109 protein-coding genes, 2 pseudogenes and 1 riboswitch (2 of these 112 only partly in view) are annotated in these 113,532 nt (G+C 72.7%); of the genes and pseudogenes, 58 read left to right on the forward strand and 53 right to left on the reverse strand.

Translation table 11 applies throughout. The features are described 5' to 3' along the window. The 6 genes from OO52_RS08125 to OO52_RS08150 form a co-directional block, all read right to left on the reverse strand. Positions 1-366, reverse strand: the 5' portion of a protein-coding gene (locus OO52_RS08125) for a zinc-dependent alcohol dehydrogenase family protein (RefSeq protein ID WP_030642486.1). The gene continues 624 nt to the left of window position 1, outside the view; the window shows 366 of its 990 coding nt (coding positions 1-366); the start codon lies at positions 364-366; its stop codon lies off the left edge, out of view. Further along, positions 363-1,190, reverse strand: coding sequence for a carbohydrate ABC transporter permease (locus OO52_RS08130; protein WP_030642488.1), 828 nt, complete (start codon positions 1,188-1,190; stop codon positions 363-365). Before OO52_RS08130 ends, OO52_RS08125 begins: the two co-directional genes overlap by 4 nt. Then, positions 1,187-2,125: a carbohydrate ABC transporter permease gene (locus OO52_RS08135; RefSeq protein WP_030642490.1), complete on the reverse strand. Its 939-nt coding sequence runs from the start codon at positions 2,123-2,125 to the stop codon at positions 1,187-1,189. The genes OO52_RS08130 and OO52_RS08135 overlap by 4 nt, the downstream gene beginning before the upstream one ends. Then, positions 2,122-3,492 (reverse strand): ABC transporter substrate-binding protein, encoded by a 1,371-nt coding sequence (locus OO52_RS08140; protein ID WP_030642492.1) that lies wholly within the window; start codon positions 3,490-3,492, stop codon positions 2,122-2,124. Before OO52_RS08140 ends, OO52_RS08135 begins: the two co-directional genes overlap by 4 nt. 117 nt (positions 3,493-3,609) lie before the next feature. Next, positions 3,610-4,380: a DeoR/GlpR family DNA-binding transcription regulator gene (locus tag OO52_RS08145; protein ID WP_030642494.1), complete on the reverse strand. Its 771-nt coding sequence runs from the start codon at positions 4,378-4,380 to the stop codon at positions 3,610-3,612. Positions 4,381-4,661: 281 nt separating this feature from the next. Next, positions 4,662-5,471: an NAD-dependent epimerase/dehydratase family protein gene (locus OO52_RS08150; protein ID WP_030642496.1), complete on the reverse strand. Its 810-nt coding sequence runs from the start codon at positions 5,469-5,471 to the stop codon at positions 4,662-4,664. A 231-nt stretch (positions 5,472-5,702) separates the two neighbouring features. On the opposite strand from OO52_RS08150, the gene OO52_RS08155 reads away from it, so the two are divergent. After that, positions 5,703-6,644: a 5-dehydro-4-deoxyglucarate dehydratase gene (locus OO52_RS08155; RefSeq protein WP_030642498.1), complete on the forward strand. Its 942-nt coding sequence runs from the start codon at positions 5,703-5,705 to the stop codon at positions 6,642-6,644. Positions 6,645-6,714: 70 nt separating this feature from the next. After that, on the forward strand, positions 6,715-7,908 hold the full coding sequence (locus OO52_RS08160; protein ID WP_030642500.1) for a hypothetical protein: 1,194 nt from the start codon (positions 6,715-6,717) through the stop codon (positions 7,906-7,908). Between the two features lie 422 nt (positions 7,909-8,330). Here OO52_RS08160 and OO52_RS08165 read toward each other — a convergent pair whose 3' ends face one another. Further along, the gene (locus OO52_RS08165) at positions 8,331-9,563 is read right to left on the reverse strand and encodes an MFS transporter (RefSeq protein WP_030642502.1); all 1,233 of its coding nucleotides are present in this window, start codon (positions 9,561-9,563) and stop codon (positions 8,331-8,333) included. A gap of 168 nt (positions 9,564-9,731) precedes the next feature. Between OO52_RS08165 and OO52_RS08170 the strand changes: the two genes are divergently transcribed. From OO52_RS08170 to OO52_RS08255, 18 genes are all read left to right on the forward strand, one after another. Further along, the gene (locus OO52_RS08170) at positions 9,732-10,178 is read left to right on the forward strand and encodes a DUF6010 family protein (protein WP_030642504.1); all 447 of its coding nucleotides are present in this window, start codon (positions 9,732-9,734) and stop codon (positions 10,176-10,178) included. Positions 10,179-10,180: 2 nt separating this feature from the next. Continuing rightward, the gene (locus OO52_RS08175) at positions 10,181-10,768 is read left to right on the forward strand and encodes a TIGR03086 family metal-binding protein (protein WP_030642506.1); all 588 of its coding nucleotides are present in this window, start codon (positions 10,181-10,183) and stop codon (positions 10,766-10,768) included. A 99-nt stretch (positions 10,769-10,867) separates the two neighbouring features. Continuing rightward, complete coding sequence (locus OO52_RS08180) at positions 10,868-11,173, forward strand: antibiotic biosynthesis monooxygenase (protein WP_030642508.1); 306 nt, start codon at positions 10,868-10,870, stop codon at positions 11,171-11,173. A 37-nt stretch (positions 11,174-11,210) separates the two neighbouring features. Then, positions 11,211-11,492 carry a hypothetical protein gene (locus OO52_RS08185; protein ID WP_030642513.1) on the forward strand — a complete coding sequence of 94 codons (282 nt, stop codon included), beginning with the start codon at positions 11,211-11,213 and terminating at the stop codon, positions 11,490-11,492. 47 nt (positions 11,493-11,539) lie between these two features. Then, entirely contained in the window at positions 11,540-12,301 is a 762-nt protein-coding gene (locus tag OO52_RS08190) for an MBL fold metallo-hydrolase (protein ID WP_030642514.1), read from the forward strand. Between the two features lie 133 nt (positions 12,302-12,434). Then, positions 12,435-13,091: a GntR family transcriptional regulator gene (locus OO52_RS08195; protein WP_030642515.1), complete on the forward strand. Its 657-nt coding sequence runs from the start codon at positions 12,435-12,437 to the stop codon at positions 13,089-13,091. Continuing rightward, positions 13,088-13,999 (forward strand): dihydrodipicolinate synthase family protein, encoded by a 912-nt coding sequence (locus tag OO52_RS08200; protein WP_030642516.1) that lies wholly within the window; start codon positions 13,088-13,090, stop codon positions 13,997-13,999. The genes OO52_RS08195 and OO52_RS08200 overlap by 4 nt, the downstream gene beginning before the upstream one ends. Further along, a complete protein-coding gene (gene araD, locus OO52_RS08205; RefSeq protein WP_030642517.1) occupies positions 13,996-15,729 on the forward strand; it encodes an L-arabinonate dehydratase in 1,734 nt (577 codons plus the stop codon). The genes OO52_RS08200 and araD overlap by 4 nt, the downstream gene beginning before the upstream one ends. A gap of 91 nt (positions 15,730-15,820) precedes the next feature. Continuing rightward, the gene (locus OO52_RS08210) at positions 15,821-16,756 is read left to right on the forward strand and encodes a carbohydrate ABC transporter permease (RefSeq protein ID WP_030642519.1); all 936 of its coding nucleotides are present in this window, start codon (positions 15,821-15,823) and stop codon (positions 16,754-16,756) included. Continuing rightward, positions 16,753-17,637: a carbohydrate ABC transporter permease gene (locus tag OO52_RS08215; protein WP_030642521.1), complete on the forward strand. Its 885-nt coding sequence runs from the start codon at positions 16,753-16,755 to the stop codon at positions 17,635-17,637. Before OO52_RS08210 ends, OO52_RS08215 begins: the two co-directional genes overlap by 4 nt. Beyond that, complete coding sequence (locus tag OO52_RS08220) at positions 17,634-18,776, forward strand: Gfo/Idh/MocA family protein (protein ID WP_030642523.1); 1,143 nt, start codon at positions 17,634-17,636, stop codon at positions 18,774-18,776. Before OO52_RS08215 ends, OO52_RS08220 begins: the two co-directional genes overlap by 4 nt. Further along, positions 18,773-19,654, forward strand: coding sequence for a PmoA family protein (locus OO52_RS08225; protein ID WP_030642525.1), 882 nt, complete (start codon positions 18,773-18,775; stop codon positions 19,652-19,654). Before OO52_RS08220 ends, OO52_RS08225 begins: the two co-directional genes overlap by 4 nt. After that, the gene (locus OO52_RS08230) at positions 19,651-21,153 is read left to right on the forward strand and encodes a glycoside hydrolase family 43 protein (RefSeq protein WP_030642527.1); all 1,503 of its coding nucleotides are present in this window, start codon (positions 19,651-19,653) and stop codon (positions 21,151-21,153) included. The genes OO52_RS08225 and OO52_RS08230 overlap by 4 nt, the downstream gene beginning before the upstream one ends. A 49-nt stretch (positions 21,154-21,202) precedes the next feature. Next, complete coding sequence (locus tag OO52_RS08235; protein ID WP_030642528.1) at positions 21,203-22,540, forward strand: ABC transporter substrate-binding protein; 1,338 nt, start codon at positions 21,203-21,205, stop codon at positions 22,538-22,540. Between the two features lie 104 nt (positions 22,541-22,644). Further along, positions 22,645-23,415: a rhamnogalacturonan acetylesterase gene (locus OO52_RS08240; protein ID WP_030642530.1), complete on the forward strand. Its 771-nt coding sequence runs from the start codon at positions 22,645-22,647 to the stop codon at positions 23,413-23,415. A 17-nt stretch (positions 23,416-23,432) separates the two neighbouring features. Continuing rightward, entirely contained in the window at positions 23,433-24,749 is a 1,317-nt protein-coding gene (locus OO52_RS08245) for a pectate lyase family protein (RefSeq protein ID WP_030642531.1), read from the forward strand. 77 nt (positions 24,750-24,826) lie between these two features. Further along, positions 24,827-25,933, forward strand: coding sequence for a pectinesterase family protein (locus OO52_RS08250; RefSeq protein ID WP_030642533.1), 1,107 nt, complete (start codon positions 24,827-24,829; stop codon positions 25,931-25,933). Positions 25,934-26,174: 241 nt separating this feature from the next. Next, positions 26,175-26,972: an HAD family acid phosphatase gene (locus tag OO52_RS08255; protein ID WP_030642534.1), complete on the forward strand. Its 798-nt coding sequence runs from the start codon at positions 26,175-26,177 to the stop codon at positions 26,970-26,972. Positions 26,973-26,981: 9 nt separating this feature from the next. Here the strand turns inward: OO52_RS08255 and OO52_RS08260 are convergent. Then, positions 26,982-28,019: pseudogene (locus tag OO52_RS08260) on the reverse strand (glycoside hydrolase family 43 protein); the annotation flags it as partial. Between the two features lie 76 nt (positions 28,020-28,095). Continuing rightward, positions 28,096-28,806, reverse strand: coding sequence for a SigE family RNA polymerase sigma factor (locus tag OO52_RS52530; RefSeq protein ID WP_234339494.1), 711 nt, complete (start codon positions 28,804-28,806; stop codon positions 28,096-28,098). A 166-nt stretch (positions 28,807-28,972) separates the two neighbouring features. Between OO52_RS52530 and OO52_RS08270 the strand changes: the two genes are divergently transcribed. After that, on the forward strand, positions 28,973-30,370 hold the full coding sequence (locus tag OO52_RS08270; RefSeq protein ID WP_030642540.1) for an NCS2 family permease: 1,398 nt from the start codon (positions 28,973-28,975) through the stop codon (positions 30,368-30,370). 3 nt (positions 30,371-30,373) lie between these two features. Here the strand turns inward: OO52_RS08270 and OO52_RS08275 are convergent, their stop codons facing one another. From OO52_RS08275 to OO52_RS08285, 3 genes are all read right to left on the reverse strand, one after another. Further along, positions 30,374-31,828, reverse strand: coding sequence for a peptidoglycan D,D-transpeptidase FtsI family protein (locus OO52_RS08275; protein ID WP_030642542.1), 1,455 nt, complete (start codon positions 31,826-31,828; stop codon positions 30,374-30,376). A 97-nt stretch (positions 31,829-31,925) separates the two neighbouring features. Beyond that, a complete protein-coding gene (locus tag OO52_RS08280) occupies positions 31,926-32,399 on the reverse strand; it encodes a GNAT family N-acetyltransferase (protein WP_030642544.1) in 474 nt (157 codons plus the stop codon). A gap of 39 nt (positions 32,400-32,438) precedes the next feature. Then, entirely contained in the window at positions 32,439-33,212 is a 774-nt protein-coding gene (locus OO52_RS08285; RefSeq protein ID WP_030642546.1) for an IclR family transcriptional regulator, read from the reverse strand. A 153-nt stretch (positions 33,213-33,365) separates the two neighbouring features. Between OO52_RS08285 and OO52_RS08290 the strand changes: the two genes are divergently transcribed. The 4 genes from OO52_RS08290 (at position 33,366) to OO52_RS08305 (ending at position 37,516) form a co-directional block, all read left to right on the forward strand. Then, positions 33,366-34,895 carry an aldehyde dehydrogenase (NADP(+)) gene (locus tag OO52_RS08290; protein ID WP_078876798.1) on the forward strand — a complete coding sequence of 510 codons (1,530 nt, stop codon included), beginning with the start codon at positions 33,366-33,368 and terminating at the stop codon, positions 34,893-34,895. A gap of 31 nt (positions 34,896-34,926) precedes the next feature. Continuing rightward, positions 34,927-35,532 (forward strand): DUF1349 domain-containing protein, encoded by a 606-nt coding sequence (locus OO52_RS08295; RefSeq protein ID WP_030642550.1) that lies wholly within the window; start codon positions 34,927-34,929, stop codon positions 35,530-35,532. A 106-nt stretch (positions 35,533-35,638) separates the two neighbouring features. Further along, positions 35,639-36,358: a DsbA family oxidoreductase gene (locus tag OO52_RS08300; protein ID WP_030642552.1), complete on the forward strand. Its 720-nt coding sequence runs from the start codon at positions 35,639-35,641 to the stop codon at positions 36,356-36,358. Positions 36,359-36,454: 96 nt separating this feature from the next. Continuing rightward, entirely contained in the window at positions 36,455-37,516 is a 1,062-nt protein-coding gene (locus OO52_RS08305) for an aminotransferase class V-fold PLP-dependent enzyme (RefSeq protein WP_030642554.1), read from the forward strand. 60 nt (positions 37,517-37,576) lie between these two features. On the opposite strand, the gene thpD is transcribed toward OO52_RS08305, so the two are convergent. The 5 genes from thpD to OO52_RS08330 all read right to left on the reverse strand — a co-directional run bounded on the left by thpD (position 37,577) and on the right by OO52_RS08330 (position 42,144). Further along, positions 37,577-38,470, reverse strand: a complete 894-nt coding sequence (gene thpD / locus OO52_RS08310; protein ID WP_030642555.1) for an ectoine hydroxylase — start codon at positions 38,468-38,470, stop codon at positions 37,577-37,579. Positions 38,471-38,476: 6 nt separating this feature from the next. Further along, positions 38,477-38,881, reverse strand: coding sequence for an ectoine synthase (locus OO52_RS08315; protein ID WP_030642556.1), 405 nt, complete (start codon positions 38,879-38,881; stop codon positions 38,477-38,479). Between the two features lie 28 nt (positions 38,882-38,909). Continuing rightward, on the reverse strand, positions 38,910-40,181 hold the full coding sequence (gene ectB / locus OO52_RS08320; RefSeq protein WP_030642557.1) for a diaminobutyrate--2-oxoglutarate transaminase: 1,272 nt from the start codon (positions 40,179-40,181) through the stop codon (positions 38,910-38,912). Positions 40,182-40,194: 13 nt separating this feature from the next. Further along, on the reverse strand, positions 40,195-40,713 hold the full coding sequence (gene ectA, locus OO52_RS08325; protein WP_030642558.1) for a diaminobutyrate acetyltransferase: 519 nt from the start codon (positions 40,711-40,713) through the stop codon (positions 40,195-40,197). A gap of 330 nt (positions 40,714-41,043) precedes the next feature. Continuing rightward, positions 41,044-42,144: a pyridoxal-phosphate-dependent aminotransferase family protein gene (locus OO52_RS08330; RefSeq protein WP_030642559.1), complete on the reverse strand. Its 1,101-nt coding sequence runs from the start codon at positions 42,142-42,144 to the stop codon at positions 41,044-41,046. A gap of 139 nt (positions 42,145-42,283) precedes the next feature. Here OO52_RS08330 and OO52_RS08335 point away from each other — a divergent pair, with 139 nt between their 5' ends. The 5 genes from OO52_RS08335 to OO52_RS08355 all read left to right on the forward strand — a co-directional run bounded on the left by OO52_RS08335 (position 42,284) and on the right by OO52_RS08355 (position 46,929). Beyond that, positions 42,284-43,132, forward strand: coding sequence for a transporter substrate-binding domain-containing protein (locus OO52_RS08335; RefSeq protein ID WP_030642560.1), 849 nt, complete (start codon positions 42,284-42,286; stop codon positions 43,130-43,132). Continuing rightward, positions 43,129-43,962: an amino acid ABC transporter permease gene (locus OO52_RS08340; protein WP_030642561.1), complete on the forward strand. Its 834-nt coding sequence runs from the start codon at positions 43,129-43,131 to the stop codon at positions 43,960-43,962. The genes OO52_RS08335 and OO52_RS08340 overlap by 4 nt, the downstream gene beginning before the upstream one ends. Then, on the forward strand, positions 43,959-44,753 hold the full coding sequence (locus tag OO52_RS08345; RefSeq protein ID WP_030642562.1) for an amino acid ABC transporter ATP-binding protein: 795 nt from the start codon (positions 43,959-43,961) through the stop codon (positions 44,751-44,753). Before OO52_RS08340 ends, OO52_RS08345 begins: the two co-directional genes overlap by 4 nt. A gap of 17 nt (positions 44,754-44,770) precedes the next feature. Beyond that, a complete protein-coding gene (locus tag OO52_RS08350) occupies positions 44,771-45,862 on the forward strand; it encodes an amidohydrolase family protein (RefSeq protein ID WP_030642563.1) in 1,092 nt (363 codons plus the stop codon). Between the two features lie 155 nt (positions 45,863-46,017). After that, positions 46,018-46,929 (forward strand): SCO1860 family LAETG-anchored protein, encoded by a 912-nt coding sequence (locus OO52_RS08355; protein WP_030642564.1) that lies wholly within the window; start codon positions 46,018-46,020, stop codon positions 46,927-46,929. A gap of 382 nt (positions 46,930-47,311) precedes the next feature. On the opposite strand, the gene OO52_RS08360 is transcribed toward OO52_RS08355, so the two are convergent. Next, entirely contained in the window at positions 47,312-47,908 is a 597-nt protein-coding gene (locus tag OO52_RS08360; protein ID WP_030642565.1) for an NADPH-dependent FMN reductase, read from the reverse strand. 112 nt (positions 47,909-48,020) lie between these two features. Between OO52_RS08360 and OO52_RS08365 the strand changes: the two genes are divergently transcribed. Then, complete coding sequence (locus OO52_RS08365; protein WP_030642566.1) at positions 48,021-48,851, forward strand: helix-turn-helix domain-containing protein; 831 nt, start codon at positions 48,021-48,023, stop codon at positions 48,849-48,851. A 9-nt stretch (positions 48,852-48,860) separates the two neighbouring features. On the opposite strand, the gene cobC is transcribed toward OO52_RS08365, so the two are convergent. Genes cobC through cobM form a run of 6 tightly spaced genes read right to left on the reverse strand, consistent with a single transcriptional unit; the run spans position 48,861 to position 55,196 of the window. Next, positions 48,861-49,955: an Rv2231c family pyridoxal phosphate-dependent protein CobC gene (gene cobC, locus OO52_RS08370; protein WP_030642567.1), complete on the reverse strand. Its 1,095-nt coding sequence runs from the start codon at positions 49,953-49,955 to the stop codon at positions 48,861-48,863. Then, a complete protein-coding gene (locus tag OO52_RS08375) occupies positions 49,945-50,883 on the reverse strand; it encodes a sirohydrochlorin chelatase (protein WP_030642568.1) in 939 nt (312 codons plus the stop codon). The genes cobC and OO52_RS08375 overlap by 11 nt, the downstream gene beginning before the upstream one ends. Next, positions 50,880-51,470, reverse strand: a complete 591-nt coding sequence (locus OO52_RS08380; protein ID WP_030642570.1) for a precorrin-8X methylmutase — start codon at positions 51,468-51,470, stop codon at positions 50,880-50,882. The genes OO52_RS08375 and OO52_RS08380 overlap by 4 nt, the downstream gene beginning before the upstream one ends. Continuing rightward, positions 51,467-53,149: a precorrin-3B C(17)-methyltransferase gene (gene cobJ / locus OO52_RS08385; RefSeq protein WP_030642572.1), complete on the reverse strand. Its 1,683-nt coding sequence runs from the start codon at positions 53,147-53,149 to the stop codon at positions 51,467-51,469. Before cobJ ends, OO52_RS08380 begins: the two co-directional genes overlap by 4 nt. Then, positions 53,146-54,381, reverse strand: a complete 1,236-nt coding sequence (locus tag OO52_RS08390) for a bifunctional cobalt-precorrin-7 (C(5))-methyltransferase/cobalt-precorrin-6B (C(15))-methyltransferase (protein ID WP_030642574.1) — start codon at positions 54,379-54,381, stop codon at positions 53,146-53,148. The genes cobJ and OO52_RS08390 overlap by 4 nt, the downstream gene beginning before the upstream one ends. Beyond that, entirely contained in the window at positions 54,378-55,196 is an 819-nt protein-coding gene (cobM, locus tag OO52_RS08395) for a precorrin-4 C(11)-methyltransferase (RefSeq protein WP_030642576.1), read from the reverse strand. The genes OO52_RS08390 and cobM overlap by 4 nt, the downstream gene beginning before the upstream one ends. A gap of 82 nt (positions 55,197-55,278) precedes the next feature. On the opposite strand from cobM, the gene OO52_RS08400 reads away from it, so the two are divergent. Further along, positions 55,279-56,007, forward strand: coding sequence for a ZIP family metal transporter (locus OO52_RS08400; RefSeq protein WP_030642579.1), 729 nt, complete (start codon positions 55,279-55,281; stop codon positions 56,005-56,007). Between the two features lie 11 nt (positions 56,008-56,018). Here the strand turns inward: OO52_RS08400 and cobI are convergent, their stop codons facing one another. The 10 genes from cobI to OO52_RS08450 all read right to left on the reverse strand — a co-directional run bounded on the left by cobI (position 56,019) and on the right by OO52_RS08450 (position 69,764). After that, positions 56,019-56,750, reverse strand: a complete 732-nt coding sequence (cobI, locus tag OO52_RS08405) for a precorrin-2 C(20)-methyltransferase (protein ID WP_030642580.1) — start codon at positions 56,748-56,750, stop codon at positions 56,019-56,021. Continuing rightward, entirely contained in the window at positions 56,747-58,156 is a 1,410-nt protein-coding gene (locus OO52_RS08410) for a cobyrinate a,c-diamide synthase (protein WP_030642582.1), read from the reverse strand. Before OO52_RS08410 ends, cobI begins: the two co-directional genes overlap by 4 nt. Next, positions 58,156-58,755: a cob(I)yrinic acid a,c-diamide adenosyltransferase gene (cobO, locus tag OO52_RS08415; RefSeq protein WP_014671916.1), complete on the reverse strand. Its 600-nt coding sequence runs from the start codon at positions 58,753-58,755 to the stop codon at positions 58,156-58,158. The genes OO52_RS08410 and cobO overlap by 1 nt, the downstream gene beginning before the upstream one ends. Continuing rightward, complete coding sequence (locus OO52_RS08420; protein ID WP_030642584.1) at positions 58,755-60,761, reverse strand: putative cobaltochelatase; 2,007 nt, start codon at positions 60,759-60,761, stop codon at positions 58,755-58,757. The genes cobO and OO52_RS08420 overlap by 1 nt, the downstream gene beginning before the upstream one ends. Continuing rightward, positions 60,758-64,423 (reverse strand): cobaltochelatase subunit CobN, encoded by a 3,666-nt coding sequence (cobN, locus tag OO52_RS08425; RefSeq protein ID WP_030642587.1) that lies wholly within the window; start codon positions 64,421-64,423, stop codon positions 60,758-60,760. Before cobN ends, OO52_RS08420 begins: the two co-directional genes overlap by 4 nt. Beyond that, positions 64,420-65,928 (reverse strand): cobyric acid synthase, encoded by a 1,509-nt coding sequence (locus tag OO52_RS08430; RefSeq protein WP_030642589.1) that lies wholly within the window; start codon positions 65,926-65,928, stop codon positions 64,420-64,422. Before OO52_RS08430 ends, cobN begins: the two co-directional genes overlap by 4 nt. Beyond that, positions 65,925-66,869 carry a cobalamin biosynthesis protein gene (locus tag OO52_RS08435; RefSeq protein WP_030642591.1) on the reverse strand — a complete coding sequence of 315 codons (945 nt, stop codon included), beginning with the start codon at positions 66,867-66,869 and terminating at the stop codon, positions 65,925-65,927. Before OO52_RS08435 ends, OO52_RS08430 begins: the two co-directional genes overlap by 4 nt. 105 nt (positions 66,870-66,974) lie before the next feature. Then, positions 66,975-67,113, reverse strand: a riboswitch (cobalamin riboswitch). A gap of 155 nt (positions 67,114-67,268) precedes the next feature. Then, on the reverse strand, positions 67,269-67,496 hold the full coding sequence (locus tag OO52_RS08440; protein WP_014671911.1) for a hypothetical protein: 228 nt from the start codon (positions 67,494-67,496) through the stop codon (positions 67,269-67,271). A gap of 34 nt (positions 67,497-67,530) precedes the next feature. Next, the gene (locus OO52_RS08445; RefSeq protein WP_030642593.1) at positions 67,531-68,784 is read right to left on the reverse strand and encodes an inorganic phosphate transporter; all 1,254 of its coding nucleotides are present in this window, start codon (positions 68,782-68,784) and stop codon (positions 67,531-67,533) included. A 143-nt stretch (positions 68,785-68,927) separates the two neighbouring features. Further along, the gene (locus OO52_RS08450) at positions 68,928-69,764 is read right to left on the reverse strand and encodes a lysozyme (RefSeq protein ID WP_030642595.1); all 837 of its coding nucleotides are present in this window, start codon (positions 69,762-69,764) and stop codon (positions 68,928-68,930) included. Between the two features lie 179 nt (positions 69,765-69,943). Here OO52_RS08450 and OO52_RS08455 point away from each other — a divergent pair, with 179 nt between their 5' ends. The 3 genes from OO52_RS08455 to OO52_RS08465 all read left to right on the forward strand — a co-directional run bounded on the left by OO52_RS08455 (position 69,944) and on the right by OO52_RS08465 (position 73,568). Continuing rightward, on the forward strand, positions 69,944-70,672 hold the full coding sequence (locus OO52_RS08455; protein WP_030642598.1) for a class II aldolase/adducin family protein: 729 nt from the start codon (positions 69,944-69,946) through the stop codon (positions 70,670-70,672). A gap of 133 nt (positions 70,673-70,805) precedes the next feature. After that, a complete protein-coding gene (locus OO52_RS08460) occupies positions 70,806-71,933 on the forward strand; it encodes an alpha/beta hydrolase (protein ID WP_030642600.1) in 1,128 nt (375 codons plus the stop codon). 216 nt (positions 71,934-72,149) lie between these two features. Next, positions 72,150-73,568, forward strand: a complete 1,419-nt coding sequence (locus tag OO52_RS08465; protein WP_199819920.1) for a hypothetical protein — start codon at positions 72,150-72,152, stop codon at positions 73,566-73,568. A gap of 39 nt (positions 73,569-73,607) precedes the next feature. Here OO52_RS08465 and OO52_RS08470 read toward each other — a convergent pair whose 3' ends face one another. Then, positions 73,608-74,024 (reverse strand): VOC family protein, encoded by a 417-nt coding sequence (locus OO52_RS08470; protein WP_030642603.1) that lies wholly within the window; start codon positions 74,022-74,024, stop codon positions 73,608-73,610. Positions 74,025-74,278: 254 nt separating this feature from the next. On the opposite strand from OO52_RS08470, the gene OO52_RS08475 reads away from it, so the two are divergent. From OO52_RS08475 to OO52_RS08490, 4 genes are all read left to right on the forward strand, one after another. Beyond that, positions 74,279-75,004, forward strand: coding sequence for a PQQ-binding-like beta-propeller repeat protein (locus tag OO52_RS08475; protein WP_234329062.1), 726 nt, complete (start codon positions 74,279-74,281; stop codon positions 75,002-75,004). Positions 75,005-75,064: 60 nt separating this feature from the next. Next, a complete protein-coding gene (locus OO52_RS08480) occupies positions 75,065-76,663 on the forward strand; it encodes an ABC-F family ATP-binding cassette domain-containing protein (RefSeq protein WP_030642605.1) in 1,599 nt (532 codons plus the stop codon). A 335-nt stretch (positions 76,664-76,998) separates the two neighbouring features. Further along, complete coding sequence (locus tag OO52_RS08485) at positions 76,999-77,220, forward strand: helix-turn-helix domain-containing protein (protein WP_004002281.1); 222 nt, start codon at positions 76,999-77,001, stop codon at positions 77,218-77,220. A 156-nt stretch (positions 77,221-77,376) separates the two neighbouring features. Then, positions 77,377-78,180, forward strand: a complete 804-nt coding sequence (locus tag OO52_RS08490) for an enoyl-CoA hydratase/isomerase family protein (RefSeq protein ID WP_030642607.1) — start codon at positions 77,377-77,379, stop codon at positions 78,178-78,180. Positions 78,181-78,210: 30 nt separating this feature from the next. Here OO52_RS08490 and OO52_RS08495 read toward each other — a convergent pair whose 3' ends face one another. Next, positions 78,211-78,936, reverse strand: coding sequence for a hypothetical protein (locus OO52_RS08495; RefSeq protein ID WP_030642610.1), 726 nt, complete (start codon positions 78,934-78,936; stop codon positions 78,211-78,213). A 103-nt stretch (positions 78,937-79,039) separates the two neighbouring features. On the opposite strand from OO52_RS08495, the gene OO52_RS08500 reads away from it, so the two are divergent. From OO52_RS08500 to amaP, 5 genes and pseudogenes are all read left to right on the forward strand, one after another. Next, on the forward strand, positions 79,040-79,507 hold the full coding sequence (locus OO52_RS08500) for an Asp23/Gls24 family envelope stress response protein (RefSeq protein WP_030642613.1): 468 nt from the start codon (positions 79,040-79,042) through the stop codon (positions 79,505-79,507). Positions 79,508-79,551: 44 nt separating this feature from the next. Continuing rightward, complete coding sequence (locus OO52_RS08505) at positions 79,552-79,746, forward strand: hypothetical protein (RefSeq protein ID WP_030642615.1); 195 nt, start codon at positions 79,552-79,554, stop codon at positions 79,744-79,746. Then, on the forward strand, positions 79,743-80,129 hold the full coding sequence (locus OO52_RS08510; RefSeq protein ID WP_030642617.1) for a hypothetical protein: 387 nt from the start codon (positions 79,743-79,745) through the stop codon (positions 80,127-80,129). The genes OO52_RS08505 and OO52_RS08510 overlap by 4 nt, the downstream gene beginning before the upstream one ends. Next, positions 80,126-80,734, forward strand: a complete 609-nt coding sequence (locus tag OO52_RS08515; RefSeq protein WP_051818283.1) for a DUF6286 domain-containing protein — start codon at positions 80,126-80,128, stop codon at positions 80,732-80,734. Before OO52_RS08510 ends, OO52_RS08515 begins: the two co-directional genes overlap by 4 nt. A gap of 5 nt (positions 80,735-80,739) precedes the next feature. Next, positions 80,740-81,320 (forward strand): annotated as a pseudogene (amaP, locus tag OO52_RS08520) (alkaline shock response membrane anchor protein AmaP). A 12-nt stretch (positions 81,321-81,332) separates the two neighbouring features. Here amaP and OO52_RS08525 read toward each other — a convergent pair. The 6 genes from OO52_RS08525 to OO52_RS08550 form a co-directional block, all read right to left on the reverse strand. Beyond that, entirely contained in the window at positions 81,333-82,088 is a 756-nt protein-coding gene (locus tag OO52_RS08525; protein ID WP_030642621.1) for an SDR family oxidoreductase, read from the reverse strand. Between the two features lie 5 nt (positions 82,089-82,093). Continuing rightward, positions 82,094-83,878, reverse strand: coding sequence for a glycoside hydrolase family 15 protein (locus OO52_RS08530; RefSeq protein WP_030642623.1), 1,785 nt, complete (start codon positions 83,876-83,878; stop codon positions 82,094-82,096). A gap of 272 nt (positions 83,879-84,150) precedes the next feature. Beyond that, complete coding sequence (locus tag OO52_RS08535) at positions 84,151-84,948, reverse strand: SURF1 family cytochrome oxidase biogenesis protein (protein WP_030642625.1); 798 nt, start codon at positions 84,946-84,948, stop codon at positions 84,151-84,153. A 49-nt stretch (positions 84,949-84,997) separates the two neighbouring features. Next, positions 84,998-85,231 (reverse strand): hypothetical protein, encoded by a 234-nt coding sequence (locus OO52_RS08540; RefSeq protein WP_078629742.1) that lies wholly within the window; start codon positions 85,229-85,231, stop codon positions 84,998-85,000. Between the two features lie 100 nt (positions 85,232-85,331). Further along, positions 85,332-86,315 (reverse strand): DEDDh family exonuclease, encoded by a 984-nt coding sequence (locus OO52_RS08545; RefSeq protein ID WP_030642629.1) that lies wholly within the window; start codon positions 86,313-86,315, stop codon positions 85,332-85,334. Between the two features lie 132 nt (positions 86,316-86,447). Then, the gene (locus OO52_RS08550) at positions 86,448-89,054 is read right to left on the reverse strand and encodes an MXAN_6230/SCO0854 family RING domain-containing protein (RefSeq protein ID WP_030642631.1); all 2,607 of its coding nucleotides are present in this window, start codon (positions 89,052-89,054) and stop codon (positions 86,448-86,450) included. A gap of 247 nt (positions 89,055-89,301) precedes the next feature. Between OO52_RS08550 and OO52_RS08555 the strand changes: the two genes are divergently transcribed. Together OO52_RS08555 and OO52_RS08560 are read left to right on the forward strand one after the other, a co-directional pair. Then, positions 89,302-90,012, forward strand: a complete 711-nt coding sequence (locus OO52_RS08555; protein ID WP_030642633.1) for a VIT1/CCC1 transporter family protein — start codon at positions 89,302-89,304, stop codon at positions 90,010-90,012. Between the two features lie 194 nt (positions 90,013-90,206). Further along, complete coding sequence (locus tag OO52_RS08560) at positions 90,207-91,253, forward strand: zinc-dependent alcohol dehydrogenase family protein (protein WP_030642635.1); 1,047 nt, start codon at positions 90,207-90,209, stop codon at positions 91,251-91,253. 75 nt (positions 91,254-91,328) lie between these two features. Here OO52_RS08560 and OO52_RS08565 read toward each other — a convergent pair whose 3' ends face one another. The 3 genes from OO52_RS08565 to OO52_RS08575 form a co-directional block, all read right to left on the reverse strand. Continuing rightward, positions 91,329-92,705 (reverse strand): CoA transferase, encoded by a 1,377-nt coding sequence (locus OO52_RS08565; protein ID WP_030642638.1) that lies wholly within the window; start codon positions 92,703-92,705, stop codon positions 91,329-91,331. A 66-nt stretch (positions 92,706-92,771) separates the two neighbouring features. Continuing rightward, entirely contained in the window at positions 92,772-94,289 is a 1,518-nt protein-coding gene (locus tag OO52_RS08570) for a S8 family peptidase (RefSeq protein ID WP_030642639.1), read from the reverse strand. 116 nt (positions 94,290-94,405) lie between these two features. After that, positions 94,406-95,932 carry a S8 family peptidase gene (locus OO52_RS08575; protein WP_030642642.1) on the reverse strand — a complete coding sequence of 509 codons (1,527 nt, stop codon included), beginning with the start codon at positions 95,930-95,932 and terminating at the stop codon, positions 94,406-94,408. Positions 95,933-96,218: 286 nt separating this feature from the next. Between OO52_RS08575 and OO52_RS08580 the strand changes: the two genes are divergently transcribed. From OO52_RS08580 to moaA, 3 genes are all read left to right on the forward strand, one after another. Further along, positions 96,219-96,575, forward strand: a complete 357-nt coding sequence (locus OO52_RS08580) for a DUF485 domain-containing protein (protein WP_030642644.1) — start codon at positions 96,219-96,221, stop codon at positions 96,573-96,575. After that, positions 96,572-98,227, forward strand: coding sequence for a solute symporter family protein (locus OO52_RS08585; RefSeq protein WP_030642646.1), 1,656 nt, complete (start codon positions 96,572-96,574; stop codon positions 98,225-98,227). The genes OO52_RS08580 and OO52_RS08585 overlap by 4 nt, the downstream gene beginning before the upstream one ends. Before the next feature lie 187 nt (positions 98,228-98,414). Further along, positions 98,415-99,404, forward strand: coding sequence for a GTP 3',8-cyclase MoaA (gene moaA, locus OO52_RS08590; RefSeq protein ID WP_030642648.1), 990 nt, complete (start codon positions 98,415-98,417; stop codon positions 99,402-99,404). Here moaA and OO52_RS08595 read toward each other — a convergent pair. Both OO52_RS08595 and OO52_RS08600 read right to left on the reverse strand, forming a co-directional pair. Then, a complete protein-coding gene (locus OO52_RS08595; RefSeq protein WP_014671880.1) occupies positions 99,401-99,619 on the reverse strand; it encodes a hypothetical protein in 219 nt (72 codons plus the stop codon). The genes moaA and OO52_RS08595 overlap by 4 nt on opposite strands. Before the next feature lie 239 nt (positions 99,620-99,858). Further along, positions 99,859-100,278, reverse strand: coding sequence for a DUF3099 domain-containing protein (locus tag OO52_RS08600; protein ID WP_030642650.1), 420 nt, complete (start codon positions 100,276-100,278; stop codon positions 99,859-99,861). 237 nt (positions 100,279-100,515) lie between these two features. Between OO52_RS08600 and OO52_RS08605 the strand changes: the two genes are divergently transcribed. Continuing rightward, positions 100,516-100,797, forward strand: coding sequence for a GlsB/YeaQ/YmgE family stress response membrane protein (locus OO52_RS08605; protein ID WP_030347082.1), 282 nt, complete (start codon positions 100,516-100,518; stop codon positions 100,795-100,797). A gap of 108 nt (positions 100,798-100,905) precedes the next feature. Here OO52_RS08605 and tyrS read toward each other — a convergent pair whose 3' ends face one another. From tyrS to OO52_RS08620, 3 genes are all read right to left on the reverse strand, one after another. Beyond that, the gene (gene tyrS, locus OO52_RS08610; RefSeq protein ID WP_030642653.1) at positions 100,906-102,174 is read right to left on the reverse strand and encodes a tyrosine--tRNA ligase; all 1,269 of its coding nucleotides are present in this window, start codon (positions 102,172-102,174) and stop codon (positions 100,906-100,908) included. Between the two features lie 66 nt (positions 102,175-102,240). Then, on the reverse strand, positions 102,241-103,635 hold the full coding sequence (locus OO52_RS08615) for a TldD/PmbA family protein (protein ID WP_030642655.1): 1,395 nt from the start codon (positions 103,633-103,635) through the stop codon (positions 102,241-102,243). Continuing rightward, positions 103,632-105,155 (reverse strand): TldD/PmbA family protein, encoded by a 1,524-nt coding sequence (locus tag OO52_RS08620; protein WP_030642657.1) that lies wholly within the window; start codon positions 105,153-105,155, stop codon positions 103,632-103,634. Before OO52_RS08620 ends, OO52_RS08615 begins: the two co-directional genes overlap by 4 nt. Before the next feature lie 239 nt (positions 105,156-105,394). On the opposite strand from OO52_RS08620, the gene fabG reads away from it, so the two are divergent. The 3 genes from fabG to OO52_RS08635 all read left to right on the forward strand — a co-directional run bounded on the left by fabG (position 105,395) and on the right by OO52_RS08635 (position 107,408). Then, positions 105,395-106,099, forward strand: coding sequence for a 3-oxoacyl-[acyl-carrier-protein] reductase (fabG, locus tag OO52_RS08625; RefSeq protein ID WP_030642660.1), 705 nt, complete (start codon positions 105,395-105,397; stop codon positions 106,097-106,099). A 5-nt stretch (positions 106,100-106,104) separates the two neighbouring features. Then, positions 106,105-106,872 (forward strand): enoyl-ACP reductase FabI, encoded by a 768-nt coding sequence (gene fabI, locus OO52_RS08630; protein ID WP_030642662.1) that lies wholly within the window; start codon positions 106,105-106,107, stop codon positions 106,870-106,872. 185 nt (positions 106,873-107,057) lie between these two features. Beyond that, entirely contained in the window at positions 107,058-107,408 is a 351-nt protein-coding gene (locus OO52_RS08635; RefSeq protein WP_030642664.1) for a hypothetical protein, read from the forward strand. On the opposite strand, the gene OO52_RS08640 is transcribed toward OO52_RS08635, so the two are convergent. Next, positions 107,386-108,078 (reverse strand): FadR/GntR family transcriptional regulator, encoded by a 693-nt coding sequence (locus OO52_RS08640; protein WP_030642666.1) that lies wholly within the window; start codon positions 108,076-108,078, stop codon positions 107,386-107,388. The two genes, OO52_RS08635 and OO52_RS08640, sit on opposite strands and share 23 nt — an antisense overlap. Positions 108,079-108,157: 79 nt before the next feature. Between OO52_RS08640 and OO52_RS08645 the strand changes: the two genes are divergently transcribed. From OO52_RS08645 to OO52_RS08655, 4 genes are all read left to right on the forward strand, one after another. Continuing rightward, entirely contained in the window at positions 108,158-109,483 is a 1,326-nt protein-coding gene (locus OO52_RS08645) for a CynX/NimT family MFS transporter (protein WP_030642668.1), read from the forward strand. A 57-nt stretch (positions 109,484-109,540) separates the two neighbouring features. Next, positions 109,541-109,660 (forward strand): SGM_5486 family transporter-associated protein, encoded by a 120-nt coding sequence (locus tag OO52_RS53935; protein ID WP_106971956.1) that lies wholly within the window; start codon positions 109,541-109,543, stop codon positions 109,658-109,660. Positions 109,661-109,860: 200 nt separating this feature from the next. Beyond that, positions 109,861-110,067: a hypothetical protein gene (locus tag OO52_RS08650; RefSeq protein WP_030642670.1), complete on the forward strand. Its 207-nt coding sequence runs from the start codon at positions 109,861-109,863 to the stop codon at positions 110,065-110,067. Positions 110,068-110,145: 78 nt separating this feature from the next. Next, positions 110,146-110,664: a SixA phosphatase family protein gene (locus OO52_RS08655; protein WP_030642671.1), complete on the forward strand. Its 519-nt coding sequence runs from the start codon at positions 110,146-110,148 to the stop codon at positions 110,662-110,664. A 93-nt stretch (positions 110,665-110,757) separates the two neighbouring features. Here OO52_RS08655 and serB read toward each other — a convergent pair whose 3' ends face one another. Then, positions 110,758-111,984, reverse strand: a complete 1,227-nt coding sequence (gene serB, locus OO52_RS08660) for a phosphoserine phosphatase SerB (RefSeq protein ID WP_030642673.1) — start codon at positions 111,982-111,984, stop codon at positions 110,758-110,760. A 913-nt stretch (positions 111,985-112,897) separates the two neighbouring features. Then, positions 112,898-113,038, reverse strand: a complete 141-nt coding sequence (locus tag OO52_RS51990; RefSeq protein ID WP_209439607.1) for a hypothetical protein — start codon at positions 113,036-113,038, stop codon at positions 112,898-112,900. Between the two features lie 216 nt (positions 113,039-113,254). Between OO52_RS51990 and OO52_RS08670 the strand changes: the two genes are divergently transcribed. Then, positions 113,255-113,532, forward strand: partial view of an ABC transporter ATP-binding protein/permease gene (locus OO52_RS08670; protein ID WP_030642679.1) — the beginning only. Its footprint extends 2,323 nt past the window's final position; the window shows 278 of its 2,601 coding nt (coding positions 1-278); it begins with the start codon at positions 113,255-113,257; its stop codon lies beyond the right edge, outside the window.

A 113,532-nucleotide genomic window follows, 5' to 3' on the forward strand; every position in this document is an offset into this window, starting at 1 on the left:
GGCGAGCGCGTACCGTGCCGCGCCGCCCGCCGTCGTCACGCCGATCGCCGCCCACCGCTCGCACAGGTTGTTGTGGCCCGCACGGCAGTACCGGCACTCGTAGCAGTACAGGGAGGGGTCCACGGCCACGCGGTCGCCGACGGCCACCTCGGTGACCTGGGTGCCGACGCCGACGACCTCGCCCGCGAACTCGTGCCCGGGGACGATCGGCAGCTTGGGCGCGAACTCGCCCTGGAGGATGTGCAGGTCGGTGCCGCACAGGCCGCAGGCCGCGACCTCGACGACCACCTCGCGGGGGCCCGGCGTCGGGTCGGGCACCTCGGTGACGACGGCACGGCCCACGGACTCGATGACGGCGGCCTTCATTTCACGGCTCCCAACGACAGGCCCTGGACCAGCTTGTCCTGGGCGGCGAACCCCGCGGCGAGCACCGGCAGGGAGATGACGAGCGACGCGGCGCACACCTTGGCCAGGAACAGGCCCTGGCTGGTGATGAAGCCGGTCAGGAAGACGGGAGCGGTCTCGGCGACCACGCCCGTCAGGACTCGGGCGAAGAGCAGTTCGTTCCAGCTGAAGATGAAGCAGATCAGGGCGGTGGCGGCGATGCCGGGCAGGGCGATCGGGGCCACCACGCGCGCGAGGATGACCGGAAGCCGGGCGCCGTCCACCCGTGCCGCCTCGATGACCGCGACCGGCACCTCGGCGAGGAAGGACTGCATCATCCACACCGCGATCGGCAGGTTCATGGAGGTGTAGAGGACGACCAGGAGCCAGATGTTGTCGAGCATCCCGGCGTTCTTGGCGAAGAGGTAGACCGGCAGCAGGCCCGCCACGGCCGGCAGCATCTTGGTGGACAGGAAGAAGAACAGGACGTCGGTCCACTTCCGCACCGGCCGGATCGACAGCGCGTAGGCCGCCGGGAGGGCCAGCAGCAGGACCAGGAGCGTCGAGGCGACCGATGCCACCGTGGAGTTGACCAGCGCGGGCCACGGGCTCGCCCCGCCGCCGCTGCCGAAGAACTCGCGGTAGCCGTCGAGCGTCAACGAGGCGGTGAAGGACGGTGGGTTGGCCGCCGCGTCCGCCTCGGAGTGGAAGGACGTCAGGGCCATCCACGCGATGGGCAGGAAGAAGACGATGCCGGCCAGCCAGGCCACCAGGCCGAGACCGTTGCGACGCAGTACGGCGGTCATGCGCGGGACACCTCCTCGCGGAACAGGGACGACACCACGCGCAGGGCGAAGGTCGCGATGACGATCGAGCCGATGACGACCAGGACGCCGGCGGCCGAGGCCAGGCCGTTCTCGTGGGCCTGGTAGAAGCTCTGGTAGACGGTGTAGGGCAGGTTGGCGGTGCCCAGGCCGCCGGACGTGATCGTGAAGACCGCGTCGAAGTTCTGGACGATGTAGATCGACCCGAGCAGCGCGCCCAGTTCCAGGTAACGGCGCAGGTGCGGGAGGGTCAGATGGCGGAAGATCTGCCAGTCGCTCGCGCCGTCGACCCGCGCGGCCTCGATCTGCTGCTGGTCCCGGCTCTGCAGCCCGGCCAGCAGGATCAGCATCATGAACGGCGTCCACTGCCACACCAGGGAGGCCTCGACCGCGAGCAGCGGGGTGCGGGAGACCCAGTCCGGCTGTGGACCGCCCACATAGTGCAGCAACCCATTGAGCAAGCCGTATTCGGGGTTGTAGAGCACATGCTTCCAGAGCAGCGCGGCGGCCACCGGCACCACCAGGAAGGGGGCGATGAGCAGGGTGCGGACGATGCCCCGGCCGCGGAACCGCCGGTCCAGCAGCAGCGCCAGCGCCAGCCCGAGGACCAGGCTGGCCAGCACCACGGCAGCCGTGAGCAGCACGGTCGTCCACACCGAGTGGCGCAGGCCGGCGTCGGTGAGCACCTGGCGGTAGTTGTCCAGGCCGGTGAAGCGGCGGGCCTTGGGATAGAGGGCGTTCCAGTCGAAGAAGGAGATCACCAGCGTGGCCACGAAGGGCAGCTGGGTCACCACGATCATGAAGACGAGGGCCGGCAGGAGCGGGGCGCGGGTGGCCCAGGCGCGCAGCCGGGCCGACGGCTGCCCGACCGTCCGGGTGGGTGTGGCCGCGAGGGGGGCCGTGGTCGTCGCTGTCATCGTCCCTCGTACTCCTTGGAGATCTTCTCGGCGAGCGCTTGCGACTTCTTCAGGGCCGCGCCGACGGACTGGCGTCCGGCGATGGCCGCGCTGATCTCCTGGGAGACCTTGGTGCCGAGGTCGGTGAACTCGGGGATGCCGACGAACTGGATGCCGGGCGCGGGCCGCGGCTGCACCCCGGGGTCGTTCGGCCGGGCGCTCTCGATGGCCTCCTTGGTCATCTCCTGGAACGCGGCGGCCGACTTGCGGTAGTCGGCGTTGGTGTAGGTCGACGCCCGCTTGCCCGCCGGGACGTTCGACCAGCCGCTGGTCTCGCCGACCAGCTGCTCGTATCCCTTGCCCGACGCCCAGGAGACGAACTTCCAGGCCTTGTCGGAGTTGCGGGACGCCTGCTGGATGCCCCAGGCCCAGGTGTAGAGCCAGCCGGAGGACGTGGTGCGCTCGACGGGGGCGGGGGCGTAGCCGAGCTTCCCCTTGACCGGGGAGCCGGCCGCCTCCAGCAGTCCGGCCGCGGAGGTGGCGTCGTACCACATGGCGACCTTGCCCTGGGTCATGTTGTTCAGGCATTCGGCGAAGCCGGACTGGGCGGCGCCGGACTCGCCGTGCGCGCGGACGAGGCCGACGTAGAACTTCGTCGCCTTCTGGAAGGCCGGGGAGTCCAGCCGCGCCTTCCAGTCCTTGTCGAACCAGGTGCCGCCGAAGGTGTTCACGACCGTGGTCAGCGGTGCCATCAGCTCGCCCCAGCCGGGCAGCCCGCGCAGGCAGATGCCCCGCATGCCCGGCCGGGCGCCGTCCGCCTTCGCGGCCAGGTCGGCGACCTGCTGCCAGGTGGGACGGTCGGGCATGGTCAGGCCCTTCGCCGCGAACACGTCCTTGCGGTACATGAGGAAGGACGACTCGCCGTAGAAGGGCTGTCCGTAGAGCTTGCCGTCGTCGCCGGTGAGGGACTGGCGCATCGGCTTCAGCACGTCCTGCTCGTCGTACGACCGGTCCTTCGCGACGTAGGAGTCCATCTCGTGGAGCCAGCCGTTGCGGGCGTAGATCGGTATCTCGTAGTTGGACAGGGTGGCCACGTCGTACTGGCCGGCCTGGTTGGCGAAGTCCTGGCTGATCTTGTCGCGGACGTCGTTCTCGGGCAGCACCGTGAAGTTGACCTTGATGCCGGTGTCCTTGGTGAAGTGGGCGGCGGTCAGCTTCTGCAGCTCGGTCATCTGCGGGTTGTTGACCATCAGGACGTTGATGGAGTCGCCGCCGGAACCGGTCCCGCCGGCACCGGCCCAGCAGCCGGAGAGCAGCGGGGCGAGCAGCGTCCCTGCGGCGGCCAGGGCGAGCGTGGCTCGCGGCCTCCGTCGGCTCGGGGTGCGCATGGATCGCTCCTGAAGATCGGGAAGGTGGGGAAGGTGGAAAACGGGGGCATAAGGGGCGCTCGGGGGTGAGGAACGCCCCTGGACGGGGGGCGAGTCGGGGAATGGCGGGTCGGAGGATCAGACCCTGATGACCTGCGGGCCCAGCAGGGAGTAGCGGTGGGCCTCGGCGGCCGGGAGCAGGGTGCTGGTCACGATCGCCTCCAGCGCGCCGATCTCCGCGAACCGGCAGAAGCTGACCGCGCCGAACTTGGTGTGCACGCCCGCGAAGACCGTGCGGCGGGCGGCCCGGACGGCCTGCGCCTTCACCTCGCTGACCGCCGGGTCGGGCGTGGTCAGGCCGTGTTCGCGGGAGATGCCGTTGGCCCCGATGTAGGCCAGGTCGATCACGAAGCCGGCCAGCATCTTCGTCGTCCAGTGGTCGACGGTGGCCAGCGTGCCCGGACGGACCCGGCCGCCGAGCAGCAGCACGGAGACCTGGCCGGCCTCCGCGAGGGCGCCCGCGACCGGCAGGGACGCGGTGACCACGGTCAGCGGCCGGTCCCTGGGCAGTGCCTCGGCGATGAGCTGGGGGGTGAAGCCCTCGTCGACGAAGACGGTCTCGGCGTCCCCGAGCAGGTCGGCCGCCGCGGTGGCGATCCGGCGCTTCTCGGGCACGTGGCTGGTGGCACGGAAGGCGAGGGTCGTCTCGAAACCGGCGCTCTCCACCGGATAGGCGCCGCCGTGGGTGCGGCGGACCAGGCCGTGGTCCTCCAGGGCGCGCAGATCGCGCCGGATGGTCTCCTTGGCCACGCCCAGGTCGGCGGCGAGCGCGGTGACGTCCACCGAGCCGGTGGCGCGGGCGGCCCGCACGATCTCGCGCTGGCGTTCTTCCGCCGTCCTGGTGGTCATCTCGTCACCCACTTCCCTGTGGAACTGCCCGTTCGGGCCCTGGGGGAAGTTCTACCGCCGGTGCGCGGCGCTGACCAGGCCTGTTGCGGGCCCGATACTGCCCGCTTGTGCCCGCTTCGCACGGGCCGTGCCCGCCGCGGACCTGCGCGGCTGTCCGGGGCGGGGTGGGATCGGGCACGACGGATGCCCGGACACGACGGCGGGCGGGCCCGTTCGGCGCCCGCCCGCGCGCGTGGACGATCGTTTCCGGCCGCCGGGAGCCCCCGGGAGCCGGCGAAGGGTCAGTACGGCCAGATCGGCGGGTCGTTCACGAAGTGCCCGCCCAGGTGGCTGTGGGCCGGGTTCTCCGGGTCCAGCTCGCCCTGTTCGGCGATGAGCTTCTCGGCGTACGGCTCGGAGTCGTCCTGGGGGTCGTAGCCGAGCGCCCGCGCGGTGGTCAGGTCCCACCACAGGCGGGTGTTGGCGGAGGAGCCGTAGACGACCGTGTGGCCGACCTCCTCGGCGGTCAGGGCCGCGTGGAAGAGGCGGGCGCCGTCGGCCGGGCTCATCCACACCGAGAGCATGCGGACGCTGGTGGGCTCCGGGAAGCAGGAGCCGATGCGCACCGAGACGGTCTCCAGGCCGTGCTTGTCCCAGTAGAGCTGGGCCAGGTCCTCGCCGAAGGACTTCGACAGGCCGTAGAAGGTGTCCGGGCGGCGCGGGGTGTCGACGGGGATCAGCGGCTCGCCCGCGCGCGGGGCCGGGGTGAAGCCGACGGCGTGGTTGGAGGAGGCGAAGACGATCCGCGGCACGCCTTCGACGCGGGCGGCCTCGTACAGGTTGTAGGTGCCCTCGATGTTCGACTTGAGGATCTTCTCGAAGGGCGCCTCCAGCGAGATCCCCGCGAGGTGCAGGACCGCGTCCACGCCCCGCACCGCCTCGCGCAGCGCCTCCCTGTCGCCGAGGTCCGCGGTGATCGCGTCCGGCTCGCCCTCGACGGGGCGCACGTCGAACAGGCGCAGCGTGTAGCCGTACTCCGGCAGCAGGGACCGCATCAGGGTGCCGAGCCCGCCGGCGGCGCCGGTGAGCAGGATGGTGCGGGGAGCGGGCATCCTTCGATCTCCTTGGGGTCCTGAGGTCAACAGCCGCATGCATGGACAGTATTCACATTCGTGGACACGCTAGGGAGGGCTGCGGTGCCCCGTCAAGTGTGCCGTGACAGGCGGAAATCCGCTGCTGTGTTGCCCGTTCGGGCGCTTGACCCGCTCCAATGGCGGCCCGTAGCGTGAAGTCGTTCAGAAATATAGACATCGATCAGAAACATGCACCGACAGGGAGCGCCCGTGACGCCAGCCCCTCTCGCCGCCCGGCTCCGCGATCCCAGCGGGCCGCTGTTCTTCCCCGTCACGGCCTACGGCCCCGGCGGCTCACTCGACCTGGACGCCTACCGCACCCATGTGCGCCGCGGCGTCGCGGCCGGTGCCGCCGCCGTCTTCGCCTGCTGCGGCACCGGGGAGTTCCACGCGCTGCTGCCGGAGGAGTTCGAGGCCTGCGTCCGGGTGGCCGTCGAGGCGGCCGAAGGGCGCGTCCCGGTCGTCGCGGGCGCCGGTTACGGTACCGCCCTCGCCGTCCACTACGCGCGTCTGGCCGCCGGTGCGGGTGCCGACGGCCTCCTCGCCATGCCGCCGTACCTCGTCCTCGCGGGCCAGGAGGGCCTGCTGCGGCACTACCGGGAGGTCGCCGCGGCCACCGGCCTGCCCGTCATCGTCTACCAGCGCGACAACGCCCTCTTCACCCCGGCGACCGTGGTCGAACTCGCCCGCACCGAGGGCGTCATCGGCCTCAAGGACGGCCTCGGCGACCTCGACCTCATGCAGCGGATCGTCAGCGCCGTCCGCACCGAGGTCCCCGGCGACTTCCTGTACTTCAACGGCCTGCCCACCGCCGAGCAGACCCAGCTGGCCTACCGCGCCCTCGGCATCACCCTGTACTCCTCCGCGGTGTTCTGCTTCGCGCCGGAGATCGCCCTCGCCTTCCACCGCGCCCTGGAGACGGACGACCTGCCCACCGTCCACCGCCTCCTCGACGGCTTCTACCGCCCGTTCGTGGAACTGCGCGCCCAGGGCCGCGGATACGCCGTCTCCCTCGTCAAGGCCGGGGTACGGCTGCGCGGCCTGGACGTCGGCGAGGTCCGGCCCCCGCTGCACGAGCCGGCCGAGGAGCACGTCAAACAACTCGCCCGGCTCATCGAACGCGGCTACGAGCTGCTGGAGGAGGACGCGTGAGCGAGCACGGCCACGCCCTGCCGGAGGGACGCGTGGGCGAGGACCGCCACGCCCTGCCGAAGGGGGACGCGTGAAGGCGTCGGCGTTCGTCTACCCCTGGGACGTCAACGGGGACCCCGCCGCCCCGGAGCGGATCGCCGGACTCGGCGTGGAGCAGGTGACCCTGGCCTCCGCCTACCACTCCACCCGTGCCCTCACCCCCCGCCACCCCCGCCACCGCATCGTCACCGCCGAGTACGCGGCCGTCCTCTACCCGCCGGGCGACCGCTGGGCGGGCCGCGGCCTGCGGCCCTACCCCGCCGGCCGCTGGGCCCCCGGCAACGCCTACGGGCAGGCCGCCGAAGCCCTCGCCGCGGCCGGCCTGGAGGTGCACACCTGGGTCGTCCTCGCCCACAACTCCCGCCTGGGCGCCGAACACCCGGACACCTCGGTCGTCAACGCCTACGGCGACCGCTATCCGTGGGCCCCCTGCGTCGCCCAGCCCGCCACGCGCGCGTACCTGGTCGACCTGGCCGCCGAGGCCGCCGTACGCCCCGGCGCGCACGGCACCGAACTGGAGTCCCTCGGCTGGTACGGGCTTCAGCACCTGCACGCCCACGACAAGACCGCCGGCGTCGGCCTCGGGGACGCCGGGCAGTACCTGATGTCCCTGTGCTTCTGCCCGTCCTGCCGCACCGGCTACGGCGAGCACGGACTGGACGCCGACGCCCTGGCCGGCGCCGTACGCGAGGCGCTGGAGCCGCTGTGGCGGGGCGCGGCGGACGACGAGGGCTGGCCGACGGTGGAGAAGCTGCTAGGCGAGGACACGGCGGCCGCCACGCGCGCGTGGCGCGACACCACCGCCCGCACCCTCCAGGAGGAGGCCGTCACCGCCGTACGCGCCGCCGCGCCCGACGGCTTCCAGGTCCTGCTGCACGCCGACCCGGTCCCGTACCACTGCGGCGCCAACGTGGGCGTCGACCCCGCCCACATCCTGTCCGTGGCCGACGGTGTGGTGGTGCCCTGCACCGGCGGCACCGCCCTGCTGGCACCCTTCGCCGGGCAGGCGCGGGAAGGCACGGTGCTGGCCGCCAACTTCACGGTCGTCGCGGGGATGGGCGGCAGCCCCGGCACACTCGCCGCGGACGCGGCACGCGCGCGCGGCGAAGGCGCGACGGAACTGCGGCTGTATCACGCCGGGTTGGCGTCGGACGGTGACCTGGCCGCGGTGCGGGAGGCGCTCGCGGGGCGCTGGGCCGGGGCAGGGAGCGGCGCCGGGCCGTAGGGTGGTGGCGGCACGCGTGCGCCCTTGGTGCCGTGCTGGGCCGTAGAGCGGCACCCAAGGCCCGGGGCCGGTGGGTCGCGCACGGGCGTGTGCCCATGGCGCGACGGAACTGCGGGTGTGTCACGCCGGGTTGGCGTCGGACGGTGACCTGGCCGCGGTCCGCGAGGCGCTGGCGGGGCGCTGGGCCGGGGCGGTGCCATCGGGAGCGGTGCCGGGCCGCGGGGCGGTGGCGGCGCGTGTGTGCCCTTGGTGCGGTCGGGCCGCGGGTGTGTCACGCCGGGTTGGTGTCGGACGGGGACCTGGCCGCGGTGCGGGAGGCGCTGGCGGGGCGCTGGGCCGGGGCGGTGCCATCGGGAGTGGTGCCGGGCCGCGGGGCGGTGGCGGCACGCGTGTGGCCTTGGTGCGATCGGGCCGCGGCTGTGTCACGCCGGGTTGGCGTCGGACGGTGACCTGGCCGCGGTCCGTGAGGCGCTCGCGGGGCGCTGGGCCGGCGGCACCGCCGTCAGGAGCAGTCCCAGCCCGTAGAGCGGCAACAGCAGTCCGGGGCCGGTCAGTTCGACCAGGCCGGCCCCCAGGGCGAGCCCGAGCACGTTCGGCGTGAAGAGCAGCGTGTGGGCGGTCGCCGTCGCCCGGCCGAGCAGCGGGCCGGGGGTCTCCCGCTGGACCGCCGTCAGCGCGGCGATCAGCACACAGGGCAGGCCCAGACCGCACGCCACGCTGGTGGCCAGGGCCACCGGGTCCCACGGCACGGCCCGCGCCGTCACCGCGGCCCCGGTCAGCGCGATCCCGGCCGCCGCGAACCGCCGCTCGCCCAGCCGGCGCAGCGCCGGCCCGGCGAGCAGGCCCGCCGCCACCGAACCGGCGCCCTGGGCGGCGTACAGCACGCCCGTGTAGGCGGGGGAGTGGCCGAGACGGTCGACCACGGCGTACACCGTGGTGCTGCTCAGCGCCGTCAGCAGCATCGTCGTACCGCCCGCCCGGACCAGCGGGCGCAGCACGGGGTGGCCCCACAGGTGCCGGACCCCCTCCGCCGTCTGCTTCCGCCAGCCGTCGCCGGACCGGACGGGCCGTTCCTCGCGCACCCGCAGCAGGCCGCACAGCCCGGCGGCGCACAGGAAGGTGACGGCGTCCAGACAGGCCACGGCCGGGCCCCCGCAGGCCGCGTAGAGGCCCGCCCCGGTCAGCGGGGCGACGAGCTTCATGCCCTCGGTGAGCGTCATCCGCAGGCCGTTGACGTCACCGAGCAGGTCCGGGCCGACCGCCGCCGTCATCAGCGCCGACTCGGCGGCGTCATGGACGGCACCGGCGGCGCCGTACACCACCAGGACGGCGAACAGCAGCCACAGGCGGCCGGGGGAGTCGACGGCGAACAGGGCGGGCAGCAGCGCCGCGAGGCCCAGGTTCACCGTGATGAGCAGGGGCTTTCGGCGGAACCGGTCGGCGAGCGTGCCGAGCGCCGGGCCGGCCAGGGTGGGCGCCCACATCGCGAGCAGGCACAGGGCGGCCAGTCCGTCCGACCCGGTCAGCTCCTTCACCCACACACCCGACGCCAGCCACAGCGAGGAGGTGCCGAAGGCCGACACCACCAGGCCGGTGAGACACAGCCCCGCGTTGCGGTCCCGCAGCACGCGGGACACGGTCCAGGAAGTCGTCATGCCTGGTCATCGTGGCCCTAAGGCGCGGGGCCACGGATCGGGCAGGTTCCCTAAGTGTGTGCGGCGAACGCCCGGCGGCCCGGCCGCCCCGCGCGGCGGCGACAATCCGTCGGAACCTGGCACTGACACCCCTGGGGCGCCCGGGCCCGGAAACCTACCGTCGACCGGATGCGCTACCTCGCCCCCCTCCTCATCGGCCTGCTCTACGTCACCCTGATGTCCCTCGTCCCCGAACCCCACCGGCGGCGCCTCAACGCGGTCATGGTGGCCGGTGCCGGGGCCGCCTACCTCAGCGGCGGCGGCCTCGGCGGCTGGGAGTTCGCGTTCACGGCGGTCGCCACCTACGTCGCCTACAAGGGACTGGACTCCTGGGCGTTCATCGGCGTCGGCTGGCTGCTGCACACCGCGTGGGACGTCGTCCACCACTTCAAGGGCCACCCGATCGTCCCCTTCACGCACGACTCGTCGTTCGGCTGCGCGCTGTGCGACCCGGTGATCGCCCTCTGGTGCCTCGGCGGCGGCCGTGCGCCGTGGAAGTGGTCGAGCCGCACCGATGAGTTTCCACGAGCCCGCCGGTCAGCCCTTCGTACGCAGAGCGCGACCCTGAAGGAGTGAGCATGACCATGGTGGACCTCGGCCCGCAGACCAGGATCGTGGCCCGGCTCGCCGAGTCGGTGACCGACGAGCAGCTCACCGCCGCCACACCGTGCCCGGGACGAGCGGTGCGCAACCTGCTGGGGCACCTGCTGATGCTGTCGGTGGCCTTCCGGGACGCCGCCCGCAAGGACCTCGGTACGACGACCGACAGCACCCCGGACGCCGCCGCCTGGGACATCGGCCCCGGCTGGCGCGAGGAGCTGCCGAAGGCGCTGGACGAGCTGGCCGACGCCTGGCGCGACCCGGCCGCCTGGACCGGCGACACCCGCGCCGGCGGGGTGGACCTGCCGGGTGCGGTCGCGGGCGCCGTCGTCGCCGACGAGCTGGTGATCCACGGCTGGGACCTGGCCCGCGCCACCGGCCAGGACTACGCCCCGGACCCCGCCGCGCTGGACTCGGCCCTCGACTTCCTCCGGGCCGCGGCCGACGACCCCGACCGCGGCAACGGCCTCTTCGGCCCGGTCGTCCCGGTCCCGGCGGAGGCACCCCCGCTGGACCGGGCGCTCGGCCTCAGCGGACGGGCCCCGGGGTGGCCGCACCGGGCCTGACCCCGGGCCGCCCGGCGGCCGCCGGGCGGCGGAAGCGGCGCATCGGGCCTACGGTGACCCTGAGAGGGGGCGAGCCGAACGGGTACGGAGGGAGCCGCCATGCGGGAGCACTACGTGTGGGTGACGACGCGCCGCCTTCAGCCGGGCACGCTGGAGGACTTCGAGAGGGCGTGGCGCCCGGAGCCCGCACCGCAGGGCCTGCACCGGGCCTACGCGTACTGGTCCGAGGACGGACAGGAGATCACCGGAGTGTCGTTCTGGGACTCCCGGGAGGCGTGCGACGCGTGGCGGGCCTCCGAGGCGGAGGGCCGGCGGCGCGCGGCCATGGCCCCGTACGTCGCCGAGGAGCGCGAAGGTTTCTACCGCGGCCGCGAACTCGGCCTGCCCAGCGCCACCAGCGGGTGAACGGGCCGCGCCGGGCAGCCGCGCCTACGGTGGAGACATGAGCGAGATCGTCGTCGTGTACGAGCTCGAACAGCCCGTCGCCGCACGCGCCCCCGCGGCCGGACCGCCCGGCGCGGAACGGCTCCCCCGCAGGGTGCACGCGGCGCCCACCGCCCCCGGCAGGCCCGACGCCGCCGGCCCGCGGACCCTGTGCGGCAAGGACACCTTCGCCATGACGAAGGCTCCCCGGACGCCTTCCCGCCATCCCGGGGAGCCGTGGTACCCCGACGCGTACGCGTCCCTGGTGTGCCCGGACTGCGACGCGGTGATGGAGGTCTGACCGGTGCCGTGACCCGAAGGGTGACGCGAGCGTCGTACCCTCCTGCCATGCCGCTCACTCTCACCGTCCTCGGCACCGCTTCACCGCACCCCGGTCCCGACCGGCCGTGCTCGGGGTACCTGCTGTCGGGCGGCGGCGCCGAGGTGTGGGTGGACGCGGGGCCCGGCACGTTCGCCGCGTTGCAGCGGCACACGGATCCGGCGCGGCTCACCGCGATCTGGATCTCCCATCTGCACGCCGACCACAGCGCCGATCTGCTCTCCGCCGCCTACGCGTTCGCGCTCGGCGGCATGACCCCGCCCGCGCCGGTCCCGGTGTACGCGCCGGAGGGCTGCGCCCGCCGGCTGGCCGGCTTCCTCGGCCGGCCGGACGTCGACTTCCTGAAGGGCGTCTTCGACTTCCGGGACCTGTACGACGGCCACGACGTCCGGCACTGGAACCTCCGGCTGACCGCGCGCGCCGTCGCCCACGACACCGAGGGCTACGGGCTGCGCGCCGAGTGCCAGGGAAGCGTGTTCGCGTACTCCGGGGACAGCGGGCCCTGCGCCGCGCTCACCGAACTCGCCGCCCGCGCGGACCTGTTCCTGTGCGAGGCGGACCTCGACGCGCATCACGGGAGCGAACACTCCGGGCAGGTGCATCTGACGCCGGAGGACGCCGGCCGCATCGCCCGGGACGCCCGCGTGCGCGAGCTGCTCGTCACCCATGTCGGCCCCGCCCTCACCCGCGAGTCGGCCGCCGCCCGTGCCGCCGCCGTCTCCGGCCGGCCCACGTACACCGCCGTCGAGGGCCACGTCCACAGCGTCTGAGCGCGACACGACTTCCTTTGCCGGACTTCCTCTGCCGGAAGCATTGACGAAACCTGGGCCCCCTCCTACCTTCAACGCGTCGTACTTCGTACGTCATATATGAGACGCGATATGTGAGATCCGAGAGGGCCGCATGACCTCTGTGCCCACCCCGATCCCGTCCCGCACGCAGTACGTGCTCGACGCGATCAAACACCGCATCCTGACCGGACAGTTGACGCCCGGTCAGGCCCTGGTGGAGACGGAACTGGCCGCGCAGTTCGGAGTGTCCAAGACCCCGGTGCGCGAGGCACTGAAGACCCTCGCCGGGACCGGCCTGGTGGTGATGAGCCAGTACAAGGGCGTCACCGTGCGCATGGTGGACGCGGACATGGCGCGCGAGGTCTACGACGTACGGCTGCTGCTCGAACCCGAGGCCCTGCGCCGGTCCGTCGTGCGAGGCGCCTCCCTCGACGCCGCCCGGGACGCGCTCACCCGCGCCGACACCGCCACCGACACCGCCGAACGCTCCCTCGCCAACCGCGAGTTCCACCGCGCCCTCTACCTGCCGTGCGGCAACCCGCTGCTCGGCCGGATGCTGGACGAGGTCCGCGACCAGGCCGCCCTCGTCTCCGCCGTCGCCTGGGCCGCCGACCCCTCCTGGGAGCGGGAGGCCGCCGAACACCGGGAGATCCTGCGGCTCGCGCTGGACGGCGACGCGGACGGCGCCGCGAACGCCCTGCACGCCCACATCGCGTCCTTCGTACGCCGTGCGTTCCCCGAGCCGCGCCCAGAGGAAGGCCATGAATGAGCAGCGTGACGTTCGAGCGCCAACGGGCCGCCCTGGCCGACGTGGTGGCCATCCCGGTGACCCCGTTCGCCGAGGACGGCTCCGTCGACCGGGAGACCCACCGGGCCCTGCTGCGCCGCCTGCTCGAGGGCGGGATCAGGACCCTCACCCCCAACGGCAACACCGGTGAGTTCTACGCCCTCACCCCCGAGGAGCGCCGTCTCGTCACCGAGCTGACCGCCGAGGAGGCCGGCGACCGGGCCACCCTCCTGGTCGGGGTCGGGCACGACCTGCCCACCGCCATCGCCTCCGCCCGGCACGCCCGCGACCTCGGCGCCCAGATGGTGATGGTCCACCAGCCGGTGCACCCCTACGTCTCGGCGGCCGGCTGGGTCGACTACCACCGGGCCATCGCCGAGGCCGTCCCGGAGCTGGGCGTGGTGCCGTACCTGCGCAACGCCCAGCTGCCCGGGGACCGGCTCGCCGAACTCGCCGACCACTGCCCGAACGTCGTCGGCGTCAAGTACGCCGTCCCGGACGCCGCCCGGTTCGCCGCCTTCGCCCGGGACGCGGGCCTCGACCGCTTCGTGTGGGTCGCCGGCCTCGCCGAGCCGTACGCGCCCTCCTACTTCTCCGCCGGCGCCACCGGCTTCACCTCCGGACTCGTGAACGTCGCCCCCGCCGTCTCGCTCGGCATGATCGAAGCGCTGCGGTCCGGTGACTACCCGGCCGCCATGAAGGTCTGGGAGCAGATCCGCCGCTTCGAGGAACTGCGCGCCGCGCACGGCAACGCCAACAACGTCACCGTCGTCAAGGAAGCCCTGGCCGCGCTCGGCCTGTGCCGCCGGGACGTCCGCCCGCCGAGCAGGCCGCTGCCCGAGGACGAGCGCGCCGAGGTCGCCGCCATCGCCGCCGGGTGGTCCATATGAACGCCCCCCGCAAGAAGCCGGAAGAGCTGCGCAGCCACCAGTGGTACGGCACCGACGGGCTCCGCTCCTTCAGCCACCGCGCCCGTACCCGCCAGCTCGGCTATCTGCCCGAGGAGCACCTCGGCAAGCCGGTCGTCGCGATCCTCAACACCTGGTCCGACATCAACCCCTGCCACGTCCACCTCCGCGACCGCGCCCAGGCCGTCAAGCGCGGGGTGTGGCAGGCGGGCGGCTTCCCGCTGGAGTTCCCGGTCTCCACCCTCAGCGAGACCTTCCAGAAGCCGACCCCCATGCTCTACCGCAACCTGCTCGCCATGGAGACCGAGGAACTGCTGCGCTCCTACCCGGTCGACGGCGCGGTCCTGATGGGCGGCTGCGACAAGTCCACGCCCGCGCTGCTGATGGGCGCCGCCTCCGTCGGCCTGCCCGCCGTCTTCGTACCCGCGGGCCCCATGCTCCCGGGCCACTGGCGCGGCGAGGTCCTCGGCTCCGGCACCGACATGTGGAAGTACTGGGACGACAAGCGGGCCGGCCTCATCGGCGACTGCGAGATGGCCGAGCTGGAGAGCGGCCTGGCCCGTTCGCCCGGCCACTGCATGACGATGGGTACGGCGTCCACCCTCACCGCCGCCGCCGAGGCGCTCGGGGTGACCGTGCCGGGCGCGTCCAGCATCCCGGCGGTGGACTCCGGGCACGACCGGATGGCGGCGCGGGCGGGCCTGACCGCCGTCGAACTGGTCCACCGGGACCGGAAGCTGTCCGACATCCTCACCCGCGAGGCCTTCGAGGACGCCGTCACCACCGTGCTCGGCCTGGGCGGCTCCACCAACGCCGTGATCCACCTGATCGCCATGGCCGGCCGGGCCGGTGTCCGGCTCACCCTGGACGACTTCGACCGCGTCGCCCGCAGGGTCCCGGTCCTCGCCAACGTCCGCCCCGGCGGCCAGAGGTACCTGATGGAGGACTTCCACTTCGCGGGCGGCCTGCCCGGCTTCCTCTCCCGGATCACCGACCTGCTCCACCTGGACCGGCCCACGGTGTCGCACGACACCCTGCGCGAGCAGCTCAGGGGCGCGCAGGTGCACGACGACGACGTCATCCGGCCCCGGGACAACCCGGTCGCGGGCGAGGGCGGGGTGGCCGTGCTGCGCGGCAACCTCTGCCCGGACGGCGCGGTCATCAAGCACATCGCAGCCTCGCCCCGCCTGCTCAAGCACACCGGCCCGGCCGTCGTCTTCGACGACTACCGGACCATGCAGCGCACCATCAACGACCCGGCGCTCGGCATCACCGCCGACAGCGTGCTGGTGCTGCGCAACGCCGGCCCCAAGGGCGGCCCGGGCATGCCCGAGTACGGCATGCTCCCGATCCCGGACCACCTGCTGAAGCAGGGCGTGCGGGACATGGTCCGCGTCTCCGACGCCCGCATGAGCGGCACGAGTTACGGGGCCTGTGTGCTGCACGTCGCCCCGGAGTCGTACATCGGCGGCCCACTGGCGCTCGTGCGCACCGGCGACCTCATCACGCTGGACGTCGACGCCCGCAGCCTCCACCTCCACGTGGACGACGAGGAGCTGGAGCGCAGACGCGCCGCGTGGACGCCACCGCCCGCCCGCTACGAGCGCGGCTACGGCGCCCTCTACAACGAGCAGATCACGCAGGCCGACACCGGCTGCGACTTCGAGTTCCTGGCCCGCCCGGGCACCGTGCCGGACCCGTACGCCGGCTGACATCCCCCGCCCCGCCCCCCTCGACGCACGTGTATGTAGCAAGCGCTTCCTGCACCCGCTGTGATCGAACCACTGCGAACGGAGAACAGTCATGGCCCAAGCCGCAGCCGTGGCGAAACCGCCCGCGCCACCCCGGCGGCGCCGTGCCTCCGCGACCCCGCGCAGGCTGCCGTACCTGCTGATCGCCCCGGCGGCCCTGCTGATGCTGGGCTTCATCGCCTACCCGGTGCTCAGCGTCTTCTACTACAGCCTGCGGAACTACAACCCCACCAAGCCGTGGCGGAACGGCTTCGCGGGCCTGGACAACTTCACCCAGGCCTTCGCCCACGACCCGCAGTTCTGGGACACGCTGACCTTCAGCGCCAAGTGGGTCCTGGTGGAAGTCGGGTTGCAGTTGCTGTTCGGTCTCGCCCTGGCCCTCATCGTCAACCAGACCTTCGTGGGCCGGGCACTGGGCCGCGCCCTCGTCTTCTCCCCCTGGGCCGTCTCCGGCGTGCTGACCTCCGCCATCTGGGTGCTGCTCTACAACTCCCAGACAGGCATCACCCGTTACCTCGCCGACGCCGGGCTCGGCTCCTACGGCACCAGCTGGCTGTCGGACACCTCCACGGTGTTCCCGGCGGCCGTGGTCGCCGACCTGTGGCGCGGGGTGCCGTTCTTCGCGATCCTCATCCTCGCCGACCTCCAGTCCGTCTCCCGGGACCTGTACGAGGCCGCCGAGGTCGACGGGGCGAGCCGGCTCAAGCAGTTCTGGCACATCACCCTGCCCCACCTGAAGGACGCCATCGTGCTGTCCACGCTGCTGCGCGCGGTGTGGGAGTTCAACAACGTCGACCTGCTCTACACCCTCACGGGCGGCGGACCCGCCGGGGAGACCACCACCCTCCCCCTCTACATCGCCAACACCAGCGTCGACGCCCACAACTTCGGCTACGCCTCCGCCCTGACCACGGTGGCCTTCGTGATCCTGCTCTTCTGCTCGATCGTCTATCTGCGGCTGAGCAAGTTCGGAGGTGGCTCCAAGTGATCACCGAGATCGCTCCCGCGCCCGAGCGCGTGACGGCCGCGCCCGCCCGGTCCGGCAGGAGGCGCCGCGCGTGGGACGAGGTCCCGCGCTGGCAGATCTACCTCCCCCTGACCGTCTACCTCCTCTTCACCCTGATCCCCTTCTACTGGATCCTGCTCTTCGCGCTCCGCCCGGCCGGCTCGACCTCGCTCGTGCCGTGGCCGATGACCTTCGAGCACTTCGAGAAGGTGTGGACCGAGCGCGCCTTCGGCACCTACTTCACCAACAGCGTCTACGTCGGCCTCGCCACACTGGTGCTGACCACCGTGGTCGCCCTGGCCGGCGGCTACGCCCTGGCCCGCTTCGACTTCCGTCTCAAGCGCGGCTTCATGCTGGCCCTGCTGTGCTCCCAGTTCGTGCCGGGCGCGCTGCTGCTGGTGCCGCTGTTCCAGATCTTCGCGAAGCTGTCGATGATCAACTCCCTCGGCAGCGTGATCATCGCCGAGACCGTCTTCCAGCTCCCGCTGTCGATGATCCTCATCAGCGGGTTCATCCGGAACGTGCCGTACTCCCTGGAGGAGGCCGCCTGGGTGGACGGCTGCAACCGGTTCACCGCCTTCCGGATCGTGGTGCTCCCGCTCCTGCGGCCGGGGTTGATCGCGGTCGGCTCCTTCGCCTTCGTGCACGCCTGGAACCACTTCCTGTTCGCCCTGATGTTCCTCTCCGACCAGAGCAAGCAGACCATCCCGGTCGGCCTCAACACCCTGATGAGCGCGGACAGCGTGGACCTGGGCGCCCTGGCGGCGGGCGGCATCGTCGCGGCCGTACCGGTGGTGATCGTGTTCGCCTTCATCCAGAAGTGGCTGATCACCGGGTTCAGCGCGGGGGCGGTGAAGGGATGAGCGTCGACGTCGTCCTGGCGGGCGCGCGCGGCCACGGCCGCCGGCACCTGGACAACATCCGCCGGCTGCGGGCCGCCGGCCTCGTGCGACTGGCCGGGATCTGCGAACTGACCCCGCTGACCGGGGACGAGATCCCGGACGGACTCGGCACGCCCGAGCAGTCCGCCGACCTCGGCGCCCTCCTGGACTCGACCGGCGCCCGGATCGCGGTCGTCTGCACCCCGATCCCCACCCACACCGACCTGGCCCTCACGGCCGCCGCGCGCGGGGCGCACCTGCTGCTGGAGAAGCCGCCGGCACCGTCGTACGCCGAGTTCCGGCGGATGGCCGACGGGGTGGCCGAGGCCGGGGTGGCCTGCCAGATCGGCTTCCAGTCGCTCGGCTCGCACGCGCTGCCCGCGATCCGCCGCCTCGTCGCCGAGGGCGCGATCGGCGAGGTCATCGGGGTGGGCGGGGCCGGGGCCTGGGCCCGGGACGAGGCCTACTACCGGCGGGCGCCCTGGGCGGGCCGGCGCCGGCTGAACGGCGCCGACGTGGTCGACGGGGTGCTCACCAACCCCCTCGCGCACGCCGTCGCCACCGGCCTGGCCCTGCTCGGCACCACCCGCGCCGAGGACGTCACCGGCATCGAGACCGAACTGCTGCGCGCCAACGCCATCGAGTCCGACGACACCTCCTGCGTCCGCGTCCGCACCCCCCGCGGACCCGTCACGGTCGCGGCGACCCTGTGCGCCGAGCACCCCGGGGAGCCGTACGTGCTGGTGCACGGCAGCAGAGGCCGGATCACCTTCTGGTACAAGCAGGACCGAGTGCTGCTCCAGCGCACCGGCCACGGCCCGGAGGAGACCGAGTACGGCCGCACGGATCTGCTGGAGAACCTGGTCGCGCACCTGGAGAACGGCGCGGAGCTGCTCGTCCCGCCGGACGCGACCGCCGCCTTCATGCGGGTCGTCGAGGCCGTCCGCACTGCCCCCGACCCGGCGCCGCTCCCCGAGCACGCCTGGCGCCCGCTGCCCGCCGAACACCGCCGGATCGTGCCCGGCATCGAGGGCCTGGTCGCGGCGGCGGCCGACACCCTCGCCCTCTACTCCGAACTCGGCGCCGCCTGGGCCCTGCCGAACGAGGTGAGCACCCGATGACGTCCCCCGAAAGCCTGGTCCTGCGGGTGGCGGGCCGCCCGGTCGGCCGCTACGTCACCCGGCCCGAACTGCCCGCCCGGCTCTCCCCGCGCCCCTTCCTGCACCCCGTCACCACCCTGGGCGGCACGGCGGTCACCGAGGCGGGCCCCGCCGACCACGCACACCACCTCGGCGTCGGTGTCGCCGTTCCCGACGTCGAGGGGCACAACTTCTGGGGCGGCCGGACCTTCGTCCGCGACCGGGGGCCGACCGAGCTCGGCAACCACGGCGCCCAGCGGCACACCGGCTTCCAGCTCCGCGACCCCGACGGCTTCGTGGAGGAGCTGCGCTGGGTCGCCGCCGGCACCGAGCTGCTGCGCGAGCGCCGTACCGTCGCGGCCACCGGGCTCACCGGCACCGCCTGGGCGCTGGACTTCACCTTCTCCCTCACCAACGTCACCCCCGAGCCGCTGTCGATCGGCAGCCCCGCCACCAACGGCCGGCCCGGCGCGGCCTACGGCGGCTTCTTCTGGCGGGCCCCCAAGGAGTCCCGGGCCCCGGAGGTCTTCACCGCGGACCGCGAGGGTGAGAGCGAGGTGCACGGCAGCCGCGCCGACTGGCTCGCGCTGGCCGGATGGGGGTCCCCCCGGTCGAGCGGAGCCGAGAGCGGGGGAGGCTGGACGCTGGTCTTCGCCGGCGCCACCGAGGACACCCGCCGGGACCCGTGGTTCGTCCGGGCCGCCGAGTACCCCGGGGTGGGCTCCTCCCTGGCGCACTCCGAGCGGCTGACCGTGCCGCCCGGCGAGACCGTCGTACGCCGGGTCGTCACCGTCGTCGCCGACGGCCGGCCCGCCCGCGAGGAGGCGGCGGCCCTGGTCCGCAAGGCGGTGAGCCAGTGACCGCCTACCGCAACCCGGTCCTGAACGCCGACTGGTCCGATCCGGACGTCGTCCGCGTCGGCGACGACTTCTACCTCACCGCCTCCAGCTTCGGCCGTGCCCCCGGCCTGCCGCTGCTGCACTCGCGGAACCTGGTCGACTGGACGCTGGTCGGCCACGCCCTCGAACGCCTGGAACCCGAGGAGGAGTTCGCCCGGCCCCGGCACGACCGCGGGGTCTGGGCCCCGTCCATCCGGCACCACGACGACCGCTTCTGGATCTTCTGGGGCGACCCGGACCAGGGCGTCTTCCAGGTCAACGCGCCCGAGATCCGGGGTCCTTGGACCCGCCCGCACCTCCTCGAGCCGGGCAAGGGCCTGATCGACCCGTGCCCGCTGTGGGACGACGACACCGGCGAGGCCTACCTCGTGCACGCCTGGGCCAAGTCCCGCTCCGGCGTGAAGAACCGTCTCACCGGCCACCGGATGCACCCCGACGGCACCTCGCTGCTCGACGAGGGCGAGGTGATCGTCGACGGGGACCGCATCCCCGGCTGGTTCACCCTGGAAGGGCCCAAGCTCTACCGGCACGACGGCTGGTTCTGGATCCTCGCCCCCGCCGGGGGAGTGGAGACCGGCTGGCAGGGCGCGTTCCGCTCGCGCGGCTTCTTCGGCCCGTACGAGGAGAGGATCGTCCTGGAGCAGGGCGACACCGACGTCAACGGGCCGCACCAGGGCGGCTGGGTGCGCACCGCCGCCGGCGAGGACTGGTTCCTGCACTTCCAGCAGCGCGGCGCGTACGGCAGGGTCGTCCACCTCCAGCCGATGCGCTGGGGCCTGGACGGCTGGCCGGTCCTCGGCGACGAGGGCGCCCCCGTCGCCGGACACCGGCGGCCGGACCTCCCGCCGCAGCCGCCCGCCGCTCCGGCGACCGACGACGACTTCCCCGGCGGCCGGTACGGCCGGCAGTGGCAGTGGACCGCCAACCCGGGCGACGGCTGGGCCACCCAGCACTCCGCGGACGGGCTGCGGCTGACCTGCGTCCGCTCGGCCGAAGCCGGTGACCTGCGCGAACTGCCGAACGTCCTCACCCAGAGACTGCCCGGCCGGCCGAGCACGATCGAGGTCGAGCTGCGTCTGGACGGCATCGAGCCGGGCGCGCGGGCGGGGCTCGCGGTGCTCGGGGACGCCTACGCCTGGATCGGGCTGGAGCGCGGGGCCGACGGGACGGTCCGGCTCGTGCACCGGTTCGCGGAGGTGGCCGCCGACGAAGAGCGCGACGCCGGGGTGTCGTGCCTCGCCCCCGAGGGGCGGGCGCGGCTGCGGATCGAGGCCGGCGCCGGGGCGCGCTGCCGGTTCCGGTACGACGTCGGGGACGGCCCGTACCCGTCCGGACCCGTCTTCGCGGCCACCCCCTGGCGCTGGGTGGGCGCCCTGCTCGGCCTGTTCGCCACCGCGCCCGAGGGACCGGGACCCGCGGGCGCGGCGACCTTCACCCGGTTCCGGATCACGCCCCACTGAGCTCCACACCGTCATGTCCCCGTTGGATCCAGCAGAAGAGAGCCGACCCATGAGAAGAAGCATCCGCAGAAGCAGGCGCGCCGCCCTCGCCGTCGCCCTGGGCTCCGTCCTCGCGCTGACCGCCACCGCCTGCGGCGACGACGGCAGCGGCAGCGCGGGGGAGAAGGGCGACGAGGGTTCCGGCAAGGGCACGATCACCTTCTGGGACAACAACGGCGGTGTCCGCACCGACATCTGGAAGCAGATCATCGCCGACTTCGAGCACGAGAACCCGGACATCGAGGTCAAGTACGTCGGCATCCCGGCGGCCAGCGCCCAGTCCAAGTACGACACCGCCATCCAGGGCGGCGGCCTGCCGGACGTCGGCGGCGTGGGCACCGCGATGCTCGCCGAGGTCGCGGCCCAGGGCGCGCTGGAGCCGCTGGACGGCCGGCTGGAGAAGAGCCCGCTGAACGGGAAGCTGAGCCGGAACCTGATCGACGTGAGCAGGGCGGCGGGCGGCGGGGACAGGCTGTACCAGGTGCCGACCTCCGCCAACAACGGCACGCTGTGGTACCGGACCGACCTGTTCGAGAAGGCCGGCCTGGACGCGCCGACCACCTGGTCGAAGTTCTACGAGGCCGCCGACAAGCTGACGAACAAGGGCAGGAACCAGTTCGGCTTCACCATTCGCGGCGGCGAGGGTGCCATCGCGCCGGCCCTCGACGCGGTGTACGGCCAGACCGGGATCACGTCGTTCTGGAACGGCGACAAGACCACCGTCAACGACCCCGAGAACGTGGCCGCTCTGGAGAAGTACGTCGCGCTCTACAAGAAGGACACCCCGTCCGCCGACGTGAACAACGACTTCACGAAGATGGTCGCCCAGTGGGACAGCGGCACGATCGGCATGCTGAGCCACAACCTGGGGTCGTACCAGGACCATCTGAAGGCACTGGGCAAGGACAAGTTCCGGGGCATTCCCAACCCCACGCGGGACGACGGCACCCGGGTGCAGGTCTCCAACCCGGTCGACGGACTCAGCCTGTTCAAGTCGAGCATGAACAAGGCGGCCGCATGGAAGTTCATCGAGTTCGCCCTCTCCGCCAAGGAGAACTCCAAGTTCAACGAGTCGGCGGGGCAGGTCCCGGCCAACACCGACGCGGCCGGGGACGCGTGGATCCAGCAGGCCGAGCCGACGAAGCTGGCGGCCGAGGCGCTGAACGGGGGCGACACGAAGATCGTGCAGCTGCCCTATTACCTGCCCGACTGGAACACGATCTCCAAGGCCGACAACGAGCCGAACTTCCAGAAGCTGCTGCTCGGGAAGATGAGCGCGAAGCAGTTCCTGGACATCCTGGCCGAGCAGCTGAACAAGGCGCAGGCCGACTGGAAGAAGAACCACTGAGAGCCCGGGTGGTTTCCGCCGCGGGGGGCTGCGGGCCGGACGTGGCCGGTCGCGCAGTTCCCCGCGCCCCTTCAGGCTTCCCCTGCGTCGGAAAGGCGCCGATCTTGTCCCTCACGCGTAGGCAGGTCACCTCCGCCGCGATTGCCACCGTTCCCCTCGTCGGCCGTTCCCGGCGGGAATCCCGCACGCTCCACATCGCCGGTGATTCGACGGCCGCCCAGAAATACGCCGATGCAGCTCCCGAGACCGGATGGGGGACGGCACTGCCCTTCTTTCTCCGGAAGGAGGTGGAAGTCGCCAACCACGCCGTGAACGGGCGGAGTTCGAAGAGCTTCGTCGACGAAGGGCGGCTCGACGCGATCCTCGCCGGCATCCGCCCAGGCGACCTCCTGCTCATCCAGTTCGCGCACAACGACGAGAAGTCCACCGATCCCGCCCGGTACACCGAGCCGTGGACGACGTACCAGGAGTACCTGCGGAGGTACGTCGACGGGGCACGGGACAGGAAGGCGCGCCCCGTTCTCGCCACCCCCGTCGAGCGCCGCAGGTTCGACGGAGACGGCAACGCCCTGCCCACCCATGGCGACTACCCGGCGGCCATGCGGGCGCTGGCCGTGGCCGAGGGGGTGCCGCTGCTGGACATCGAGGCGCTGTCGCTCGCGCTGTGGCAGCGGCTCGGGGTGGAGGAGACCAAGACCTACTTCAACTGGACCGCCACCGAGCAGGACAACACGCACTTCGACCCGCCGGGCGCGATCGCCGTGGCCCGGCTCGTGGCGCGGGAGCTGCTGCGCACCCGGGTGGCGGCCCGGCACGACGTCGTACGGCTGCACGAGGACATACCCACCTCCTGGATCACCTGGCCACCCGCATAGCCGAGGAGAACCCCACAGTGCGCATACAGAGATGTCATGGACGTGTCACAGCGGTGCTGGCCGGCTGCACGGCCCTCGTCCTCGCCGTCACCGGCACCGCGTCCGCGCGGTCCGGCCACCGCGCCGGCCCCGACCGGCAGGTGCTGCCCGCCAAGGACGGCTGGGCGGCGTACGGGACCGGGACGACCGGCGGGGCCGCCGCCGACTCCGCCCACGTGTACACCGTCACCACCTGGGAGCAGTTCAAGGCGGCCCTCGCGGACGGCGGCAGCGCGCCGAAGATCGTCCGGGTGAAGGGCACCGTCGACGCCGACGGGCCGGGCTGCGCCTCCTTCGCCGTCCCCGGGTACGACTTCGCCGCCTACCTGAAGACCTACGACCCCGCGGTGTGGGGGCGCTCGACGAACCTCGACGGCGAGCCCGACGGCAGCCCCGAGGGCCTGCGCCGCGCCTCCGCCGCCCGCCAGGACGCCTTCATCAAGGCGGACGTCCCCGCCAACACGACGATCGTCGGCATCGGCCGGAACGCCGGTTTCCAGGGCGCCAGCCTCCAGATCAAGGGCGTCGACAACGTCATCGTCCGCAATCTGCGCTTCGAGAGCCCCCTCGACTGCTTCCCGCAGTGGGACCCGACCGACACCGCCGACGGCAACTGGAACTCCGAGTACGACAGTGCCGTGATCCACGGGTCGACGCACGTGTGGATGGACCACGACACGTTCACCGACGGGGACCACCCGGACAGCACCCTGCCGTCGTACTACGGCCGGATCCACCAGCAGCACGACGGCGAGCTGGACATCGTCAAGGGCGCCGACTACGTCACCGCCTCCTGGAACGTCTTCGAGGACCACGACAAGACGATCCTCATCGGCAACAGCGACAGCGCGTCCACGGCCGCCGTCGACCGGGGCCATCTGAAGGTCACCTTCCACCACGACCTGTTCCGGAACCTGGTCGAGCGGGCCCCGCGCGTCCGCTTCGGACAGGTGGACTCGTACAACAACCACTTCGTCGCCGGTGACGGCTACTCCTACAGCTACGGCATCGGCATGGAGTCCCAGCTCGTCGCCGAGCACAACGCCTTCACCCTGCCGGCCGGGGTGGGCGCCGGTTCGATCCTGAAGAAGTGGAAGGAGGCGCCCGTCACCGCCGCCGACAACCACGTCAACGGCGTGCCGACCGACCTCGTCGCCGTCCACAACGCGCAGGTGCCCGGCGAGATCCTCCAGTCGGGGGCCGGATGGACGCCGGTGCTGCGGACCCGGGTGGACCGGCCGCAGGCCGTGCCGGGCCTCGTCGACCACCGCGCGGGCGCCGGACACCTGTGCTGACCGCGCTGCCGCGACCGGGCCGGGGCGTGACCCCGGCCCGGCCTCCTGCCCACAGCCGCATCCCAAGGAGCACACCCATGCATCCGTCCAGACGGGGTTTCCTCACCGCGAGCGCCGGAGCCGCCACCGCGCTCGCCCTCACGTCCGGTCCCGCGCGCGCCGCCGGGGTGCCGCGCCCGTTCGGCCGCCACGGTTCCCCGGCCCGCCGCCGCACCCCGGGCACGCTGTACGTCGACCCGCACGGGCGCGGCGACTTCACCACCGTGCAGGCCGCGGTGACCGCCGCCACCGGAAGCGGCCGGACCCTCGTGATCGCCCCCGGCAGCTACCGGGAGACGGTGACCGTCGACGCCGGCCGTACGGAGATGACGTGGATCGGCGCCTCGGAGAACCCCAGGGACGTGGTGATCGTGTACGACCGCGCGGCCGGCACCCCCAAGCCCGGCGGCGGCACCTACGGCACCTCCGGTTCGGCGACGGCCACCGTCCAGGCCGACGGGTTCACCGCCCGCTGGATCACCTTCGCCAACGACTGGCTCCGCGCCGGCCACCCGGACATCAGCGGCACCCAAGCCGTCGCCCTCAAGGCGCAGGGCGACCGCGGCGCCTTCGTGCACTGCCGGTTCCTCGGCCACCAGGACACCCTGTACGCCGACTCCACGGCCCTCGACGCCTTCGCCCGCCAGTACTACGCCCACTGTCACGTCGAGGGGGACGTCGACTTCGTCTTCGGCCGGGCGACGGCGGTGTTCGACCGCTGCCGGTTCCACACCCTGAACCGGACCGACCTGGCCGCGGCGCCCTACGGGTTCGTCTTCGCGCCCTCCACGGCCGCCGCCAATCCGCGCGGCTACCTGGTCACGCGCGGCCGTGTCACCAGCGAGGCACCGGGCGCCGCCTACAAGCTGGCCCGTCCCTGGGTCCCCGGCTCCGACCCCACGGCCCGCCCGATGCTCACCGTCCGCGACACCTGGCTCGGTCCCGGCATCGACGCGGTCGCCCCCTACGCGAACATGCGGGACGCGTATCCCTGGCAGTCCATGCGCTTCCGCGAGTACCGCGACACCGGCCCGGGAGCCGAGATCACCGTCCCGGAGAACCGCCCCCAACTGACATCCGCACAGGCCGAGTCGGCGACGCGAGCGGCCTACCTGGGGGACTGGGCGCCCTGGAGGGAGTGCTGACGCGCGGACGCACCGAGCAAAAGGGCGGCTTCTTCGATCCCCCGTTCGCACTCGCGGTATCCGGCCCCCAGGGCCACCGGGTCAAGGGGGCACCGGAACAAGGCAATCGGAAGGTAATGCTCCAGGGGTGGTGGAACAAGACCGCGTATCGATCGGGTAACAGGGCTCGCCCTGCCTGTGTGATGCGCGTAGACAGTCCTGACCTGGTACATCACTCTCATCCACCAGATCCGGAGAATCCATGCGGAAGTCCCTCAAGGCGGTCGCGGCCGGTGCCGCTTGTGTCGTCGCCGGCGCGGCGCTGTACGGCGCGGGCGCGGCCACCGCCGGTCAGTCGACGGCGAACTCCACCCACGAGCCGTACAACATCGGGCTCCTGGTGAAGGACATCGACACCTACTACGGCACCACCGCCGACAGCAACGGCGTCTACCAGGCGTCCCCGGACAGCCCGTACGCCAAGGACCTGGCGCGCATAGACGCCGACGCCAAGAGCTACATCGACAAGGCGGCCCGCAAGGCGCGCCACCAGGGCGAGAAGCCGGCCGTCGTCTTCGACGTCGACGACACGCTGCTGCTCAGCCTCGACTACGAGAAGCGGTACAACTACACGTACAACTCCAGCACCTGGAACGACTACGTGAACCGCGCCGACCGGCCCGCCGTCTTCGGCAGCCCGGAGCTCGTGCGGTACGCCGCGTCCAAGGGCGTCGAGGTCTTCTACAACTCCGGCCTGAGCGAGGCCCAGCGCGCCGGCGCCGTGGAGAACCTGAAGAAGGTCGGCGCCGATGTGAACCTCGACGCCGGCCACATGTTCCTCAAGGACAAGGCCAACCCGCCGGCCTACCTGAAGGACTGCGCCACCCCGGGCACCTGGAACTGCACGACGGTGCAGTACAAGTCCGGGACGCGTCAGCACATCGAGGACGACCTGGGCTACGAGATCATCGCCAACTTCGGCGACCAGTACTCGGACCTGGACGGCGGTCACGCCGACCGGACGTACAAGCTGCCGAACCCGACGTACTTCGTCGGCTGAGCGCTATCCGTACGTCCTGAGCAGCCGCTCGTACTCGGCCTCCGTCACCGGCAGCACCGTGCCGTGGCGGGGGCTGGCGGGCAGCGCGTAGTCCGTGGACGGGGTCCACGTGCCGGAGGCGAGGTCGGTGGTCTCGAAGGGGACGTAGCCGCGCAGCCCGTACTCGTCGATGAAGAGGTACCACTTCTTCTCGGTGTTGGACCTGAACACGGTCGGCCCCTCGCCCCGCTGGAGGGCACCGCTGCCGACGCAGTCGGCGACGAAGTCGTACGACGTGTCGGTCAGGTCCCGCGCCTTCTCCGCGGTGATGAACTTCGAGCACGGCGAGCTGGAACCCGGGTCCCGCTCGTCCTTGGTGAAGCGGTAGTACGTCCCCTTGTCCCTGATGACCGTCGAGTCGATGACCGAGTAACCGGGGTCGTCCCAGACCTGGGGCGCGCTGAAGGTGCGGAAGTCCTTCGTGGTGGCGTACAGCATGCGGTTGTACGTCGAGCCGGTGTGGCCGGGGTCGTCGGCGGCGTACAGCTTCGACGCCCAGAAGACGACGTACTCCTGCCACCGGCTGTCCCAGTACGCCTCCGGCGCCCAGGTGTTGCCCGCGTTGTCCGGCGCCACCTTCACCAGCCGCTGGTCGGTCCAGTGGACCAGGTCGGTGGACTCCCACACCATGACGGACCTGCTGCCGTGCCGCTGGACCTGGTCCCAACTGCCGCTGCTGTCGCGGTACATCCTGAGGTCGGTGGCGATGAGGTAGAACTTGTCGGCCTTGGGGGAGCGGATCACGAACGGGTCGCGCAGCCCCTTCTCCCCGATGGTCGAGGTCAGCACCGGCTGTCCGTCGTTCAACTCCCTCCAGTGCAGGGGATCGTTGCCCTGGCTGAGCGCGTAGCGGATCTGCTCGCCGTCGGCCGTGCCCTCGCCGGTGAAGTAGACGAAGAGATAACCGGCGTACTTGGCGCGCGCGGTGTGGGCGGAGCCTGGTGGCGCGGCCAGCAGGGCGAGGAGGAGGGCGAGGAGCGGGACCAGCAGCATTCCGAGACGACGCATGACCGTCCTGTGTGAGCGTGAGGGTTTCTGTCGGGTGCTGTGCGCTCTCGGAGTGTCATCAGTGCGGCCCACCGCGTCAATCGATGGGCGCGGGACCGGGGCGGCCGAAAGTTTCGGTCGTTTTCGAGCCGCCGGGCCACGCGCCGTCATGCGGGGCGAAGTCGCCGGTCACCGTGTAGGCGCGGCCCCCGGCCACCCCGGTCATGACATAGCTGTCGTCTCCCGCATCGCGCCCGCCGCGCTCATGGCCGTACTGCCCCGCGAAGACCCACTCACCCGCCGGTACCGTCCGCCCTTCCTTGAGCCTCCAGGTGAAGACGACGAACCCGCCCTGCTCCGTGACGCTCTGGCTGACGATCCCGAGGGCGAGCGCGGTGTCCTTCTCCGACAGGTCGAACGCGTGCCGCAGCACCACGCACGCCCGTTTCCGGAACGGCAGCCTGCGCAGCGCCTCCTGGACGTCCACCACGCCGGCGACGTCCGGGTTCTCGGTCCGCTCCTCACCGCGCGGCCAGAACAGCGCGATCCGCCGCCGCTCGCGCACCGCGCCGCGGATCCTGGTGCGCGCCAGGTTCGCGACCACGCCCCGCGCGTACGCCACCGGATGGTCGGCCGCGCGCACCCGGTCCCAGCGGTGCCACAGCGCCAGCAGCGCGTCCGCGGCCAGATCGTCGGCGACGTCGGCCTCGCCGGTCAACACATGGGCGAGACACGCGAGTTCGGCGTAGTGCCGTTCGAAGAAGGCATGGAACTCCACGGCGGCGGCGTCGTCCACGACCGTGCCCACGGGTGACCTCTTCTCGGTGCGGCTCTGTGTGCTGTTCGGGCGGTCGGACACCGTATGGCAGGCCGAACGCGATGACGTAACACGGAGAAAACCTGAAACAGGTTCGACAGGGGAACAATCCAGCCAGCATGCGCAGACCGATCTTCAGCTGACGAGGAGTGGGACCATGTCCGTCGACCGGTACTTCAGGATCTCCGAGCGGGGATCCACGCTCGGGCGCGAGATACGCGGCGGCTTCGCCACGTTCTTCACCATGGCCTACATCCTCGTCCTGAACCCGATCATCCTGGGCAGCGCCAAGGACAAGTTCGGACACACCCTGGACACCGGCCAACTCGTCACCGCCACCGCCCTGGTGGCCTGTGTGATGACGGTCGTCATGGGAGTCGGCGGCAATCTGCCCCTCGCCATCGCCGCCGGCCTCGGCCTCAACGCCGTCGTCGCCTTCCAGCTCGCCCCGCTGATGAGCTGGGCCGACGCCATGGGCCTGGTCGTCCTCGAAGGCATCGTCATCTGCGTGCTGGTGCTCACCGGGCTCCGGGAAGCGATCATGAACGCCATCCCGCAGCAGCTGAAGCAGGCCATCGGCGTCGGCATCGGCCTGTTCATCGCCTTCATCGGCTTCGTGGACGCCGGGTTCGTCAGCCGTGTCCCGGACGCCGCCCACACCACCGTCCCGGTCCAGCTCGGCGCCGTCGGCCGGCTCACCGGCTGGCCGGTGCTGGTCTTCTGCCTCGGGGTGCTGCTCACCATCGCGCTGCTCGCCCGCAAGGTGAAGGGCGCGATCCTGATCAGCATCGTGACGATGACCGTGGTCGCGATCGTCATCAACGCCGTGGCCGACGTCAAGAGCTGGGGTCTGACCACGCCCGAGGTCCCCGACAAGGTCGTCGCCGCCCCGGACTTCGGGCTGGTCGGTCACTTCAGCCTGTTCGGCGGCTTCGCCGAGGCCGGTGTCCTCACCGCCGTCCTGCTGGTCTTCACCCTCATCCTGTCGGACTTCTTCGACGCCATGGGCACCATCGTCGGCATCACCGCGGAGGCCGGACTGCTGGACGAGAACGGCCAGGTGCCCGGCATCGGCCGCGTGCTGTTCATCGACGGCGCCGCCGCCGTCGCCGGCGGTGTCGGCTCCGCCTCCTCCAACACCGCCTACATCGAGTCGGCGGCCGGCGTCGGCGAGGGCGCCCGCACCGGCTTCGCCAACCTGGTCACCGGCGGCCTCTTCGGCCTCGCCCTCTTCCTCACCCCGCTGCTGACCATCGTCCCGCTCCAGGCGGCGGCGCCCGCGCTGATCGCCGTGGGCTTCCTGATGATGACCCACGTCAAGCACATCGACTGGGACCGCTACGAGATCGCCGTCCCGGCGTTCCTCACCATCGCCGCGATGCCGTTCACGTACTCCATCACCGACGGGATCGGCGCCGGGTTCCTGGCCTACGTCGTCGTCAAGACGGTGGTGGGGAAGGCGCGGGAGGTCAACTGGCTGCTGTGGGCGGTCTCCGCGCTGTTCCTGGTGTACTTCGCGATCGACCCGGTGGAGCAGGTCCTCGGCGTGAAGTGAGGCCTACTTCAGGGCCGCTTGCATCATCGCCCTGGCCACCGGCGCCGCCAGGCCGTTGCCGCTCACCTCCGAGCGGGCCGCGTCCGACTGCTCCACCATCACCGCGACGGCGACCTCCTTGCCGTTGCTGTCGGACTTGCCGTAGGAGGTGAACCAGGCGTACGGCGTCTTGCTGTTGTTCTCGCCGTGCTGGGCGGTACCGGTCTTGCCGCCGACGGTCACCCCGTCGATCAGCGCGTTCGTGCCGGTGCCGTCCTTCACCACCGTCTCCATCGCCGACTGGAGCTGCTCGGCGGTGGTGGAGCTGATGATCTCCTTGGTGCCGGCGCTGTCGTCATAGTCCTTCAACACATCGCCGCCACTGTCGGTGATCTGCGAGACCATATGCGGCGAGACCAGCTTGCCGCCGTTCGCTATGGCCGCGGACACCATCGTCATCTGGAGCGGGGTCGCGGTGACGTCGAACTGGCCGATGCCGGACAGGGCGGTCTGCGCCTGGTCCATGCCGGACGGGTACACGCTGGCGTAGGCCCGCACCGGCACGTCCTGCTCGTCGTTGTCGAAGCCGAACTTCTCGGCCATGGCCTTCACCTTGTCCTGGCCGAGCTGGACGGCCATGTGGCCGAAGACGTTGTTGCACGAGTACCGCAGGGCGACGCGGATCGAGGCGTTCTCGCAGGGCGCGGACCTGTTCTCGTTGGCCAGGTCGCGTACCGTGCCCGGCAGCCGGTACGGATCGGGGCTGTCGGTCGGCTCGTCCACGTTCTCGTACAGCCCGTCCTCCAGCGCGGCGGCCGCGACGACCAGCTTGAACGTCGAGCCCGGGGGCAGCGGCTGGCGCAGCGCGCGGTTGGTGAGCGGCTTGTCCTTGTCCGCGTTGAGCGTCTTCCAGGCCGCGCCGGCCGTGTTCGCGTCGGTGAGCGCGGAGGGGTCGTACGACGGTGTCGACACCACGGCGAGGATCCTGCCGGTCTTCGGGTCGATCGCGACGGCCCCGCCCTTCTTGTCACCGAGCGCGCGGTAGGCCGCCTTCTGCACCGCCGGGTCGATCGTCGTCAGCACGTTGCCCGGTTCGGCGCGCTCGCCGGTGACGGTGTCCATCACGGTCTTCAGCCGGTTGTCCGTGCCGTTGAGCAGGTCCTTGTAGATGCCCTCGAGCTGGGTGGGGGCGTAGGCCTGTGAGGCGTAACCCGTCACGGCCGCGTACAGCTTGCCGTCCGTGTACGTCCGCTTGTACGCGAGGTCGCTTCCCTTCGTCCGTGCCGAGCCGGTGATCGCGTCCCCGGCCACGATGATGTTCCCGAGGGGCCGCGAGTAGGTCGCGATCGCGTTCCGCCGGTTGTCGTTGTCGTCCGCGAGGGCCTTGCCGTCGTAGAACTGCAGCCATGTGGCCCTGACCAGCAGGGCGAGTACGAGCAGCAGCGCGAAGACGGACGCCCGCCTGATCGTCTTGTTCATCCCGCTGGGAAGACGAGCGGGACGGGGGCAATCGTTCCCGTACGACCGTTTTTCTCATCGAGCGTTCATGTCGGGGGGCGTTCACCGAGGCCCGCGTTCAGGAAGCCTCCAGGATCAGCACGACCTCCTCGATCTCCCGGCCCCGCGCGTTCGCGTACCCCCGGGCCCGGGCCGCCTCGCGGAAGCCGCACTTCTCCAGGACGCGCAGCGACGCGCGGTTGTCGGCCGCCGCGCGCGCGTACAGCGGCCGTTCGGGAACCTCGGCGAGCAGGGCCCGCAGCGCGGCCGTCGCCACGCCCCGGCCCCAGTACGCCCGGTCGATCCAGTACGTCACCTCGCGCTCGCCGGGCACGCCGTAGACGGCCGCGTTGCCGGCCACCTCCCCGTCGGCCAGGACCGTGCGCAGCACGGCGGAGGAGTTCCGTATGCGCTGCCAGTAGGCCGCGAGGGCCTGCCGGTCGTACGGGTCCTCCGGGCCGAACGCGGCCATCCGGACGGCCTCCGGGTCGGTCATCTGCCGGTAGAACACCGGCAGATCGCCGTCCCGTACGGCCCGCAGCGCGATCTCCATGCGACCGAGCCTACGGCCCCCGGACCGCGGCCGGCGGGGTCAGAGCCTGCGGGTCGCCAGCGTCAGCCGGTCCCGCGCGTCGAACAGCGCGTCCTTGATCATCTGCTCGTGGGCGGGGGTCAGCCGGGCCACCGGCACCGAGCAGCTGATGGCGTCCCGCGCGGGTGTGCGGTACGGGATGGCCACGCCGAAGCAGCGCAGGCCCAGCGTGTTCTCCTCGCGGTCGACCGCGAAGCCCTGCTCCCGGACCTGGTGCAGCTCCTCGATGAGCTTCTCCCGGTCGGTGATGGTGTGCTCGGTGAGCGCGGGCAGCGTCTCCGGCAGCAGCTTGCGCACCTGCTCGTCGCTGTAACTGGCGAGGATCGCCTTGCCCAGGGAGGTGGAGTGGGCCGGGAGCCGGCGGCCCACCCGGGTGAAGGGCCGCAGATAGTGCTGGGACTGCCGGGTGGCCAGGTAGACCACGTTGGTGCCGTCGAGCCGGGCCAGGTGGATGGTCTCCGTGGTGTCGTCGGAGAGCCGGTCCAGGGTCGGGCGGGCGGCGGCCACCACCTCGTCGCCGTCGATGTACGACGTACCGACCAGCAGCGCCCGCACCCCGATGCCGTACCGCGTGCCCGTGGCGTCCGTCTCCACCCAGCCCAGCTCCACGAGCGTGCGCAGCAGCATGTACAGGCTGGACTTGGGATACCCGACGGCCTCCTGGACCGCCGCGAGGGAGTGCATACCGGGCCGGCCGGCGAAGTATTCGAGCAGCTCAACGGTCCGTACCGCGGACTTGACCTGCGCCCCGCCCCCTGTGTCGCCTGCCGTCATCGCCCTTGACCCCTTCGTTCGACGAGGACCTGAGTTATATAGTCTCCGAGCAGCATATTCATCATCAGAGACAGCGTTCAGTATATCGAACGCGACTGATGGGTGAGCCTGGATCGTCGTAGACAATGCGGCCTTTACTGGGAGGGACCCGCGGTGGCAGCAGCACCAGTCTGGAGTGTCGACCCGCGCACCGGGAAGCAGCGTGAGCAGGTTGCGGTGGAGGCCACAGCCCAGGAGGTGGACGAGGCCGTCCGGGCGGCCCACGCCGCGCGCGACGCCCTCACCGACCGCACGGTCCGCGCCGCGTTCCTGCGCTCGGCCGCCGCGGGCCTGGACGCGGCCAAGGACGGCCTCGTCGAGACCGCCGACGCCGAGACGGCGCTCGGCCCCGGCCGGCTGACCGGCGAACTCGCCCGCACCTGCTACCAGCTGCGGGCCTTCGCCGACATCGTCGACGAGGGCGCCTTCCTCGACGTCATCATCAACCACCCCGACGACACCGCGACCCCGCCCGTCCCGGACCTGCGCCGCTACAAGGTGCCGCTCGGCGTCGTCGCCGTCTACTCCGCCTCCAACTTCCCCTTCGCCTTCTCCGTCGCCGGCGGCGACACCGCGAGCGCGCTGGCCGCGGGCTGCCCGGTCGTCGTCAAGTCCCACCCCGACCACCCGGCCCTGTCCGAGCTGGTCGCCAAGGTGCTGCGCCGGGCCGCCGCCGAACACGGCATCCCCGAGGGCGTCGTCGGACTCGTGCACGGCTTCGAGGCGGGCGTCGAGCTGATCAAGCACCCGCTGGTCGCCGCGGCCGGCTTCACCGGTTCGGTACGGGGCGGCCGGGCACTGTTCGACGCGGCGGCCGCGCGCCCGGTGCCGATCCCGTTCCACGGCGAACTGGGTTCGTTGAACCCGGTCCTGGTCACCGAGGCCGCCGCGGCCGAGCGGGCCGAGGAGATCGGCGGCGGGCTCGCCGGGTCGATGACCCTGGGCGTGGGCCAGTTCTGCGTCAAGCCCGGCCTGGTGCTGGTGCCGTCCGGCGCGGCCGGTGACCGGCTGGTGAAGTCCCTGACCGACGCCGTCAGCGACACCGACGCCGGGGTGCTGCTCGACCACCGCATGCGGGACAACTTCATCGCCGGTGTGGCCGAGCGCGCGGAGCTCCCGGACGTGGAGACGCCGGTCACCCCGGGCGCGGGCGGCGAACACGTGGTCAGCGCCGGGTTCCTCACGGTGCCGGCGGAGAAGCTGACCGCGGAGGGGGCGTACGACCTGCTGCTGGAGGAGTGCTTCGGGCCGGTCACCGTGGTGGCCCGCTACGCGGACGAGGCCGAGGCCACGGCCGTGCTGTCGCGGCTGCCGGGCAACCTGACGGCGACCGTCCAGGTGTCCTCGGACGAGGCCGCCGGGCGGGGGCGGGGGCCGGAGCTGCTGGCCGAGCTGACGCCGCTGGCCGGGCGTGTGCTGGTCAACGGCTGGCCGACGGGGGTCGCGGTGGCGCCCGCGCAGCATCACGGGGGGCCTTACCCGGCGACGACGTCCACGTCCACGTCCGTGGGCGGTACGGCCATCGAGCGGTGGCTGCGGCCGGTCGTCTACCAGAACGCGCCCGAGGCGTTGCTGCCGGCCGAGCTGAAGGACGACAACCCCCTGGGACTTCCCCGGCGGTTCAACGGGGTCCTGGAGCGGTAGCGCCGTAGAGGGTGAGGAGAGGTTGACCGAGTTGGACATTCCCGAGGTGCCCTTCCCTCTGGAGGCCCATGGCCCGGACGGTGACTGGTCCTTCGAGGACGGTGTGCTGACCGGGCGGGCCGGTCCGCGTCAGGACCGGTTCGTGCCGCCCGACGGTGACGCACTGGAACCCGCCTCCGACGCGCCCCGGCTGCTCGGTGCGCCGCCCGCAGGGGACTTCCGGCTGATCGCCCGGGTCTCCGTGGGCTTCCGGGACGCGTTCGACGCCGGGGTGCTGTACGTCCATGTGGGCGAGCGGGACTGGGCCAAGCTCTGTCTGGAGTACTCCCCGGACGTGCCCACCGTGTGCACGGTGGTCACCCGGGGGCACTCCGACGACGTCAACTCCTTCACGGTGGACGGGGACTCGGTGTGGCTGCGGGTCAGCCGGACCGGGCGGGCCTTCGCCTTCCACGCCTCCCGGGACGGTGCGCGCTGGACCTTCGTCCGGTTCTTCACCCTGGGCGAGGAGAAGGAGACCGGTGCCGCGCTGGTCGGGTTCATGGCGCAGTCGCCGGTGGGGGAGGGGTGCGCGGTCAGGTTCGACCACATCGCGTTCAGGCCCGGCGGCCCGAGCGATCTGCGCGACGGCAGCTGAGGCGCGCGTGAGGCGGTGGGCTCGGGAATGAAACGGGCTGTTTGAACGTTCATATACCGTCTGGGGAGAGCCCCCGCGCCCGTACGAGCTGGAGAGAACCGAAGACATGCGCGTCGAGATCTGGAGCGACATCGCCTGCCCCTGGTGCTACGTGGGCAAGGCCCGCTTCGAGAAGGCGCTGGCTGCCTTCCCGCACCGCGACGAGGTCGAGGTGGTGCACCGCTCCTTCGAACTGGACCCGGGCCGCGCCAAGGGCGATGTGCAGCCGGTGATCACCATGCTGACCAGGAAGTACGGCATGAGCGAGGCGCAGGCCCAGGCCGGTGAGGACAACCTGGCCGCCCAGGCCGCCGCCGAGGGCCTGGACTACCGCACCCGGGACCGCGACCACGGCAACACCTTCGACATGCACCGCCTGCTGCACTTCGCCAAGGAGCAGGGCCGGCAGGACGAGCTGATCCAGATCTTCTACCGGGCGAACTTCGCCGAGGAGCGATCCGTCTTCACCGAGGGTGACGAACGCCTCGTGGAGCTGGCCGTCGAGGCCGGACTGGACGCCGACGCCGCCCGCGCGGTACTCGCCGACCCGGCCCGCTACGCCGACGAGGTCCGCGCCGACGAGCGCGAGGCCGCCCAGCTCGGCGCGAACGGCGTGCCGTTCTTCGTCCTCGACCGGACGTACGGCGTCTCCGGCGCCCAGCCCGCCGAGGTCTTCACCCAGGCGCTGACCCAGGCATGGGGCGAGCGCTCGCCGCTGAAGCTGGTCGAGCAGGGTGACGCCCAGGCGTGCGGGCCGGACGGGTGCGCGGTGCCTCAGCAGGGCTGAAAGGCGCAGGTCGGGGCGGTCGTATAAGCGCCGCTAAGAGGAACCACGTAAAAGTTCGCAATGGACGCGTAGTTCCCCGGGCCGCAGAGTGGACCCATGGAGACCACGGAGACGTTCGACCGCCTCGTCCGCGCCGAGTTCACCCCGAAGAGCATCTACCTCAACACCGCGAGCAACGGCCTGCTGCCGGCGCGCACCGTCGCCGCCCTCCAGGAGGCGGCGCTGCTGCGGGCCGAGGGCCGACCGCTGACCTCGCTGTACGAGGACGTGGAGACGAGCCGGGCCGCGTTCGCCCGGCTCGCCGGCGTCCCGGCCACCCGGGTCGCGGCGGGCGCCTCGGTCGCCGCGCACACCGGCGTGATCGCCGCCTCGCTCCCGGCGGGCGCCGAAGTCCTCACCGCCGAGGACGACTTCACCTCCGTGCTCAACCCCTTCCACGTGCGCGGCGACCTCAAGGTCCGCACGGTCCCGCTGGAGCGGATCGCCGAGTCCGTCCGGCCGGGCACCGCGCTCGTCGCGGTCAGCGCCGCCCAGTCCGCCGACGGCCGGATCGCCGACCTGCCCGCCCTGCGCGAGGCCGCCCGCGCCCACGGCGCCCGCACCTACGTCGACTTCTCCCAGGCCGCCGGCTGGCTGCCGGTGGAGGCGGACGCCTACGACTTCACGGCCAGCGTCTCCTTCAAGTGGCTGCTGGGCCCGCACGGCGCCGCCTTCCTCACCGTCCCCGAGGACCTCGGCGGGCTGACCCCGCTGCTCGCCGGCTGGGTCGCGGCCGAGCGGCCTTGGGACAGCTGCTACGGCCCGGTGGCCGAACTCGCCCGTTCCGCCCGGCGGTTCGATCTCACCCACGCCCTGTTCACCTTCGCGGGTCTGCGGCGCTCGCTGGAGCTGATCGAGGAACTCGGTGTGGACGCCGTCCACGCCCACGACCTCGCCCTCGCCGACCGGTTCCGCGCGGGTCTCGCCGGCCTCGGCCACGAGCCGGTGCCCGCACCCGGCTCGGCGATCGTCTCGGTGCCCGGACTCGGCTCCCGGCAGCCCGGGTTGAGCGCGGCGGGCATCGAGGTCTCCGATCGCGCGGGCAACCTGCGCGCGGCCTTCCACCTCTACAACACGGCCGCCGACGTGGACCGGCTGCTGGAGGCGCTGTCCGGCTGACACGACCGGGCCGGGACCCCGTCCCACACGGGAGGTCCCGGCCCGGTGATCGAGGGGCGGCTAGCGCACCGGAGTGAAGTCCCTCGCTCCGATGAACTCCGGCCGACGCACCGGCGCCGCGAACGGCTCCACCGCCGCGTTCTCCACGCTGTTGAACACGATGAAGACGTTGCTGCGCGGGAACGGCGTGATGTTGTCGCCGGAGCCGTGCATGGCGTTGCAGTCGAACCAGGTCGCCGAGCCGGCCTTGCCGGTGAACAGCCGGATGCCGTACTCGCTCGCCAGCGCGGTCAGCGCCTCGTCCGACGGCGTGCCCGCGTCCTGCATCTGGAGGGACTTCTTGTAGTTGTCCTTCGGGGTGGCACCGGCGCAGCCCAGGAACGTCCGGTGCGAACCCGGCATGATCATCAGGCCGCCGTTGGTGTCGTGGTTCTCGGTCAGCGCGATCGAGACGGACACCGTGCGCATGTTCGGCAGGCCGTCCTCGGCGTGCCAGGTCTCGAAGTCCGAGTGCCAGTAGAAGCCGCTCGCGCCGAAGCCCGGCTTGACGTTGATCCGGGACTGGTGGACGTACACGTCCGAGCCGAGGATCTGCCGGGCGCGGCCGACCACGCGCGGATCGCGCACCAGGTCCGCGAACACCTCGCTGATCCGGTGCACCTCGAAGACCGAGCGGATCTCCTTCGACTTGGGCTCCACGATCGAGCGCTCGTCGGCGCGGATCGCCGGGTCGGCGACCAGCCGGTCCAGCTCACGCTTGTAGACCTCGACCTCGTCCGGGCCGATCAGCTCGTCGACGGCGAGGAAGCCGTCCCGCTCGTACGCCTGGAGGTCGGCGTTCGGGAACGGGCCCGGGGTGTCCGGGGCGCCCCAGACGACGGGGTCCTGGCGGGGGACGGTCACCTCGGTGGTGCCGCGGGTCGGGTAGAGGTCCTTCACGGTGGCGGTGGTCATGGGCTCTCACACCTCCTCGGGCTCGGTGAGCAGCGGGTAGACGCCGTTCTCGTCGTGGTCCTCCCGGCCGGTGACCGGCGGGTTGAACACGCAGATGCAGTGGAAGTCCTCCTTGACGCGCAGCGTGTGCCGCTCGTGCCCGTCGAGGAGGTACATGGTGCCGGGGGTGATGGTGTACGTCTTCCCGGCCTCGTGGTCGGTGAGTTCGGCCTCGCCCTTGGTGCAGACGACGGCCTCGATGTGGTTGGCGTACCACATCGACGTCTCCGTCCCGGCGTACAGGATGGTCTCGTGCAGGGAGAAGCCGACGCGCTCCTTGGCGAGGACGATCCGCTTGCTCTCCCAGGTACCGGACTTCGCTCTGACGTGCCGGTCGGTGCCTTCGATGTCCTGGAACGAACGGACGATCATGGGGTGCACTTCCTCCTTGCTGGTCCTGCTAGGCGGTTTCTCGGACGGCGCGGGCCAGGACGCTGAGCCCTTCGTCCAGTTCCTCGCGCGTGATGGTCAGGGCGGGCAGCAGCTTGACGACCTCGCTCTCCGGGCCGGACGTCTCGATCAGCAGCCCGAGTTCGAAGGCGCGCCGGGCGACCCGGGAGGCCCGGGCCTTGTCGTGGAACTCCAGACCCCAGACGAGCCCGCGACCGCGGTACTCCTTCACGTCGGCGAGGTTCTCCTCGGTGATGGAGATCAAGGCCTGTTCGACCTGCTCACCGCGGCCGCGGGTCTGCTTCTCCATCGCGGAGCCGTCGGTCCAGTACGTCTCCAGCGCGGCGGTGGCGGTGACGAAGGCCGGGTTGTTGCCGCGGAAGGTGCCGTTGTGCTCGCCCGGCTCCCAGACGTCCAGCTCCGGCTTGAACAGGCAGAGCGACATGGGCAGGCCGTAGCCGCTGATCGACTTCGACACGGTGACGATGTCCGGCGTGATGCCGGCCTCCTCGAAGGAGAAGAACGCGCCGGTACGGCCGCAGCCCATCTGGATGTCGTCGACGATCAGCAGCATGTCCTGCCGCTCGCACAGCTCCTTCAGCGCACGCAGCCATTCGGGCCGGGCGACATTGATGCCGCCCTCGCCCTGCACGGTCTCCACGATCACGGCCGCGGGCTTGTTCAGACCGGAGCCCTGGTCCTCCAGCAGCCGCTCGAACCACAGGAAGTCCGGGACCGTGCCGTCGAAGTAGTTGTCGAAGGGCATCGGCGTGCCGTGCACCAGCGGAATGCCGGCACCGGCCCGCTTGAAGGCGTTGCCGGTCACGGCGAGGGAGCCCAGCGACATGCCGTGGAAGGCGTTGGTGAACGACACGATCGCCTCGCGGCCCTTCACCTTCCGCGCCAGCTTCAGCGCCGACTCCACGGCGTTGGTGCCCGTCGGCCCCGGGAACATGACCTTGTACGGCAGGTCGCGCGGGCGCAGGATCAGGTCCTGGAAGGTCTGGAGGAAGGTGCGTTTGGCCGTGGTCGACATGTCCAGGCCGTGGGTGACGCCGTCGCGTTCCAGATAGTCGATCAACGCCCGTTTGAGGACGGGGTTGTTGTGGCCGTAGTTGAGCGAGCCGGCGCCGGCGAAGAAGTCGAGGTACGCATGACCGTCCTCGTCGTACATCCGGCTGCCCCGCGCGCGGTCGAAGACGGTGGGCCAGCCGCGGCAGTAGCTGCGCACCTCGGACTCCAGGGTCTCGAAGACGCTGAGGTCGGGCTGGGTGATGGTCACGGTGAATCGCTCCTCAGTGGGCGGTGGAGTCGGTCAGCGGGCCGATGCGGTAGAGGACTTCGGGGTCGTGCGGGCCGTCCGTGAACAGTTCGGCGGGGAACAGCACCTCGCGGGTCACCTGTGCGCCGTGCCGCTCGGCGAACGAGGTGAACAGCCGCTCGGAGGCGGTGTTGCCGGGCGTGATGGTGGTCTCCATCCCGGTGATCCCGTGCTCGGCGACGAGCCGGGCGGTCAGCCCGTCCAGCAGCTTGGCGGCGATGCCGTGGCCCCGGTGGGCGGGGTCGACGGCCACCTGCCAGACGAGCAGGGTGCGGGGGCGGTCCGGCCGCAGGTATCCGGTGACGAAGCCGACCGGCTCCCCGTCCGCGCCGCGCGCCACCGCCGAGGTACCGGCGAAGTCCCGGCACCACAGCAGATAGCTGTAGGAGGAGTTCAGGTCGAGGGTTTTCGATTCCTTGGCGAGACGCCAGAGTGCGGCTCCGTCGGTCGTCGCCGGCCGTTCGATGAGCAGGTCTGCGGGTGCGGCAGTCATGCGGCACGAATTTAGCGAGGCGAATTCGAAAATGCACGGGACTGAGTACGGGGGCTCCGCGCCGAGTCGGTGAAATGTCTGATATGACCCGCATCAAATTGGTACAAATCGCAATCGCTGTGGAGTGTGTCACACGCTGTAAACCGCAGGAAACCCGTCGGCAAACTCCCCTGTTTAGCTCTGCAAAAAGCGGGCAGAAGAAGACGGGAAGCTATCGTCCGGAGAATTGGCGGAGTTTGTGAAAGTAATTGGAATTCGAGATGTGAAAACGGCCCGCGCGGTGTGCGCGAGCCGTTTTCGTTGCGTTCCGGCGTGATTACTGATCGCTGATTACCGCCAGGCGTTCTCCACGGCCCGGCGGGCGGCGGCCGGGTCCACCGGCACGCCCTGCTCGGCGAGTGCCGCGCCGAGCGCCGCCAGGGAGTTCCGGACCGCGCCCCGCGTCGCGTCGGGGCCGTAGTGGTTGACGCGGATCATCTCCCGGGCCAGGGCGCCGCCACCCGCGGCCAGCGGCAGCGCCGGGTCGGTCGCCAGGGCGCGGGCCACCAGGTCGGAGGCCACCACGCCGGACGGCACCCGGAGGGTCGTGGCGACCGGCGCCGCGTCCCGCTCCTCGTACACGTACGGCTCCAGGCCCCCGCCCAGCGCCACCGCGCCGGCCCGCGAGGCCAGCGCCGCCCGCCGGTGCCGGGCCATCACCGACTCCAGGCCCGCCGACTCGATCCGCTCCAGGCACGCCTCCAGCGCCAGCATCTCCAGCTGCGCCGGAGCGTGCGGCAGCACCTTGCGGCCGGCGTCGATCCAGCGGTCCTTCCAGTCCAGCAGGGAGAGGTAGGAGCGGCGCGGGGCGTTCGGGTTGGCGGCCATCCGGGCCCACGCCCGCTCGCTCACCGAGATCGCCGACACACCCGCCGGGCCGCCCATCGCCTTCTGCGCGCCGATCACGCACAGGTCCACGCCCCACGCGTCCGGCAGCACCGGCTCCGCGCCCACGGAGGCCACCGCGTCCAGATAGAAGAGGGCACCCTGCTCCCGCACCGCCTCGCCGATCTCCGCGACCGGGTTGGTGTTGCCGGTCGCCGCCTCGGCGTGCACCAGCGACACGAAATCGATCTCCGGGTGCTCGGCGAACGCCTCCCGGATCTGCCCGGCGGTCACCGCCGTGTGGAAGGGGACCGAGATGTCGTGCACCGTGGCACCGGCGTCGCGCAGCCAGTTGCCGAAGGTCTGCCCGTAGGGGCCCGTGATCACGTTCAGGGCCACCGTGCCGGGACCGGCCGCCGCGCGGATCGCGCCCTCCAGCGGCAGCAGTGCTTCGCCCTGGGTGATCAGGACGTCCTGGCGGGTGTCCAGCAACCGGGCCACCCCGTCCTCGATGGCGGCGAAGCGCTCGGCACTCAGCGGGGGCAGGTCGAGGAAGGGGTGGGTCACGGCGGTGCTCTCTTCGTTTCTCGGGGGCCGATTCCCTCGATCTTAGGTCGGGGGCCCGCATGGCCATGGGTTTGATTTGAGAGACTCAAACACTTCCTTATAATCGGAACCCTTAGTTCCCCGACAGGAGATCTCCCCCATGAAAACGCTCGTCGGGCGCCGGACCCGCCTTCTGGCCGCCACCACCGCGACCGCCGCACTCGTGCTCGTCGCGGCCAGCTGCTCCTCCAGCGACTCGGGGAGCGGCAAGACCACGGTCAAGGGCGTCCACCTGGTCAAGGGCGGTCAGCTGACCACCTGCACCCACCTGCCGTACCCGCCGTTCCAGTCGGAGGTGAACGGCAAGGTGCAGGGCTTCGACGTCTCCCTCATCGACCTCGTCGCCAAGGATCTCGGCGTCAAGCAGCAGATCCTCGACACCCCCTTCGAGAACTTCAAGACGGGCGCCTTCCTGAACTCGGGCGAGTGCGACCTGGCCGCCGCCGGCATGACCATCACCGCCGAGCGCAAGAAGAACGTCGACTTCTCCGACCCGTACTTCGAGGCCACCCAGGCCGTCCTCGTCGACAAGAACAGCGGGATCAACTCGCTCGCCGACGTCAAGGCCAAGGGCAAGAAGCTCGGCGCCCAGGCGCAGACCACCGGCGAGGACTACGTCAAGAGCAAGGGCTACGACCCGATCTCCTTCGAGTCCTCCGACGCCGTCCTCAACGGCCTGCGCACGGGCCAGGTCCAGGCCGTCGTCATCGACTTCCCGGTCGTCCAGGGCTGGCTGAAGGACAAGGCGAACGCGGACAAGTTCAAGGTCGTCGACAACCTCAAGACCGGTGAGCAGTACGGCTTCACCGTGAAGAAGGGCAACAAGCCGCTGCTCGACGCCATCAACAAGGCGATCAGGACCGCCAAGGCCGACGGCACCTACAAGAAGATCTACGAGCAGTGGATCGGCCCCTACGACGCCTCCGTCGCCTCTCCCGCCGCCTCATGACGGATACGGAGACGACCCTCCAGCCGAAGAAGAAGGGGCTGACCCGGCGTCAGAAGCGCAGTCTGTCGCGCGGCGTCCAGTACGCCGTCTTCGCCGCCGCCGTGATCGCCTTCGCGGTCACGGCCGACTGGGACCGGCTGCAGAACCAGTTCGCCCAGGCGGACATCGCGAAGCAGATGTTCCCGGACGTCATCACGCTGGCGCTGAAGAACACCGTGCTCTACACGCTGTCCGGCTTCGTCGTCGGACTCGTCCTCGGCATGGTCATCGCGCTGATGCGGCTGTCCTCCGTGGGCCCCTACCGCTGGCTGGCGGGCGTCTACATCGAGATCTTCCGCGGGCTGCCCGCCCTGCTGATCTTCATCTTCGTCGGCGTGGCCGTGCCGCTGGCGTTCCCGGGCACGGAGATCCCCGGCGGCACCTACGGCAAGGTCGCCCTCGCGCTCGGCCTGGTCTCGGCCGCGTACATGGCGGAGACCATCCGCGCCGGCATCCAGGCCGTGCCCAAGGGGCAGATGGAGGCGGCCCGTTCGCTCGGCTTCTCGCCCGCCAAGGCCATGGTCTCCATCATCGTCCCGCAGGCCTTCCGGATCATCCTGCCGCCGCTCACCAACGAACTCGTCCTGCTCTTCAAGGACTCCTCGCTGGTGCTGTTCCTCGGCGTCACACTGGAGGAGCGGGAACTGTCCAAGTTCGGCCGCGACCTCGCCAGCACGACCGCCAACTCCACGCCGATCCTGGTCGCGGGCCTGTGCTACCTGCTGGTCACCATCCCGCTCAGCTTCGTCGTCCGCCGTATGGAATCCAAGGCCCAGGAGGCGATCCGGTGAGCCGCCCGGAGATCGAGGTCCGCGGACTGCACAAGTCCTTCGGCGACAACGAGGTGCTGCGCGGCATCGACCTGGAGATCGGCCAGGGCGAGGTCGTCTGCGTCATCGGCCCCTCCGGCTCCGGCAAGTCGACGCTGCTGCGCTGCGTCAACCTGCTGGAGGAGCCCACCAAGGGCCAGGTCTTCGTCGGCGGCACCGAGGTGACCGACCCCGACGTCGACATCGACGCCGTGCGCCGTCGCATCGGCATGGTCTTCCAGCAGTTCAACCTCTTCCCGCACCTGAACGTCACCGAGAACCTCACGCTGCCGCAGCGCCGGGTCCTCGGGCGGGACAAGGAGACGGCCGCGCGCGTCGCCGCCGAGAACCTGGCCCGCGTCGGCCTCTCCGAGAAGGCGGACGCCTACCCGTCCTCCCTCTCCGGCGGCCAGCAGCAGCGCGTCGCCATCGCCCGCGCGCTCGCCATGGGCCCCGAGGTGATGCTCTTCGACGAGCCGACCTCCGCACTCGACCCGGAACTGGTCGGCGACGTCCTCGCCGTCATGCGCCGGCTCGCGCGGGAGGGCATGACGATGATGGTCGTCACCCACGAGATGACCTTCGCCCGCGAGGTGGCCGACCGGGTCGTCTTCATGGACGGCGGTGTGATCGTCGAGGACGGCACCCCGGACCGGGTGATCGGCGACCCGCAGCACGAGCGCACCCGGCACTTCCTCTCCCGGCTGCTCGACCCGGCGATGGCCGAGGTCGAGGAGGAGACCTCCGACCAGGTGGGGAAGTCCGAGGCGTAGGTCGTTAAGGTGCGAGCATGAGCGATGGTGCGGTGCTGCACGTGAGGGGCCGGGTCCTGGCCGGGCCGGACGACGTCCGTGACGAGCTGTGGGTGGTCGGGGGCCGTGTCTCCTACGACCGCCCCGCCGGGGCCCGTGACACCACCACCGTCGAGGGCTGGGCGCTGCCCGGCCTGGTCGACGCCCACTGCCACGTGGGGCTGGGTGCCGAGGGCCCGGTCGGCGCGGACACCGCCGAGAAGCAGGCGCTCACCGACCGCGAGGCGGGCACCCTGCTGCTCCGCGACGCGGGCTCGCCCTCCGACACCCGCTGGATCGACGACCGCGACGACCTCCCGAAGATCATCCGGGCGGGCCGGCACATCGCCCGCACCCGCCGCTACATCCGCAATTACGCCTGGGAGATCGAGCCGGACGACCTCGTCGCCTACGTCGCCCAGGAGGCCCGGCGCGGCGACGGCTGGGTCAAGCTGGTCGGCGACTGGATCGACCGCGACCTCGGCGACCTGGCCCCCTGCTGGCCCCGCGAGGCGGTGGAGGCGGCCATCGCCGAGGCCCACCGGCTCGGCGCCCGGGTCACCGCCCACTGCTTCGCCGAGAGCTCCCTGCGCGACCTGGTCGAGGCGGGCATCGACTGCATCGAGCACGCCACCGGTCTGACCGAGGACCTGATCCCGCTGTTCGCCGAGCGGGGCGTCGCGATCGTCCCGACCCTCGTCAACATCGCCACCTTCCCCAGGCTCGCGGACGGCGGCGACAAGAAGTACCCGCGCTGGTCCGCTCATATGCGCCGGCTGCACGAGCGGCGCTACGACACCGTGCGCGGCGCCTACGACGCCGGCATCCCGGTCTTCGTCGGCACGGACGCCGGCGGCACCCTGCCGCACGGGCTGGTCGCGGAGGAGGTCGCGGAACTGGTCGCCGCGGGCATCCCGCCGGTCGACGCGCTCGCCGCCACGAGCTGGGCCGCCCGCGCCTGGCTCGGCCGGCCCGGACTGGAGGAGGGCGCCCCGGCCGACCTGGTGGTGTACGAGACCGATCCCCGGGCGGACGTACGGGTGCTGGCGGCGCCCCGGCGGGTCGTGCTGAACGGACGGGTGGTCGAGTAGACGTTCCCGTGATCCCGTCGATTCCGCCCTGGAATCGAATCGGCGTGCGGAAAATCCACGTTTGAGTGAAGTAACCCTGGATCGCTGACCGTTCACCCACAGTGGGGACAAGGTTGACGTGTCCCAAGCATGTCCCGTCTGGGGGTCCCACCGCCTTGAACAGCAACAACTTCCGCATGCCCGCACGCCGTCTCACCGTCCTCGCGACGGCCGCGGCCCTCGCCTCGGCGCCCGTGGTCCTGGGGGGCGCGAGCGCCGCGCACGCGACCGGTGACCACGGTCGCGCCTCCGCCGTCGTCCTGCGCACCGGGCTCGACGTGTCCCTGCTCAACAAGACCGTGAACGTCCCGCTCGCGGTCTCCCTCAACGAGGTCCACGCACCGCAGAGCGCCGACCGGACCGCGCTGTCCGCGCGGCTCGACGGCGTGAACGGCGGCAAGCCGTTCACCGTCCTCGGCGCGGACGTCGCCCAGGCCAAGGCCACGGTGACCGCGCGGGGCGCCGAGGGCTCCGTCCGGGTCGCCCACGCCAAGGTGCACGTCCCCGGCCTGCCCCTGCTGTCCCTGATCGAGGCGGACGCGATCACCGCCAAGGCGACCTGCGAGGTCGGCAGGGCACCGGTCGCCTCCGCGAACGTCCTCGGCGCCGTCACCGTCCTCGGCAAGCGCGTCACCCTCACCGCCGGCGGCCCGGCCGAGGTGAAGGTGCCCGGCGTCGGCGAGGTCCGCCTCGACCTCTCCCAGCGGAGCACCACGACCCGTACGGCCGCCGCCACCGCTCTCGAACTCAAGGTCTCCGTCAACCCGTTGAAGCTGAACGTGGCCGACGTCGAGGGCACGGTCACCCTGGCCAAGGCCACCTGCGAGTCCCCGATGGCCCCGCCCACCGGGACCCCGGTCCCGAGCCACGACCCGGCCGGCGGGCCCCGCCCCCAGGGCGCCCCCGCCGAAGCGGGCCTCGCGGAGACCGGCGGCAGCTCGGCGACCCCGTACATCGCGGGCGGCGCACTCGCCCTGCTGCTGGCGGGCGGCGGAGCGGTGGCGGTGGCCCGACGCCGGAAGGGCTGAGGGAGCAGCCCGGCTGACGCCGGGGGGCCCGCGGCCGGGCGGGGGGCTGATCAGGGCCGATGCCGGTCACGCCCGTGGCGGGGTCCGGGCGGGGCGCGGGTGTGCGCGCCGACCGCCGGGTTCCGGGCGAGTGCGAGGGTGTGTTCTTCGCCGGGTTCCGGGTGAGGGGGGCCCGCTGGGTTCCGGGTCGCGCGGGTGCGTTCCCCGCCGGGGGAACGCGACCGACGGGGGCTCGCTCCGCCGGTCAGCGGCGGGCCACTCGCGGGCGGCCCTGGCCCAGGCCCGGGCCGGTCCCGGCGTTCCCCGGCCGGCCCGGCGTGCCCGGCGCTGCCCGGCCGCCCCGGCGCTGCCCGGCGACCCCGGCGTGCCGTGGCCGGTCTGGTCACCCCGGGTAGGGTGCCCTCTCCCGGCCGGCCCGGAGCGTGGACGCCCACCAGGCCAGTTGGTCCAGCAGGGTCTTGGCGTAGCCCGGGGCCCCGGGGTCGAGGGGCTCGCCGTCCTGCCACGCGGCGAAGTAGTTCGGGAAGGCCAGCCCGTCCCGGACGGTCACCGCGTGCAGTTCGGTCAGCACGTTCTCCAGGTGCAGCACGGCGTGCCGGCCACCGGCCGCGCCGCCGTAGCTGACGAAGGCGACGGGCTTCGCCGTCCACTGCGTGAAGTGCCAGTCGATGGCGGCCTTCAGGGAGGCCGGGTAGCTGTGGTTGTACTCCGGGGTGACGACGACGAACGCGTCGGCCTCCTCCAGGGCCGAGGTCAGCCTGGCCATCCCGGCGGGCCGGGGATAGTCGTCACCGGCGAACTTCGGCGAGGCCGCGGGCAGCGCCAACGGCAGGTCGATGTCGGCCAGATCGACGACGTCCACCTCGAACCCGCCGTGGGCGCGCGCCTGTTCTGCCACCCACGACCCCACGACCGGGCCGAACCGCCCCTCCCGGACACTTCCCACAATGATCAGCAACCTGTGCGTGGTGTTCTCCATGCCCACCACCTTCGGCCGCCCCGCACCCGGTGACCAGGCCGGGCGCAGGCTGGCCCCCGCAGGGCCACGCTGAGCCCTCCACCCGCGGCGGACGCCGCCCTATCCTCGCCCCATGGGCACACCATTGGGGGACTTCGTCCGGGCCAAGCGCGACAGCGTCCAGCCGGTGACGCTGGGGCTGCCGGAGCGAGGCCGCCGCCGGTCACCGGGCCTGCGCCGGCTGGACCTGGCCGCGCGGGCCGGCATCAGCGTCGAGTACCTGACGAGGATCGAGCAGGGCCGGGACCGCAACCCCTCGATCGCGGTGGTGAACGCCCTCGCCGACGCGCTCGGTCTCGACCCGGCCGAACGCGACCACCTGCGCTACCTCGCGAAGATCACCGGCGGCGAGTGCACCGCCCACAACCGCCCCGCCCCGGCCCGCCGGGACGTCCGGCCCCCGGTGCTGCGCACCCTGCGCCTGCTGGAGCCGGGCATCGCCGTGGTGACGAACCGGCTGGGCGACATCCTTGCCCACACCAGCGGCTACGCGGCGCTGACCGGTGGCACCGGGCTGCTCGACGCCGACGCCCCGAACCTCACGCGGTACGTCTTCACCGACCCGCGCGCCCGCGCGTTCTTCGCCGACTGGGACGCCGTCGCGGACGAGCAGGCCTTCGACCTGTGGCTCGGCCCGACCGTCGAGAACTCGGAATGGCTGACCGCCGAACTCGCGCCCGTGGCCGGTCCCGAGTTCACACGCCGCCTGAACCCGCATGTGGTGCCCCCGCGCGGAACGCTCCGGCTGAACCACCCGACGGGCCCCGAACTCCGCCTCGACCGCCAGACGCTGGACATCCCGGACGACGCCCAGCAGCTCGTGGTGTTCCTGGCGGCCGACGAGGAGACGGAACGCGCGGTGGAACGGCTCCGGGACCGCCCGAGGCTGCGGGCGATCTCCTGACAGAGCCTCTCAGCCGGCCGGGACGGGTGGGCCGGCGGGAAAGGGCAGGGCGGTCGACAGTGCCCGCAGGAAGCCGTTCACCGTCGCCCGGTCCCGCACGGCGACCCGCATCCAGTCCTCCCCGAGCCCCGGAAACGTGTCGCCCCGCCGCACCGCGTAACCGAGCTCCCGCAACCGCCGCCGTACCGCGTCGGCGCCCGGCATGCGCACCAGCACGAACGGCCCCTCGGCAGGCTCCACCACCCGCACTCCGCGAGCGGCGAACGCGGCCAGCCCGGTCACCAGATGGGCGCGGTCCCCGGCGATGCGATGCGCCGCGTGTCCCGCCTCCGCCAGCGCCCGCGGCGCCACACACGCCTCGGCGGCGGCCAGCGCCGGTGTCGACACCGGCCACAACGGCTGGGCCCGCTCCAGCTCGGCGATCACCTCGGGCCCGGCCAGGACGTACCCGATGCGCAGCCCGGCCAGCCCCCAGGTCTTGGTGAGGCTGCGCAGCACCACGAGCCCCGGTACACCGGTCCGCCCGGCCAGCGCCTCCCGCTCACCCGGCACCGCGTCCATGAACGCCTCGTCCACGACCAACGTGCGGCCCGGCCGGGCGAGTTCGACGATCGCCTCCGCCGGATGCAGCACCGACGTCGGATTCGTGGGGTTGCCGATCACCACCAGGTCGGCGTCCGCCGGCACGGCCGCCGGGTCCAGCCGGAACCCGTCCTCCTCCCGCAGCAGCACCCGGGTCACGGTGTGCCCGGCGTCCCGCAGCGCGGCCTCCGGCTCGGTGAACTGCGGGTGCACGACGGCCGGCCGGCTGACCTTCAGCGCGCGGGCGAGCAGGACGAACGCCTCCGCCGCCCCCGCCGTCAGCAGCACCCGCTCCACCGGCAGCCCGTGCCGCGCCGCCACCGCCGCCCGCGCGGCCCGCCCGTCCGGGTAGGCCGCGAGGGACGCCAGCGAGCCGGCGATCTCCTCCCGCAGCCACGGCGGGGGCGTGTCCGCGCGGACGTTGACGGCGAGGTCGGTCAACGCGGCCCCGTCGTCCCGCACTTCGGCGTCCCCGTGGTGCCGCAGATCGGGCCCGGACCCGCCGGTCGCCTCAGTGCGCATGGCTGTGCGAGTGCCCCCCGTGATGGTGGTGCCCATGACCGTGCCCGTGGTGGTGGTCGTCGTCGTCCGGGTGGAAGTGCGGCTGCTGCGGCAGCCCGACCTTGTCCTCGAAGCCCGGCAGCGCGATCCGGTACACGCACGAGTCGCAGTTCATGCGCAGGTCGCCCTTGACGGCCTCCTCGTACCGCTCCATCACCAGGTCCAGCAGCTCCGGCTCGGGCCCGATGACATCGGCCGACCGCACCTCGGTCTCCGGGTGCGCGGCGGCCCACCCCTCGGTCTGCTGCCGCACCCGGTCCGGCAGGATGCCGGTGAAGAGGAAGTAGGGGAGTACGACGATCCGCCGCGCCCCCAGCGCCGCGCACCGGTCCAGCCCGCTCGGCACGTCCGGCGCCGCGAGCGACACGAACGCCGTCTCCACCCCGGCGTACCCACGGCCCTCCCACAGCAGCCGCGCAGCCTTGAACACCTCCGCGTTGGCGTCGGGGTCGGTCGAGCCGCGCCCGACCAGCAGCACGGTGACGTCGGCCCGGTCCTGCGGGGTGCGGGCGGCGGAGCCGAGCGCCTCGTCCAGCCGCCGCTCCAGCACGTTCAGCAGCGCCGGGTGCGGACCCAGCGGGCGGCCGTAGGTGTACGAGATGCCGGGGTGCCGCTCCTTCTCCCGGGCGAGCGCGGCCGGGATGTCGCCCTTGGCGTGCCCGGCGGACACCAGCATCAGCGGCACGGCGGCGAACCGGCGTACGCCCTGCTCGACCAGCTCGGTGACGGCCTCGCCCAGCGGCGGCGGGGACAGTTCGATGAAGCCGCCGGCGACGGGCAGTTCGGGGTGGCGGCGCCCCAGCTCCCGGACGAAGTCGCGGAACGCCTCGGCTCCGGCGTCGTCACGGGTGCCGTGTCCGGCGATGAGCAGGGCGGGCGGGGTGGTCACGCGTTCTCCTCGGAGTGTGAAGCGGGGTGGTACAGCAGGGCGTTGAGCGCGGCGGACGCGACCGCCGACCCGCCCTTCTCGGACACGTTGCTCACGGCGGGCAGGCCGCTCGCCCGCAACGCGGCCTTGGACTCGACCGCGCCGACGAAGCCGACGGGCAGTCCGATGACGAGGGCCGGGGCGGCGTCCAGGGTCAGCAGCTCCTCCAGCGCGGTCGGCGCGTTGCCGATCACCCAGAGGGCACCGGGACCGACCTGCTCGTACGCGAGCCGGATCGCGTGCGCCGAACGGGTCAGACCCGGCCCGCCCACGGCGTCCGCGAGCCGGCAGACGGTCTTTCGCCGGGTGATCCCGGCGGCCACCATCTCGACGTCCACGACCACCGGCGCCCCGGCGTGCAGCGCCGCGTGCGCCCGCACCAACTCGCCCTCGTCCATGACGAGGTCGTTCGCGTACTCGAGGTCCGCGGCGGAGTGGACGACCCGCTCCACCACCGCCCGGGTCAGCGGCGGGAAGTGCGAGGTGTCCAGGCGGGCGCGCAGCCGCCGGTAGGACTCCTGCTCGATCGGGTGGACGACGCGGTTCACTTCGGGTCCTCCTGCCAGCGGTAGCCGCGCGGCGTCACCATGCGCCCCGCGATCCGACGGGTCGCCGTGTTGCCCACGGTGACGACCGTCATCATGTCGACCGTCGCCGGGTCCAGTGCGGCGAGCGTGGTGACCCGGCCGGACTCGTCCGGCCGGGAGGCGTTGCGGACGACGCCGACCGGCGTCGTCGGCTCCCGGTGCCCGGCGAGGATCGACAGCGCCTTGGGAAGCTGCCAGTCGCGGCCCCGGGAGCGCGGGTTGTAGAAGGTGACGACGAGGTCCGACTCGGCCGCCGCGCGCACCCGGCGCTCGATGACCTCCCACGGCGTGTGCAGGTCGGACAGGCTGATGGACACGTGGTCGTGGCCCAGCGGCGCGCCCAGGATCGCCCCGGCGGCCAGCGCGGCCGTCACCCCGGGCACCCCGACGACGTCGATGTCGTCGGAGGCCTCCGCGAGCGCCGGGGAGGCCATGGCGTACACGCCCGCGTCCCCGCTGCCGATCAGCGCCACCGCGTGCCCCTTCCGGGCCTGTGCGACCGCCGTCCGGGCCCGCTCCTCCTCCGCGCCGAGCCCCGACTCCAGCACCCGGGTGCCGGGCCGCAGCAGATCGCGGATCTGGTCCACGTACTGGTCGAGCCCGACCAGTACCGACGCCCGCCGCAGCTCGGCCGCCGCGCGCGGGGTGAGCAGGTCCCGGGCGCCCGGCCCCAGCCCGACCACCGCGAGCCGCCCGCGCGCGGGCCGCCGCACCACGGCACAGGTCGCCATGGCGGGCTTCCCGGCCGACTTCTTCTTCGGGACGAGGAGTTCACCGCCCCGGACCAGCGCGGCGGCCTCCGCCACCGACGGGGTGCCGACGGCCGCGAGCGGCGCGTCCGACGGGTTGGGCACCTCGACCGCCGCCAACTCCTCGGCGGAGTACGTCACCAGGGGCACCCCGAGCCGTTCGGCGGCGGCCACGATGCCCGGCTCCTGCGCCTTGGCGTCCACGGTGGCCAGCTCGGCGAGCGACCGAGGCGAGAGCCCCGCATCCCGCAGCGCCTCCTCGACCAGACCGAGGACCTCCTCGACCGGCGCACCCTTCGACGCGCCGACCCCGACGACCAGCGACGGCGGCCTGAGCAGCACCTCCCGCTCGCCCGGCGCGACGGCCCGGTCGGTCACCCGGATCGTGTACGACCCCTGGGGCGCGACCGGCAGCGGCGGCAGCGGCCAGGCCACCTCCGCCTCCAGCGCGACCGGTTCGCCGTCCAGCAGCGCCCGGGAGACGGCCGCGACCGACCCCTCGTACGGCAGGCCGAGCGTGTCCAGGCCCGGCAGCCCGACGGCGTCCGTCGCGGTCGTCACCACCGGCTCGGCGCCCAGCACCTCACCCACCTCGCGGGCGAGCGCGTTGGCGCCGCCGCCGTGCCCGCCGAGCAGCGACACCGCGAACCGGCCGCCCTCGTCCACGCACACCACGCCCGGGTCGGCCGCCTTTCCGGCGAGCAGCGGCGCGAGCAGCCGCACCACCGCCCCGGTCGCCAGGAAGCACACCAGCTGCTCGCACTCCGCGAACGCGGCCCGTACCGCCTCCCCGACGGGACCCTCGTAGACGCGCGTACGCTCCGGCCAGGCCGCGGCCAGCCGGTCCCGCGCCGCCGCCCCCGCCGCGGTGGCGGAAATCAGGCCGATCACTGGACTACTCCTTCACTAGACGCCGGGGTTCTCACGCCCCACAGCAGAAACACAGGATTGGTGGCCGCGAGCCGGCTCACGTCCCCCGGCAGCGGCGCGAGGCGCGACGACTGCACCAGCACGCCGTCGCAGGTGAACCCGGCGTCCGTCAGCGCCGCGCGCGCCGCGGGCACCCGGTCCAGCGCGGCCATGGCGACCACGACCGTCCGCCGGGCCCGCCGCGCGCACGCGCTCACCACGGCGGGCAGCTCCCGGCCCCCGCCACCGACGAACACCGCGTCGGGATCACCGGCCAGCCCCTCCAGGGCCTCCGGCGCCGAGCCGTGCACCACGTCCACGTCGACGCCGTGGGCGTCCGCGTTGGCACGGACGCGTGCCACCCCGTCCGGGGTCTTCTCCACGGCGACGACCGCGGCGCCGAACCGTGCGCACTCCACCGCGACCGAGCCCGACCCCGCGCCCACGTCCCACACCAGGTCGCCCAGGCGCGGCCCCAGCCGGGCCAGGGCCAGCGCCCGCACCTCGAACTTGGTGATCATCGAGTCCCGGTGCGCGAACGCGTCCTCCTCCAGGGCCCACCGGTCCGGCGCCCCGGGCACCCCGGCCACCGTCCGCACCGCACCGAGCGCCCGCGCCTCGTCCAGGCACAGCACCACGCTCACCGCCGTACCCCAGTCCCGGGCCGCCGCCTCGGCGGCGGTCACCCGCTCCACGCGCTCGCGCCCCGGATCGCCGAGCGCGCTCGCGACCACCAGGGTCCGGTCACCGGGGAGCGCGGCCCCCAGCTCGGCGGGACTGGCGCCCGGCCCGGTCAGCACGGCCACCTTCGGCCGCGCCCGGCACACGTTCACCGCCGTCCGCAGCTCCCGGCCGTGCGCGCTGACCACGACCGCGTCGTCCCAGGGCAGCCCGATCCGGGCGAACGCGGTGGCCACCGAGGACACCCCCGGCCGCACGTCCAGCAGCCCGGGCCCGAACCGCTCGGCCAGCGCCCGCACGATCCCGAAGAACCCCGGGTCCCCGGACGCCAGCACGACCACCGGCAGCTCCTTGCCGACGTACCCGGCGATGGTGTCCAGCGCCGGCGCCAGCGGACCGAGGACCACCCGCTCCGCGCCCTCGGGCAGCCGTGCGGCGTCCAGGTGCCGCCGCCCGCCGACGACCAGCGCGGCCCCGGTCAGGACGTCCTCGGGCACCGGCGTCCCGGTCCCCGTACCGACGACCGTGATCAACTCTTCGTCCTCTGCTCGCGCAGCGCCCGCCGCGCCTCGGGGTCGGCCTTCCGGTAGCCGTGGAAGTGACCCGGGTGGTACAGGTGCGAACGCGTCCCGTGCGCGTCCAGCGCCGGGCCGACCAGGAACAGCGTGTGCTTCCAGAGCTTGTGCTCCTTGACCGTCTCCTCCAGCGTGCCGATCGTGCACTTCACGACCAGTTCCTCCGGCCAGGTCGCCTGGTAGGCGATCACCACCGGTGTGCTCGTCGGGTAGCCGCCCTCCAGCAGCTCCCGCACGAGCTGCCCGCTGCGCGCCGCCGACAGGAAGATCGCCATGGTGGTGCCGTGGCGGGCGAACTCGCGCACCTCCTCACCGGGCGGCATCGGCGTCTTGCCCCCGCCCAGCCGGGTCAGCACCACGGACTGCGCGACCTCGGGAATCGTCAGCTCGCGCTGAGCCAGCGCGGCCACCGCGGAGAAGGAGGACACGCCCGGGACGACCTCGGTCGCGATGCCGATCTCCCGGCAGCGGTCCAGCTGCTCCTGCGTGCCGCCCCACAGGGCCGGGTCGCCGGAGTGGATACGGGCCACCTCGAGCCCCTCCTCGAACGCACGTCGGTACACCGCGACGACGTCCTCCAGCGACATGGCCGCCGAGTCCAGGATCTCGGCGTCCTCGCGGGCGTGTTCGAGGACCTCCGCCTGGACCAGGCTCGCCGCCCAGATCACGACGTCGGCCTCGGCGATGGCCCGCGCGGCACGGAACGTCAGCAGATCGGCGGCGCCGGGGCCGGCACCGACGAAGGTCACCTTGCCGGTGGGGGCATCGGCCATGGGAATCGGTCCTCTCCTACGAGTACTGCGGTTGTGGCTGTCGGACGTGCGGGAACGCGCGTCGATCGGATAGCAAGGGCCTATGGCGGTCTTCGTCGCGCTCGGCGCGTTCCTGATGACGCTGGCCGGCGGCTGGACGGCACAGCGCGTGACCGACCGCCGCCATCTGGTGCTGGGCCTGGCCGGCGGGCTGATGCTCGGCGTGGTCGGCCTGGACCTGCTGCCGGAGGCGCTCCGGGCGGCGGGCGACGAGGTCCACGGCGTCCCGGCCGCGCTCCTGCTGTTCCTGGCCGGCTTCCTCCTCGCCCATCTGGTGGAACGCCTGCTGGCGGCCCGCCGCGCCGCCCACGGCGCCGCCGAACACAATCACCGGGCCCCCGAGGTGGGCCTGACGGCGGCCGCGGCGATGGTGGGGCACAGCCTGATGGACGGCGTGGCGATCGGCGCGTCCTTCCAGGTGGGCGGCGGCATGGGCACCGCGGTCGCGCTCGCCGTCATCGCCCACGACTTCGCGGACGGCTTCAACACCTTCACCCTCACCAGCCTGTACGGCAACGCCCGCCGCAAGGCCCTCGCCATGCTCTTCGCGGACGCCGTCGCACCCGTCGCCGGAGCCGCCGCGTCGGCGTTCATCACCATTCCGGAGCGCGTCCTCGGCGGCTATCTCGGCCTGTTCGCCGGCGCACTGCTGTACCTCGCCGCGGCGGAGATCCTCCCCGAGGCCCACCATGAGCACCCCGCCCGTTCGACCCTGCTGTGCACGGTCGCGGGCGCGGCCTTCATCTGGCTGGTGGTGGGCGTCACGGGGTGACCCGGGCGGTGTCACAGCTTTCCGCCCCGGCCGCCGTCCCGGCGCGGCGGCGCGATCAGCGTCGACAGGTACGGCAACGGCGTCCCGTCCAGTTCGGCGGCCGACCGCACCGACTCCTCCGGCAGTCCCAGCGCCGAGCCCCACACCGCGTCCCCGAGCCGCCCGGTCTCCCGCAGCGCCTCGGCGACCTCGGCGGCCTGCCGCCCGAACTTGTACGCCACGACCGTCCCCGGCCCGGCCAGCGCCTCCTTCAGCACCGCCGACCCGGCCGTCACGGGCACGAGGGTCAGTGGCTCGGTGCCCTCGGTCAGCACGGCCCCGGACCGCGCCGCGAGATCCTGCATGGCGGTGATCCCGGGCACGGTCTCCACGGAGACACCCGGCACCAGCTCCGCGATGGTCTGCGCGAGATAGGTGAAGGTCGAGTACACGTTGGGGTCGCCGATGGTGGCGAACGCGACCGAGCCGTGCGCCGCGAGCAGCTCGGCGACCCGCTGCCCGGCCGCGTCCCAGGCTGCCTCGCGCCGCGCCCGGTCGGTCCGCTCGTTCAGCGCGAACACCACCCGGACGACCTTTTCGGCGGGCACGTAGTGCAGCACCGTCGCCTCGGCCCGCCCCGGCTCCCCGGTGTCCATGACCGGTACGACGACGACATCGGCGGCCCGCAGCGCGTTGACCCCCTTCACGGTCACCAGCTCCGGATCACCGGGACCGACCCCGACCCCGACCAGCCTGCTGCTCATGACGTCCGGCACCTCTCCACGAACCGATGGGCGACACCGGGCCGGGACGCCCAGTGCGTGTGCAGATAACTCGCGTGCACGCCCTGCTGCACGAAACCTTCGACCCGCCGGACCGGGGCCCGTACGCCCCAGGCGGGAGCGGCACCGGCGTCCGGCTCGACGACCGTGCGGTGGAACTCGTGGCCCCGCATCCGCGTCCCGGCCGCCGCCAGCACACTGTCGCCGACGGCCACGGCGTCCCGGTAGCCGAGGGTCAGCCGATCGGTCATCCGCGCGGTGGCGTCGAGCACCCCGCACATGGGCTGCCCGTCCAGCGCGCGGCACAGGTAGAGCAGTCCGGCGCATTCGGCGGCCACGGGAGCGCCCGAACGGGCCAGTTCGGCCACGGCCCCGCGCAACGACTCGTTGGCGGACAGCTCGGCGGCGTACACCTCGGGGAAACCACCGCCGATGACCAACCCGGCCGTCCCGTCGGGGAGTCGCTCGTCCCGCAGGGGGTCGAAGGTGACGACCTCGGCTCCGGCGGCGGCGAGCAGCTCGGTGTGCTCGGCGTAGGAGAAGGTGAAGGCAGGCCCGCCGGCGACGGCGACGACAGGGGTCCGCTTCCCGGCGGACCGAGTCGGGTCCTGAGGGTACTTCTCGGCCGACCGAGACGGTTGGTCGTGGGCGGGCAACTCGGGCGTCCAGGGGGCGGAACCCTCTGGGAGGGCACCGGCACTCCGGGCGAGCCCCTCCAGCGCGGCCAGGTCACACCCCTGAGCCACCTGCGCGGCCATGGCCTGGACGGCGTCCACCGCCGCAGCCTGCCGCTCGGCGACCGGCACCAACCCGAGGTGCCGAGAGGGCGTATCCACCTGAGCGACCCGCCGCAAGACACCCAGGACCGGCACACCCGACGAGTCCAGAGCCTCCCGCAGGAGCGACTCGTGCCGGTCCGAGGCGACCTTGTTCAGGATCACGCCCCCGACCCGCACCTCCGGGTCCCAGGCGGCGAACCCGTGCACCAGCGCCGCCACCGACCGCGACTGCGACGAGGCGTCCACGACGAGCACCACCGGCGCCCGCAGCAGCTTGGCGACCTGGGCGGTGGACGCCAGCTCACCCTCGCCGGCGGCCCCGTCGTACAGCCCCATCACACCCTCGACCACGGCCAGGTCACACCCCCGCGCCCCGTGCAGGAACAGCGGAGCGACCAGCTCCGGCCCGCACAGGTACGCGTCGAGGTTGCGCCCCACCCGCCCGGTCGCGAGGGCGTGGTACCCGGGGTCGATGTAGTCCGGCCCGACCTTGTGCGGGGACACGGCGAGCCCCCGCGCGGCGAACGCGGCCATCAGCCCCGTGGCGACGGTGGTCTTGCCGCTGCCCGAGGAGGGCGCGGCGACGACCAGCCGGGGCACCGACGACATCACCACTCGATGCCCTTCTGGCCCTTCTGTCCCACGTCCATGGGGTGCTTGACCTTGGACATGTCGGTGACGAGGTCGGCGAAGTCCACCAGCTTCTCCGGCGCGTTCCGCCCGGTGATCACCACGTGCTGGGTGCCGGGACGGCCGCGCAGCACGTCGATGACCTCGTCGGTGTCGACCCAGCCCCAGTGCATCGGGTACGCGAACTCGTCGAGCACGTACAGCCGGTACGTCTCGGCGGCCAGGTCCCGCTTGACCTGCTCCCAGCCCTCGCGGGCCTTCTCCTCGTTGTCCATCTGCGCGTCGCGCTGGACCCACGACCAGCCCTCGCCCATCTTGTGCCAGTCGACGGTGCCGCCCTCGCCGGAGGCGCCGAGCACCCGGAGCGCGTTCTCCTCGCCGACCTTCCACTTCGCCGACTTGACGAACTGGAACACCCCGATGGGCCACCCCTGGTTCCAGGCGCGCAGCGCGAGCCCGAACGCGGCGGTGGACTTGCCCTTGCCGACGCCCGTGTGCACGACGACCAGCGGACGGTTGCGGCGTTGACGGGTCGTCAGCCCGTCGTCCGGTACGACACTCGGCTGTCCCTGCGGCATTACGCGGCCCTCCTCGACGTCCCCTGCACATCCCTGACCAGCCCGGCGATCGAGTCGGCCCGCAGCTCGTCCAGCGTGACGGCCGTACCGCCCAGCTCACCGGCGAGCTGTCCGGCGAGCCCGAGCCGTACCGGCCCCGACTCGCAGTCCACGACCACCGAGGCGACCTGCTCGGCCGCGAACAGCCGCGCGGCCCGCCCGGCCAGCGCCACCGGCTCGGGGCCGCCGGTGGCCCGGCCGTCGGTCACCACGACCACCAGCGCCCGGCGCGCCGGGTCCCGCAGCCGCTCCACCCGCAGCACCTCGTGCGCCTTCAGCAGCCCGGCGGCGAGCGGCGTGCGCCCCCCGGTCGGCAGCGACTCCAGCCGCGCGGCGGCGGCGTCGACGGAGGACGTCGGCGGCAGCGCGACCTCGGCCGCCGCCCCCCGGAAGGTCACGAGCCCCACCTTGTCCCGCCGCTGGTAGGCGTCCAGCAGCAGCGACAGCACGGCCCCCTTCACGGCACTCATCCGCTGCCGCGCCGCCATCGACCCCGAGGCGTCCACCACGAACAGCACGAGGTTGCCCTCACGGCCCTCACGGACCGCCTGCCGCAGATCGTCCCGCCGGACGACCAGCCCCGGCCCGGACCGTCCCCGCGCCCGCTGATGCGGCGCCGCGGCTTGTACGGTCGCCGCCAGATGCAGCTTGGTCAGCGTGCCCCGGGGCCGCCGGGCCCCGGTGGTCCGCCCGTGCTCCGTCCGCGCCCGCGACCGCCGCCCGGCGGCACCCTCGCCGACGCCGGGCACGGTCAGTGCCTTGGCACGGAAGGGTTCGGCGGCCCGTACGGCCGACTGCTCCTGCCCGCCGGACGCCTGCGGCTGCCCGCCCTCACCGGCCTCGGGCCGCGCGGCGCCGCCGCCGTCGTCCTGCGGACCGCTGTCGGGCGCCGGCTGCCCGCCGCCCCCGCCCGGACCGTCGGGGTCGTCGTCGCCGTCCCCGTCGTCCGCCCCGTCCCCGGAGAACTGCTCCAGCGTCTCGTCCAGCTTGTCCTCGTCCAGACCCGGCGCGTCGAACGGGTTCCGCCGCCTGCGGTGGGGGAGCGCCAGCAGCGCGGCCTGCCGCACGTCCTCGGCGAGCACATCGGTCCGCCCGGCCCACGCGGCCAGCGCGGTCGCCGTACGGGCCATCACGATGTCGGCGCGCATGCCGTCCACCTCGAAGGCCGCACAGGTCGCCGCGATCTGCCGCAGCGCCCCGTCGCCGAGGCGCACCCGCGGCAACAACTCCCGCGCCGCCACGATCCGCTGCCGTACGGCGGCCTCCTCGCCGGCCCAGCGCGCGGTGAAGGCGGCCGGATCGTCGTCGTACGCCAGCCGGCGCCGGACGACCTCCACCCGCTGCTCCGGCTCCCGCGAGGCGGCCACCTCCACGGTCAGCCCGAACCGGTCCAGCAACTGCGGGCGCAGCTCGCCCTCTTCGGGGTTCATCGTCCCGACGAGCAGGAACCGGGCCGCGTGCCGCACGGACACACCCTCCCGCTCCACGTACGAGGCACCCATCGCCGCCGCGTCCAGCAGCAGGTCGACCAGGTGGTCGTGCAGCAGGTTCACCTCGTCGACGTAGAGGATGCCCCGGTGCGCGTCGGCCAGCAGACCCGGTTCGAAGGCCTTCACGCCCTCGGCCAGCGCCCGCTCGATGTCCAGCGCGCCGACGAGCCGGTCCTCGGAGGCGCCGACGGGCAGCTCGACCATCCGCGCGGGGCGCTCGACGCCGTCGCCGGCCTCGTGCGGCCCGTCCGGGCAGCCCGGGTCGGGGGAGGCCGGATCGCACGAGAACCGGCACCCGGGCACCACGGCCACCTCCGGCAGCAGCGCCGACAGCGCCCGTACCGCCGTGGACTTCGCGGTGCCCTTCTCGCCGCGCACCAGCACACCGCCGACCGCCGGCGACACGGCGTTCAGCAGCAGCGCGAGCCGCAGATCGTCCTGGCCGACGACGGCCGTAAAGGGGAACGGGGTGGTCACTGGTCGCCCTCCAAGTCGCCTTCCAGCTCCAGGTAGGTGGCGCGCAGCCGCTCCAGCGTGTCCGCGTCCGGCTCCGCCCACAGGCCGCGGTCCGCCGCCTCCAGCAGCCGCTCGGTGATCCCGCGCAGCGCCCACGGGTTGGACTTCTTCATGAAGTCCCGGTTCTCCGGGTCGAAGACGTACTCGGCGCTGAGCTTCTCGTACATCCAGTCGTCGACCACGCCCGCCGTCGCGTCGTAGCCGAAGAGGTAGTCCACGGTCGCCGCCATCTCGAAGGCGCCCTTGTAGCCGTGCCGGCGCATGGCCGCCATCCAGCGCGGGTTGACCACCCGCGCCCGGAACACACGGTGCGTCTCCTCGCCCAGCGTCCGGGTCCTCACCTGGTCGGGGACGGCCGAATCACCCACGTACGCCTCGGGGTTGGCGCCCGTCAGGTGCCGGACCATGGCGACCATGCCGCCGTGGTACTGGAAGTAGTCGTCCGCGTCGACCAGGTCGTGCTCACGGGTGTCGACGTTCTTCGCCGCCACCGCGATCCGCCGGAACGCCGTCTCCATGTCCCCGCGCGCCGCCCGCCCGTCGAGCCCGCGCCCGTACGCGTAGCCGCCCCAGACGGCGTACACCTCGGCCAGGTCGGCGTCGCTGCGCCAGTTCCGCGCGTCGATCAGCGGCAGCAGACCGGCGCCGTACGCCCCCGGCTTCGAGCCGAAGACGCGGGCCGTGGCCCGGCGCCGGTCGCCGTGCTCGGCCGCGTCCTCCTCCACGTGCGCCCGGACGTAGTTGGACTCGGCGGGCTCCGCCAGCTCCGCCACCGCCCGTACGGCGTCGTCGATCAGCCCGACCACGTGCGGGAACGCGTCCCGGAAGAAACCGGAGATGCGGACGGTGACGTCGATGCGCGGGCGTCCCAGCTCCGCGAGCGGGATCACCTCGAAGCCGGTCACCCGGCGCGAGGCGTCGTCCCACACCGGCCGGCAGCCCAGCAGTGCCAGGATCTCGGCGATGTCGTCGCCCTGGGTGCGCATCGCGGACGTGCCCCACACCGTGAGACCCACCGACTTCGGGTACGCGCCGGTGTCCTGGAGGTACCGCTGCACCAGCGAGTCCGCCAGCGACTGGCCCACCTCCCAGCTCAGCCGGGACGGGATCGCCTTGGGGTCGACCGAGTAGAAGTTGCGGCCCGTCGGCAGCACGTTGACCAGGCCACGGGTCGGGGAGCCCGACGGGCCCGCCGGGACGTAACCGCCGTCCAGGGCCCGCAGGATGTGCCCGATCTCGTCGGTGGTCCGCGCCAGCCGGGGGACGACCTCGGCACAGGCGAACTCCAGCACGGCGACCGCGTCGGGGAGTTCGGCGCCGAGCACGCCCCGCAGGACGGCGGGGACGACCGTACGGTCCCACGCCCGCGCCTCCATCCCCTCCGCGATCCGCCGGCACAACTGCTCCAGCAGGTCGATGGTGTCGGCGGCGGTCCGGGACGGCCCGTCGACCAGCTCCGTCAGCTCCGCCGGCACCTTCACCGGGGCGCCCGGCTCCGCCAGCAGCTCCCTCTCCACCAGGCCGAAATGAGCCGCCAGCGCGGCCCGCAGACCGGGCAGCGCGTTCGCCTGGCCGCCCCACACCTGGGAGGCCCGCAGCACGGCCAGCACGAGGTTCACGCGCGGTTCGCCGACCGGGCCGCCGCCGAGGATGTGCAGGCCGTCGCGGATCTGCACGTCCTTGATCTCGCACAGATAGCCGTCGATGTGCATGACGAACTCGTCGAAGGCCTCGTCGTCCGGCTGCTCGTCCACGTGCAGGTCGTGGTGCAGCTCCGCCGCCTTGACCAGCGTCCAGATCTGGGCGCGGACGGCCGGCGCCTTCGCCGGGTCCAGGTCGGAGACGAGCGCGTACTCGTCCAGCAGCTGCTCCAGCTTGGCCAGGTCGCCGTAGGTGTCCGCGCGGGCCATCGGCGGCACCAGGTGGTCGACCACCGTGGCGTGCCCGCGCCGCTTGGCCTGGGTGCCCTCGCCGGGGTCGTTGACGATGAACGGGTAGATCAGCGGCAGGTCGCCGAGGACCGCGTCCGGCGCGCAGCCGGCGCTCAGGCCCAGGCCCTTGCCCGGCAGCCACTCCATCGTGCCGTGCTTGCCCATGTGCACGATCGCGTCGGCGCCGAACCCCCCCTCCGACGCAGCGGCCTCCAGCCACCGGTACGCCGCCATGTAGTGGTGCGACGGCGGCATGTCCGGGTCGTGGTAGATCGCGATCGGGTTCTCGCCGAAGCCACGCGGCGGCTGGATCATCACCACCACGTTCCCGAACCGCAGCGAGGCGAGGACGATGTCGTCGCCGTCCACGTAGAGGGAGCCCGGCGGCTCGCCCCACGCCTCGGTCATCGCGTCCCGCAGCCCGGGGTCCAGCTTCTCGAACCAGGCCCGGTAGTCCGCCAGCGGCACCCGCGCGGGCGCCGCCGCCAACTGCTCCTCGGTCAGCCACTCCACGTCGTGACCGCCGGCCTCGATCAGCCGGTGGATCAGCTCGTCGCCGCCCGAGGGGTACCCGGTGACCCCGTACCCGGCGTCCCGCAGCGCGTCCAGCACCCGGACCGCCGACGCGGGCGTGTCCAGTCCGACCGCGTTGCCGACCCGTGAGTGCTTGGTCGGGTACGCCGTGAAGACCAGCGCGATCTTCTTCTCCGCGTTCGGCTTGTGCTTCAGCCGGGCGTGCCTGAGGGCGATCCCGGCCACGCGGGCGGCCCGCTCGGGGTCGGCGACGTACACCGGCACCTCGTCGGGGCCCTGCTCCTTGAAGGAGAACGGCACGGTGACGAGCCGGCCGTCGAACTCGGGGATCGCGACCTGCATCGCCGCGTCCATGGGGGACAGGGCCGCGTCGGACTCCTCCCACGCGGCCCGCGAGGAGGTGAGGCAGAGCCCCTGCAGCACGGGGACGTTCAGCTCGGCGAGCGCGCCGACGTCCCAGGACTCCTCGTCGCCGCCCGCCGACGCCTGGGAGGCGTGCGTCCCGCCGGCCGCGAGCACGGTGGCCACGAGCGCGTCGGCCCGCCCCAGCAGCTCGTACAGCGCGGGGTCCGCGCCGCGCAGCGAACCGCAGTACACCGGCAGGGCGTTGCCGCCTCGCGCCTCGATCGCCTCGCACAGGGTGTCCACGAAGGCGGTGTTGCCGCTCAGTTCGTGCGCCCGGTAGAAGAGCACGCCCACGGTCGGGCGGCCCTCCCGGACCTCGTACGCGCCGTGCACGCCGAACTCGGGCATCCGGCGCGGCTCCTCGAAGCCCTCACCGGTCAGCAGCACGGTGTCCGACAGGAACCGGGACAGCTCCAGCAGGTTCGCGGGGCCGCCCTCGACCAGGTACTTCAGCGCCTCCGCGACCACGCCGGCCGGCACCGACGACTCCGCCATCAGCTCGGCGTCCGGCACGGCCTCGCCGCCCAGCAGCACGGTCGGCACGCCGGCCGCCTTCAGCGCGGCCAGCCCGTCCTCCCAGGCCCGCTTGCCGCCCAGCAGCCGTACGACGGCGAGGTCCGCGCCCTCGATCAGGCCCGGCAGCTCCCCGGCGACGTCGACGCGCGTGGGGTTGCCGATGCGGTAGCCGGCGCCGGACGCCCGGGCGGCCAGCAGGTCCGTGTCGGCGGTCGACAACAACAACACTGTGCTCATGCGGGCGCTCCCGGTGGAATGAAAGGCAGTCCTTGCGGCGCGCCCGACTCGATGAGCCGCCACAGCGCGTCCGTGTCCGCGTGCTGTTCGATCAGGTCGCCGAGCCGGTCGAGCTGCTCCTCGCGCAGCGCGGCGAAGGAGGTGTCCGGCGCGGGCACGAAGCGGCGGCCCGCGGCGGCGGCCACCTCGCGCAGGAAGGCCCGCCGGAAGCCGTCCGACTCCAGCGAACCGTGCCAGTGGGTGCCCCAGGTCTGGCCGACCCGGCAGCCGTCGAGGAAGGCCTCGCCCCCGTCGACGGTGGCCACACCGTGGTGGATCTCGTAGCCGTCGACCCGCTCGCCGAGGGCTTCGCCGCTGGGCCGGGTGAGGGTCTTCTCGCGGGCGAACCGCACCCGGACGGGCAGGATGCCGAGCCCGTCGACATGACCGCGCCGGCTCTCGACGTCGTCCTCGATGTGCTCGCCGAGGATCTGGAAGCCGCCGCAGACACCGAGGACGGGGCGTCCCTCGGCGGCCCGGCGCACGAGCGCGTCCGCCAGCCCCCGTTCCCGCAGCCACTCCAGCGCCCGTACGGTCCCGCGCGTGCCCGGGACGACGACGAGATCGGCGTCCGCGAGCTCCTCCGGGCGGTCCACGAACCGCACGACCACACCTGGCTCGGCGGCCAGTGCGTCCACGTCGGTGAAGTTGGACATCAGCGGGATCGCGCACACGGCGACCCGCAGCACGTCCTCGCCGACCGGGGGCGTCACGGCGGACTCGCGGACCGTGCCCCGCAGGGACACCCTCAGTCCGTCCTCCTCGTCGATGCCGAGGCCGTGCCGGAAGGGCAGCACGCCGTACGTCCGCCGCCCGGTGAGGTCACGGAGCATGTCCAACCCCGGCTCCAGCAGCCCGACATCGCCCCGGAACTTGTTCACCAGGAACCCGGCGACCAGCTCCTGGTCCTCCGGCGAGAGCAGGGCGACGGTGCCGAAGAAGGAGGCGAACACGCCCCCGCGGTCGATGTCGCCGACGACGAGCACGGGCAGCCGCGCGTTCCGCGCGATCCCCATGTTGACGATGTCGGTCCGTCGCAGGTTGATCTCGGCCGGGCTCCCCGCCCCCTCACAGATCACCGCGTCATACGTGCCCCGCAACTGTGCCAGGCAGTCCAGCACCGTGCCCAGCAGGCGCTGTTGGCGCCCGCCGTGGTACCCGCGCGCGCTCAACTCGCCCACCGGCTTGCCCAGCAGCACCACCTGGCTGCTCTGCTCGCCACCGGGCTTGAGCAGCACCGGGTTCATCAGCGCGGTCGGCTCGACGCGGCACGCCTGGGCCTGCATGGCCTGCGCCCGGCCGATCTCCGCGCCCTCGCGCGTGACGAACGAGTTCAGGGACATGTTCTGCGCCTTGAACGGCGCGACCTTCACGCCCTGGCGGACCAGCCAGCGGCAGATGCCGGCCGTCACGACGCTCTTGCCCGCGTCGGAGGTGGTGCCGGCGACGAGGAGACCACCGTTCACTTCCCACGTCCTTTCAGGAGGGCGCGCGCGGCGAGCGTGGTGCCGAGCGCGAGGAGACCGACGCGGCGGGAGAGCCGTACGGCCCGGTCGATGTCGGTGACGCGGACCGGCCGTCCGGTGGCGCCGTTCAGCACCGGGCGGTGTTCGACCCGGCCGCCGTAGGAGAGCGTCCCGCCCAGGCGCACGCCGAGAGCGCCCGCGAAGGAGGCCTCCACGGGCCCGGCGTTGGGGCTCGGGTGCCTGCGCGCGTCCGCCCTCCAGGCGCGCAGGGCGCCACGCGGATCGGGTCCGGCCACGGCGGCGAGCACGGCGGTCAGCCGGGCGCCCGGCCAGCCGGCGACGTCGTCCAGGCGGGCGGAGGCCCAGCCGTAGCGCCGGTGGCGGGGCGACTTGTGACCCACCATCGCGTCCAGGGTGTTGACCGCCCGGAACCCGAGCAGCCCCGGGACGCCGGCCACGGCGCCCCAGACGAGCGCGCCGACCACGGCGTCGGAGGTGTTCTCGGCGACCGACTCGACCACGGCCCGGGCGATCCCGTCGGCGTCCAGCGCCTGCGGGTCCCGGCCGCACAGGTGCGGCAGCCGGGCCCGGGCGGCCTCGACGTCCCCGGCCTGAAGGGCACGCCCGATGGTGCGGGCCTCCCGGGCGAGCGAGGTGCCGCCGACGACGGCCCAGGTGGCGGCGGCGGCCAGCGCGGCGGAAGCGGTGCGGGAGGGGCGTAGGGCGCGTGCGGTCAGCGCGCCGAGGGCGACGGCGCCGCCGGCGCACACGGCGGTGTGCAGGGCGCCCCAGCCACGGTGGTCGTGCCACAGGGCGCGCTCCACGGCCCCGGCCGCCCGGCCGAACACGGCGACCGGATGCCCGCGGCGCGGATCGCCGAGGAGCAGGTCACCGAGGACGCCGGCGGCGGCACCGTACGCGTATGTGCGATCGGCACCCATCGGCTCAGCCGGCCGTGGGAACAGGAACGGTCCTGGTACGGGTCCTCGATCGGCAGCCGAGCATGGCGATATGTGTCCTCACTCAGGGTGTCCGCGCCCTGGTTCGACGTGAAATCGGCGGTGAGAGTTCCTGGCTCCCGGGGGTTCTTCCCCGGTGACAGTGGCGGGACCGCGCCGGATTCGCACCGGCTTCCTCTCTTGCCGCCGTACATGGCCTGGGCAGTCCACCACGTGCCCGGAACGGCCGTCAACTTGCCTTTGACCTGGGACGCCGGACTGTGCTGAGGCCCACACCGCCGGCCTGCCGGACGGCGAGCAGGGCCGGTTCGCGACATGCGTCGGCCCCGCCGGGCCCCCTGGAGCGGGGGCCCGGCGGGGCCGATGCCGGGTGTCGGACCGTCAGGGCTTGACGACGATCAGGTAGATCCCGTACGCCACCGCCGCCGCACAGGCCGCGAAGCACACGTACGCGCCGGTGACCGCGAGCGCCGCGGACCCGCCCTGGGCCGCCGCCTTCTCACGGCGGGACAGGCCGTTGATGCCGAGGGTGAACAGGACCACCAGGCCCACCGTGAAAGCGAGGCTGACGCCGAAGACGGAGCCGAGGGCCGCCCAGTCGATCTTCATGGGGATGCTTCCTTCAGTAACCGTGTGCTCGGGGTCAGACCGCGGCGGCCGGCGGGGCGGCCGGGGCTGCGGGGGAGGGCTCGGTGGCCGGGGCGGGGATGGTGGCCGTCAGGTCCTCGCTGACGATGCCCGCCGGGGGCGGGGTCACGGCGGCGATGGCGGTGGTGACCACACCGGCCGGCTCGCCGGTCTCCTCGACCACGTTGGTGTGGTCGACGACCTCGCGGCGGGAGATCTTCCAGATCGCGGCGCTCGCGGCGACCAGGAAGACGGCGACGACGGCGGTGCCCCAGTCACCGAGGCCGGTGACGGACTCGGCGCCCGCGCCGACCAGGGCGGCGGCCGGGAGGGTCAGCGCCCACGCGACGAACATGCGGGTCGCGGTGGACCAGCGGACCACACCGCCCTTGCGGCCGAGACCCGCGCCCATCACCGAGCCGGAGACGACGTGCGTGGTGGAGAGGGAGAAGCCGAGGTGGGAGGAGGCGAGGATGGCGGTCGCGGCGCTGGTCTGGGCGGCGAAGCCCTGGCGCGGCTCCAGGTCGGTCAGGCCCTTGCCCATGGTGCGGATGATGCGCCAGCCGCCGATGTAGGTGCCGAGCGCGATGGCCAGGCCGGCGGAGAGGATCACCCAGGTGGGAGGGTTGGAGCCGGGGGCGATGGAGCCGCCCGCGACGAGGGCGAGGGTGATGATGCCCATCGTCTTCTGCGCGTCGTTGGTGCCGTGCGCGAGGGAGACCAGGCCGGCGGAGGCGATCTGGCCGGCGCGGTAGCCCTTGCGGGTGGCCTCGCCGTCGGCGGTGCCGCCGACGCCGTAGGAGAACCGGGTGGCCAGCAGCGAGGCGAGGCCCGCGACGATCGGCGCGGCGACGGCCGGGAGCAGCACCTTGGTGACCAGGACGTCACCGTGGACGGCGCCGAAGCCGGCGGAGGCGACGGTGGCGCCGACCAGGCCGCCCATCAGGGCGTGCGAGGAGCTGGAGGGCAGGCCCACCAGCCAGGTCAGCAGATTCCAGAGGATCGCGCCGACCAGGGCGGCGAAGATGACCTCGGGACGGATGCCGGTCTCGTCGACGAGACCCTTGGAGATCGTGTTCGCGACCTCCACGGAGAGGAAGGCGCCCACAAGGTTGAGGACGGCGGACATGGCAACCGCGATCTTCGGCTTCAGGGCGCCTGTGGAGATGGTGGTGGCCATCGCGTTCGCGGTGTCGTGGAAACCGTTCGTGAAATCGAACGCGAGAGCGGTTACCACCACAATCGCGAGGATCAGCGAGAAGCTTTCCATTTACCCAGGCAATCGTTCGAGGTCATTGGCTGGACGAACGTAGGCAACCTGGGTGAACGGAAGATGAACTGAGGCGGGCGTGAGGGTGTCCTTAACGCGCGTGCGAGGTTCCGCTTCGTGTCGTCGGCCCAAGCCTGGCTTGGCTACCGGCCGCGGGCGAAGATCCGCAGCCGGTTCAGGGAGCCGTTGAAGAGATTCTGGTCACCCGGCAGCCTGCCCTTGACGGCGTGCTGCCAGAACGTCCAGTACCGCCAGCCTCCCGGCAGCGCGCCCGGCCGCGAGGTGCCGTGGCGGGCGATCCACAGGGCGTGCGAGGAGGAGAAGGCGCGGCTGTTCCCGGTGCACAGCTTCCACCACTGGGTTGTGGTGTAGATCACCGGACGGCGGCCGGTCTCCTCCTTGATCTCGTCGCTGAACGACCGGATCCAGCGGACCATCCGGGCCTTGCCCAGTCCGTAGCACTTGTGCTTCGGGTCGTACGGGTTGTACTCGATGTCCAGCGCGGGCGGCAGCGTCCAGCCGTCCGCCCGCCAGTCGCCGCCGTGCCGCACGAAGTACGCGGCCTGCTTGGCGCCTGAGGACCGGTCCGGCCGGGCGAAGTGGTAGGCGCCCCGGATCAGGCCGGCCTCGCGGGCGCCGGAGTACTGCCCGGAGAAGTAGGGATTGCGGTAGTTCGTGGACTCGGTCGCCTTGACGTAGACGAACCGCGCGCCCTTCGCCCGGGCGGCCGCCCAGTCGACCCGCCTCTGGTGGGACGACACGTCGTGGCCGCGGGGCCGGGTGCCGGCCAGGAGCGACAGCCCGGGCAGCTCCGACAGCACCGACAGCACGCCCGGGGTCGGCGCCCCGGTCGTCTCCGACCCCCCGGTCGGCCTCAGCGGTCCGGCGGACGCGGTCGTGGCGGTCGCGAGGGCGAGGGCCGCCGCGGCCGCCGCGAGGACACCGGCGCGGCGGCGGACAAGGGTGCGTTCACGGGCCATGCGTCTCCCCCGGGGTGGACGTCCAGTCGGCAAGAGGGATCATTGAAGGCCCGTTGTTCATCGCATCTGTGCCGATTTATGGCGTTTCGGCGGTAGATCCGCCCGTTCGGCCGTATCGTTTCCGCGCGGGGACGACCGGCCCGACCGCTCCCGGCCGGTCCGGCTGGCAGGATCACGGCATGGCTGAAGCGCTGCGGAACACGGACGACGGACACCAGGGCGGCCGGCAGGACAGCGGGCGACGGGACGTGCGGCGGGACGTACGCCAGGACGAGGCGCGGCTCTGGGCGGAACTGGTCGCGACGGCACGCCGGACCGTCGCCGACGGACTGGTGGTCGGCACCTCCGGCAACGTCTCCGCCCGCGTCGGGGACCTCGTGCTGGTCACCCCGTCCGGGGTCCCCTACGACCGGCTCACCCCGGACGACATCACCGGCGTCGACCTCACCGGACGCCAGGTGCTCGGCACGCTCGTGCCGACCAGCGAGCTGCCCATGCACCTCGCCGTCTACCGCACCACCGACGCCCGCGCCGTCGTCCACACCCACGCCGTGCACGCGACCGCGGTCTCCACGCTCGTGTCCGAGCTACCGCCGGTCCACTACATGACCGTCGCCCTCGGCGGCCCCGTCCGGGTCGCCCCCTACGCCACCTACGGCACCGCCGAACTCGCCGAGCACATGCTCCGCGCCCTCGCCGGCCGCTCCGGCTGCCTGCTGCGGAACCACGGCACGATCACCTACGGCGCCACCCTCGACCAGGCCTACGACCGCACCGCCCAGCTCGAGTGGATGTGCCGCCTGTGGCTGACGGCGTCTTCCGTGCCGGGCCTGACCCCGTCCCTGCTGACGGAGGCACAACTGGCCGAGGTCGGGGAACGCTTGAAGGGGTACGGCCAACGGAGGTGACCCCTTGCTGTCCTTGATCCGCCGCACCGGCGGCCAGCCACGACGTACGCACCCGGTGGTGCCGCACCCGCCCGCGCCCCGACGGTCCGCCCTTCCGCTGGCCGGTGGCCGCGGCCCCGCCGACACTGGTCCCGTGCGCACCGTCAAAGCCACCGCCGCCGGACTCACCGCGGTCCTGGCCGCCGGGATGGCGTCCGTCGCCGCCGGCCGGCTCGCCAGCGACGCCGCGCTGAAGGCCCCGGCGGGCCGCCCGCTGCCCACCGAGCCCCGCCTCACCGTGCACGGCACGGCCGCCGGCCAGATCACGCTCACCCGCGACCTGGCAGCGCTGCGCCCCGGCACCTACGGCCTCGCCGGCGACGGCTCCCACGCGGTCGTCGGCCCCGTCCTGGAGGCGGCCCAGCACACCGCCGACACGGTCGTACGACGTCTGGAACGCGTCACCCACGGCACCTTCGCCCCCGGTGACGCGGTATGGCTCACCCCCAATCTGTACGTCGGCAACCCCGGCGCCGCCCTGGGTCTGGACCACACCGACGTCGACGTGCCCGGCGAGCTGGGCGCCCTGCCCGCCTGGTTCGTGCCCGGCCGTCGGGACACCTGGGTGATCGCCGTGCACGGCCTCGGCGCCACCCGGGAACAGGTCATGAACGTGATGGGCTTCCTGCACGGCCGCGGGCTGCCCGTCCTCGCCCTCGCCTACCGCGGCGACCTCGGCGCCCCGCGTCCGCCGGACGGCCTGAACCACCTCGGCGACACCGAGTGGCGGGACGTCGAGGCGGCGATCCGGCACGCCGTCCGCAACGGGGCCCGCCAGGTCGTCCTGCTCGGCTGGTCCACCGGCGCCACCATGGCCCTGCGCGCCGCCGAGCACTCCGCGGTCCGGGACCGCATCGCCGGACTCGTCCTGGACTCGCCGGTGCTGAGCTGGGAGGCCACGCTCCGGGCCCTAGCCAGGGCCCGCCACACCCCGCAGCCGCTGCTGCCGCTCGCCGTGCGGGCCGCGCAGGGCCGGGCCGGACTGCACACCGACCGTTCCGCCGAGACCGCCGACCCCGACCGGCTCCGGGTCCCCACCCTGATCATCCACGGCCCGGACGACCGCGTCGCCTCCTGGGAGTTCTCCCGGCGGCTCGCCCGGCGCCGCGCCGACCTGGTCGCCCTGCACACCGTCGCGCACGCGCCGCACGGGGCGATGTGGAACGCGGACCCCGGGGAGTACGAGGAGCGGCTGCGGCGGTTCCTGACCCCGCTGATGTGACGCCGGGGGCCGCTGTGGCCCGCCGGGCTGCCGGGCTGCCGTGACGCCCCGGCGCCCGGGCCCGGCGACACCGGCGCGAAACATTCCGTTTATGGCCGTGCGACGGACGTGATCGGGCCGTCCCGGCCCTTCCCGCGCGCGGTGCGTTGGCCAGCCCCGTCGCCCGCCGTGACATTCCGTTTGGGTTTTCGGACCGTCAACCGGAAGACTGCACCCGTGACGTCCCGTATCCCGCGCGACTCCAGGCTCCGACTCGTCCGACCGCGACCCCTGGCCGCCGCCCCCAGAGCTGTGAACCAGCGGCGCCCACGCCGCCCCGCACCCCGGCCGCCGGAGGGCACCCCCGCCCCGGCCGAACTGGCCGGAATGGCCCGCGCCGGTCTGGCCGGCGCGGTCCGCGTCGCCCGCTGGGCCGACGCCGCACTCGGCCCCGGCCGCGCCGGTGCCACCGCCGACGGCAAGGCCACCCTCTCCGACGCCTCCGCCGAACGCGCCGCCGCCGACCTCGGCCTGAGCGCCGATCAGGTCCGCGCCGACTGGGACACCGCCCGCCTCGCCGGACTCGTCGAGGTGCACGGCGACAGCGCGCGCCCCGGCTGGCGACTGCGCGCCTGGGACCGCGACGACAGCGCCGTGCTGCGTGGTTGGGTCGCCCTCTTCGACGCCTGGTCCCTCGCCTGCCCGGAACCCGACGGGCACGAGCCGGCCGCCGTCGCCGAGGTCGTCTCGGCCATGCCCCAGGTGCTCTCCTTCCTCCAGCTCTCCGCCGGCCCGGTCCCCGTCGAGCAGTTGCTCGACCTGCTCCAGCAGCGGGTCACCGAACTGCGCACCGAACGCTGCGAGGTCGCCTACGAGCCCGGCACCGGACAGCCCGCCGGAGCCCCGGGCTCGGCGGACCCCACCCCTGCCGCGGACGCCCCGCTCGCGCCCCTGCTCGACTGGGCGCTGCGGGCCCTGGCCTCCGTCGGCGCCCTCACCTACGGCGACGGCCAGGCCACGCTCACCCCGCTCGGCAACTGGGCGGTCTGGGTCAAGCTGGAGCAGATCTGCGTGGCCGCGCAGAGCCCCGCGGGCAACATCGAGCAGTCCGCCGAGGACATGCTCCGCGGCTGCGCCCAGCTCCGGCCCAACGCGGCCCGCGCCGAGTACCGCGCCTGGCTCGCCGCCCGCCCCGTCGGCAGCGCCGTCACCGAGCTGATCGCCGCCGCCCGCGGCGACGACGCCCTGCTGCGCGGCCTGGCCTTCGAGGCGCTGCGCGTCGTCGGCGCCCCCGCCGAGCCCGACGTACGGTCCGTCGTGGAGGAGTCGGCCCTGCGGCCGTACGCCCTGCTGTGGCTGGCCGAGCACGACGGCGTCGACCCGGAGGACGCCCACGAGGTGCTCACCCGCGAGGAGGCCACCTGGCTGTGGGTGGACACCGCGGCCGCCGTCGCCGACCACGGCGAGGCGCCGATGCTGGTCCGGCACCTGGAGTCCGCGGTGCAGCCCACCGTCCCCCAGCTGCTCGACGAGGTCCGCGCCGTCGGCCACCCGCGCACCGTGCAGGTCCTGGTCGCGCTCGCCGCCGCCCACCCCGACCCGGCGCTGGCCAAGGCCGTCCGCCGGGCCGCGTTCCAGGTGCACACCGGGGGCTGAGCGGGAGGGGGCGAGCGGAAGATCGCGCAGGGGAGCGGCTCAGCCGCCGATCTCCGGGGCGTACGTCCCGAAGCTCCAGACGTTCCCCTCGGCGTCTTTGGCCATGTAGTCCCGCGAGCCGTAGTCCTGGTCCGTCGGGGGCATCAGGATCTCCACCCCGTGCTCCACGGCCCGCTGGTGGTGGGCGTCCACGTCGTCCACCACGACGTACACCCCGGCGGGTCCCGCGTCCCGCATCGCCGCGTCGAAGAGGCCGCCGCGCCCCTTCGAGCCGAGCATCACCGCGCCGTTGCCCTGGACCAGCTCGGCGTGCATCACCGTGCCGTCCTCCGTCTCGTACACCGACAGCTCGGTGAAGCCGAGGGCCTCCGTGAGCTGCCGGATCGCCGCCCTGGCGTCCGTGTACAGCAGCGTGGGACAGATGCTCGGCCGTGCGCCGCCACCCGTGCCTGCCATGCCGATCACTCCTTCGCGCATCGGTTCCGCCATGCCCTGCGAGTCTCGCAGCCGCCACTGACAACGCCCCGGCGAAACGGGCCGCAGCGCGCCGTGGCGCCGGCCGGGTCCCGCGGCAGGCGGTCCGGCGGACGGTCCCGCCCCGCCGAACGGGGGGACTTCCCCGCCACGCCCGCCCGGCCACCCCGCCGCCCCGGCCGCCGGTGACTACGCTCGGCGGCTGATCCGGGACGGTGGTACCCAAAGGGGGTGAGGTGGCACTTCCACCCGTGGGCCGCCTCGCCGTCGCCCTCCTCCTGGCCGTCGCCACCCTCGGCCTCCTCGAGGGGGCCCGGCAGATGCGGCCGGTTCCCTACGGCGACCGGCTCCTCTCCGCCGGGCCGCACGCCGGGGTCTGGGCGGCGCGGGTGCGGGACGGTGCCGTGGCCGGCCACGACAGCCGTACCGGTGCGCTCCGGTGGCGGTACGCGCGCGTGGGGCACCGTCCCGTCGACGTGGTGCACGCGCGCGGGGAGGTGATCGCGCTCTGGGACGACGGTCTGCTCACCGACACCGACGGCCGGTCCGTGCGCTGGCACCGGGCCCTGCCCGACGCGGCCGAGTGGCTCCCGGCCCAGGGCGGCACCGGCGTGCTGCGCCCCCTCGGCCGCGGCATCCTCGCCGTCGTCACCCCGCGCCGCGTCACCGCGTACCGCACCGCCGACGGCGACCTGCGCTGGGTGCTGCCCGCCCGGAACGGCTGCGCGTTCCGCCCCGAGGGCGCCGTACGCCGGGGCGCGGCCCTGCTCCTCGCCCAGCCCTGCGCGGACGCCGCGTGGACCGGCCAGCTCGTGGCCCTGGACGACCTGGGCCTGATCGCGCCCGGCCGCACCCCGCTGGGCAACGATCTCCCGCGCCCGCACCTCGCACGCCTGGAGGCGGAAAACCGCTTGCACGGCCCCGTTAGACTTTCCCCCATGGCCATTCTCCTCGCGCATTAGACGGCGGGAACGTCCTCAGCCGCCCACCCGCCAACCCCCTGTACGCCCTGGAGTCTGTCCGTGATCTCCGCCTCCGGTATCGAGTTGCGCGCCGGTGCGCGCGTCCTCATCGAGAACGCCACCTTCCGTGTCGCCAAGGGCGACCGCATCGGCCTCGTCGGCCGCAACGGCGCAGGCAAGACCACTCTCACCAAGTGCCTGGCCGGCGAGGGCATCCCCGCCGGCGGCACGATCACCCGCTCCGGCGAGGTCGGCTACCTCCCGCAGGACCCCCGCACCGGCGACCTGGACGTCCTCGCCCGCGACCGCGTCCTCTCCGCGCGCGGACTCGACGTGCTGATCCGCAAGATGCGCGAGAACGAGGAGCGCATCGCCAACGGCAAGGGGTCCACCCGCGAGAAGGCCATGAAGCAGTACGAGCGCCAGGAGACGGAGTTCCTCACCAAGGGCGGGTACGCCGCCGAGGCCGAGGCCGCCACGATCGCCGCCGCCCTGAACCTGCCCGACCGGGTGCTCGGCCAGCCGCTGCACACGCTCTCCGGTGGTCAGCGCCGCCGTATCGAGCTGGCCCGGATCCTGTTCTCCGACGCGGACACGCTGCTGCTGGACGAGCCGACCAACCACCTCGACGCGGACTCGATCATCTGGCTGCGTGACTACCTGAAGACCTACCGCGGCGGCTTCATCGTGATCTCCCACGACGTCGACCTGGTCGAGACGGTCGTCAACAAGGTGTTCTACCTGGACGCGAACCGGTCCACGATCGACATCTACAACATGGGCTGGAAGCTGTACCAGCAGCAGCGCGAGGCCGACGAGAAGCGCCGCAAGCGCGAGCGCGCCAACGCCGAGAAGAAGGCCGCGGCGCTCAACGCGCAGGCCGACAAGATGCGCGCCAAGGCCACCAAGACGGTCGCCGCGCAGAACATGGCCCGCCGCGCCGAGAAGCTGCTCTCCGGCCTCGAAGACGTCCGGATGTCCGACAAGGTCGCCAAGCTCCGCTTCCCGGAGCCCGCGCCCTGCGGCAAGACCCCGCTCATGGCCGAGGGCCTGTCGAAGTCGTACGGCTCGCTGGAGATCTTCACCGACGTCGACCTGGCCATCGACAAGGGGTCCCGGGTGGTCATCCTGGGCCTCAACGGCGCCGGCAAGACCACCCTGCTGCGGCTGCTCGCAGGCGTGGAGACGCCGGACACCGGCCGGGTCGTCCCCGGTCACGGCCTCAAGCTCGGCTACTACGCACAGGAGCACGAGACCCTGGACGCCGACCGCACGGTCCTGGAGAACATGCGCTCGGCCGCCCCCGACATGGACCTGGTGGAGGTCCGCAAGGTGCTCGGCTCGTTCCTGTTCTCCGGCGACGACGTCGACAAGCCGGCCGGTGTCCTCTCCGGCGGCGAGAAGACCCGGCTCGCCCTCGCCACGCTCGTCGTCTCCTCGGCGAACGTGCTGCTCCTGGACGAGCCCACCAACAACCTCGACCCGGCCAGCCGCGAGGAGATCCTCGGCGCCCTGCGCACCTACAAGGGCGCGGTCGTCCTCGTCACCCACGACGAGGGCGCCGTGGAGGCCCTCCAGCCGGAGCGGATCATCCTGCTGCCGGACGGCGTCGAGGACCTGTGGGGCTCCGACTACGCGGATCTCGTCGCCCTCGCGTGATCGAAAGTCTGATCCACTGCGTATGGATCATTCGGCCCATCGGTGATCCATCATCTGTGTGAGATCTCCTCGTACCGGGGTGTGTCGTACACGCATTTTCCGGCCGATCCCCCAGTTGTCGGGGGATCGGCCGCTGTGCGTTCCTGACCTGGCACTTCGCGAATCCACCCGGACGGCCCTATGGGCCGCACCCCATGGAATCCCTTGTTCCGCTTGTGGGGATCCACTCCTGTCGTCACAACGATGTCCCACGGACCTTGCCGAATGGGTGGCCATCACGCCCGAGAGGGGTGATCATGAGGAGACCAGAGCGCACTTCCCATGAGGAGGCACGGGTGGCCGAGACTCTGAAGAAGGGCAGCCGGGTGACCGGCGCCGCGCGCGACAAGCTCGCGGCAGACCTGAAGAAGAAGTACGACTCCGGTGCGAGCATCCGGGCGCTGGCCGAGGAGACCGGCCGCTCGTATGGCTTTGTGCACCGGATGCTCAGCGAGTCGGGCGTCACGCTGCGTGGGCGTGGCGGAGCGACCCGGGGTAAGAAGGCCGCTTCGTCCTGACTCCGGGCGGCCCATCGGCTTCGATGGTGGCCACCCGGTCGGCGGTCCCCCAGTGCCTTGCGGGCCTGGGGGGTGGGGGTGCCCCCCGACCGGCCGGGTGGTTACTGTGCAGTCACTTAGCTTCGCTCTGCTGACCGCACCCATCGGAGGCGCCCCATGGCTTCGCCCGAGCAGGACCTCGCTCCCGCATTCGACAAGGACGGCGTACGGCTCACCGTCGACGACGCGCTCGCCACGGTGACGCTGACCAACCCGGCCAAGCGCAACGCACAGAGCCCCGCTCTGTGGCGGGCGCTCGCCGAGGCCGGGCGGCTGCTGCCGGGCTCCGTCCGGGTCGTCGTGCTGCGTGGCGAGGGCAAGTCCTTCTCCGCCGGGCTGGACCGTCAGATGTTCACCCCGGAGGGGATCCCGGGCGAGCCGACCTTCATCGACCTCGCGCGCCGTGACGACGCCGGGATCGACGCGACCATCGCCGAATACCAGGAGGCGTTCACCTGGTGGCGGCGGACCGACATCGTGTCCATCGCCGCCGTCCAGGGCCATGCCATCGGGGCCGGCTTCCAGCTCGCGCTCGGCTGCGACCTCCGGGTCGTCGCCGACGACGTGCAGTTCGCCATGCGCGAGACCAGCCTCGGCCTCGTTCCCGATCTGACCGGCACGCACCCGCTGGTCGGCCTCGTCGGATACGCCCGCGCGCTGGAGATCTGCGCGACCGGGCGGTTCGTCGGCGCCGAGGAGGCGGTGTCGAGCGGGCTGGCGAACCTCGCCGTGCCCGCCGACGAACTGGACGGGGCGGTGCGGGACCTGGCGGTGGCGATCATGGCTGCGCCACGGGACGCGGTGGTGGAGACCAAGGCGTTGCTCCGTGGTGCCCTCGACCGGACGTACGAGGAGCAGCGCGCGGCCGAGCGGGCTGCCCAGGCTCGACGGCTGCGCGACCTGGCCGGCCTCGGCGAGTGAGCCGACAGCGGGCCGGGCACCCGACGCCGGTCAGTCCACCGCGGTGACCAGCACGGCCACCGTCGGACGGTCCGCCAACGCGTCCCGTACGGCGGCGCGGACCTGCCGGGCCACGTCCACGGTCCGGCGGGACGCGTCGGTCGTCAGTTCCACGCGGACGTGACGGCGCGGCAGGGTGGCCTCGTCGGCGTGCTCCTCGATGTGCACCGCCCGGCCCAGGCCCCCCAGGACCCCCGTCAGCCGGAGCACCCCGGGAACGGCGAGGGCCGCCTCCGCCACCGTGGTCCCGTCCGTGTCCGTCGGCTCGTGGGCGGACGGCGGTTGTGGTGTTCCGGTCGCCGGGGCGGCCGGGGCGTCCGGCTCCAGCAGGTCCGTCGCCCGCAGATCGATCTCCGTGACCGCGAGGCCGAGCCGTTCCGTTGCGGCCCCCGCCAGGGCGCGCCGCAGGCGGGACGCCGCCGTCGGCAGCGGCTCGGCCGCCGTCGCGGCGAAGTCCGCCGTCACCCGCAGCGGGCCCGGCGGCAGAGCGCTCGGCGGCGCCGGCACGACGGGCTCGGTCACGTCCCGCGGATCGGCGAGCGCGATCCGCAGCACGCCCAGGCGCACCCCCGGCGCGCCGTCCGCCACCGCGCGCCGCAGCACCGCCCCGGCCGCCGCCTCCGTGATCCACGCACCGTCACGCGGCCCGCCGAGCGGCAACAGCCTGCCCAGTCCCACCTGCTGCCGCACCCACTGTGCCCATCGGTCCACCGTCATTCCACCAGACTGCCGTATCCCCGGCGCACGGCCCGGCAACCTTGCATAGCGTGGTCGAAAGACGACGACCGGGCGGGGCGAGGACCGAAAGGGACGTACGGCGATGACCGACACGACGATCACCCCCGAAGGCCAGGAACCGCAGGTGTCGACCCGCAAGGCCGCCCGGCGCGGCGGCGGCGACCCGGCGGCCCGGGGCCGCACCACCATCGCGGACGGCGTCGTGGAGAAGATCGCCGGGCTCGCCGCCCGGGACGTGGTCGGGGTCCACGCCATGGGCAGCGGCCTCGCCCGCACCTTCGGCGCCGTACGGGACCGCGTGCCCGGTGGCAGCAAGTCGGTGGCCCGGGGAGTCAAGGCCGAGGTCGGCGAGGTGCAGACCGCGCTCGACCTGGAGATCGTCGTGGACTACGGCGTCGCGATCGCCGATGTCGCCCGCGCCGTGCGGGAGAACGTGATCGCCGCCGTGGAACGCATGACCGGCCTGGAGGTGGTCGAGGTCAACATCGCGGTCAGCGACGTCAAGCTGCCCGAGGAGCAGGACGAGGAACCGGAGCTCCGGATCCAGTGACACCCGGCACCGAACCGCACGCCCGACGAGCCGAGGAGCGTCGCATGAGCATGGCCGTGGTCGGCATGATCGCCGGAATGGCGCTGGGGTTCGCCGGCTACTTCGGCGGCTTCGGCGCCTTCCTCCTGGTCGCGGCGCTGGGGGCCATCGGCTTCCTCGCCGGCCGGTTCGCGGACGGCGACCTGGAACTCGGGGACGTCTTCCGCACCCGCGACGACCGGCGGGACCGGCGGCGGTGACCCTGGTGAGTGCCGGGACCGGCACACCCGGGTCCGGCACACCGCGCCCCTCGCCGCCCCTCGTGCCGCCGGCCGAGCGCGGCGCCACCCGGATCGCCGACCGGGTCGTGGCCAGGATCGCCGCGCAGGCCGCCCGCGAGGCCCTCGCGCCGCTGCCCGGTGCCGCCGCGGCACCGCACGCCACGGTCGTCGTGGCCCGGCAGACGGCCCGGGTCCGCGTCCACGTCGAACTGGGCTACCCCGGTGACATCGGCGCCCGCTGCGCCGCCGTACTCCGTCATGTCACCGCGCGTGTGGGTGCGTTGACGGACCTGCGGGTGCCGGAGGTCGCCGTCACGGTGGAACGACTGCATCCGACGACCGGTCAGGGGACGGACCGATGAGCGAGACGCGGAGCACCCCGGCCGTCGCCGAGCCGTCCGGTGCCGCACCGCCCGCCGCGCGGGACAGCGGCCGGTTCTGGTCGCCGCGCCGCGCCCCCGCCGCCCTCGTCGCCGCCCTGCTGGCGGCCGGTGCCGGACTCCTGCTGTACGACGTCGCCGCCGTGCGCGCCCACCGCCCCGCGGCGCGCTGGCGCCGCGCGCTCGCCCGGCAGCTGGCCGAACGGCCCCTGGACGACGCCTGGGTACGGGTCGGCGCGGGCCTCGCCGCCGCGTTCGGCCTGTGGCTGATCGTCCTCGCGGTCACCCCCGGCCTGCGCGACCTGCTGCCGATGCGGCGCCCGCACCCCGACGTCCGGGCCGCGCTCGGGCGCGGCGCGGCGGCGCTGTTCCTGCGCGACCGGGCCATGGAGGTGCCCGGCGTACGCGCGGTACGGGTGCGGATGGGCCGCCGGAAGGCCGACGTCCGAGTGGTCTCGCACTTCCGGGACCTGGACGACGTACGCGCCGACCTGGACACCGTGCTCGCCGAGGCGGTCCGGGACCTCCGTCTGGCCCACCCGCCCAGGCCGACGGTGCGCGTGGCCCGGCGCGGACGGAAGGGGTGAGCGCGTTGCGCGGCGGTGTCCACCGCGTCCTGACGGCCCTCGCCGGTCTGCTGCTGCTCACGCTCGGCGGCGCGGTCCTGGCCGTCGGCCTCGGCGCGCGGCCCCCCCCGCCTGGTGGACGCACACCGGCCCGCACGACGTCCTGCTCACCAGGGCCGAACGCACCCGCCTACGGAACGCCCCCTGGTGGTGGCCGGCGGTCATCGCCGCCCTGAGCGTCGTCGTCCTGTTCGCCCTGGCGTGGCTGACGGCGGCCCTGCGCCGCCGCCGGCCGGCCGAGCTTCTGATCGACACCGGCGACGGCGCGGGCGCGCGCCTGCGGGGAAGAGCCCTGGAGAGCGCCCTGGCAGCGGAAGCGGCGGCTCAGCCGGGCGTGGCCGAGGCGCGCGTCCTCCTGCGGGGCCGTCGTACGGCCCCGGCGGTGCGGGCCCGGCTCCGGCTCGACCCGGACGCGGCCCCGGCGAAGACCCTGACCGCGTTCACGACCGGAACGCTGGCCCGCGCGCGCGAGTCGGCGGGCCTGGCGTCCCTTCCGGCCGAGGTCCTGCTGAGCGAGGTCGGACACCGTGCGGAGAGGGTGACTTGACGGTTTCGGCTCCTAGAACCCGTGCCGGGTGCCGCCGTCCACCGGCACCATGACCCCCGTCAGGTAGGAAGCCGCCGGGGACAGCAGGAACGCCGCCACCCGTCCGAACTCCTCGGGCGACCCGTACCTGCGCAACGGGATCCGGGACTCGTTCGCGGCCCGGGTGGCCTGCGGATCCGCGGACAGCCCGTCCAGCTCCCGCAGGCGGTCCGTGGCGATCCGTCCCGGCAGCAGACCCACCACCCGGATCCCGCGCGGCCCCAGCTCGTCGGCGATCGACTTGGCGAACCCGGCGAGTCCGGGCCGCAGCCCGTTGGACACGGTCAGCCCCGGGATCGGCTCGTACACCGAGCCCGACAGCACGAACCCGATGACACCGCCCTCCTCCAACTCGGCCGCCGCGGCGCGGGCGAGCCGCACCGCGCCGAGGAACACCGACTCGAACGCGGCGCGCCACTGGTCGTCGGTGTTGTCGGCGACGAACCCCGGCGGCGGCCCGCCCACGCTCACCAGCACACCGTGGAAGCCGCCGAAGTTCTCCCGGGCGGCGGCGATCAGCCGCCCGGGAGCCTCCGCGTCGGCGTTGTCCACGGCCACGCCCACCGCGTTCGGGCCCAGTTCGGCGGCCGCGTCGGCGACCCTCTGCTCGTCCCGGCCGGTGACGACCACCTTCGCCCCGTCGGCGACGAGTTCCCGCGCGGTGGCGTTGCCCAGCCCGCGCGTCGCTCCGGTGACGACGTACACCCGGTCCTTCAGTCCAAGATCCATGGTCCCTATCCTGCCTGGTCCTCCCCGTACAGGATCAGTGCGGTGTTCACCAGGCCGACGTGGCTGAACGCCTGCGGGAAGTTGCCGAGCTGGCAGCCGTCCACGGGGTCGTACTCCTCGGCCAGCAGGCCCACGTCGTTGGACAGGCCCACCAGCCGGTCGAACAGCTCCCGCGCCTCCTTGGTCCGGCCGGTCAGGTGCAGCGCGTCGGCCAGCCAGAACGAGCAGGCCAGGAAGGCGCCCTCGCCGCTCGGCAGGCCGTCGATCACCGAGTCGTCGGTGTCGTAGCGGCGCAGGAAGCCGTCGTGGGCGAGGTCGTCGCGGATCGCGTCGACCGTGCCGACCACCCGCGGGTCGTCCGGCGGCAGGAACCCGACGCGCGGGATGAGCAGCAGGGAGGCGTCCAGCTCCCGGGAGCCGTAGTACTGGGTGAAGGTGTTGCGCTTCCGGTCGAAGCCCTTCTCGCAGACCTCCCGGTGCACCTCCTCGCGCAGTCCGCGCCAGCCCTCCAGGTCGCCCTGCAACTCCGGGTGCCGCTCCAGGGTCTTCACGGCCCGGTCGGCGGCCACCCACACCATCACCTTGGAGTGCACGAACTGGCGCCGGCCGCCGCGCACCTCCCACAGTCCCTCGTCGGGCTGCCGCCACGCCGACTGCAGGAACGTCATCAGCGAGCGTTGCATGGCCCACATGTGCGGCTTCGTGGGCAGGCCCGAGGAACGGGCCAGCGACAGCGAGTCCATCACCTCGCCGTACACGTCCAGTTGGAGCTGGTCGACGGCGCCGTTGCCGATGCGTACGGGGGTGGAGCCGGCGAAGCCGGGCAGCCAGGGCAGCTCGATCTCCCGCAGCCGCCGCTCGCCCGCGACGCCGTACATGATCTGCAGGTCGGCCGGGTTGCCGGCGACCGCGCGCAGCAGCCAGTCGCGCCAGGCCTCGGCCTCCTCTTGGTAGCCCGCCGAGAGCAGCGCGCCGAGCGTGAGGGTGGAGTCGCGCAGCCAGCAGTACCGGTAGTCCCAGTTGCGCACGCCGCCCGGCTGTTCGGGCAGTGAGGTGGTCGCCGCGGCGACGATCCCGCCGGTCGGGGCGTAGGTGAGGGCCTTGAGGGTGATGAGGGAGCGGACGACCTCGTCCCGGTACGGGCCGTCGTACCGGCACCGGCGGGCCCAGCGCCGCCAGTCGGTGACGCTGCTCTCCAGCGCCTCGTACGGGTCGATGAGCGGCGGGCGTTTCTCGTGCGAGGGGTGCCAGGTGAGCACGAACGCGACCCGCTCGCCCTCCGCGACGGTGAACTCCGAGTGGGTGCCGTAGTCCTCGCCCCAGGTGTGCACGGCCGGCTCGGCGCGCAGCCAGACGGAGTCCGGACCGGCGATGGCGACCCGGTGGCCGTCCGAGCGGCGCACCCACGGCGTGATCGAGCCGTAGTCGAAGCGCAGGCGCAGCGCGCTGCGGACGGTGACCCGGCCGCTGACGCCCTCCACGATCCGGACGAGGTCGGGGGCGCGCTCACGCTGCGGCATCAGGTCGGTGACGCGCACCACGCCGTCGGCGGTCTCCCACTCGGTGTCGAGCACGAGGGTGTCGGTCCGGTAGGCGCGGCGGGTGCAGACGTCCGCCCCCGTGGGCGCGATCCGCCAGTGGCCGTGGTCCTCGTCGCCCAGCAGCCGGGCGAAGCAGGAGCCGGAGTCGAAGCGCGGCAGGCACAGCCAGTCGATCGAGCCGTCCTTGCCGACCAGGGCCGCGGTCTGCTCGTCGCCGATGAGGGCGTAGTCCTCGATGCGCGCGTTCACGGGATGCGGTTTCCCGGGGAACCAGGGGGCCAATCAGGTGGTGCGCCGGGGGAGTGACGTTTCCGCGGGGAATCCCGTGGCCCAGGGAGCACACGGCGACCGGTGCGCCGGGAGGTCCGCTCGGGAGGGCCGCTGATATCGCGGCGGATCCTGGGAGGCGCTGTCCGCTCACACCGTGACCGGTGCGCCGGGAGGCGTTGCCCGCTCACGCGGTGGCGCAGCGCGGGGGAGCCTGCCCACACCGGGGCGGAGCGCCGGGAAGCGCGGCCCGCTCACACCGTGACCGGCTCGGTCTCCTCCGGCTGCCGCTGCGCCGCGGCCTCCTCCCGGTCGCGGATCTCCCGCCGGACCAGGAACCACCAGCCGACCGGAACGCCCGCCGCGAACAGCCACCACTGGATCATGTACGCGTAGTTCAGCGGGGCGTCCTCGCTGCCCGGGTCGGAGATCTGCTCCGGGGATCCGCCCTTGGGCTCGGGCGCGGTCTGCTGGATGTAGCCGCCGAGCACCCGCGCGCCGAGCCGCCGGGCCTGCTCCGCGCTGTTGATCAGCATGATCTGCCGGTCGGGGAGGCCCTCGACGTTCTTGATGCCGCTCGCCGAGGTCGTCTCGTCGGCCATCAGCCGCCCGGTGATGGTGGTCCGGCCGGCCGGCGGGGCGGGGATCTTCGGGAAGGCGGTCTGCACGCCGTTCGCCGGGATCCAGCCGCGGTTGACGAGCAGCACCTTGCCGTCGTCGAGGACGAACGGGGTGAGGACGTGGAAGCCGACCTCGCCGTCGGAGTTCGTCCGGCGCCGGACCACGACCTCCTTCGCGGTCTCGAAGGTGCCGGTCGCGGTGACCGTGCGGTACTTGTCGGCGCGGGTCACGGCGTGCCCGGGGGAGGTCAGCCGCTCGACCGGGACCGGCTCGGCGTGCAGCGCGGCGGAGACCAGGTCGTTGCGGGCGGTGCGCTCCTCGTAGCGGTGCTGCTGCCAGAAGCCCAGCCTTATCATCGTCGGGATCAACGCGATCGCGACGAGGGTGAGGATCACCCACTGGCGGGACAACAGGAAGCGGTAGCGGTGCACCCCACGACGGTACCTCCGGGCCGTGGGGCGCATTCAGGCGGGTACCGGGTCAGACCCGGTCGACGATTCCGGTCCTCCCCTCCTGGCGGGCGCAGTGCGCGCCGCAGTACCAGTGGCCCTCCACCTCCACGCCCTGGCCGATGATCTGCACCCGGCAGTGCTCGCAGATCGGTGCCATGCGGTGGATCGCACAGGAGAAGCAGTCGAAGACGTGCACCGAGCCCTGCGCGTGCACCTCGAAGGTCATTCCGTAGTCGTTGCCGCACACTTCGCATGTCGCCATGCGCCACAGGGTGAGCCGTCGCCGATCCCCCCGGCGAGCGGGCGCCGGGTGAGTCGTGGGGCAATCACCCGATCGTACGACGACACGACACGGGGTGCGCCTACTCGTCGGCGGGCTCCACATCCCTCAGAAGCTGCCCGAACGCGGCCTCGTCCACGACGGGCGTGCCGTACTGCCGGGCCTTCACCGTCTTCGACGTGCCCGAGTCGGGGTCGTTGGTCACCAGCAGGCTGGTCAGCCGCGAGATGCTGGTCGCGATGTGCAGCCCGGCCTCCACGGCCCGGTCCTCCAACAGCTCCCGCTCCGTCGAGGTGTCGCCGGAGAAGGCCACCCGCATGCCCTGTTTGAGACGTTTGCCGTCTTCGTAGCGCCCTGGGTTGGGATAGGGGCAAGCGGGCCTTTTGCGGGAGGGGCGCCAACCGCCGCTCCGGTAGCCGCCGTAGCCACCCGACGCCTGCCGGGGCACGGGCCGGTCCGACCACTCCGTCAGCGGCCGGCACTCCAGCAGCGGCAGCCGCACGCCGCCCGCCGCCGCGGCCCGCAGGCTGGGCCGGAACGCCTCCGCCAGCACGCGCGCGTCGTCCAGCGCGTGGTGCGCCCGCTGCTGCACCACCCCGAAGTGAGCCGCCAGCGACTCCAGCTTGTGGTTGGGCAGCGGCAGCGCCAGCTCCTTCGACAGCGCGATGGTGCACAGCCGCTGCCGCACCGGCGCCTCGCGCCGCACGCGCGCGTACTCCCGCGCGATCATCTGCCAGTCGAAGACGGCGTTGTGCGCGACGAGCACCCGCCCGTCCAGCCGGGCGGCGAACTCCTCGGCGATGTCCGCGAACAGCGGCGCGCCGGCCAGCGTCTCGCTCGTCAGACCGTGTATCCACACCGGCCCCGGATCCCTCTCCGGGTTGACCAGCGTGTACCAGTGGTCCTCGACCTCGCCGCGCGCGTCCAGCCGGTAGACGGCCGCGGAGATGATCCGGTCGTCCCGGGCCAGGCCGGTGGTCTCCACGTCAACGACCGCGTATCCCTGCGGATAGGCGGCCGGCCACTGGGTGGGGGAGGACACTGCGGTCGCACGGTCTTCGAGCATGGTCACTGAGGATACGGGCCACGACTGACAGCGCGGTCCCTCAGGTCCCGTTCGTACGCCCCGCGCTCGCCCTTCTGCTCGGCCACCGCACACACATGCCCGAGAGCGGCGAGCTCGGCGCTCCTACGACGTTCACCCCAGCGCCGCCACCAGGTCCCCGGCCGTCAGCGGCGCGAGTCCGCAGCCGTCGGCCGGACCGGGCAGCAGCCGGTACACCTCCCCGGTCGCGCCCTCCGGCGCCACCCCGCCGTGCACCAGGGCCAGCAACACGCGCTTCTCCGCCGCCGCTTCACCCGCACGGGCGTCGGCGTCCGCGGCGCTCCCGGCCGGCTCCCGCCGCTCCGGCGCCTCAAGGGCCCGTATCCGGGCGGCGAACGCGCTGTCCGCCTCCCCGTCCCGGCGCAGGTACCGCCACAGCTCGTCCACGGTTTTGGCGGCGGGCGCGCGCCGGACGACCAGCACCTCGTCGCTCCGCGCCGCCGCGTGCCACACCGCGAGCTCCCACAGCGTCGTACGGCCGTGCGCGAAGTACCGGAACAGGTCCCGGGCGATCCCGCCCAGGTCCCCCTTGTGCCGGTGCACGTCGTGATAGCCCTCGGCGGACGGCAGATGCAGGTCCGTCCACAGGAACGTGCGCCGGCGCAGGTCGACCAGCATCGGCACATGGATGCGCGAGTCGCCCTCCAGGTCGTAGCGCTGCCGTACCGCGCGCGGGTGGTACCCGGCGCCGCGCGCCCCCTCCGCCGCCGACGGCAGGGCCATGAAACCGGCGAAGGCGTCGAGCAGTTCCTCGAACGGGATGTCGTTGAAGCTGAAGACGACCGGCACCGCGTAGCGCACGCCCCGCCCGCCGAGCGCGCCGAGGTCCAGGTCGACGTACTCGGTGGCGCCGTCCGGAGCCGGAGCCGACGTCAGATCGCCGGAGTGGACGGCCCACCGGTCGCCGTACACGAGGTTCGTGTAGTCGCACAGACCGGCGAACTCCCAGTCCTCGTCGTACAGCGCCACCGACAGGTCCAGGTCCACCCGGGTCCTCTCGGGCTCCGTCCAGTGCAGGAACAGGCGCAGCACCTCACCGGCGGGCAGCGGCTGGGTGCTGCCGCGCGGCACCGACACCAGGGCCTTGGCGGCGGCCCGCTCGGCGGACGGCACCGCGAGCCCCGCGAGCGCCGAGTCCAGCACCGCCAGGTCGAACCGGGACCCGCCCGCCAGGCGGCGCAGCGCCTCCCCCTCCAGCAGCGCGCACACGCGCGTGGTGACCGCCTCGGCGAGCGGCGCGCGCGTGTCGTCGGCCGTGTACGCGTGCGTGACCTGCCCGCGCGGGAAGAACACCCGCCGCTCGCCCGGGAGGTGACGGACGCGCAGCCGGCCCAGCGCGGCCAGCAGCGGGCCGGGACCGGCCCCGGGCAGTGCCCGCCGGAGCACCTCGGCGAACTCCTCGGGCAGAACGTCGAGTTCGCGCAGCCGCAGCAGATGGTCCAGCCGGCGCAGCAGTTCGCCCGGCCGCTGTCCCAGGAGGGCGAGCGCGGCGCCGGTGTCCCGCCCGGCCAGCGCCTGTTCCGCACGCGCGCGCCAGGTGGCCGCCCGGATCCGGCCGTCCGCGACCCGGACGGCCTCCGGGTGGGCGGCGGCCGTGCGCAGCAGGGCCTCGCCCAGGGCGCTGCCGGGCACGACCGACGTGTCGCGCAGCACGGCGAAGGCGAGCGCGGCCCTGGGATGGCGGGCGTGGTGCTCGAAGGGGTGCAGGGTCTCGGCGGCCCGCTTCCACGGACCCGGGTGCCGAAGGACGTCCTCCACCAGCGAGGGCACGGCGAAGGAGTCGAGCAGGCCGAGCAGCCGGCGGCGCAGCGCGCGGGGCAGGGAGCGCAGGCGGGGCGGCGCCATGAGGTCCGCCGCGCCGCCGGACCACACGCACAGCAGGCGCAGCACGTCCGTCGTGGTCGTCAGGTGGGTGCCGAGCAGCTCGGTGGCCGCCACGCGCGTGTGCCGGTCGCGCAGCAGGGTGCCGAGCACGAGCGCCTTCGTCTCCCGGACGGGGATGTCCGCCGGGAACCAGCCGAGGTCCACCGGGGCGTGCGCCAGCAGCACCGTCAGGTCGGCGCGGTCCTGCGCGGGCAGGGGAGTGCGCCGGGCCAGCAGCGTGCGCAGCGCGTGGACCGTGTCCGCGCGGGCGTCCGTGCCGAGCGCGAGCAGCTTCAGCGGGCCGGCCGGCACCTCCCGTGGGCGGCGCGGCTCGCCCGGCACCAGGAACGGGTCGGCGGGGTCGATCCGGCGGCGGCACAGCGGGCAGCCGGTGTAGTCCGCGCCGTCCCAGCACGCGCGGCACACCAGATGCGCGCACGGCGCCACCGGGTGCACGCTGCCCACCGTGCCGCACAGCACGCACGGCTGGGCGGGCCACTGGAGCAGCAGGGCGAAGACCCGGTCGACGTACAGCCCGAACGTGTCGTCCGGCACGGAGACGGGGAAGGAGCGGAACAGCGGCATATGGGTGCGGTCCGCGCCCAGTTCGGCGTCCAGGTGCCTGATCAGCCGCCGACCGGCGTCCGCGAGCCCGGCGGGGCCGAGCCAGGCGAGGGCCGCGCGAAGCCGTGCCGTCGGCGCGAAGCCCCGGTCGAGCAGCTCGCCCTCCAGGGCGATGAGACCTTCCGCCGTCGACGGGTCGCCCGGGCGTGGTCCGGCCTGGTCGACGTAGACGGTACGGAGACGGCGGAGCAGCACGGACGCCAGTTCGGACAAGCGGAATCCCCCGGTGCGGAAACGAAGACGAGGCGGGGGCGGAGAGTGGGCGCGCTGCGGATTCCAAGGGTGGGAAGAGAAGGAAGCACGCCGGCGGAGCCGCCCCCGCGATCAGGAACAGTAGGCGTACGGCAGTTCGGGCGCCAGCGAATTTCCGCGCGGCACCGGCGGCCGACGCGAGCGGCCGCCGCCCGCGCGCGGGGCGTCGGTGGGGCGGCCCCGACCCCGGGATGCGATCCTCGCTGCTGTGACGGAACCCACCCATGACGAGCCCCACGGCGGCACGCTCGGTGCCCGGTTGAACTGGCTCCGGGCGGCCGTGCTCGGCGCGAACGACGGCATCGTGTCCACCGCGGGGCTTGTCGTCGGCGTGGCCGGCGCGACCGAGAGCCGCAGCGCCCTGCTCACCGCCGGACTGGCCGGCCTGCTCGCCGGCTCGATGTCCATGGCGGCCGGCGAGTACGTCTCCGTCTCCACCCAGCGCGACTCCGAGATGGCCGCGCTGGCCGTGGAGAAACGGGAGCTGCGCGAGCAGCCGGAGGCCGAACTGCGGGAGCTGACCGAGCTGCTGGAGCAGCGCGGTCTGTCCCGCGAGGTGGCCCGCGAGGCCGCGGAACAGCTCACCGCGCGGGACGCGCTGAGGGCCCACGCGCGCGTGGAGCTGGGCATCGACCCGGACGAGCTGACCAACCCCTGGCACGCGGCCTGGGCGAGCTTCCTGTCGTTCACCGTGGGAGCGCTGCTGCCCCTGCTGGCCATCGTCCTGCCACCGGCCGGCTGGCGGCTCGCCGTCACCGTCGTCTCGGTCCTGGCCGCCCTGACCCTCACCGGCTGGAGCAGCGCCCGCCTCGGCGCGGCGGCCCCGAAACGCGCGGTCCTGCGCAACGTGGCGGGCGGGGCCCTGGCGATGGCGGTGACGTACGCGGCGGGGAGCCTGCTGGGGGCGGCGGGGGTCTGACCGGACGGATCACCCCTGGCCGTGCGCCCGGCGGCGGCCCCGGCGTACGGTGAGGTGGGCCCGGCACCCCGGGCGCCCGGTCACCGTACGACACCGCACGAGCCTGTACGACACCGTACGGCCCGTGTCCCCTCGCACCACCCTGCGCGAGACCGCACGACCCCGTAAGACCCCGCACGAGAAGGATCCCCGCCATGCGCGCCACCACCATCCACGCCCCGTACGAACTGCGCGTGGAGGACGTGCCCGAGCCCGTGGTGCAGTTGCCCACCGACGCCGTGGTGCGGGTGCTGCGGGCCTGCATCTGCGGCAGCGACCTGTGGGCCTACCGGGGCGAGGCGGCCCGGCAGCCGGGGCAGCGGATCGGGCACGAGTTCCTCGGCGTCGTGGAGGAGACCGGCTCCGAGGTGAGCACCGTCCGGCGCGGTGACCTGGTGGTCGCGCCCTTCATGTGGTCCGACGGCGTCTGCGACTACTGCCGCGAGGGCCTGACGACGTCCTGCGAACACGGCGGCTTCTGGGGCTCCGTCGGCTACGACGGCGGCCAGGGCGAGGCCGTCCGCGTGCCCTTCGCCGACGGCACCCTCGTCCAGCTCCCCAAGGACGCGGCCTCCGACGACCACCTGCTGTCTGCCCTGCTGACCCTCTCCGACGTCCTCGGCACCGGCCACCACGCGGCCCTCGGCGCGGGTGCCCGGCCCGGCGCCACGGTCGCCGTCGTCGGGGACGGCGCGGTCGGCCTGTGCGCCGTCCTGGCGGCCAAGCGGCTCGGCGCCGAGCGGATCATCGCGCTCGGCCGGCACGAGGTGCGTACCGACATCGCGCGCCGGTTCGGCGCCACCGACGTCGTCGCCGAACGCGGGGACGCGGCCGTCGAGGCCGTCCGCGAGCTGACCCGCGGGCAGGGCGCGCACGCCGTCGTGGAGGCGGTCGGCACCGAGCAGTCCATGCGGACGGCCGTCAACATCACCCGCGACGGCGGCGCCATCGGCTTCGTGGGCGTGCCCCACGGCAGCGGCACCGGCCTGGACCTCGGCGTGATGTTCGACCGGAACCTCGCCCTGCGCGGTGGTGTCGCGCCGGTCCGCGCCTACATCCCCGACCTGCTGCCGGACGTGCTCGACGGCACGATCGACCCCTCGCCGGTGTTCGACATGACCGTCGGCATCGAGGACGTACCCGCCGGCTACAAGGCGATGGACGAGCGCACCGCGCTCAAGGTGCTGGTGACCAACGGCTGATCCAGCACCGGATCAGGACTGGATCAACCCCGTCAACGACGGATTCAACCTGTCACCGCCGCTCCGTCCGCCCCGTCACCGCCACTCCGCCGGCTCCGTCCCCCATGGCACCGGGGGCCGTGCCCAGTCGGCGGGGCCGCCGGTGAAGGACACCGCCGGGCGGGCGTGCCGGAGGCGGCCCAGGGGGCTGTCCGTCTCGGTCAGCCAGGCGTCCGGGCCCGCGTACGGCGCCCCCTCGGCCGCCGTGGACAGGGTGCCGTCCGTCAGCCAGTGGGCGGTCCGGGCCAGCGCCAGCCGGACCAGCCGGCTCCCGCCGTCGTACGACTGCTCGGTCAGCGCCCGCAGCACGGCCGCCGCCAGCAGATAGCCGGTGCCGTGGTCCAGCGCCTGCGCGGGCAGCGCCCCGGGCCGCTGCGCCGAGCCCTCGGCGACCGCGATGCCGGTCGCGACCTGCACCAGGCTGTCGAAGCCGCGCCGCCCGCCCCACGGCCCGTACGCGCCCCACGCCGACACCTGGGCCACGACCAGGCCGGGGTTCCGCTCGGCCAGCGCGCGCGGTGCCAGACCGAACCGGTCGAGCGCCCCCGGCCGGTACCCGGTCACCACGACGTCGGCGGTGCGCAGCAGTTCCTCGAAGGTGTCCCGGCCGGCGGCCAGGTCGAGCGTGGCGGACCGCTTGCCGAAGCCCGTGTCGGCGTGCAGGTCCGGCAGTTCCGGCAGCCAGGGGGCGTCCACGCGCAGCACGTCCGCCCCGAGCAGGGCCAGGGTGCGGGTGGCGACCGGGCCCGCCAGCACCCGGGTCAGGTCCAGGACGCGCAGCCCGGCGGCGGGCAGCAGGGCGGCGGCGGCCGGGTCCAGCGGCGGCAGCACGCGCGCGGGTGCCGAATCCAGCCGGGCGCGCTCGACCAGCGGCCGTGCGGCCGCTTCGGCGGCCTGCGGGTGCGTCCGCCACTCCTGCGGGGTGCGCAGGGCCACGGCGAGGCCGCCGGCGCCCTGGACGGCTTCCTCGGCCTTTTGGGCGGAACGCTCGGCGAGCCGGCCTGCGACCTCCTCGACCGAGGCGTCCGCCGGCAGGCCCAGCGCGCCGAGCAGCCGGGCCCGGTGGTGCGGGTAGTTGGCGTGCGTGCGCACCCACCCGTCGGCCGTGCGCCAGAACCGCGACAGCGGTGCGAAGACGACCGGCGCCCGGCCGCCGACCTTCAGGAGCCGCTCGCTGTGGAAGGCGGTGGCGACCGCGCCGTCGTCGACCCGGACGCCGGGCACCTCGGCGAGCCCGGCCCGGTGGGCCGCGAGTTCCGCGGCGGCCAGCGCGCACGCGCCGACACACGCCCGGGCGAGCTGCCGTACGGGGAGGCGCGCCGGGAGCGCGCCTTCCCGCGCGACGGTGGTGAGCCGTGCGAGAGGGGCGGGATCGCCGCCCAGTGCGGACCACGCGTACTTGATTGCAGTCATGACTGCACTATGCAGTATTGACTCAATCAATATATGGACGGATGCCGACGTGGTTCCGGCGTACGGCTACCGGGTCACCGCGGCCAGCGCGTCCGCCGTGCCCCGCCCGTAGAAGCCGTTGTAGTTCTTCGACCCCTCGCACACCGCGTCCACCTTGCCGTCGCCGTCGATGTCGTACGGGTCCGTGCACAGCGTGGCGTTGGCCTCGGCGTACAGCAGCGCCTTCACGAGGGCCGCGGAGGCGTGCGGATGGGTTGACTTGATCAATGCGGCGACACCGGCGACATGCGGCGTCGCCATGGACGTACCGGCCATGTAGCCCCACTTGCCGCCCGGCAGCGGGCCCAGGATGAGGCCGCTGGTCGCCGGGGGCTCGGGCTTCTGGTAGGCGGTGGAGTCGCCGCCGGGCGCGGCGATGTCGATGACGCCGAGGCCGTAGTTGGAGAAGGACGACTTCAGGCCCTTGGCGCCCGTCGCCGCCACCGTCACGACACCCGGCAGCTGGGTCGGTATGTCGTAGCACTCGTGCGGGTCGATCACCCGGTCCGAGGGCGTGCCGTCGTTCGGGGAGACCGGGTCGGTGATCGAGTCGGACGCGAGGTCGTAGCTCTCGTTGCCCGCCGCCGCGACGTTGACCGCGCCCTTGCGCTCCGCGTACCGCGAGGCCCGGGTGATGGCGTCCACCAGCGCCTTCTGGTCCGGGTCGGTGGTGCAGTTGAAGTACCACGGGTCGGTGTAATAGCTGTTGTTGGTCACGTCGACGTGGTGCTCGGCCGCCCACACGAAGCCGCAGACCACGGCCTCCGTGTAGAAGTAGCCGTCCGGGTTGGCGACCTTGATGCCGGCGACCCTGACGCCCGGTGCCACACCGGTGACGCCCACGCCGTTCTTCGCGGCGGCGATCTCGCCCGCCACATGCGTGCCGTGCGGGCTCTCCGAGGCGCTCGGCCGCCAGGCGCCGTCCGCCGTGTCCGGCTTGCCCGACACGCAGTTGGCGGACGCGGCACGGTCGAAGTTGGGCGCGATGTCCGGGTGGGTGTCGTCGACGCCCGTGTCGATGACGGCGACCGTGACGTCCCGGCTGCCCAGCGTCTTCTCGTGCGCCTTGTCGGCCTTGATGGCGGGCAGGTCCCACTGGAGCGGTTCCAGCGGGTCCTGGCCGTCGGCCGCCGCCACGTGGGCGGCCTCCTCGGCGCTCAGTGTCCTCGGCGTGCCCATGTCGGTGGTGGACTGGGCGGGCAGCGGCGCGTTGCGAGTGGCCCCGGCCGAGTCCACCCCGCGTACGGAGCGGATTCGCTGGGCGAAACCGGGGTTCGCCGAGTGGGCCACGATCACGCCGATCCGGTCGTAGGCGATCACCACCGAGCCGCCGGCCTCGGCGATCGCCTGCTGGACACGCGCCGACACGGCGTGTCCCGGGCGGACGTTGACGATGTAGCTGAGCGTGGGCCCGTCGGCGGAGGCCGTCGGGGTGCCGGTGGCGGCGGACGCGTTGACGCCGGGCAGGAACGCGAGTGCCGTCGCGAGGGCCATTCCGGCGGGCAGGGCGAGGGCGCGGCGGTAGCGCGGCTTGGGCGCTGTCATGGGTGTTCTCTCCAGTTCGGTTCGCGGTAGGAGCGCGTCGTGCGGGATGCCTGGTGAAATGCCGTCACCGACGGCGGTGTGCGGGTTGCGGCCGGGGCGTGCGGGCCGCCGGACGGCTAGTCGACCGCGCGCAGCGCGTTGACGACACCGAAGCCGTAGAAGCCGTTGACCCGCTTGCCGCCGGCGCAGGTCGCGTCCACGACCCCGTCGCCGTCACCGTCGTACGGACCGGCCGGGCAGCCGGGGTTGTCCGCCTGGGCCTTCAGCAGCGCCTGCAACTGGGCCGGAGTGGCGTGCGGGTGGGCCGACTTGAGCAGCGCGGCCACCGCGGCCACGTGCGGGGAGGCCATCGAGGTGCCCTGGAGGAAGCCGTACTGGTCGTTCGGCATGGTGGACAGGATGCGGCCGTTCTTCGACGGCGTGTCCGGGATCTGGTACTTGTCGCCGCCCGGCCCCGCCACGTCGACCACGCCCTGGCCGTAGCTGGAGTAGTACGACTTGGTGCCCTTCACGCCCACCGCGCTCACGGTCACCACACCGGGCAGCTGGGTCGGTACGTCGAAGCACTCGTGCGGGTCGATCGTGCGGGTCTGGGCCGTGGAGTCGTCGGGGCTGGAGTCGTCCACGAGGGCGTCGGCGTCCAGGTCGTCGTTGGAGTTGCCCGCCGAGGCGACGTTGAGCGTGCCCTTGCGCTGGGCGTACGACTGGGCCCTGTTGACCGCGTCGACGATGGCACGTTGATCGGGGTCGTCCATGCAGTTGTACAGCCACGGATCAACGTAGTAGCTGTTGTTGGTGATCTCGATGCCGTGGTCCGCGGCGAACACGAACGCGCAGACCACGCTCTCCGGGTAGAACAGCGACGTCTCGTCCGGCTGCGCCACCGTGATGCTCGCGACCTTCACCCCCGGCGCCACACCGGCCACGCCGATGCCGTTGCGGGCGGCGGCTATCTCACCGGCCACATGGGTGCCGTGGTAGTGGTCGGCGTCCGCCGGCCGCCACGCGCCGTACGTCGTGTCCGCCTTGCCGTTCACGCAGTTCGCCGACTGGGACGCGGAGAAGTTCGGGGCGATGTCCGGGTGGGTGTCGTCCACGCCCGTGTCGATGACCCCGACCGTGACGTTCCGGCTGCCCGGATTCACCTTCGCGGCGCGGTCGGCGCCGATCGCCCGCAGGTCCCACTGGTCCGCCTCCAGCGGCTCCTCGCCCGCCCTCGCGCTCGCCGCGAGCCGTGCCCGCTCCGCCCGGGACAGCACCTGCGCCGCGCCCTCGTCCGTCGTGCCGGCCGCGCTGAGCGGCGCGGTCCGGGTGGCGCCCGCGGAGTCGACCCCGCGCACCGCCCGCATCCGCGCGGCGAAGTCCGGGTTCGCGGAGTGGACGACGACGACGCCGATCCGGTCGTAACCGGCCACCACCGTGCCGCCGTTGCGCGCTATTTCCCGCCGCACGGACGCGACCGTGCGGTCGTCCGTACGGGTGTTGACCACGTAGGCGAGATTCGGGCCGTCCGCCGCCCGCGCCACCGTGCCCGCGGCGGGCGCCGCCGAGGCCACCGACGGCAGGAAGCCGAGCGAGGCGGTCAGCGACAGCACGACGGGCACGGCGAGCGCGAGCCGGCGTCTGGAGCGCAGATGAGCCATGGGATCTCCACATCATCCGGATACGAAACCGCCCGGACACGGTCGTGTTCGGGCAGGTGCATGACGGGCGGTGCAGGCCGAAGCTATCCGCCCGCACTCGATCTCCGAAAGAGCCCGGCGGACTTGAACCGGTCGGCGCGGGGCGCCGTGACCGTGGACGGGGGGCCCGTCGAAGCCGGTTCCCCCCACACCGGGTTCACACAGCGGAGTCGTACGGCGACTACCGGTAACGTAAGCCCGGTTCTGTGAAGCCAGACAGCGCATGTCCGTCACGCGAGGAGAACCCGTGGCCACCGAGACACCGCCACCCGCGAAACACCCAGCTTCCCTTCCCTCCACCGAGGAGTTCACCGAGGTGCAGCAGAGCGCGGAGTTCGGTGAACTGCGCCGCGCCCACCGCTCCTTCGCCTTCCCGCTGACCATCGCCTTCATCGCCTGGTACCTGCTGTACGTCCTGCTGTCCAACTACGCGGGCGACTTCATGGGCACCAAGGTCGTCGGCAACATCAACGTGGCCCTCGTCCTGGGCCTCGCCCAGTTCCTCACCACGTTCCTCATCGCCTGGTGGTACGCGCGGCACGCCGCGGCCAAGCTCGACCCGAAGGCCGAGGCCATCAAGTCCCGGATGGAGGGCGGAGCATGAGCCCCGCGCAGTACACCCTGTCGGCCACCGGCCGGGCATCGCACACCCTGCTCGCCGCCGGCGAGGCGAGCGAGCACCGGACGCTGATCATCACCCTGTTCGCGGTGTTCGTCGCCGCGACCCTCGTCATCACCGTCTGGGCCGGCCGGCAGACCAAGGACGCCGCCGACTTCTATGCCGGCGGACGGCAGTTCACGGGCTTCCAGAACGGCCTCGCCGTATCCGGCGACTACATGTCCGCCGCGTCCTTCCTCGGCATCGCCGGCGCCATCGCCCTGTTCGGCTACGACGGCTTCCTGTACTCCATCGGCTTCCTCGTCGCCTGGCTGGTCGCCCTGCTCCTGGTCGCCGAGCCGCTGCGCAACTCCGGCCGCTACACCATGGGCGACGTGCTGGCCTACCGGATGCGCCAGCGCCCGGTCCGCACGGCCGCCGGCACCTCGACGATCGTCGTGTCGATCTTCTACCTGCTGGCCCAGATGGCGGGTGCCGGCGTCCTCGTCTCGCTCCTGCTGGGCATCACCAGCGACGGAGGCAAGATCGGCATCGTCGCCCTGGTCGGCGTACTGATGATCGTGTACGTCACCATCGGCGGCATGAAGGGCACCACCTGGGTCCAGATGGTCAAGGCGGTCCTGCTGATCATCGGCGCCCTGCTGCTCACCTTCCTGGTCCTGCTGAAGTTCGACTTCAACATCTCCGACCTGCTCGGCAAGGCCGCCGACAGCAGCGGCAAGGGCAGCGCCTTCCTGGAGCCCGGCCTGAAGTACGGCGCCACCGGCACCACCAAGCTGGACTTCCTCTCGCTCGGCATCGCCCTGGTCCTGGGCACCGCCGGCCTGCCGCACATCCTGATCCGCTTCTACACGGTCCCCACCGCCAAGGCCGCCCGGAAGTCCGTCATCTGGGCGATCGGCCTGATCGGCGCCTTCTACCTGATGACCCTCGCCCTCGGCTTCGGCGCCGCCGCACTGATCAAACCGGACGAGATCATCGCCTCCAACAAGGCGGGCAACACGGCGGCACCGCTCCTGGCCCTGCACCTGGGCGGCGTCGACTCCAACTGGGGAGCCATCCTGCTCGCCAGCATCTCCGCCGTCGCCTTCGCCACGATCCTCGCGGTCGTCGCCGGCCTGACCCTGGCCTCGTCGTCCTCGTTCGCCCACGACATCTACGCGAACGTCATCAAGAAGGGCCAGGCCACCGAGAAACAGGAGCTCGGCGCGGCCCGCTGGGCGACCGTCGGCATCGGCGCGGTCTCCATCGTGCTCGGCGCCCTGGCCCGCGACCTGAACGTGGCCGGCCTGGTCGCCCTCGCCTTCGCGGTCGCCGCCTCCGCCAACCTGCCGACCATCCTCTACAGCCTGTTCTGGAAGCGGTTCACCACCACGGGCGCCCTGTGGTCCATCTACGGCGGCCTGGTCACCGCGGTCGGCCTGGTGCTGTTCTCCCCGGTGGTCTCCGGCAAGCCGACCTCGATGTTCCCCGGCGTCGACTTCCACTGGTTCCCGCTGGAGAACCCCGGGATCATCTCCATCCCGGTCGGCTTCCTCCTCGGCGTCGTGGGCACTCTGCTGTCGAAGGAGGCCCCGGACACGGGCAAGTACGCGGAACTGGAGGTGCGGTCCCTGACCGGCACCGGAGCGCACTGACGGACATCCCACGCACAGTGCGCGCGGACGACCGCGTCGTCACGGACTGTACGGTCCTACGACGCGGTCGCGCCGTACCTCGTGGGATCGTGCCGCTGTCGATGTCGGCGGCGTCACGTAGGCTCGCAGGTGACGGACGACGCACGCGCGACCGAGAATGAGTGACCGGGAGAGGGAGGGGGCCCACGTGCTCATCGACACCTACGGCCGAGTGGCCACCGACCTGAGGGTCTCGCTGACCGATCGGTGCAATCTGCGCTGCACGTACTGCATGCCCGAGGAGGGCCTGCAGTGGCTGGCCAAGCCCGACCTGCTCACGGACGACGAGATCGTCCGGCTCATCGACATCGCGGTCCGCACGCTCGGCATCGAGGAGGTCCGCTTCACCGGCGGTGAGCCGCTGCTGCGCCCGGGCCTGGTCGGCATCGTCGAGCGCGTCGCGGCCCTCGAGCCGCGCCCGCAGATGTCCCTCACCACCAACGGCATCGGCCTCAGGCGCACCGCGACCGCCCTGAAGGCGGCGGGCCTCGACCGGGTCAACGTCTCCCTGGACACCCTCCGCCCGGACGTCTTCAAGACCCTCACCCGCCGCGACCGCCACAAGGATGTGCTGGAGGGCCTGGAGGCCGCCCGCGAAGCCGGCCTGACCCCCGTCAAGGTCAACTCGGTCCTCATGCCGGGGATGAACGACGACGAGGCACCGGACCTGCTCGCCTGGGCGGTGGAACACGACTACGAACTGCGCTTCATCGAGCAGATGCCCCTGGACGCCCAGCACGGCTGGAAGCGCGAGGGCATGGTCACCGCGGGGGACATCCTCACCTCGCTGCGCACCCGCTTCGACCTCACCCCCGAGGGCGCGGACGAGCGCGGCTCGGCACCGGCGGAGCGCTGGCTGGTGGACGGCGGCCCGCACCGGGTCGGCGTGATCGCCTCGGTCACCCGGCCGTTCTGCGCGGCCTGCGACCGCACCCGCCTCACCGCCGACGGCCAGATACGCACCTGCCTGTTCGCCACCGAGGAGACCGACCTCCGCGCCGCGCTGCGCTCGGGCGCCCCGGACGAGGAGATCGCCCGCATCTGGCGCCTGGCGATGTGGGGCAAGAAGGCGGGAGCGGGCCTGGACGACCCGTCGTTCGTCCAGCCGGACCGCCCGATGTCCGCGATCGGCGGCTAGGCCCCCTCGGCCGCCCGCCACTCGTCGAACGCGACGACGTCCTTCAGGAACCCGCGCACCCCGAGGAACTGCGACAGATGCTCGCGATGCTCCTCGCAGGCCAGCCATGTCTTGCGCCGTTCCGGCGTGTGGACCTTCGGGTTGTTCCACGCCAGCACCCACACGGCGGCGGCACGGCAGCCCTTGGCGGAGCAGATCGGGGTCTCGTCACTCACGGGTTCGTCTCGGGTTCGTCTGAGGAAGGGACGTACAGGAAGGGGCTCAAACAAGGCGACGCCGGGCAGCCACGGGGGGAGCTGCCCGGCGTCGGTCCATCGCTCCGACGGGGGATGCGGAGCGCGTACGCAGTATGTCACGGGTACCCCGCCGCCCGGCACCGGAACAACAGGATTGATCTGAGCTTTTCTTGAGCTTGGCGCAGGGTCGCATTCCGTTTCCGGCGCGTCCGCCGTGCTCAGACCGGGTCGGCGCGCTCACCGCGCGCTCCGGGCGCCGGATTCGTCGGCACGTCCTCCGCCGCGGATTCCCGCACGGACTCCCACGCGGAGTCCGCCCGTCCGTCCTCGGGCGCCGACGGCGCGATCATCGGCCGCATCGGCGCGGTGACGAACGTGGACGGCAGAGACGGCGGCTTCTCCCGGCCCGCGTTGGCGATGACCACGGCGATGTAGGGGAGCACCGCGCCGAGTACGAGCGCGACGATCGCGACGTACCGCTCGACGTTCCACAGTGAGACCGCGAGAATCACCGACACGGTACGGATCGACATGGAGATCACGTACCGCCGCTGCCGGCCCCGCACATCCTCGGCGAGTCCGGTCCGGGCGCCGGTGATCCGGAACACCTGGCCGCTGCCGCCGTGCTGTTTCCGCATCACATTCCACCATCCGCCCGCATCGGACTCTCCCCGGCCCGCACCCTCGTCCACCTCCGGCGGGGAAACCGGCCGGGACACCTCCCACGTTACGCCGCGCCCGCGCCGCCTTCGAGACCGGGGCACCCCCAGCCTGCGACGACGCCCGCCACGAAGGGGGGAATCCGACATGCGCCGTACGGCGGACCGACCCACACTGGCCCTAATGCTCACGTCGAGCCGTACGAGGAGGCAGCCATGGGTTGGTTGTGGGCGATCATCGTGGGATTCGTGCTGGGTCTCATCGCCAAGGCGATCATCCCGGGCAAGCAGCACAGCCCCCTGTGGCTGACCACCATCTGCGGCATGCTCGGCGCCATCGTGGGCAACGCGGTCGCCCGCGCCGTCGGCGTGGAGGCCACCCGCGGCATCGACTGGAGCCGCCACATCTTCCAGCTCGTGGCCGCGATCATCATCGTCGCGGCGGTGGACGCCCTGTACATGGCCACGCTGGGCAAGCGGAAGCACCAGCGGGCCTGAGCCTTCGAGCGCCGGTACAGCCCCGGAGGGAACGCCGAACACGGCACATGGGGGCGGGCGACCACGACGGAAGCCGCAGTCGCCCGCGGACCCACGCCCCTACGACGCTCAGGCGCCCGTGACCTCGACGGCGGCCAGATTCCTCTTCCCGCGCCGCAGCACCAGCCACCGCCCGTGAATCAGATCCCCGGCGGACGGCACCGCGTCCTCGGCCGTGACCTTCACGTTGTTCACGTAGGCCCCGCCCTCCTTCACGGTCCGGCGCGCTGCGGACTTGCTCGCGACCAGGCCGACCTCGGCGAACAGGTCGGTCACCGCAGCCAGCTCGGTGACCTGGACGTTCGGCACCTCGGACAGCGCCGCCGCCAGCGTCCGCTCGTCCAGCTCGGCAAGCTCGCCCTGCCCGAACAGGGCGCGGGACGCGGCGATCACCGCGGCCGTCTGCTCGGCGCCGTGCACCAGCGTCGTCAGTTCCTCGGCGAGCGCCCGCTGCGCCGCCCGCGCCTGCGGACGCTCCTGCGTCTGCCGCTCCAGCTCCTCGATCTCCTCACGGGACCGGAAGCTGAAGATGCGCAGGAACTTGGAGACGTCCCGGTCGTCCGCGTTGACCCAGAACTGGTAGAACGCGTACGGCGTGGTCATCTCGGGGTCGAGCCACACCGTCCCGGACTCGGTCTTGCCGAACTTGGTGCCGTCCGCCTTGGTGATCAGCGGGGTGCCCAGCGCGTGCACCACGGCCTCCGGCTCGACCCGGTGGATCAGGTCCGTGCCCGAGGTCAGGTTGCCCCACTGGTCGCTGCCGCCGGTCTGCAGCGTGCAGCCGTGCCGCCGGTACAGCTCCAGGAAGTCCATGCCCTGGAGGATCTGGTAGCTGAACTCGGTGTAGCTGATGCCCGCGTCGGAGTTGAGCCGGCGGGAGACGGCCTCCTTGGCGATCATCTTGTTGACCCGGAAGTGCTTGCCGATGTCCCGCAGGAACTCGATGGCCGACAGGCCCTGGGTCCAGTCCAGGTTGTTGACCATCACCGCGGCGTTCGGCCCGTCGAAGTGGAGGAGCGGCTCGATCTGCGCGCGCAGCCGCTCCACCCAGCCGGCCACGACCTCCGGCGCGTTCAGCGTGCGCTCGGCCGTGGGCTTCGGGTCGCCGATGAGCCCCGTGGCCCCGCCGACCAGCGCCAGCGGACGGTTGCCCGCCTCCTGGATGCGGCGCATCGTCAGGATCTGCACGAGGTTGCCGAGGTGCAGGCTGGGCGCGGTCGGGTCGAAGCCGCAATAGAACGTGACGGGACCGTCCGCGAACGCCTTGCGCAGTGCGTCCTCGTCCGTGGAGAGGGCGATGAGCCCCCGCCACTTCAGCTCGTCGACGATGTCCGTCACGGTTCTCGTGTCTCCTTGGTGATCTTCGGGCGGCCGGGTGACACCCGACCACGAACGCCTACGAGGTTATACGCCCTGACTGACAGAGCTCATGTTGAAATCGGGGATGCGTAGCGCGGGCATCGCGGCCCGCGTGAACCAGTCGCTCCACTCGCGCGGCAGCGTCTTCTCCGTCCGCCCGGCCTCCGTGGCCCGGCCCAGCAGGTTCACCGGCGACTCGTTGAACCGGAAGTTGTTCACCTGCCCGGTCACCTCACCGTTCTCCACGAGGTAGACGCCGTCCCGGGTCAGACCTGTCAGCAGCAGTGTCGCCGGGTCGACCTCGCGGATGTACCACAGGCAGGTCAGCAGCAGCCCGCGCTCGGTGTCCGCGACCATGTCCTCCAGGGAACGGTCGTCACCGCCGTCGAGGATCAGATTGCCGAGCACCGGGGCGACCGGCAGTCCGGTCAGGCCCGCGCTGTGCCGGGTGGTGGTCAGGTGCTTGAGCACGCCTCCGGAGATCCACTCGGTGGCGTGGGTCGGCAGCCCGTTGTCGAACACCGACTGGTCGCCGCCGGAGGAGTGCGCGACCACGAAGGGCGGGCACTCCAGACCGGGCTCGTTCGGGTCGCTGCGCAGGGTCAGCGGCAGCTCGCTCAGCTTCTCGCCGACCCGCGTGCCCCCGCCGGGCTTGGAGAACACCGTCCGGCCCTCGGCCGCGTCCCGGCCCGACGCCGACCACAGCTGGTAGATCAGCAGGTCCGCCACGGCGGTCGGCGGCAGCAGCGTCTCGTAGCGGCCGGCGGGCAGCGCCACGCGCCGCTCCGCCCAGCCGAGGCGTACGGCCAGCTCGGCGTCCAGCGCGCCCGGGTCGACGTCCTTGAAGTCCCGCGTGGACCGGCCGGCCCATGCCGAGCGCGTGCGGTCCGGGGACTTGGCGTTCAGCTCCAGCGTGCCGGTGGGCTGGTCGTGCCGCAGGCGCAGCCCGGTGGACGTTCCCAGGTACGTCGAGACCAGCTCGTGGTTGGCGAAGCCGTACAGCTCCCGGCCGCCCGCACGCGCGCGTGCGAAGGCCTCGCCGAGCGCCGGGGCGAAGTCGGCGAACACGGCGGAGGAGGTCTCGGCGGGCGCGTCCGTGAAGTCCGGGGACTGCTGCACCCCGCCGACCAGCGGCTGCGCGTCCTCGGCGGGCCCGGCGCCGCGCGCGGCGGCCTCCGCCGCCCGCACCAGCGGCTCCAGCTCCTCGGCGGTGACCGCGGACCGGGACACCACACCGGAGGCGGTGCCCTGCGCGCCGTCCACGGTCGCGATCACGGTGAGCGTACGGCCCCGCGTCACGCCGTTGGTGGTGAGCGCGTTGCCCGCCCAGCGCAGGTTCGCGGTGGAGTGCTCGTCGGCGATGACGACACAGCCGTCGGCCCGGGACAGCGCCAGCGCCTGCTCGACGACCTCGTGCGGCTTGTGGGTACGGGCGCTCATCGACCGGCCTCCTGCGTGGTGTTCAGAATGTTGACGCCCTTGAAGAGGGCGGACGGGCACCCGTGGGACACGGCCGCCACCTGGCCCGGCTGGGCCTTGCCGCAGTTGAAGGCGCCTCCCAGGACGTAGGTCTGCGGTCCGCCCACCGCGGCCATCGAGCCCCAGAAGTCCGTGGTCGTGGCCTGGTAGGCGACGTCCTTCAGCTGTCCGGTGATCCGCCCGTTCTCGATCTTGAAGAAGCGCTGGCCGGTGAACTGGAAGTTGTAGCGCTGCATGTCGATCGACCAGGACCGGTCGCCGACGACGTAGATGCCCCGGTCGACCCCGCCGATCAGGTCCTCGGTGGACAGCCCGGCCGGGTCCGGCCGGAGGGACACGTTGGCCATGCGCTGCACCGGCACGTGCGCCGGCGAGTCGGCGAACGCGCACCCGTTGGACCGCTCGAACCCGGTCAGCCGCGCGATCCGCCGGTCGAGCTGGTAGCCGACCAGCGTGCCGTCCTTCACCAGGTCCCAGGACTGCGCGGCCACGCCCTCGTCGTCGTAACCGATCGTCGCGAGGCCGTGCTCGGCGGTGCGGTCGCCGGTGACGTTCATCAGCTCGGAGCCGTACTTCAGCTTGCCCAGCTGGTCGAAGGTGGCGAAGGAGGTACCGGCGTACGCGGCCTCGTAGCCGAGGGCGCGGTCCAGCTCCGTGGCGTGGCCGATGGACTCGTGGATGGTCAGCCACAGGTTGGAGGGGTCGACCACCAGGTCGTACAGGCCCGGCTCCACGCTCGGCGCCCGCATCTTCTCGGCCAGCAGCTCCGGGATCCGCTCCAGCTCGGTGTCCCAGTCCCAGCCGGTGCCGGTCAGGTACTCCCAGCCGCGTCCCACCGGCGGCGCGATGGTGCGCATCGAGTCGAACTCGCCGCTCGACTCGTCCACCGACACGGCCGTCAGCTGCGGATTCAGCCGCACCCGCTGCTGGGTGGTCACGGTCCCGGCGGTGTCGGCGTAGAACTTGTTCTCGTGCACGGTGAGCAGCGAGGCGTCCACGTGGTCGACGCCCGGCGCGGCCAGCAGCCGCGCGCTCCACTCCGCGAGCAGCGCCGACTTCTCCTCGTCCGGCACCGAGAACGGATCGATCTCGTACGACGAGATCCACGTCTTGTCGGCGTGCACCGGCTCGTCGGCCAGCTCCACCCGCTCCTCGGACCCGGCCGCCTTGATCACCTGCGCGGACAGCTTGGCCATGGCCACCGCCTGCGAGGCGACCCGGGCGGCGGCGTCCATGGTCAGGTCCACCCCGGAGGCGAAGCCCCACGTACCGCCGTGCACCACCCGGACCGCGTACCCGAGGTCGGTGGTGTCCGACGACCCGGCGGGCTTGGCGTCCCGCAGCCTCCAGGACGCGCTGCGCACCCGCTCGAACCGGAAGTCCGCGTGCTCGGCCCCCAGCGCACGCGCGCGTGCGAGCGCGGCGTCGGCGAGGGCCCGTAGGGGAAGCGCCGTGAAGGCTTCGTCGATGGAATGAGGCACGGAGGTCTCCCTGCTGTCGTGGCCTGTCGGCTCCGATCATGTCGCGGGACCGGCCCGCCGGACCACACCTTTCGGTCCCGGAACGACGCATTCTGTAGGGATCCGACAGCGACACCCCCGCGCCACTGTCGGTGCCCGCTTGCCCGTGCGCGTGCCGGTACCGATAGGTTTTCGATGAAGCCGCCTGTCATCCAGGTGTTCGGGCGGATGTGTGCAACCGCTATCGAAAGGGTGATCCGTTGAGCCGCTCGGTTCTCGTCACCGGAGGCAACCGGGGCATCGGCCTCGCCATCGCCCGCGCATTCGCCGACGCCGGCGACAAGGTCGCGATCACGTACCGCTCGGGTGAGCCGCCGGCTGGCTTCCTGGCTGTCAAGTGCGACATCACCGACCCCGAGCAGGTGGAGCAGGCCTACAAGGAGATCGAGGAGCAGCACGGTCCGGTCGAGGTCCTGATCGCCAACGCCGGCGTCACCAAGGACCAGCTCCTGATGCGCATGTCCGAGGAGGACTTCACCTCGGTCATCGACACCAACCTCACGGGCACCTTCCGCGTCGTCAAGCGCGCCAACCGAGGCATGCTGCGCGCCAAGAAGGGCCGCGTCGTCCTGCTCTCGTCCGTGGTCGGCCTGCTCGGCTCGGCGGGTCAGGCGAACTACGCCGCGTCCAAGGCCGCCCTGGTCGGCTTCGCGCGTTCCCTCGCCCGGGAGCTGGGCTCGCGCAACATCACCTTCAACGTCGTCGCGCCCGGCTTCGTCGACACCGACATGACCAAGGTGCTCACCGACGAGCAGCGCCAGAACATCGTCTCTCAGGTGCCGCTCGGCCGTTACGCGCAGCCCGAGGAGATCGCCGCGACCGTGCGGTTCCTCGCCTCGGACGACGCCTCGTACATCACTGGAGCCGTCATCCCGGTTGACGGCGGACTGGGAATGGGTCACTGATCACCATGAGCGGAATCCTCGACGGCAAGCGCATCCTGATCACGGGTGTGCTGACGGAGTCCTCCATCGCCTTCCACGCTGCCAAGCTGGCCCAGGAGCAGGGCGCGGAGATCATCCTGACCGCGTTCCCGCGGCCCACCCTGACCGAGCGCATCGCCAAGAAGCTGCCGAAGCCCACCAAGGTCATCGAGCTGGACGTCACCAACGACGAGCACCTCGCCCGCCTGGCCGACGTGGTCGGCGAGGAGCTGGGCGGCCTCGACGGCGTCGTCCACTCCATCGGCTTCGCCCCGCAGGACGCGCTCGGCGGCAACTTCCTGAACACGCCGTTCGAGTCGGTCGCCACCGCCATGCACGTCTCGGCGTACTCCCTGAAGTCGCTCACGATGGCCTGCCTGCCGCTGATGCAGAACGGCGGCTCGGTCGTCGGCCTGACCTTCGACGCGCAGTTCGCCTGGCCGCAGTACGACTGGATGGGCCCGGCCAAGGCTGCCCTGGAGGCGACCAGCCGCTACATCGCCCGCGACCTGGGCAAGCAGAACATCCGCTGCAACCTCATCTCGGCGGGCCCGCTCGGCTCCATGGCCGCCAAGTCCATCCCGGGCTTCGGTGAGCTGGCCTCCGTCTGGGACAGCCGCTCCCCGCTGGAGTGGGACCTGAAGGACCCGGAGCCGGCCGGCCGCGGCATCGTCGCCCTGCTGAGCGACTGGTTCCCGAAGACCACCGGCGAGATCATCCACGTCGACGGCGGTCTGCACGCCATCGGCGCCTGATCGCCGCGGGACCGCACCGACGCCCCGTTCCCCGCCACCGGCGGGGAACGGGGCGTCGCCCGTTCGGCGGGGGTGAGGCGTCACCCGTTCGGCCCGGCGGCCGGGCCGCCGCCGCGCGGACGCGCCACCCTGGGGATTACGCCTTCCCGCGCTCGTCCCTGCGCCGCGGCCCAGGAGGTCCCCTTGTGCGCCTGTCCCGCAGCCTGGCCCCGGTGACCGTGGCCCTCGCCCTCGTCCTGTCCCTTCCGTACGACGCGCTGCCGCACGCGCGCGTGAGCGACGGCAGGCCGCCCGCGCCGAGCCGGTTCGGTGCCTCCTGCCGCACGGCCGTCCGGGGCTCCCACGTGGTGACCTACTGCCACAACCCGTATGTCGACACCGATCGTGTGCGGCTGCACATCGAGTGCGACCGCTGGTGGGACCTCGACACCGACAGCGCCCCGGTGGACGCCGGGCCGGCGATGACCGTACGGCTGTCCGGCCGGTGCTGGAAGGAGGTCCGCTCGGTGTGGATCAGCCACCAGAAGGTGCGGTGAACCGCCCCGGGTCGCACAGGAACGGATAGCTCGCGGCCTCCGTCGCCGCCGCCTCGGCGTCCCCCGCGCGGATCGCGTCCACCAGGCGCGTGTGGTCCATGTACGTCTCCGGGGTCAGCCCCGCCCCGACGTCCGCGCGCAGCCAGTCCCGCAGCACCTCGCCCAGGTCGGCGTACATCGCGGTCATCACGTCGTTGTGGGAGGCGGCCACCACGGCCAGGTGGAAGGTGGCGTCGGCGGTCACGAAGGCCTCCGTGTCGCCGCTGTCCCAGACGTCCTCACGCCGGGCCAGCAGCGCGTCCAGCTGCTTGAGGTCCTTCTCGGTGCGCCGCTCGGCGGCCAGCTTCGCCGCCGCCGACTCCAGCGTGGACCGCAGCTCGGCGATGTGCCGCGGGTCGGCTCCTGCGAAACGGCGATGCATCACTCCGGCCAGCTCGCTCGTGGCCACCACATACGTGCCCGAGCCCTGGCGGATGTCCAGCAGACCGTTGTGGGCGAGCGCGCGGACGGCCTCCCGGACGGTGTTGCGGGCGACACCGAGCTGCTCGACCAGTTCCGGTTCCGTCGGGATGCGCGACCCGACCGGCCATTCGCCGGAGGTGATCTGGTTGCGCAGTTCGGCGATGACCTGTTCGGACAGCGCCGAACGACGCGGGTGACTCAAAGGCATGGCACACCTTCGCACGAGAGACCGGGGCGCACGGGCCACGGGTATCGCGGGGTTGGACAGCCAATCATCCCATGATTCTATGATGGGCCTCATGGCTAGTGAGGAAACCCGGACAGTGGAGACCCGTACGGCGATGTCATCGACCGAACGCGGTCCGGCCGCGACGCGCACACAGGAGACGACGCCCGGCGCGGGCGGCACGCGCGCGTGGGCGGTCCGGCTGGTCGTCGTCGGCATCGTGCTCTCCGCGCTGAACCTCCGCCCGGCCATCACCAGCCTCGGTGCCCTCCTGGAGGAGGTCCGCGACGGGCTCGGCATGAGCGGCGGCGTGGCCGGACTGCTCACCTCCGTGCCCCCGCTGTGCTTCGCCGTGTTCGGCGTCACCGCGCCCCGCCTGGCCCGCCGCTTCGGGCCGGCCGCCGTGGTGTGCGCCGGCATGGCCGCCATCACCGCCGGCCTGGTCATACGCCCGTACGTCGGCAGCACCGCCGGATTCCTGGCCGCCAGCGCGCTAGCCCTCATGGGCATCGCCGTCAGCAACGTCCTGATGCCCGTCATCGTCAAGCGCTGGTTCCCCGACCGGGTCGGCTCCATGACCGGCCTCTACTCGATGGCCCTCGCCCTCGGGACCTCCGTCGCCGCCGCCGTGACCGTCCCCCTGACCGACGCCCTGGGCGGCGGCTGGCAGTCCGGCCTCGCGGTGTGGGCGGCCCTCGCCGCCGCCGCGGTCCTGCCCTGGCTGCCGCTGGTCCGCGACCGAGGCACCGCCGCCGCCCAGCGGCGGGAGCCCGCGCGCGGGGCCGCGCAGCAGCACGCTCCGCTGCGCATCACCCGCAGCCGCACCGCCTGGGCCCTCGCCGTCTTCTTCGGCCTCCAGGCCACCGCCGCCTACATCACCATGGGCTGGATGCCGCAGATCTTCCGGGACGCCGGCGTGCCCGCGGGCACCGCGGGGGTCCTGCTCGCCGTCACCATGGTGATGGGGGTCCCGCTGGCCTTCGTCATCCCGAGGGTCGCCACCCGGCTGTCGCACCAGGGCCCCATCGTGCTGGTCCTGGGCGTGTGCGGCCTCGCCGGATACGCCGGGCTGTACCTCGCCCCGGCCCCCGGCGCCTGGGCCTGGGCCCTGCTGCTCGGCGTCTCCAACTGCGCCTTCCCGCTCGCGCTGACGATGGTCGGCATGCGGGCCCACAGCGGTCCGGGCGTTGTCCAGCTGTCCGCGTTCGCCCAGAGCACCGGCTATCTGATCTCCATCCCCGGCCCCCTGCTGGTCGGCGTGCTCTACCAGCACAGCGGCGGCTGGGGGCTGCCGCTCGCCCTCATGGCGGGCCTCATGGTGCCCCAGATGGTGGTGGGCTTCCTGGCGGGCCGCGACCGGACGGTGGAGGACGAGGCGGCGCGCTGACGACGCCCGGGTGCCCCCGGCGCCGCCGCGCGGGGGACTGGATGCGAGACTGGGCGCATGCAGCCTGTGCTCGACCCGAACCCGCAGAACGGCCAGAAGAAGATGCTGCTCGTCTTCGGCTCGTTCCTCGCCATCTTCGTGATCATCGCCATCGTGGCGACCCTCGCGTCCCCGTGACCGCAGCGCCTGCGGCCGTTCCGGTTCACCGGTCCACCTGCCGGGCGGAGGGTGGGGCTGGCCCCACCATCCCCTAGGGGGCAAGGGTCAGGGTCAACTGGGTGGAACTCCGGATGGGTTGGCGACCCCGGCTTCCGTACCTTCGAGATGTGACCGCACCGGGCGGTCACGGACCCGCTCGAGGACTCACGGAGGCGACCATGGCGGCCCGCACCCACTCCCGGCCCCACCCGGCGACCACGGGCGGCGTCGACATCAGGCTGCCCTGGTGGGCGCTCGCCCTGCCCGCCCTCGCGTTCCTCGTGCTGCTCGCGCTGATACTGAACCCGTCGGACGCCCACGCGGCGACCGGCGATCCGGCGATCGCGCGCCTCCTGGAGCGCGCCCAGCAGCTCCTCGCGCGCTGACGGCAAGCCCCCCCGCGCGGTGAATCCGCATGTCAACTCCCTGCGCCGGGTGGCCTGTTTCATGCGAAGCTGGGACCCATGAGCGTCGCAGAACCCCGCAGGATCGTCCTCTTCCGGCACGCGAAGGCCGACTGGCCCCAGGTCCCCGACCACGAGCGCCCGCTCGCCGAGCGCGGCCGCACGGACGCCGCCGTCGCCGGACGCAAGCTGGCCGACACCGGCATCACGTTCGACCTGGCCCTGTGCTCCACGGCGACCCGCACCCGCGAGACCTGGAAGCTCGCCGTGCACGAGCTGTCGCACCGGCCGAAGACCGTCTACGAGGAGCGGGTCTACGAGGCCTCGCCCGGCGAGCTGATCGCCGTGCTCAACGAGGTCCCGGACGAGGTGCGGAACGTGATCCTGATCGGCCACAACCCCGGCGTGCACGGCCTGGCCGACATCCTGGCCGGCGCGGCCGACGACGACGCCGGTGAGCGGATGGAGCGGCGGGGCTTCCCTGCCGCCGCCTTCGCCCTGCTGTCCTTCGACGGCCCCTGGAAGGCCGTCGAGCCCGGCGTGGCCACTCTCGTGGACTACTGGGCGCCCTCGGAGTGACCCGGCGCCGACGCGGCGCACCGGACGGCGAAGGGCCCGGCACCGCAGAGGGTGCCGGGCCCACCCGGCAGCCGGGAGCGGGCGGGGTCCCGCTCAGCCCTCGTCGTCGTGCATGTCGGCGGCCTCGACCTCTTCCCGGGTGATGCCGAGGAGGTAGAGGACCGTGTCTAGGAAGGGGAAGTTCACCGCCGTGTGCGCCGCCTCCCGGACCACCGGCTTGGCATTGAAGGCCACGCCCAGGCCCGCCGCGTTCAGCATGTCCAGGTCGTTCGCGCCGTCACCGATCGCCACCGTCTGCGACAGCGGCACCCCGGCCTCCGCCGCGAAGCGGCGCAGCAGCCGCGCCTTGCCCGCCCGGTCCACGATCTCGCCGGTGACCCGGCCGGTCAACTTCCCGTCGACGATCTCCAGCGTGTTGGCCTGCGCGAAGTCCAGGCCCAGCCGCTCCTTCAGATCATCGGTCACCTGGGTGAACCCGCCGGAGACGACACCCACTTGGTAGCCGAGCCGCTTCAGGGTGCGGATCAGCGTGCGCGCGCCCGGTGTCAGCCGGACCTCCTCGCGCACCTTCTCCACCACCGACGCGTCCAGCCCCTTCAGCAGCGCCACGCGTGCGTGCAGCGACTGCTCGAAGTCCAGCTCCCCGCGCATCGCCGCCGCCGTCACCTCGGCGACCTGGTCCTCACAGCCGGCGTGCGCGGCGAACAGCTCGATGACCTCGTCCTGGATCAGGGTCGAGTCCACATCCATGACCACCAGCCGCTGGGCACGCCGGTGCAGACCCGCCGAGACCACCGCGACGTCGACACCCAGTGCCGCCGCGTCGGAGGCCAGGGCGGTGCGCAGCGGTTCGGTCTCCACACCGGACACCGCGAACTCCACCGCCGTCACCGGGTACTTGGCGAGGCGGAAGATACGGTCGATGTTGCCGCCGGCCTTCGCGATCCGGGCGGCGATCGCTGCGGTCGACTCGGCGGTCAGCGGGTGGCCGAGGACGGTCACCAGGGAGCGCCCGAGGCCACGCGGACGGTTGTCGCCGTGCCCCGAGATGATCTCCGCCTGCATCTTCATCGACTCGGCCCAGCTGTGCACGGTGGCCCGCAGGTCACCCTCCAGGCCGGCCGGCGGCTGGGTCACGAGCACGCACAGCACCAGGCGGCCCCGGGTGACGACCTGCTCGATGTCGACCACGTCGACGAGGTAGGCGGCAAGGGTGTCGAAGAGGCCGGCCGTGATGCCCGGCCGGTCCTTGCCGAAGATCTTGACGAGGAGGGTGGGGACCTCGGGGGTCTGCGAAGCGGAGGTCTGCGAAGCGCTCATGGTGTCACCACCGTATCCGGCACCCAGTGCCTTCCGCCGCCGAGGTCCGCCTGACGGACACGGAACAATGGGTGTCGACCCGGTGTCGAGGATCTTGCCACCGGAAAACGGCACCGCTCCCGCGCGAGCGATACCGCCAGGCTCCACCACGAGGGTCCCACGACCGGGGCGGAACGGCAGACGGAGACGACGCCGACACGGCCGGCTGAGTGGTGCCGCCGGCGCACTGAGGTGGTGTGCGGGGTGGCTGGGTCGGCGTCTACGAATGGTGTGCAGGTTGGCTGGGCCGGATCTTGGTGTGGTGCGTGCCCGGGCCATGTCGGTGCCTTGGCCGGGCTGTGCTCTGGACTCATGCGTGCTTGACCGGACCGGCGTCCTGGCGTCGTGCGTGCTGGAGCCGGGCGGCGCTTTGCCTTGCGTGTGCTGGAGCCGGGTGGCGCCCTTGGTCTCGTGTGTGCTCTGGCCGGGTCGCGCTCTGACCCTCAGGTGCGCCCGGCCCTGGCGGATGCCTGGCCTGAGGTGTGCCCCTCGCTCGGCCGGTGCCCTGGCCTCAGGTGGGTCCTGGCCCGCCGGTGCTTGCGGCCCAGGGCGACGGCCTCGTTAGCAGCACTGGTGGCACGCAGAGAGCGGTGGCCTGCCTCGCCCACGCTGCTCCGGCGCCTCCGGTGGGGGAGGGGAACCCGGCGCCCCCGTCGTCCGGCCTCTCCGGCCGACGCTCACCCGGGCCCGGTGGTGGACGCCTCACGGTGGCGGGGGAGGAGGGCCGACGAGAGGTCCGGCGACGATCGGGTGGCCGTACGCCCTGCCCGGCACCCGGCGGTCAGCCGTCCCCCGGCTCGTCCGCGAGCCACCGGTGAGCCCGCCACGGGGGCCGTGCTACCGAAGGCACTGGTCGGCCATGCCGACGGCGCCGTCAGCGGCCCCCGCCCGTGAAGCGGAGCACACGGTCGGCCACCAATGGGACGAAGACGAGTGCAGGCATCACCACCGAGCCCCCGACCACCGCGCCCACGCGTGCGAGGAGTTCGGCCGGCGCCCTCACAACTACGGGCATGCGCAAGGGCGTAGAGGGAGACGCGACAACACCGAACGCACCGTTCCCTTCAGCCTGGACACGGCTACAGCGCGCGAGTTGAAGCGCCCCCGGACCCCTCGCCAAGGCCCGGGTTTCGGTCAAGGGGCCGAGCCTGAAATAGTTCCCCACGATGTTCGACATCCCTAGACTCCCTGCGACGGGGGTAACTCGGGGGACAACTCAGTGGGGCATGGAGTGCCGGAACTCGTACTCGAAACAAATGGACATACCTGGATGCTCGATCCATCCAGGGCATACATCCTCGGACGTGATCCGCAGGGGGACATCGTCTTCGACGACGCCAGGGTCTCCTGGCGGCACGCCACGGTCAGCTTCAACGGCCGCAGTTGGGTCATCGAGGACCACGGCAGCACCAACGGTACGTACGCCCAGGGCCAGCGGATCCAGCACATGGAGATCGGCCCCGGCTCGTCGCTGCACCTCGGCAACGCGACCGACGGACCGCGGCTGAA

It is taken from the genome of Streptomyces flaveolus (assembly GCF_000716535.1).
GTDB classification, from domain to species: Bacteria; Actinomycetota; Actinomycetes; order Streptomycetales; family Streptomycetaceae; genus Streptomyces; species Streptomyces flaveolus_A.

Coding starts and splice junctions, on each gene's coding strand:
- OO52_RS08165 (WP_030642502.1), bottom strand. CDS start 9,563: ATGACGACTTCCTGGACCGTGTCCCGCGTGCTGCGGGACCGCAACGCG.
- OO52_RS08615 (WP_030642655.1), bottom strand. CDS start 103,635: ATGAGCGCCCGTACCCACAAGCCGCACGAGGTCGTCGAGCAGGCGCTG.
- OO52_RS08175 (WP_030642506.1), top strand. CDS start 10,181: ATGACCATGGTGGACCTCGGCCCGCAGACCAGGATCGTGGCCCGGCTC.
- OO52_RS08470 (WP_030642603.1), bottom strand. CDS start 74,024: ATGGCAGGCACGGGTGGCGGCGCACGGCCGAGCATCTGTCCCACGCTG.
- OO52_RS08340 (WP_030642561.1), top strand. CDS start 43,129: ATGACGGATACGGAGACGACCCTCCAGCCGAAGAAGAAGGGGCTGACC.
- OO52_RS08400 (WP_030642579.1), top strand. CDS start 55,279: ATGGCGGTCTTCGTCGCGCTCGGCGCGTTCCTGATGACGCTGGCCGGC.
- OO52_RS08365 (WP_030642566.1), top strand. CDS start 48,021: ATGGGCACACCATTGGGGGACTTCGTCCGGGCCAAGCGCGACAGCGTC.
- thpD (WP_030642555.1), bottom strand. CDS start 38,470: ATGACCACCGCCACCGTGAAGGACCTCTACCCGACCCGCGGCACCACC.
- OO52_RS08210 (WP_030642519.1), top strand. CDS start 15,821: ATGGCCCAAGCCGCAGCCGTGGCGAAACCGCCCGCGCCACCCCGGCGG.
- OO52_RS08225 (WP_030642525.1), top strand. CDS start 18,773: ATGACGTCCCCCGAAAGCCTGGTCCTGCGGGTGGCGGGCCGCCCGGTC.
- OO52_RS08250 (WP_030642533.1), top strand. CDS start 24,827: ATGCATCCGTCCAGACGGGGTTTCCTCACCGCGAGCGCCGGAGCCGCC.
- OO52_RS08170 (WP_030642504.1), top strand. CDS start 9,732: ATGCGCTACCTCGCCCCCCTCCTCATCGGCCTGCTCTACGTCACCCTG.
- OO52_RS08455 (WP_030642598.1), top strand. CDS start 69,944: ATGGCTGAAGCGCTGCGGAACACGGACGACGGACACCAGGGCGGCCGG.
- OO52_RS08545 (WP_030642629.1), bottom strand. CDS start 86,315: ATGCTCGAAGACCGTGCGACCGCAGTGTCCTCCCCCACCCAGTGGCCG.
- OO52_RS08315 (WP_030642556.1), bottom strand. CDS start 38,881: ATGATCGTCCGTTCGTTCCAGGACATCGAAGGCACCGACCGGCACGTC.
- OO52_RS08440 (WP_014671911.1), bottom strand. CDS start 67,496: ATGAAGATCGACTGGGCGGCCCTCGGCTCCGTCTTCGGCGTCAGCCTC.
- OO52_RS08505 (WP_030642615.1), top strand. CDS start 79,552: ATGAGCATGGCCGTGGTCGGCATGATCGCCGGAATGGCGCTGGGGTTC.
- OO52_RS08140 (WP_030642492.1), bottom strand. CDS start 3,492: ATGCGCACCCCGAGCCGACGGAGGCCGCGAGCCACGCTCGCCCTGGCC.
- cobO (WP_014671916.1), bottom strand. CDS start 58,755: ATGCCGCAGGGACAGCCGAGTGTCGTACCGGACGACGGGCTGACGACC.
- OO52_RS08300 (WP_030642552.1), top strand. CDS start 35,639: ATGCGCGTCGAGATCTGGAGCGACATCGCCTGCCCCTGGTGCTACGTG.
- OO52_RS51990 (WP_209439607.1), bottom strand. CDS start 113,038: ATGCCCGTAGTTGTGAGGGCGCCGGCCGAACTCCTCGCACGCGTGGGC.
- OO52_RS08350 (WP_030642563.1), top strand. CDS start 44,771: ATGAGCGATGGTGCGGTGCTGCACGTGAGGGGCCGGGTCCTGGCCGGG.
- OO52_RS08445 (WP_030642593.1), bottom strand. CDS start 68,784: ATGGAAAGCTTCTCGCTGATCCTCGCGATTGTGGTGGTAACCGCTCTC.
- OO52_RS08570 (WP_030642639.1), bottom strand. CDS start 94,289: ATGACAGCGCCCAAGCCGCGCTACCGCCGCGCCCTCGCCCTGCCCGCC.
- OO52_RS08500 (WP_030642613.1), top strand. CDS start 79,040: ATGACCGACACGACGATCACCCCCGAAGGCCAGGAACCGCAGGTGTCG.
- OO52_RS08540 (WP_078629742.1), bottom strand. CDS start 85,231: ATGGCGACATGCGAAGTGTGCGGCAACGACTACGGAATGACCTTCGAG.
- OO52_RS08560 (WP_030642635.1), top strand. CDS start 90,207: ATGCGCGCCACCACCATCCACGCCCCGTACGAACTGCGCGTGGAGGAC.
- OO52_RS08275 (WP_030642542.1), bottom strand. CDS start 31,828: ATGAACAAGACGATCAGGCGGGCGTCCGTCTTCGCGCTGCTGCTCGTA.
- OO52_RS08135 (WP_030642490.1), bottom strand. CDS start 2,125: ATGACAGCGACGACCACGGCCCCCCTCGCGGCCACACCCACCCGGACG.
- OO52_RS08640 (WP_030642666.1), bottom strand. CDS start 108,078: ATGCCTTTGAGTCACCCGCGTCGTTCGGCGCTGTCCGAACAGGTCATC.
- OO52_RS08410 (WP_030642582.1), bottom strand. CDS start 58,156: ATGTCGTCGGTGCCCCGGCTGGTCGTCGCCGCGCCCTCCTCGGGCAGC.
- OO52_RS08650 (WP_030642670.1), top strand. CDS start 109,861: ATGGCGGCCCGCACCCACTCCCGGCCCCACCCGGCGACCACGGGCGGC.
- cobM (WP_030642576.1), bottom strand. CDS start 55,196: ATGGCCGATGCCCCCACCGGCAAGGTGACCTTCGTCGGTGCCGGCCCC.
- OO52_RS08200 (WP_030642516.1), top strand. CDS start 13,088: ATGAGCAGCGTGACGTTCGAGCGCCAACGGGCCGCCCTGGCCGACGTG.
- cobN (WP_030642587.1), bottom strand. CDS start 64,423: ATGAGCACAGTGTTGTTGTTGTCGACCGCCGACACGGACCTGCTGGCC.
- OO52_RS08220 (WP_030642523.1), top strand. CDS start 17,634: ATGAGCGTCGACGTCGTCCTGGCGGGCGCGCGCGGCCACGGCCGCCGG.
- araD (WP_030642517.1), top strand. CDS start 13,996: ATGAACGCCCCCCGCAAGAAGCCGGAAGAGCTGCGCAGCCACCAGTGG.
- OO52_RS08585 (WP_030642646.1), top strand. CDS start 96,572: ATGAGCCCCGCGCAGTACACCCTGTCGGCCACCGGCCGGGCATCGCAC.
- OO52_RS08130 (WP_030642488.1), bottom strand. CDS start 1,190: ATGACCGCCGTACTGCGTCGCAACGGTCTCGGCCTGGTGGCCTGGCTG.
- OO52_RS08495 (WP_030642610.1), bottom strand. CDS start 78,936: ATGACGGTGGACCGATGGGCACAGTGGGTGCGGCAGCAGGTGGGACTG.
- OO52_RS08525 (WP_030642621.1), bottom strand. CDS start 82,088: ATGGATCTTGGACTGAAGGACCGGGTGTACGTCGTCACCGGAGCGACG.
- OO52_RS08600 (WP_030642650.1), bottom strand. CDS start 100,278: ATGCGGAAACAGCACGGCGGCAGCGGCCAGGTGTTCCGGATCACCGGC.
- OO52_RS08190 (WP_030642514.1), top strand. CDS start 11,540: ATGCCGCTCACTCTCACCGTCCTCGGCACCGCTTCACCGCACCCCGGT.
- OO52_RS08605 (WP_030347082.1), top strand. CDS start 100,516: ATGGGTTGGTTGTGGGCGATCATCGTGGGATTCGTGCTGGGTCTCATC.
- OO52_RS08565 (WP_030642638.1), bottom strand. CDS start 92,705: ATGACTGCAATCAAGTACGCGTGGTCCGCACTGGGCGGCGATCCCGCC.
- OO52_RS08285 (WP_030642546.1), bottom strand. CDS start 33,212: ATGACGGCAGGCGACACAGGGGGCGGGGCGCAGGTCAAGTCCGCGGTA.
- cobI (WP_030642580.1), bottom strand. CDS start 56,750: ATGAGCAGCAGGCTGGTCGGGGTCGGGGTCGGTCCCGGTGATCCGGAG.
- OO52_RS08655 (WP_030642671.1), top strand. CDS start 110,146: ATGAGCGTCGCAGAACCCCGCAGGATCGTCCTCTTCCGGCACGCGAAG.
- OO52_RS08575 (WP_030642642.1), bottom strand. CDS start 95,932: ATGGCTCATCTGCGCTCCAGACGCCGGCTCGCGCTCGCCGTGCCCGTC.
- OO52_RS08195 (WP_030642515.1), top strand. CDS start 12,435: ATGACCTCTGTGCCCACCCCGATCCCGTCCCGCACGCAGTACGTGCTC.
- cobC (WP_030642567.1), bottom strand. CDS start 49,955: ATGCGCACTGAGGCGACCGGCGGGTCCGGGCCCGATCTGCGGCACCAC.
- OO52_RS08335 (WP_030642560.1), top strand. CDS start 42,284: ATGAAAACGCTCGTCGGGCGCCGGACCCGCCTTCTGGCCGCCACCACC.
- OO52_RS08645 (WP_030642668.1), top strand. CDS start 108,158: ATGATGGGCCTCATGGCTAGTGAGGAAACCCGGACAGTGGAGACCCGT.
- OO52_RS08235 (WP_030642528.1), top strand. CDS start 21,203: ATGAGAAGAAGCATCCGCAGAAGCAGGCGCGCCGCCCTCGCCGTCGCC.
- OO52_RS08185 (WP_030642513.1), top strand. CDS start 11,211: ATGAGCGAGATCGTCGTCGTGTACGAGCTCGAACAGCCCGTCGCCGCA.
- OO52_RS08180 (WP_030642508.1), top strand. CDS start 10,868: ATGCGGGAGCACTACGTGTGGGTGACGACGCGCCGCCTTCAGCCGGGC.
- serB (WP_030642673.1), bottom strand. CDS start 111,984: ATGAGCGCTTCGCAGACCTCCGCTTCGCAGACCCCCGAGGTCCCCACC.
- OO52_RS08150 (WP_030642496.1), bottom strand. CDS start 5,471: ATGCCCGCTCCCCGCACCATCCTGCTCACCGGCGCCGCCGGCGGGCTC.
- OO52_RS08305 (WP_030642554.1), top strand. CDS start 36,455: ATGGAGACCACGGAGACGTTCGACCGCCTCGTCCGCGCCGAGTTCACC.
- OO52_RS53935 (WP_106971956.1), top strand. CDS start 109,541: ATGCAGCCTGTGCTCGACCCGAACCCGCAGAACGGCCAGAAGAAGATG.
- OO52_RS08515 (WP_051818283.1), top strand. CDS start 80,126: ATGAGCGAGACGCGGAGCACCCCGGCCGTCGCCGAGCCGTCCGGTGCC.
- OO52_RS08450 (WP_030642595.1), bottom strand. CDS start 69,764: ATGGCCCGTGAACGCACCCTTGTCCGCCGCCGCGCCGGTGTCCTCGCG.
- OO52_RS08280 (WP_030642544.1), bottom strand. CDS start 32,399: ATGGAGATCGCGCTGCGGGCCGTACGGGACGGCGATCTGCCGGTGTTC.
- OO52_RS08255 (WP_030642534.1), top strand. CDS start 26,175: ATGCGGAAGTCCCTCAAGGCGGTCGCGGCCGGTGCCGCTTGTGTCGTC.
- OO52_RS08490 (WP_030642607.1), top strand. CDS start 77,377: ATGGCTTCGCCCGAGCAGGACCTCGCTCCCGCATTCGACAAGGACGGC.
- OO52_RS08360 (WP_030642565.1), bottom strand. CDS start 47,908: ATGGAGAACACCACGCACAGGTTGCTGATCATTGTGGGAAGTGTCCGG.
- OO52_RS08145 (WP_030642494.1), bottom strand. CDS start 4,380: ATGACCACCAGGACGGCGGAAGAACGCCAGCGCGAGATCGTGCGGGCC.
- fabI (WP_030642662.1), top strand. CDS start 106,105: ATGAGCGGAATCCTCGACGGCAAGCGCATCCTGATCACGGGTGTGCTG.
- OO52_RS08435 (WP_030642591.1), bottom strand. CDS start 66,869: ATGGGTGCCGATCGCACATACGCGTACGGTGCCGCCGCCGGCGTCCTC.
- ectA (WP_030642558.1), bottom strand. CDS start 40,713: ATGACTGCCGCACCCGCAGACCTGCTCATCGAACGGCCGGCGACGACC.
- OO52_RS08270 (WP_030642540.1), top strand. CDS start 28,973: ATGTCCGTCGACCGGTACTTCAGGATCTCCGAGCGGGGATCCACGCTC.